This window comes from Pseudomonas sp. R11-23-07 (genome assembly GCF_003852295.1).
Taxonomy (GTDB): domain Bacteria; phylum Pseudomonadota; class Gammaproteobacteria; order Pseudomonadales; family Pseudomonadaceae; genus Aquipseudomonas.
Genome location: NZ_CP027761.1, coordinates 4284136 through 4398186 on the forward strand (window position 1 = coordinate 4284136; position 114051 = coordinate 4398186).

A 114051-nucleotide genomic window follows, 5' to 3' on the forward strand; every position below is an offset into this window, starting at 1 on the left:
CCACACCACCCAGGCGTCCACCTTGCCTTGCTCGAACGCGGCGCGTCCGTCGGAAGGCGACAGGTACACCACGTTCACATCTTTCCACTGCAAACCGGCGCGCAGCAGGCTCTTGAGGAACAGGTTGTGCGCACTGGAACCCTTGAGCAGCGCTACACGCTTGCCCTTGAGTTCGGCCACGCTATGAATGGGGCTAGCTTGAGGCACCAGCACGGCTTCGGTTTTGCCCTCATTGGGCTCGACGGCGATGTACTGCAACTCGATACCGGCGGCCTGGGCGAAAATGGGTGGGATGTCGCCGATATTGCCGATGTCCAGGCTGCCGGCGTTCAGCGCCTCGATCAGCGGCGGGCCACCGAGAAACTCGGTCCACTGCACCTGGGTGCCGGGCAGCGCGGCTTCGAACAGCTTGTGTTCACGGGCGAGGACCATGCTTACCGAGCTTTTCTGATAGCCAATGCGCAACGTGGATGGATCGGCGGCCAGTGCCTTGGCGGCGACCAGCGAAAGAGCAGCGACAGCAATTATTTTCAGCATAAGAGCGCTTCCTTGACCTTAACGGCGGGTGCGGTTGGGCCCGGTATGTCGGGTGCTTCGAAGCAGCGATCCTAGCAAGCTCTCTTATTCATTAATAATATTAAAAAATCATCTATTTATAACTTTATATGCGGACTCGCAGGCCGATGTTTGCGCCCTGCCGGCAACGGCTACAATGCCCGCTTGTCCTTTCGTTGGTTTGAACATGCACATCGAACGCTTGGCAGCGCCGCTATGGCCGCTGCTGAACAAGTTTTACCGCAGCCACAACTCGTCGATGAAGGCGCTCAAGGACGGGCAGTTGTGGGTGGCGAGGGACACGCAGATCGTTGCCGGGTTATGCCTGACCCCCGTGGTCGGTGGGCAATGGCTGACCGGCGTGTTCGTTGACCCGGCTTATCGCGGCCAGGGGCTGGCGGCGCGGTTGATCCACCTGGCAGTGGCTGAAGTGGACGATAACGTATGGCTGTTTTGCCACCCGGACCTTGAAGGGATGTATCAGCGTATGGGTTTTTCCCAGGACACGGTTTTGCCGCAATCGCTCAGTGAGCGGTTGGTGCGCTACAAGCGCAACAAACCGATGATCGCGATGGGCCTTCGATAACCTGATGGCTTGCGCCCGATAGCGGTGGGTAGGAGCAAGCCCCCTCCCACATTTGGACCTGTTGCAGTCTGCCGGTCATTCGTCGGCGGTTGGGTCCATTTCCGGGAACAGCACTTCGATAAACCCGAACTTGCTGAAGTCAGTAATCCGCGACGGGTACAACCGCCCGATCAGGTGATCGCACTCATGCTGCACCACCCGTGCATGGAAGCCGTCGGCGAAGCGTACGATCGGCTCGCCCTTGGGGTCGAAGCCTTCGTAGCGGATCTGCTGATAGCGGTCCACGGCGCCGCGCAGGCCGGGCACGGACAGGCAGCCCTCATACCCCTCTTCCAGCACCGGGCTGAGCGGTGTGATCAACGGGTTGATCAGGATCGTCTGCGGCACCGGCGGCGCCTCCGGGTAGCGTTCGCTGGCCTCGAAACCAAAGATCACCAATTGCAGGTCCACACCGATCTGCGGCGCAGCCAGGCCGACGCCGCCCACGTGTTCCATGGTCTGGAACATGTCGTCGATCAGTTGCCACAGCTCAGGGCTGTCGAACATTTCCGGTGGCACTGGCGGGGCGATGCGCAGCAGACGTTCATCGCCCATTTTCAGGATTTCACGGATCATTGATCAGGCTCAACGGTAAGAGGCTTGGAATGGTCCCGGCCCAGGCCGGAGACATGTTGTTTTTCACCGGCATGGCCCGGTTCGTCGATTTCCTTTTGGCCGGGGTCCTTGCCTTCGGCGGACATGTGTTCGATCACGGCGTTCATTTCCGCGCCGAGCAACAGCACGGCAGCGGAAATATAGAAGTACAAGAGCAACACGATGATCGCGCCGATACTGCCGTACATGGCGTTGTAGTCGGCGAAGGTTTTAACGTAGTAGCCAAAGCCGAGGGAAGCGACGATCCACACCACCACCGCCAATACGGAACCGGGGGTGATAAAGCGAAACTCCTGTTCGACATCCGGCATCACGTAATACATGAGGGCCACGGCAAACATCAGCAGGATCACGATCAGCGGCCAGCGCACGAGGGTCCACAGCGTGACGACGAACTCCTGCATACCGATCTGCCCCGCCAGCCATTCCATTACCTGTGGGCCGAGCACCATCAACGCGGCGGCGGCCAGCAGCATGCCGGCGATGCCGATGGTGTAGAAAATCGACAGAGGGAAACGCTTCCAGATCGGCCGCCCCTCCACCACGTCATAGGCTGCGTTCATCGCGCTCATCATCAGGCGCACGCCAGCGGAGGCGGTCCACAGGGCGATCACGATACCCACCGAAAGCAGCCCGCCCTTGGATTGCTGCAACTGGTCGATCACCGGGTTGACCTGCTCCAGTGCCTGGGGCGGCAATACCAGCTCAGACTGCAGGCGCAGCCAGGTGAAGAAATCCGGCAGATGCAGGAAACCGATCAGGGCAATCAGGAACAACAGGAAAGGAAACAACGAGAACAGCATCTGGTAGGCCAGAGCCGAGGCGTAGGTGGGCATCTCGTCGTCGACGAATTCCGTAACGGTGCGCACCAGCACCTTGTGCAGCTTGAGACCATCGAGTACCGGAAAAATCATAGCGTCTCCTTTCGCCGCAAAGAGGGTGAGGTCGCGGGCGACTCAGGGGCCGTTTTCTACATCAAAGTAGCCCATTTGGCGACTTTGAAACAATTTCTAAACTTTAGTTGCAGCCTTGGATACAAAAACGGCCATCCGTAGATGGCCGTCGGGCTGCTGGGATGAGCCAGCCGGACCGTCTTACTCGGTCGCTTTTTTCACTGCGTCCTTGGTCTTGCCCACTGCCTGCTGAGCTTCGCCTTTCTTTTCCTGGATCACGCCTTCAGCACGCATTTTGTCGTTGTCCGTCGCCTTGCCGACACCTTGCTTGACGTTACCGACGGCTTCATTAGCTACGCCTTTTACCTTATCGGAAGTGCTGCCCATGGTATTACTCCTGATAACTATCAAATGGTTTTAGGTCACTACGTAGCGGTTGACTGGACGCCAGGCGCCAGAGTTTCAATTATTTTTCAGCGCGCATTTGATCGAAAGGGGCAGGTTTGCCTTTATGTTTTGCCGCCAACCCACGAGAATGCCCGGCAGATTCAGGCTCGAACGCTGAATAACAGATCCCGTAGGAAGGTTATGAAACTCAATAAAGCACAGGCCATCGCCCGCAGAAACCAGGAACTGGGCGGTGCCGTACTCGGCGTCAACAACTGCCATTTCACCGACCTGGACCCCAAACGCAATATCTGGTGGTTCGACTTGCCAGTGGCGCGGATTGGCGTGGGCCAGTACGAGTGGATCCACCTGTTGATGCACAACGCCGAGACTGACCAACTGCTGCACCTGAAAGTGCCAACGGCGTTCCTGCGTGAGAACCTCGAAGGGCTGGTGGTGCGCAATGCCGGCAAGCGCAAGCCGGAAATCACCCTGGAACTGAGCGCCGACAAGGACTCGTTCCTCAAGGATGTGCGCCCTGCCGGTGCGGGAATCAGCTTTGCGCAGTTCGCCCTGTAATAACGCAGTCATAAATGTGGGAGGGGGCTTGCTCCCGATAGCTAAGTGTCAGTCACGTTATCTGTGACTGGCCCACCGCTATCGGGAGCAAGCCCCCTCCCACATTTGAAGTGCGTTACTTTTTGAGACCGAGCTTCTTCAGTTCTTCATCGCGCAATTCACGCCGCAGAATCTTGCCCACATTGGTGGTCGGCAGCGCATCGCGGAACTCAACGGCCTTGGGCACCTTGTAGCCGGTGACGTTGGCGCGCATGTGTTCCATCACCTGTTCCTTGGTCAGGGTCGCCCCTGGCTTGACCACGATGAACAGCTTGATGTGCTCCCCGGACTTTTCATCCGGCACGCCGATGGCTGCGCACTGCAACACGCCCGGCAGGCCTGCCAGCACGTCTTCCAGTTCGTTGGGATACACGTTGAAACCCGAGACCAGGATCATGTCTTTCTTGCGATCGACAATACGCATGTAGCCGTCGGGCTGGATGATCGCGATGTCGCCGGTCTTCAGCCAGCCTTCGCTGTCGAGCATCTCGTCGGTTGCGTCCTGGCGCTGCCAGTAGCCCTTCATGACCTGGGGGCCCTTCACGCACAGCTCGCCGGTTTCGCCCAGCGGCAGCTCGGTGCCGTCGTCGGCGATCACTTTACACACGGTGGATGGCACCGGGATGCCAATGGTGCCGATCTGGATATGCTGGATCGGGTTCACCGTGGCCACCGGGCTGGTCTCGGTCATGCCGTAGCCTTCGCAGATGCCACAACCGGTTACGGCTTTCCAGCGTTCGGCGGCCGCCAGCTGCAGCGCCATGCCGCCTGAAAGGGTGACCTTCAGCGCGGAGAAATCCAGCTTGCGGAAGCCTTCGTTGTTGCACAGCGCGACGAACAGGGTATTGAGGCCGACAAAGCCGCTGAACTTCCACTTCGAGAGTTCCTTGACCATCGCCGGCAGGTCGCGCGGGTTGCTGATCAAGATGTTGTGGTTGCCGATCAGCATCATCGCCATGCAATGAAAGGTAAACGCATAGATGTGGTACAGCGGCAGCGGCGTGATCAGGATCTCGCACCCTTCATTGAGGTTCGAGCCCATCAGCGCCTTGCATTGCAGCATGTTGGCGACCAGGTTGCGATGGGTGAGCATTGCGCCCTTGGCCACGCCGGTGGTGCCGCCGGTGTATTGCAGCACCGCCACATCGCCGCTGGCCGGGTTGGCATCGCTGACCGCCTGGCCCTGCCCCTTGGCCAGCACGTCATTGAACTTGATCGCTTGCGGCAAATGATAGGCCGGGACCATTTTCTTCACGTACTTGATCACGCTGTTGATCAACAGGCGCTTGAACGGCGACAGCAGGTCGGCGACTTCGGTCACGATCACGTGTTTGACCGCAGTCTTGGGCACGACTTTTTCAGCCAGGTGCGCCATGTTGGCCAGGCAAACCAGGGCCTTGGCCCCGGAGTCATTGAATTGGTGTTCCATTTCCCGCGCGGTGTACAGCGGGTTGGTGTTGACTACGATCAGCCCGGCACGGATGGCGCCGAATACAGCGACTGGGTATTGCAGGACATTGGGCAGTTGCACGGCGATTCGGTCGCCAGGCTTCAAGTCGGTGTGCTGTTGCAGGTAGGCGGCGAATGCGCCGGACAATTCGTACAGTTCACCGTAGGTGATGGTCTTGCCCAGGTTGCTGAAAGCCGGTTTGTTGGCGAAGCGCTGGCAGGACTGCTTCAGTACCGCCTGAATATTCGGATACTCGTCTGGATTGATTTGTGCAGCAATCCCGGCGGGGTACTTATCCTTCCAAAAGTCTTCGTTCATGGAAGCCCACTCCTCAGCGACGCGAATTCATCATCGCATTTGATGCGATTATTATTGGTGTATGTTTTTTTAAGGTGAATCTGGCGCTTCAAGCAGGCCTAGACGTCACAAAGCGCGCCGAGAGTAGCAGCTTTGCCAAGGGCCGACTAGAGCCAAAAGAGGGCCCTACGGTCACTAACACGACTGTCCTACAATAATTGGTCACACTTTTAACGCAGGCAAAATAACCCACTGAAAGGCTCTGGAACAGGGCTTAGCGGGCAATACAAAACAATGTGGGAGGGGGCTTGCTCCCGATGGCGGCGGATCAGTCGATGCAGCGGTGACTGTTCCAACCTCATCGGGGGCAAGCCCCCTCCCACATTTTTAGCTATTCACTTCAGGCGATGTCGCGCAGCTCCCGCCGCAGGATTTTCCCCACCGGCGTCATCGGCAGCGAATCCCTGAGCACAATGTGCTTGGGCACTTTGTATCCCGTGAAGTTGGTCTTGCAGTACGCCTTCAACTCCTCAAGGCTCACACCTTCGGCACGCGCGACCACAAACAGCTTCACCGCTTCCCCCGTGCGCTCATCCGGCACGCCGATCACCGCGCAGTTGGCCACGGCCGGGTGGGCCATCACCACGTCTTCGATCTCATTGGGGTAGACGTTGAAGCCCGAGACGATGATCAGGTCTTTCTTGCGGTCGACGATGCGTATAAAGCCGTCGGTATCGATCACGGCGATATCGCCGGTCTTGAGCCACCCCTCGGCGTCCAGCGCCTCGGCCGTGGCCGCCGGCTGCTGCCAATAGCCCTTCATCACCTGCGGGCCCTTGATGCACAGTTCGCCGCGTTCGCCCAACGGCAACTCAGCGCCCTCGTCATCGATTACCTTCATGGCCGTGGCCGGCACCGGAATGCCTACCGTGCCCAGCCGCGATTGATTGCCATAGGGGTTGGTGCTGGCCACCGGTGAAGTTTCGGTCAGGCCGTAGCCCTCGCCGATTGCACACCCGGTGATCTGCTGCCAACGCTCGGCGGTGGCCTTTATCAGCGCCGTGCCGCCGGAATTGGTCAACTTGAGATGGGAAAAATCCAGGCTCTTGAAGTCCGGATGCTCCATCAGCGCCACAAACAACGTGTTGAGCCCCAGCAGCCCGGTGAAGCGCCACTTCTTCAGTTCCTTGATGAACCCGCCGATGTCGCGCGGGTTGGTGATCAGCACGTTGTGGTTGCCGGACACCATCATGCACATGCAATTCGCGGTGAACGCATAGATGTGGTACAGCGGCAGCGGCGCAATCATCACCTCCTGCCCTTCCTTGATCAGCGGATGGCCGTCGTCCCCCAGTTGCGACATGCACGCCCGCGCCTGCTGCATATTCGCCACCAGATTGCCGTGGGTGAGCATCGCGCCCTTGGCCTGGCCGGTGGTGCCACCGGTGTATTGCAGCACGGCGATATCCTCTAGGCTCACCGGATGTCGCGTCACGCCCAGGCCCGCGCCCATGTGCAAGGCGCGCTTGAACGACACCGCACGCGGCAGGTGGTAGGCCGGGACCATCTTCTTGACTTTGTCGACCAGGGTGTTGACCAGCCAGCCTTTGGCGGCGGGCATGAAATCGCCCATTTTGGCTTCGATCAGGTAGTCGATCTCGGTGTCGGTACACACCTCCTGTACCCGCGAACCGAACAGGTTGAGGTAGACCAGCGCACGCACGCCGGCGTCCTTGAACTGGTGGCGCATTTCACGCGGGGTGTACAACGGGTTGGTATTCACCACGATCAGCCCGGCGCGCAGTGCGCCAAAAACCGCAATCGGGTAATGCAACACGTTGGGCATCTGGACTGCGATGCGCTCGCCGGGCTTGAGGTCGGTGTGCTGCTGCAGGTAACCGGCGAACGCCGCACTCTGGCGCTCAAGCTCGGCGTAGGTCAGGGTAATGCCCATGTTGCTGAACGCCGGACGGTCGGCAAAGGTCTTGCAGGAACGCTCGAAGACTTCGATCACTGATTGATAGGCAGTCAGGTCGATGGTGTTAGGCACACCCGCCGCGCGTTTGTCATTCCAAAAATCAGGTTGCATTATTCTTGTCCTCTTTACCTGAGTGTGTCCGGCCGCTTTTCTATGCAGCTACAAAGAGCGGAGCTTTGAGGACGTTAGCAGTAATGGCCAAACAGGCAATACACTCAACTGTGTCATTGATTGTATGAATCTTGTCGCTGAGGCGCAGGCAGATACCCCGCCCCCCACCCGATGAGCTATACACTGCAACGACCCTGCGCAAAGGAACCGCCATGAACCACAGCACTTTCTGGCTGACCGCGAACGACCACAGCCGCCTGTACGTCAATCAATGGATGCCCGCCGAGCCTCCCAGGGCCCTGGTGATGCTGTCCCATGGCATGGCCGAGCACAGCGGCCGCTATGGGCGCCTGGCGCAGGCGTTGTGCGGCGCCGGCTATGGTGTGTATGCGCTGGACCAACGTGGGCATGGCCGTACCGCCGACGAAGGCACCTTGGGGCTGTACGCCGAAGAGGATGGCTGGAACAAAGTGGTGGGCGACCTGGCCAGCCTTAACCAGCACATCGGCCAGCAGCAACCGGGGCTGCCGATTATTTTGCTCGGCCACAGCATGGGCAGCTATATCGCCCAGGCCTATCTGCTGCATCACAGCGCCAGCCTGCATGGGGCGATACTCAGCGGTTCGAATTTCCAGCCGGTGGCGTTGTATCGCGCGGCGCGGGCGATTGCCCGTATCGAGCGCGCGCGCCAGGGTATGCGCGGGCGCAGTGCATTGATTGACTTTCTGTCGTTCGGCTCCTTCAACAAAGCGTTCAAACCCAATCGCACCGCCTTCGACTGGCTCAGCCGCGACCCGGTTGAAGTCGACCAATACATCCATGACCCGCTTTGCGGTTTCCGCTGCACCAACCAGCTGTGGGTCGACCTGCTCGGCGGCTTGCAGCAAATCAGCAAAGCGTCCAATCTCGCGCAGATAGATCCGGGCCTGCCAATTCTGATAATCGGCGGCGAATGTGATCCGGTGAGTGAAGGCAAGCGTCTCAAAAGCCTGGCCCATGCCCTGCGCGATGCGGGCTGCCAGCACCTGCAATTGACGCTCTACCCGCAGGCACGTCATGAAGTGTTCAATGAAACCAACCGCGACGACGTCACCGCGGATGTGCTGACGTGGCTCGAGCACGCCCTGACAGTGCGCAGGCCTACCCGCTGCGAATAATTTTTCGTTTAAAATCAGCCAATTAAATTATCGATTAGCCACAGGATGCACCTTTAGATGACCCAGGTAACCAACACCCCCTACGAGGCCCTTGAAGTCGGCCAGACCGCCAGCTTCAGCAAGACCGTCGAAGAGCGCGATATCCAGTTGTTCGCCGCCATGTCTGGCGATCACAACCCGGTGCACCTGGATGCCGAGTATGCCAAGGCGACCATGTTCAAAGAACGCATCGCCCATGGCATGTTCAGTGGTGCGTTGATCAGCGCGGCGGTAGCCTGTGAACTGCCCGGCCCGGGCACGATTTATATCGGCCAGCAGATGAGCTTTCAAAAGCCGGTCAAGATCGGCGACACCCTCACCGTGCGCCTGGAAATCCTGGAGAAGCTGCCCAAGTTCCGTGTACGCATTGCCACGCGAGTGTTCAACCAGCGCGATGAGTTGGTAGTGGATGGCGAAGCGGAGATTCTTGCCCCGCGCAAACAGCAGGTAGTGACGTTGACCGAGCTGCCGCCGATCAGCATTGGCTGAAAATGACGCAATACAAATGTGGGAGGGGGCTTGCCCCCGATGGCGGTGATTCAGTCAATAAACCTATCGACTGATCCACCGCTATCGGGAGCAAGCCCCCTCCCACACTTTTTACAGCATCTACAACCCAGGGCTTACGACTGAGCGCGAGCCTGGTTACGCAGAGCTTTAACCTGGTCGTGGTTGCGCTGCACGCCGTGGTACTGACGTTCAACCAGATCACGAATACCCAGCAGGTTGTGCTTGTTGATCTTCTCGATCGCTTCCTTGTAAGCCTTCAGTGCGTGGTCTTCACCGCGCTCGGCTTCGTTCAGCACGGACTCTTCGTCCTTACCGGTCACCATCGATTTCACGTCAACCCAACCGCGATGCATAGCACCGGCCACGCTGCCGGATTCTTTCGGCTCGCCACCCAGGGCACGCACGGCAGTTTTCAGCTCGGTGGCAGCAGTGGCGCAATCGGCGGAGCGCTTGACGAACAGGGCTTTGAGTTCAGGGTGCTTAATGTCTTCAGCGCACTCCTGGAAACCCTTTTGGCCGTCGATGCTGGTTTCGATCAGGTCGTTCAGTACGGAGATGGATTCTTTATTGATGTCAGTCATTTTTCAATTCCTTATGTGGGTTGAGAAAGTTGTCTTAATGATTGCAGCGCTCGTGCCAGGTTTTGAAAAATTACTTATTTGTTGTATTTCAATGACTTACGAATTATTGAACCATCTGTATCGACGTTATTTGCATGATCTGTCATTTGGCCTTCATGCAGAATGCCTGTATTTTCCCCGCTATCGAATCAAACGCTGAAGCCCATGAACCCCGAAAAACTCGAATTGCTGATCACCCGCGAAATGCCCTTCGGCAAATACAAAGGGCGGATCATCGCCGACTTGCCCGGCCCCTACCTGAACTGGTTCGCCCGTGAAGGTTTTCCCCACGGGGAACTGGGTGGCTTGCTGGCACTGATGCAGGAAATCGACCACAACGGTTTGGCCGAATTGCTTGAACCGCTGCGCGTTAAACACGGTAAACCCGCCCCTCGCCATTAATTAAGAGCCTCGCCATGCCAAGGAATGCAAACAACGAAAGTCACTGGCAGGCCATCGCCCAGCGCTATGAGCTGGAGCCGGGCCCGATCAATCTGGAAAACGGCTACTTCGGGCGCATGAGCCGTGCAGTCCAGGCCCAGTACCTGGAACACGTTGCCTTCATCAATCGCAGCAACTCGGTGTACGTGCGTCAGCGCTTCGAGCAAGGGGAAAATCTCGAGATTCGTCGCCAACTGGCCGCTTTGATCGATGCAGACCCGGACTCGGTGGCCTTCACCCGCAACGCCACTGAAGCCTTGCAGTCGCTGATCCGCAACTACAACCGCCTGCAACCCGGCGACCAAGTGCTGATCAGTGACCTGGAGTACGACACGGTCAAAGGCGCGATGCGCTGGCTGGCCGGCGTGCGCGGTGTCGAAGTGATCGAGATTTCCCACGCTCACCCGGCCAGTTTCGACAGCCTCGTGCAGATCTATCGCGATACCTTCATTCAGTACCCGCGCTTGAAGCTGATGGCGCTGACCCATGTCACGCACCGCACCGGCCTGGTGATGCCGGTGGCGGCGATTGCCAAGGCTGCGCGTGAGCAGGATATTGATGTAATCCTCGACGGCGCCCACGCTCTGGGCCAGATCGATTTCAACCTGGCCGAGTTGGGCATTCAGTTCGCCGGCTTCAACTTGCACAAATGGATCGGCGCCCCGCTGACCCTGGGCTTTCTCTACATCGCCCCCGAGCGCTTGGCGGATATCGACCCGGACATGGGTGAATTCCACTACCCCGCCACGGATGTACGCGCGCGTACGTCCTACAGCACGCCTAACTTTCCGGCACTGATGAGCATGCCGTTGGTGTTTGAAGAACACCGGCAATTGGGCGGCGCGGCGGCCAAGGGCGCACGGGTCAATTACCTGCGCAATCGTTGGGTGAACCAGGTGCGGACTGTGCCGGGAATCGAAGTGCTGACGCCGGATGATCCGAGGCTGTATTGCGGGATTACCGCGTTCAAGTTCGTTGGGCGCGATCAGCAAGTGATGGTGGATCGGTTGCTCAACGATTACGGGCTGTTCACCACCACCCGCACGGGTTCGGCGTTTGGCACGTGTATTCGGGTGACACCGGGATTGGTGACGTCAGCACAAGACATCGGCACGCTGGTCAACGCCATTACCGAGCTGAGCGAAGATTAAATGTGGGAGGGGGCTTGCTCCCGATAGCGGTGAATCAGTCACTACATGTATTGACTGAACCACTGCTATCGGGAGCAAGCCCCCTCCCACATTGGTTTTGTGGCGTTCTCCAGGTTTTCTACAGGCAAAAAAAAGCGGTACACCGACCAAGTGCACCGCAAAAATGCCGTTAAGCACAGCAACAACGATTCGATAAATCAGATCAATCCAGCAGCGCCAGCGCCTCGGCGGTGACTTCCTGGATACGCGCCCAATCGCCGTTCTTTACCCATTCAGGATCAAGCATCCAGCTACCGCCCACGCACATCACGTTTTTCAACGCCATGTAGCTTTTGATGTTGGCCGGGCCGACGCCGCCGGTCGGGCAGAATTTCACTTCGCCGAACGGGCCACCCAAGGCCTTGATCGCCGCCACGCCGCCGCTGACTTCGGCCGGGAACAGCTTGAAGCGGCGGTAGCCCAGGCCATAGCCTTCCATGATGCCGGAGGCATTGCTGATGCCAGGCAGCAGCGGGATCGGGCTGTGCACCGAGGCTTCCAGCAGGTCGCGGGTGATGCCGGGGGTGACAATGAACTGCGAGCCGGCCACTTCTGCCGCTTCGAGCATATGACGGTCCAGCACAGTGCCGGCACCGGTGCACAGCTCAGGGCGCTGTTCGCGCAACACCTGGATGGCCTTGAGGCCGAACTCGGAACGCAGGGTCACTTCCAGGGCGGTCAGGCCACCGGCAGCCAGGGCATCGGCCAGGGGCAGGATGTCCTGCTCGCGGGCGATGGTGATCACCGGCAGGATCCGCGCCTTGGCGCAGAGGCTGTCGATCAGGGCAACTTTATCCGCCATGGACACGGTCGGTTGAGGGCTTTTCATAGCGGCTGATCCTTGGCTCATGGGCACCAGTAAATCTCTAAAGTAGGTTGCAAAAACGCGCGAATCGGCATGGCGGCGACATCGTCACCGGCCAGCGCGGCGCTCAAGGTAGTCAACTTCGAACTGCCGGAAATCGACAGCACGGTGTAGTGGGCCGTGGCCAGCAATGCACGACTCATGGTCAGGCGCTGGTGCGGCACGGTCGGCGCCAGCATTGGCCAGCAACGGCGGGTGCCGTCGGCCTGCAACGCCTGGGCGAGGTTCGGGCTGTTGGGAAACAGCGATGCGGTGTGGCCGTCATCGCCCATGCCCAGCACCAGCACATCGATCGCCGGCAGTTCGGCCAGCAGGCGATCAGCCTGCTCGGCCGCCTCTTCAAGGTTGGCGGCAGCGCTGTACAGGCTCAAGAATTTCGCCTTGGCCGCCGGGCCCTGCAGCAGGTGCTGCTTTAACAAGCCGGCATTGCTGTCGGCATGTTCCACCGGCACCCAACGCTCGTCGGCCAGGGTGACCGTGACCTTGGACCAGTCCAGGGCTTGCCTGGCCAGGTTCTGGAAGAACGCCACCGGGCTGCGGCCACCGGACACCACCAGGGTGGCCGCGCCACGGGCGCTGATGGCCACGCGCAATTGTTCGGCCACGTCATTGGCCAGGCCGTCCGCCAACAGCACGGGCGTACGGTACTCATGGGCAGTGACGCCCTGAGGCAGTTTCAATTCAGATATCGCCATACCACGACCTCCCATCCCGCGTGATCAGTGCAATCGAGCTCATCGGCCCCCAGGACCCCGCCGCGTACGGCTTGGGCGCATCACCGGATTTTTTCCACCCGGCGATCAACTGGTCACACCACTTCCACGCGGCTTCAATTTCATCTTTGCGAACAAACAGGTTCTGATTGCCGCGCATCACTTCCAGCAACAACCGCTCGTAGGCATCGGGAATCCGTGCGCTGCGATAAGTGTCGGAAAAATTCAGTTGCAGCGGCCCGCTGCGCAGTTGCATGCCCTTGTCCAGGCCCTGCTCCTTGGTCATCACGCGCAAGGAAATACCTTCGTCCGGCTGCAGGCGGATGATCAACTTGTTGCTGATCTGCAAGCGCTGCTCGGGGGCGAAGATATAGTGGGACGGTTCCTTGAAGTGGATGACGATCTGCGACAGCTTTTGCGGCATGCGCTTGCCGGTACGCAGGTAGAACGGCACCCCGGCCCAACGCCAGTTACGAATATCGGCCCGCAGGGCGACGAAGGTCTCGGTGTCGCTCTGGGTGTTGGAATTCTCTTCTTCCAGGTATCCCGGCACGGCTTTACCGGCGCTGTAGCCGGCAATGTACTGGCCGCGCACCACCTGGGTGGTCAGGCCTTCCGGGCTGATCGGCGCCAGGGCCTTGAGCACCTTGACCTTCTCGTCGCGAATGCTGTCGGCGGACAGATCGGCCGGCGGGTCCATGGCGATCAGGCACAGCAGCTGCAACAGGTGGTTCTGGATCATGTCGCGCAGTTGGCCAGCCTTGTCGAAGTAGCCCCAACGGCCCTCGATGCCAACCTGCTCGGCCACGGTGATTTCCACGTGGGAAATGTAGTTCTGGTTCCATTGGGTTTCGAACAGGCTGTTGGCGAAACGCAAGGCGATCAGGTTCTGGACGGTTTCTTTGCCCAGGTAGTGGTCGATACGGTAGGTGCGGTTTTCCGGGAAAAACTGCGCGACGGCGTCGTTGACCTTGCGCGAGGATTCCAGGTCCGAACCAATCGGCTTTTCCAGCACGACGCGGGTATTTTCCGCCAGGCCGGCCTTGGACAGGTTTTCGCAGATCGCGCCATACACGGCGGCCGGGGTGGCGAAGTAAGCGATCAGGCGCTGTTCGCTACCGACCTTTTCGGCAAGGGCGACGTAGTCGTCGGCCTTCATGAAGTCGACATGCACATACGCCAGGCGCGCCAGGAAACGCTGGGCCACGGCTTCGTCCAGCTCCTTGCCGACGTATTTGCGCAGTTCTGTTTCGATATGGGCCAGGTGCTGCTGCTCGGAACCGGCTTCGCGGGCCAGGGCCAGGATGCGCGTGTCATCGTGCAGCAAGCCGGCGCCATCGAGTTGATAGAGGGCAGGAAATAACTTGCGCAGCGCCAGATCACCCAAGGCGCCAAACAGGGCAAAGGTGCAGGGTTCTACGGTTATCAAAGGCATGATGTTTGTTCTTTTATCAAGTTAAGCTACAAATACCTTTTTTCAAGGCATCACTCAAGGAAAAATGTAGTAATAACCACAACATTTTCCGCAAATACGCATTGCGAGTGGTGGTGTTCGGCTACCCTCAGTAGGATAGGCCACCGCGAAAAGCCACTCATCGATTGGTTACCGCCTTTTTATTTGCATCGTCGCCCGAAGGAAAGACTGAATGGACCGCGTGCGAAATCTTCTGGAACAGATCCGGAACCGCCTCGAAGAATTGAACAAGGCCGAGAAAAAAGTCGCCGAGGTCATCCTGCTCAACCCGCAGCAGGCCACCCGCTTCTCGATCGCTGCCCTCGCCCAAGCCGCTTCGGTCAGTGAACCGACGGTCAACCGCTTTTGCCGTTCGTTCGGCGTCAGTGGTTACCCTGAACTTAAATTGCAGTTGGCGCAAAGCCTGGCCAGTGGCGCGGCGTATGTCAGCCGCGCCGTGGAAGCCGATGATAACCCGGAGGCCTACACCCAGAAGATCTTCGGCAGCGCCATCGCGTCCCTGGACAGTGCCTGCCAGGCCCTCGACCCGGCCCTGATCAGCAAGGCCGTGGATCTGTTGATCCAGGCGCGGCAGATTCACTTCTTCGGCCTGGGCGCCTCGGCCCCGGTGGCCATGGACGCGTTGCACAAGTTCTTCCGTTTCAACCTGGCGGTGACCGCCCACGCCGACGTGCTGATGCAACGCATGATCGCCTCAGTGGCGCATACCGGTGAGTTGTTCGTGATCATTTCCTACACCGGGCGTACCCGTGAGCTGGTGGAAGTGGCGCGTATCGCACGGGAAAACGGCGCGTCGGTGCTGGGCGTAACGGCCGAGAACTCACCGTTGGCCAAGGCCAGCACGGTGAGCCTGAACATTCCGCTGCCGGAAGACACCGATATCTACATGCCGATGACCTCGCGGATCATTCAGCTGACGGTGCTGGATGTGCTGGCGACCGGGATGACATTACGCCGCGGAGTGGATTTCCAGCCGCATTTGCGCAAGATCAAAGAGAGCTTGAATGACAGCCGGTATCCGGTGGGGGATGAGTTCAACTGAGCCTGATCGTTCCCACGCTCCGCGTGGGAATGCCTCTTGTGACGCTCCGCGTCACGGCATCAAGAGCAGACGCGGAGCGTCAAGGGCTGCTTTCCCACGCGCAGCGTGGGAACGATCACAGCAGCACCACTAAATCCCAGCCCGAGCCTGCAAACTCAGATGCGCCCTCTCCCCCGGCGCCAGGCTGGCCCCGGCCATCGCCGACTCCACGCACACAAACCCCGACGCCTCGTTGAAGCTCACACCCAGCAACGGCCGGCTGCCGGGATGCCACACCACGGTGTCAGCGCTGTCGCCGGTGTCGATACACAGTTCCCGCTGCCACGCATGGTCCTTGAGGTGCAACTCACCCTCATGCTGGAACACTCGCTGGCAGCCGCCATCCACCCGCAGTTCGCCTTCCTGCTGGCAAGCCTGGCGGTTGAGCTGGTCGTAACCTTGCGCCCCGTCGAGCCCAGACAGCGCTACCTCGTCAACGTGACCGATACGCCAGTAGGCGTGCAAAGCATGGCTCAACTGGCACGGCAGCTCATCCTGATGCTCGGTGCTCAGGCGCAATTCCAGGGTTTCACCCAAATGCGCGTGCAGGTCCACCTGCCAGTCGCACAGCTGCAGCTGCCAGTGCAGACGCACGCCATCATCTTCGGTGCTGCTGTCGAGCAGTTTCCAATCGATCAAGCGCGCCCAACCGTGGGAAGGCCACGCGTTTTCGCTGGGGTGGCGGCCATACCAAGGCCAACACACCGGCACGCCACCCCGGATGGCACCGACTTGCGGCCACTTGGCGGCGCACCACAGCCAGGGTTTCTGGCCGGTGGGCTGAAAGTGCAGCAATTGCGCGCCCTGGCGACTGAACACCGCCTGGCACAGCGGATGGTCGATCACCAACACGTCACGCATCTGGAAGCGCTCCCAGGCGAACACCGGACGCTCGCGCAAGGATTTGAAAAAACGTTGCAGCGGTTGCTCATGCATGTGCCACGGTCCCGAATATCACAGTGCAACCCAAAAAAAAGCGGATAGCCATGGCTATCCGCAAAATGCGCACAGAGAGAAGGAGCTTATCGCAACAGCGTTAGAACGTAGACTGGATTTTCAGGCCCGCTACCAACGCGTTGTCGACTTTGTCCACGCCACCAGGCTGGACAACGTATTGCAGGTTCGGACGCACGGTCAGCCAGTTGGTGACGTGGAAACCGTAGTTGAGTTCGACGTTGTACTCAGTCTCACGAATCGGCGTGTAGAACGGATTGTCATAGTCGCTCACACCATTGGCGGCGTTAAGCAGTTGAGAGTTCTTCTTCACGTCATCGTTGACATGCAGGCGAGCGACGCCAATGCCGACGTCATCTTTTGGACGCGCGTCGAAGGGGCCTTTGTACACCAGCATCAACGACTGGTAGTTGTCGACCAGGTTGGTTTCCTTGTCATGGAAGGTCGCGTTGGCGGCGATGTTCAGGCCACGGGTAGCGTCGCCGTTATGCGTGGTAAGTTGCTGTTGCGCAACGAACCAGTAGCCTTTCTTGCTGCTGTGGGTACGGTAGGCGGCGCCAGTAGTGGCGGCATCGTTGCCGTTGACGTCTTCGCGTACGTCAGACGCATCGGCAGCGCTTTTGTAGTAACCCACACGGTATTCGCCAGGCAGGTTGTTGACCTTCGGCGACCAGACCAACTCCACCGGAATCACGGTGCCTTTGGTACCGCTGCCGCTGAGTTTGAAGCCGTTGCCGTGCTCCAGTTGCGACGGGTTCTGGTTGTAGGCACCAATCTGCGCATACAGCTCAGGCGTGATGTTGTACTTCACGCGGATAGCGGCCTGGGCGACCGGCCAGTTGTACCAGGTGTTTACGTAGTTACCGACCTGGGAGCCGCAGAACGACAGGTTCTGGAAGTCGCACGGGAAGGTGTTGAAGTCTTCGCCTTCACCGAAGTAGCCGAGCTTCACGTCCAGCTTGTTGTCGAACATCTGGTGCTGAACCCAGAACTGGGTCAGACGCACCATGTGGCCACGGCCATACACTTCCTGAGACGAACTCAAGGTGCCGGCGCGCGGGTCGCCAATACGGTCATTGGAGATGTTCTGGCCATTACGGTTGGTGAACTGGATCTTGGCCTGGGTGTTATCCCAGCCCCACAGTTTTTGCAGGTCCAGCGCCACGCCCAGACCGAACTGGTCAGCGTAACGACCGGTCTTGTCGTTGTTGTAGCCACCGTGGGCGTTGTAGCCCATCTCACCTACGTAGTCGGCCTTGATGTCGATACCTTGCTCGATCAGCTTGGTACGCTCGCCGCCCCAATCGCCGGTCATCCACTTGGAATCGGCGCTGAACGCATCGGCCGCCATCGCATTGGCGGACAATACAAGGGCTGCTGCTGCTGACAGTTGGCAGAACAGCCGAGTGTTGTTGTGTTGCTTTTTCATCCCTACATCCTCGTCTTTATTGTTATTAAACTGTTTTTATCTAACGCGGGTTACATTTTTTAATTAAAACAACCAGTTATCTCGATTAACGACCTTTGAACTGAGTCACATTGTCGGCATGCCCCTGTGCCGGCAATGCAGCAACGGTGCCCAATCGCTCACCGGTCGCGGCATCGAACAGCAATACCTTGGCCGGGTCGAACTGCAGGGTCAGGGTCTCGCCGACCTGCGGTGCCACGTCCGGCGCCAGACGGCAGCAGACCTTGGTGTCATTGAGCTGCACGAACACCAGAGTGTCCGGGCCGGTAGGCTCGGTTACCTGGACTTCGGCACGAATGCTCGAAGAACCATTGCCCTCGCCCGCCGCCAGCACGATCTGCTCCGGGCGCAGGCCCAGGATCACATCGCGGTCTTCCAACCCAGCGTCATTCATACTCAGCGGCAGCTCGCAACGGGCCTGGCCGCTGTCGAGCAGCGCCACCAGGCGACCGTCCTTGCGTTGCAGACGCAAAGGTACGAAGTTCATGGGAGGTGAACCGATAAAGCTTGCCACAAACAAGTTGGCCGGGTCGTTGTAAATTTCTTTCGGCGTACCAAATTGTTGGATGATGCCGTCCTTCATCACCGCCACTTTGTCGCCCAGGGTCATTGCTTCGATCTGGTCGTGGGTCACGTAGACGGTGGTGGTCTTCAGCCGCTGGTGCATCAGCTTCATTTCGGTGCGCATCTCGACGCGCAGCTTGGCGTCAAGGTTCGACAACGGTTCGTCGAACAGGTAGATCTTCGGCCGACGCGCCAAGGCCCGGCCCATCGCCACGCGCTGTTGCTGGCCACCGGACAGTTGGCCCGGCTTGCGGTTGAGCAGGTGTTCGATCTGCAGCAGCTTGGCCACGCGCGCGACTTCGGCGTCGATGTCGGCCTGGGGCATCTTGCGGATCTTCAGGCCGAATTCGATGTTCTCGCGCACGCTCATGGTCGGGTACAGCGCGTAGGACTGGAACACCATGGCGATGTCACGGTCCTTGGGGCTCATGCCGCTCACGTCCTGATCACCGATCATGATCGCGCCGCCGGAGATGGTCTCAAGGCCGGCGATGCAGTTCATCAACGTGGACTTACCGCACCCCGAAGGGCCGACCAGGATCAGGAACTCACCTTCCTTGATCGACAGTTCGATGTTCTTCAAGGTGTCGGGCAGGCCGGCGCCATAGGTCTTGTTTACATTGCGAAGTTCAAGCGTAGCCATGATTACCCCTTGACCGCGCCGGCCGTCAGGCCGCGCACGAAATACTTGCCTGCGATCACATAGACCAGCAGGGTCGGCAGCCCGGCAATCATCGCCGCCGCCATATCCACGTTATATTCCTTGGCCCCGGTGCTGGTGTTGACCAGGTTGTTCAGCGCCACCGTGATGGGCTGCGAGTCGCCGCTGGAGAACACCACACCGAACAGGAAGTCGTTCCAGATCTGGGTGAACTGCCAGATCAGGCAGACCATGATGATCGGCGTCGACATCGGCAGAATGATCTGACGGAAGATGGTGAAGAAACCGGCACCGTCCAGGCGGGCCGCCTTGATCAACGCATCCGGAATGCTCACGTAGTAGTTACGGAAGAACAGCGTGGTGAACGCCAGGCCGTAGACCACATGCACGAACACCAGGCCGGTGGTGGTGCTGGCCAGGCCCATCTTGCCGAGGGTGAACGACGCCGGCAGCAGCACGGTCTGGAACGGCAGGAAGCAGCCGAACAGCAACAGGCCGAAGAACAGCTGCGAACCGCGAAAGCGCCAGAACGACAGCACGTAGCCGTTCAACGCACCGATGGCCGTGGAGATCAGCACAGCGGGCACGGTGATCTTGATCGAGTTCCAGAAGTAGCCGTCCACGGTGGCCCAGGCCTTGACCCAGCCAATGCCGCTGACCACGGTCGGCCAGCTCAGCAGGTTGCCGGTGCTGATGTCTTCAGGCGTCTTGAAACTGGTGAGCAGCATCACCACCAGCGGCACCAGGTACAGCAGCACCGCAAGGATCAGCACCGCGTAGATCGCGATGCGACTCAGGCTGATGGCAGGTTTAGCGGCGAGACTAGTCATTGCGCTTGGTCCTCAGCTCGGAATACAGGTACGGCACGATGATCGCGAGGATCGCACCGAGCATCAGGATTGCACTGGCCGAGCCCATGCCCATCTGGCCGCGACTGAAGGTGAACGAGTACATGAACATGGCCGGCAGGTCGGAGGAATAGCCCGGGCCGCCAGCGGTCATCGCCGCCACCAGGTCGAAGCTCTTGATCGCAATGTGCGCCAGGATCATCACCGCACTGAAGAACACCGGACGCAGGCTTGGCAGCACCACGCTCCAGTAGATGCGTGGCAGGCTCGCGCCGTCGATCTGCGCGGCGCGGATGATCGACTGATCGACGCCCCGCAGGCCCGCCAGGAACATCGCCATGATGAAGCCCGAGGCTTGCCACACGGCGGCGATCACCAGGCAGTAGACCACGCGGTCGGGGTCGATCAGCCAGTCGAGACGGAAGCCTTCCCAACCCCAATCGCGCAATAATTTGTCCAGGCCCATGCCCGGGTTGAGCAGCCATTTCCAGGCGGTACCGGTGACGATCATCGAGAGCGCCATCGGGTACAGGTAAATGGTGCGAATGAAACCTTCGCGACGGATTTTCTGGTCGAGGAAAATCGCCAGCAGCACGCCGATCACCAGGGTGATACCGATGAACATCCCGCCGAACACGGCGAGGTTTTTGCTCGCTACCCACCAACGATCGTTGTCGAACAACCGCTCGTATTGCGCCAGGCCAGCCCACTTGTAGCTGGGCAGGAAGGTGGAGGTGGTGAACGACAGCACGAACGTCCACAGGATGTAGCCATAAAAGCCCACCAGCACGATGAACATGCTCGGCGCCAGCACCAGTTTAGGGAGCCAGCGCTGCAGTGCATCGAACGGCGAGGCCTTGCTGAACACAGCAACAGAACTCATGGGAAAATCCAAGAAAAAGGTAAAGATGGCTGCAAGCTACAAGCTGCAAGCGTCAAGACAACAACGCACCAGCTTGTAGCTTGTAGCTTGAAACTTGCAGCTTAAAACCTACTTCGCAGACTTGATCGCAGCGCCCAATTTCTTGGCGGTGTCGGCCGGGTCGGCTTTCGGATCGTTGATGTAGTTGGTGACCACGTCAAAGAACGCACCTTGTACCGCCAGGGTGGTGGCCATGTTGTGCGCCATGCTTGGCTGCAGGCCACCGGTCTTGGCATCGGTCAGGAAGTCCTTGGCCGCCGTCTGGGCGCAGGAGTCGAAACCGTACGAATCCATTTTGTTCAGCATGTCGTTGCGCACAGGGATCGAACCCTTGTTGATGCTGAACACTTTCTGGAAGTTTTCACCCAGCACGACTTTGGCGATGTCCTGCTGGCCAGCGGCAGTGCCTTTGTCTTTCTGCTTGAACACCGCCAGGGAGTCGATGTTGTAGGTGAAGGCTTTGTCGGTGCCCGGGAACGCTACGCACTCGTAGTCTTTGCCGGCGACTTTCTTGGCGGCGGTCCATTCGGACTTGGCCCAGTCACCCATGATCTGCATGCCGGCCTTGCCGTTGATGACTTTACCGGCTTCGAGGTTCCAGTCCTGGCCTTTGCCGTCAACGTCCATATAGGTCGCGACTTTCTTCAGCTCGGTCAGCGACTTGACCATTTCCGGGCCGGTCAGTGCGCCGTTATCCAGGTCGACCAGGGCTTTCTTGTAGCCATCGGCACCCATCACCGAGAGCACCACCGCCTCGAACACGGTGCTGTCCTGCCAAGGCTGGCCGCCGTGAGCGAGCGCAATGAAGCCCGCCGCTTTCAGTTTGTCGCCGGCGGCATAGAATTCTTCGAGGGTGGTGGGGTTCTTGGTGATGCCGGCTTTCTTGAAGACTTCCGGGTTGATCCACAGCCAGTTCACGCGGTGGATGTTGACCGGTACGGCGACGTAGTCACCGTCGTACTTCACGGTATCGGAGACTTTCTTGTCGAGCAGGGAGTCCCATTTTTCTTCTTTGGCGACGTCTTTGAGCACGTCGGTGTCGAGCAGGCCGGTGGACGCCCATTCCTGGATGTCGGGGCCTTTGATCTGGGCGACGCCAGGTGGGTTGCCGGCGACCGCACGGCTTTTCAGCACAGTCATTGCAGTGGCACCGCCGCCACCTGCAACAGCGCCGTCTTTCCAGGTGAAGCCGTCTTTCTCGACTTGGGCCTTCAAGACATCGACAGCCGCTTTTTCACCGCCCGAGGTCCACCAATGCACCACTTCAACCGTCCCTTTCGAGTCGGCGGCAAATGCACTGAGGGGAAACAACGAGGCAACGGAAATAGCTACGGCGAGGCGATTAATCGCGTTCATCTGAATACCTTTTCTTGTTGTTATGCATGCAAGTCTAGAGCTTGCGCTGCACGGAGTTTAAACAGGGATTTTCCGGGCGCAGGTAACAAAGGGACGTACAAATGTCACCACTTGGTGACATAGCGTCCACTGCCCAATGCACTGGCCAGGCTGGGTGCCAAGGGTAGCGCCGGCAACACGACGGCTTGCCAGGCATGGTACAGGTCCGGTTTGCCCGCCCAGATTTTGCTGCTGGGCTGGTTGTGCGGGCTGAGTTCGTGGTGCCAGCTGCCATGGAGCCGGTCGATGAAATGGGTTTCGCAAAACTCCCAGAACCGCCGGTACCAGATTTCATAATGCAACTCACCGGTACGCTTGAGCAGCGCCTGGGCCGCGGCGCTGGCTTCGGCATGGGTCCAGTGCAGGCGTTCGCGAACGACCGGGCGGTTGTTCCAGTCCAGGGTGTAGACAATGCCCGGCGCACCATCCACGGCCCAGGCATAGTCGCAGGCGCTGGCAAACAGCCCTTGGGCATCGCTCACCAACCAGTCCGGCGTGGGCAGCCCGGCTTGCAGGCGCGCGGCTTCCAGATGCAGTACCAGCCGCGCCCATTCGAAGCCATGGCCGGGGGTGATGCCATAGGGACGGAAACCGTCGGCGGGGTTGTCTTCGTTGTAAGCGGGCAAAGGCTTCCACTGGGCGTCGAAGTGCTCGATCACCATAAAGTGGCTACCGGCGGCATGGGTATGGATGACGCGCTCGACGATACGTAATGCGCGGTCCAGCCAGCGCGTGTCACCGGTGACATCGGCCAGGGCGAGGAACGCTTCGGTGGCGTGCATGTTGCTGTTGGCGCCGCGATAGGCTTCGACGCCGCTCCAATCGCGGGCGAAAGATTCGAGCATCACGCCCTCCTCTTCGCTCCAGAAGAACTGGTCGATGATATGGACCGCATCGTTAAACAGGGTGTGTGCACCGGGTGCACCGGCCACCACCGCAGAGCTGGCGGCCAGGGCGACGAACGCATGCAGGTAAGCGGCCTTGCCGGTATTGCCATCGATGGCATCGGGCGCGGCGAACCAGCCACCGTGTTCGCTATCGTGCAACGGGCCGCTGAGGGCCGCGACGCCGTGGGCTACCAGCTCGGCGTAACCGGGCAGCCCCATGGCGTGGGCCATGGCGAAGCTGTGGGTCATACGGGCAGTGTTCATGGTTTCGGCATGGGCATCGGCCGGCAGCTGGCCTCGCTCGTCGAGGTTGCCAAAGCCGTGCGGCAGGCGCGAAGCCTTGGCAAATGACAGCAGGCGCTGGCCTTCGGCCGCGAGCCAGGCGTGATGGGCAGGTGCGTTCAGCCAACTGCTGGCAGGCAGTGGTTGCATGGTCATGGGTAGCCCTTGTTATTTTTTATGGGTGACCGGAGTCTAAACAAGGGCATGAAAGCGGCAAGTAACGAAGGCGAAGATAAATGTCACCGAACGGTGACAAATTTGAGCACGACAGAGATTTACTTAACTAATACAGATTCAAATGTGGGAGGGGGCAAGCCCCCTCCCACAGTTTGGCCTCATTCACAGTCCACAGAACGAGTCATTGACCCAGCGGCGTGACCGCCGCCGGCGCATTGAGACGTTGATTCAGGTTCTGCACCTGGCTTTGCAAGGTCGTGATATTGCGCGTGGTCTGGATGCGGAACACGTCGAATTCCTTGTTGGTCGGCGCATCAGTGGTGACGGGCTGATTCTCCTGCGCGCTCTTGAGGACCAGCACGTCCTGCTCAAGACGGGCGATGGCCGCCGTCGGATTGCCTTGCTTCTTCAAGGCCGCCACGTCGTTAGCCAGGTCCTTGGTCTCAACCTGTGCCGCCTTGAGGCTGGCGACCGCATCGGTCAGGGCCTGCACCTGGCCCTGCAATTTGGCATTCGCATTCGCAAGCTCAGTGGTGCTGGCGCTCATCTGTGCCAGGCGCTGGTCCAGCGCGGTGGCTTGGCCGGCCACGCCCACTTGTTGCTTGCCCTGCTCGAGCAACTGGGCTTCCAACTGTTTGATCTGCAATTTCAGGGCTTCGCTGCCGTTGTTCACATTGGCTTCGCTGGCCACGACCTTGCCGGAAATATCCTGCAGGCGCCCCGCCGCTTCTTCGCTGATACGCGCAAAGCTTTCCTGGGTGGCGACCAGTTGCTGGCCCATCAGGGAAATCTGCTGGAAGCTCCACCAGGCAAGGCCGGCAAAGGCGATCAGCAATGCGCCGACCAACGCCCACAACGGGCCGGTGTTCGTCCGTTTAACCTTGACCACAGGCGTCGTCCGCGAGCGCACCGAGGTGGCGGCAGTCGGCACGAAATCATCATCGTCCCCGAGATCAGCCCGCAGGCTGGGAACGTTGTCGAAGTCGTCTTTAGCATCGTTACGCATGAATCTATCCTGAATCAATGAGATGGCCGGCTGGAAAGCCGAGCGGCGCGAGTATAAACCCTACGCTCGGCGCATGGGTCGACACGCAACCCTCAATACGGTTCCCGATGTTGTTGTGAGCTTAAGCGTGGCCCGGGGCCTGGGCCTTCCACCAGGTACAGAACTCGTCGAGGGCGCTCCACAGGCTGACCTTGGGCTCATAGTCGAGATAATGCCGCGCCCGGCTGATGTCGAGGGTGAAATCTTTGTTCATGACCTGCATGCCCAGGCGCGACAACGACGGCTCCGGCCGCCCCGGCCACATTGCGCAGAACGCCTCATTCAAAGCCGCCATGCTGTAGGACAAACCATAGGAGCGATAGCGGGTGACCTGCGGCAGGTCCATTTGTCGCATCACGTAGTTGACCACATCCCACACCGGCACCGGCGTGCCATTGCTGATGTTGTAGGCCTTGCCCAACGCCGAACCAGGCGCCAGCAAACTGCTGAGCAGCGCCTCGTTAAGGTTGTGCACGCTGGTGAAATCGACCTTGTTGAGGCCGTCACCGACGATGGCCAGGCGGTTCTTGCGCTGCATCTTCAACAGACGCGGGAATAGGCTCATGTCACCGGCACCGGTGACGAAACGCGGGCGTAGGGCCAGCACTTCCAGACCGAATTCCTGGGCCCCGAAGACCTTCTGCTCCGCCAGGTATTTGGTCGCCGCATAAGGATGCTTGAAGCGCTTGGGCACTTGCTCTTCGGTCAGCCCCAAGTGGTCGCGCCCATCGAAATAGATTGAGGGCGAGGACAGATGCACCAACCGCCCGACCCGCTGCTTGAGGCATGCTTCGACGACGTTCTCGGTGACCAGCACATTGCCCTGATGGAAATCCTGATACTTGCCCCACAGCCCGACGGCACCGGCGCAATGCACCACGGCCTCGACGTCACGGCACAGCGCGCGCACCAGGTCGGCATCGTTCAGATCACCCTGGATAAACTCGGCCCCGCGCCGCACCAGATGTTCCACACCCTCGGCACGTCGCCCGTTGACCCGCACGTCCAAGCCCTGCTCCAGGGCGAAACGCGCAAAGCGCCCGCCGATGAAGCCGCTTGCGCCGGTGACCAGAATCTTCATGCATTACCCCATGTTCTTTCGTTTTTCATCGCTGTTGCCTTGACGCCCGCCATCACTTCAACGGCACCAACCATTGCCCACAGACCTGTGCCAGATGCTCGGTCAACAGGCCCAACAGTTGCCCGCCGCTGCGCCAATGATGCCAGTACAGCGGCACGTCGATGGGCTTATCTGGCAGCAATTCGACCAACAGGCCGTTTTGCAGTTGGTCGCGTACCTGCAGTTCGGGTACCAGGCCCCAGCCCAGGCCGGCTTCCGTCAGGCGGATAAAGCCTTCGGACGACGGGCATAAATGGTGCTCGAAACCACCGTTCACCCCGAGCGAAGCCAGGTAACGGTGTTGCAGGAAATCATCCGGCCCGAACACCAGGGCCGGAGTACTGGCCAGTTGGTCGGCCTGCACGCCAGCGGGGAAGTGTCGCGCGATAAACGCGGGGCTGGCCAATGCGCGATAACGCATGGCGCCAAGCGCCAGGCTGCGGGCGCCGGCCACCGGGCGCTCGCTGGCGCAGATGCAGGCCGCCACTTCACCGGCGCGCATGCGCTTGAGGCCGACAGTCTGGTCCTCTACCACCAGGTCCAGCAGCAAGTGCTGTTCGGCGCAGAAATCACTCACCGCCAGCGCCCACCAGGTGGCGAGGCTGTCGGCGTTCAGCGCGATGCGCAAGCGCTCGGGCATGCCTTCTTCGTCCAACGCAGGCACCTGGCTTTGCAGGTCGCGCTCCAGCAGCCGCACCTGTTGCACATGGTTGAGCAAGCGCCGGCCGATATCGGTGGGGGTCGGCGGCGTTGCCCGTACCAGTACCGGTTGGCCGACGCGCGCTTCCAGCAGCTTGATGCGCTGGGACACGGCCGACTGCGACAGCCCCAGCACCTGCGCGCCGCGCTCGAAGCCCGCCTGTTCCACTACGGCCGCCAACGCGGAAAGCAATTTATAGTCGAACATCAGTTTCTCTAATGAGCGATCAGCAATATTGATTTTTCTTATACAGCCTGTACCCAGAGAATAGCCAGCATCGCTTCTCTCTTTATAAGGAACTCCCATGGTTGGCGAAACTGCCCTGGCAACCCTGTTGCGCAGCATGAGCCCTCAGCTCAATGACGGTGACTACGTGTTCTGCACCCTGCCCGATCACCGTATCCCAGCCAGTTGCGAGGTGATCGGCAGCTTTCGCGAGCAGGAAGGCCTGACGCTGATCCTGGAGCGCCGGCACGCCGAGCAGGCCGGCCTGGCCTTCGACTATGTGGCGGCATGGATCACCTTGAATGTGCATTCAGCCCTCGAAGCGGTGGGCCTGACCGCCGCGTTCGCCGGCGCGCTGGGAAAGGCAGGTATCAGTTGCAACGTGATCGCCGGTTATTACCACGACCACCTGTTTGTCGGTCGCACGGATGCCGAGCGCGCCATGCAGGTGTTGCACCAGTTGGCGGCGGACGCGGAGTAAACCTTATGTGGCAAAGCTATCTGAATGGGCTGTTGGTGTCCCTCGGTCTGATCATGGCGATCGGCAGCCAAAACGCCTTTGTCTTGGCGCAAAGCCTGCGCCGTGAACATCACCTGCCGGTGGCCGCGTTGTGCGTGGTGTGCGATGCATTGCTGGTGGCAGCCGGCGTATTCGGCCTGGCGACGGTACTGGCGCAAAGCCCGCTGCTGCTGGGCATTGCCCGTTGGGGCGGCGCGGCGTTCCTGCTGTGGTACGGCACCCTGGCGTTGCGTCGAGCGTTTTCGAAACAGAGCCTGGAGCAAGGCGCACACCTCAAGATGCGCTCATTGCGCGCGGTGTTGCTCAGCGCCCTGGCGGTGACCCTGCTCAACCCCCATGTTTACCTGGACACCGTGCTGTTGATCGGCTCACTGGGCGCGCAACAAACCGAACCGGGCGCGTATGTAGCAGGCGCCGCCAGCGCTTCGTTGCTGTGGTTCGCAACGCTGGCCCTCGGCGCGGCGTGGTTGGCGCCCTGGCTGGCACGCCCGGCCACCTGGCGCCTGCTGGACCTGCTGGTGGCCGTGATGATGTTCAGCGTGACCTACCAATTAATCAGTGCGCCATGAACTTATTCCAAAAGGCTCTGGAACCTCTATCCCACACAGTTGTTGCGTGGTTTTGCCGCACCCCCGGTGCTATGATCCCGAACTTGCGCCGCAAAGAGTACAGACTCGCCGGCGCTTGTTTGGCCGCCCGTGATCGGCCTTGCGCTCACCGCAACTGACCTGATTAGGAGAATCATCATGGCTTTCGAATTGCCGCCGCTGCCCTACGCACACGATGCCCTGCAGCCGCACATCTCCAAGGAAACCCTGGAGTATCACCACGACAAGCACCACAACACCTATGTCGTGAACCTGAACAACCTGGTGCCAGGCACCGAGTTCGAAGGCAAGACCCTGGAAGAAATCGTCAAGTCTTCCTCGGGCGGTATCTTCAACAACGCCGCTCAGGTCTGGAACCACACGTTCTACTGGAACTGCCTGGCGCCAAACGCCGGCGGCCAACCTACCGGCGCACTGGCTGAAGCCATCAACGCTGCGTTCGGTTCGTTCGACAAGTTCAAGGAAGAGTTCAGCAAGACGTCCATCGGCACCTTCGGTTCCGGTTGGGGCTGGCTGGTGAAGAAGGCTGACGGTTCCCTGGCCCTGGCCAGCACCATCGGCGCAGGCAACCCGCTGACCAACGGCGACACCCCGCTGCTGACCTGCGATGTCTGGGAACATGCCTACTACATCGACTACCGCAACGTGCGTCCGAAGTATGTAGAAGCGTTCTGGAACCTGGTCAACTGGAAGTTCGTGGCCGAGCAGTTCGAAGGCAAGACCTTCACTGCCTAAGCAACGCTTGCAGTAGAAAGAGCCCGGCGATTGCCGGGCTTTTTCATGGGCGCTGGAAAGTAGCGAGTTGGTTGGAATCGTGGAACTCGCCGAAGGGAATTTGCCACGCACTGAGTGAGAGGAATAACCCTCTCGCGCTCTTCTGGAGAAAAAAGATGGAAGAAATCGGAAAAGCAGGCGGGCAGATGGCGATGCAACTCATCAGCGGCCTGATGAAAGGCCTTGCCGGTGGTGCAGGTGGCGGCGGCGATGAAGGTGGCGCGAAAGCACCAGAGCGCCCCGGTGAGGACAACATGCCACCGCCACCGCCGAAGATTGATTTTTCAGTCAGTTAATCAATGCGGTTGAAATGCCAAGCTACCGTTGGCATGCAGCGCGTTAGTCAAACAGTCAGACGGCGGAACGAATCCGCCGTTTTTCTGGTTTTTTCCTTTCTGTCAGGTGTGAAGTCGCCTTGCGCGCCAATGTTCCTTTGACTGCCATCGCCCGATTGCCAATACTCATGGCATATTGAAGGCCACCCGCATGAGACAAGGAATGCCCCTTTGAAGCTGGAACTCAAAAACAGCTTGTCGGTGAAGTTGCTACGGGTTGTCTTGCTCTCGGCATTGATCGTGGGCGTAGCGCTGAGCGTGGCGCAGATCGTGTTCGATGCCTACAAGACGCGCCAGGCCGTGGCCGGTGATGCCCAACGTATTCTCGACATGTTTCGCGACCCCTCGACCCAGGCCGTGTATAGCCTGGACCGCGAAATGGGCATGCAGGTGATCGAAGGGCTGTTTCAGGATGACGCCGTGCGCGTCGCGTCCATCGGTCACCCCAACGAAACCATGCTCGCGGAAAAAAGCCGCGCCTTGCAGCATTCTTCCAGCCGCTGGTTGACCGACCTGATTCTCGGGCAGGAGCGCACTTTTACCACCGCACTGGTCGGCAAGGGCCCCTACAGCGAGTATTACGGCGACCTGAGCATTACCCTCGACACCGCCACCTACGGCGAAGGCTTTATTGTCAGCTCAGTGATCATCTTTATTTCCGGCGTGCTGCGCGCCCTGGCCATGGGCCTGGTGCTGTACCTGGTGTATCACTGGCTGCTGACCAAACCGCTGTCGCGGATTATCGAACACCTGACGTCGATCAACCCGGACCGGCCCAGCGAGCACAAGATCCCGCAGCTCAAGGGGCATGAGCGCAACGAGCTGGGCCTGTGGATAAACACCGCCAACCAGTTGCTCGAATCCATCGAACGCAACACCCACCTGCGCCACGCGGCCGAGTCCAGCCTGTTGCGCATGGCCCAGTATGACTTTCTCACCGGCCTGCCGAACCGCCAGAAGTTGCAGGAGCAACTGGACAGGATCTTGACCGATGCCGGCCGTCGTCAGCGCCGGGTGGCGGTATTGTGCGTGGGGCTGGATGACTTCAAGAGCGTCAACGAACAATTCACCTACCAGAACGGCGACAAACTGCTGCTGGCGCTGGCCGATCGTTTGCGCGCCCATAGCGGTCGCCTCGGCGCGCTCGCACGCCTGGGGGGCGACCAGTTCGCCCTGGTGCAAGCCGATATCGACCAGCCCTACGAAGCCGCCGAACTGGCGCAAAGCATCCTGGATGACCTGGAAGCGGAATTCGCCCTCGACCAGGACCAGATTCGTTTGCGCGCCACCATCGGCATCACCTTGTTCCCGGAAGACGGCGACAGCACGGAGAAATTGCTGCAGAAAGCCGAACAGACCATGACCCTGGCCAAAAGCCGCTCGCGCAACCGTTATCAGTTCTATATCGCCAGCGTCGACAGCGAAATGCGTCGGCGCCGTGAGCTGGAAAAAGACCTGCGCGATGCCTTGAGCCGCGACCAGTTCCACTTGGTGTACCAACCGCAGATCAGCTATCGCGACCTGCGCGTGGTCGGTGTAGAGGCGTTGATTCGCTGGCAGCACCCGGAACACGGCCTGGTTCCGCCGGACCTGTTCATCCCGCTGGCGGAACAGAATGGCACCATCATTCCCATCGGCGAATGGGTGCTTGACCAGGCGTGCCGCCAACTGCGCGAATGGCATGACCAGGGCTTCACCGAGCTGCGCATGGCGGTCAACCTGTCCACCGTGCAGTTGCACCACACCGAGTTGCCGCGGGTGGTCAACAACCTGATGCAGATTTATCGCCTGCCGCCGCGCAGCCTGGAGCTGGAAGTCACCGAAACGGGCCTGATGGAAGACATCAGCACCGCCGCCCAACACCTGCTGAGCCTGCGTCGTTCGGGGGCGTTGATCGCCATCGATGACTTCGGCACCGGTTATTCATCCCTCAGTTACCTCAAAAGCCTGCCGCTGGACAAAATCAAGATCGACAAGAGCTTCGTCCAGGACCTGCTGGACGTAGACGACGATGCGACCATCGTGCGGGCGATTATCCAACTGGGCAAAAGCCTGGGCATGCAGGTGATTGCCGAAGGCGTGGAGACCGCCGAACAGGAGGCCTACATCATTTCCGAGGGCTGCCATGAAGGCCAGGGTTACTACTACAGCAAACCGCTGCCGGCCCGGGAGTTGGCGGCTTACTTGAAGCAATCGGAACGCAATAACGCGGCGATTCTTTGAGCGGGGCGAACGATTCCAAATATTTCCCGCGTATAAGCCTTTACACAAAATGCAAATCTTTCGCATTATGTCGCAGCTTTTGCGCCCGCGTGCGCGCCCTATCAACAACCGAAGCAGGATGTTCGCCATGATTCGTATGCCCCTGGCCACCGCCAGTCTGCTGGCTATCGCCATTTCTCTCGCCGGTTGCGGCGAAGGTAAAGACAAGGCCGCCGCGCCTCAGGCGCCTGCCGCTGCCAGCACTACCGCCCCAGCGCCAGCCGCGCCTGCGGGCCAGGTCGACGAGGCTGCCGCCAAGGCCGTGGTCGCGCATTACGCAGACATGGTGTTTGCGGTGTACAGCGACGCCGAGTCCACCGCGAAAACCCTGCAGACCGCCATCGACACCTTCCTGGCCAACCCGAACGACGACACGCTCAAAGCGGCCCGTACCGCCTGGATCGCTGCGCGCGTACCTTACCTGCAGAGTGAAGTGTTCCGCTTCGGCAACACCATCATCGACGACTGGGAAGGCCAGGTGAACGCCTGGCCCCTGGACGAGGGGCTGATCGACTATGTCGACAAATCCTACGAACACGCACTGGGCAACCCGGGCGCCAACGCCAACATCATCGCCAACACCGAGGTCCAGGTCGGCGAAGACAAGGTCGACGTCAAGGAGATCACCCCGGAAAAACTCGCCAGCCTCAATGAGCTGGGCGGTTCCGAAGCCAACGTCGCCACCGGCTATCACGCCATCGAATTCCTGCTCTGGGGCCAGGACCTCAACGGTACCGGTCCAGGCGCCGGCAACCGTCCGGCCTCGGACTACATGACCGGTGACGGTGCCACCGGCGGCCACAACGAGCGTCGTCGTACCTACCTGCGCGCCGTGACCCAACTGCTGGTCAGCGACCTGCAGGAAATGGTCGGCAACTGGAAGCCCAACGTCGAAGACAACTACCGCGCCACCCTGGAGTCGGAACCGGCTACCGACGGCCTGCGCAAAATGTTGTTCGGCATGGGCAGCCTGTCCCTCGGCGAGCTGGCTGGCGAACGCATGAAGGTGTCCCTGGAGGCCAACTCGCCGGAAGACGAGCAGGACTGCTTCAGCGACAACACGCATAACTCGCACTTCTATGACGCCAAGGGCATCCGCAACGTCTACCTGGGCGAGTACACCCGCGTCGACGGCAACAAGCTGACCGGCCCGAGCCTGTCGTCCCTGGTCGCGAAAGCCGACCCGGCGGCCGATGCAGCCCTCAAGGCTGACCTGGCGGCGACCGAAGCGAAGATCCAAGTGATGGTTGACCACGCCGCCAAGGGCGAGCACTACGACCAGTTGATCGCAGCCGGTAACGATGCGGGTAACCAGATCGTGCGTGACGCAATCGCTGCGCTGGTCAAGCAGACCGGTTCAATCGAAGCCGCTGCGGGCAAACTGGGCATCAGCGACCTGAACCCGGACAGCGCTGATCACGAGTTCTGATCGAGGCGCAGTTGAATGAGGCGACCTTTGGGTCGCCTTTTTTGCGCCATCTTCACCACAAAACCTATGTGGGAGGGGGCTTGCTCCCGATAGCGGTGTGTCAGTGACAAATGTATTTGCTGACCCGCCGCCATCGGGAGCAAGCCCCCTCCCACAATTTGCTCTATGTCGCTTCCAAACCCTCGGTTTACAAGACCGGCACCGCAGGTAGAATGGCGCCTCTGCCCAATCTTCAGAGCGAACTTCATGGCGTTGCCGACCCTGCGCATCATCGGTTTCATCATCGGCATCTTCCTGATCACGCTTGCGATCGCCATGGTCGTGCCCATGGCCACCCTGGTGATCTTCGAACGCACCGGCGACCTGCCGTCTTTCCTGTGGGCCAGCATGATCACCTTTATCGCCGGCCTGGCCCTGGTCATTCCCGGTCGCCCCGAGCATGTGCACCTGCGCCCGCGGGACATGTACCTGCTGACGGTGACAAGCTGGGTGGTGGTGTGCGTGTTCGCGGCGCTGCCGTTTTTGCTGACCCAGCACATCAGCTACACCGACTCGTTTTTTGAAAGCATGTCCGGCATCACGGCCACCGGGTCCACGGTGTTGAGTGGACTGGACAGCATGTCGCCGGGCATCCTGATGTGGCGCTCGCTGTTGCACTGGCTCGGCGGCATCGGCTTTATCGGCATGGCGGTGGCGATCCTGCCCCTGCTGCGCATCGGCGGCATGCGCCTGTTCCAGACCGAATCTTCGGACCGTTCGGAAAAGGTCATGCCGCGCTCCCATATGGTGGCGCGGCTGATCGTTGCGGCGTATGTGGGCATCACCATCCTTGGCAGCCTGGCGTTCTGGTGGGCCGGGATGGGGTTGTTCGATGCGATCAACCACGCCATGTCGGCGATTTCCACCGGTGGGTTTTCCACCTCCGATGAATCCCTGGCGCACTGGAAGCAACCGGCGGTGCACTGGGTGGCGGTAGTGGTGATGATCCTCGGCAGCTTGCCGTTCACCCTGTATGTGGCGACATTGCGCGGCAACCGCCAGGCGCTGATCAAAGACCAGCAGGTGCAGGGTTTGCTCGGCCTGCTGCTGGTGACCTGGCTGGTGCTTGGCACCTGGTATTGGTGGACCACCAACCTGCACTGGCTGGACGCCCTGCGCCATGTGGCGTTGAACGTCACCTCGGTGGTGACCACCACCGGTTTCGCGCTGGGGGACTACAGCCTCTGGGGCAATTTCTCACTGATGCTGTTCTTTTACCTGGGCTTTATCGGCGGCTGTTCGGGCTCTACCGCCGGCGGGATCAAGATCTTCCGCTTCCAGGTTGCCTATATCCTGCTCAAGGCCAACCTTAACCAGCTGATTCACCCACGCGCGGTGATCAAACAGAAGTACAACGGCCATCGTCTCGACGAAGAAATCGTACGCTCGATCCTGACCTTTTCGTTTTTCTTCGCCATCACCATCTGCGCCATCGCGCTGGCCCTGTCACTGCTGGGGCTGGACTGGATGACCGCGTTGACCGGCGCGGCCAGCACCGTATCCGGCGTCGGCCCCGGCCTGGGTGAAACCATCGGCCCGGCCGGCAACTTCGCCAGCCTGCCGGATGCGGCCAAGTGGATTCTGTCGCTGGGCATGCTGCTGGGGCGGCTGGAAATTATTACGGTGTTTGTGCTTTGTATTCCGGCGTTCTGGCGTCACTGACGCTCGACGCTTGCAGCAACCGCGCCCGGTATTCGCCGGGCGTGGCGTCGAACCAGCGGCGAAACGCGCGAAAGAAGTTGCTCGGGTCGGCGAACCCCAACAGGTAGGCAATTTCCAGCAAGGTCATGCTCGGCTGCGCCAGGTATTGCTCGGCCAGCTCGCGGCGGGTGTCATCGAGCAGCGTCTGGAAGCTGGTGCCCTCCTCCTGCAAACGCCGCTGCAAGGTACGCTGGGACAGGTGCAACGTCTGCGCCACCACTTCGCGCTTGGGTTCGCCCTGGGGCAGCAGGCGGCACAGCACTTGCCGTGCCTTGTGGGTCACGCGGCTTTCGGAAAAGCGCGCCAGGTATTCTCCGGCAAAACGATCATGCAGCAGCGCCATGGCCTCGTTGGCCGTGGGCAGCGGGGCATCCATGTCAGCCTGTTCGAAAATCAGCGCGTCATAGGGCGCATTGAATTCCAGCGGCGCATGGAACACCTGTTTATAGGGCGCCAGGTCGACCGGCTGAGCGCCTTGCAACAGTACTTTACGCGGTTGCAGGGTGCGCCCGGTGAGCCAGCCGCACAGCGCCAACGCGCTGGCCAGCGAGGCTTCGGCGCTTTGCCGGGTGGGCGGCAGATGGTCGCCGTGCACTGTCAGAATCAGCGCATACCCCTCGGGTAACAAGCGGAAGCTCAAGTCGGCGCTTTCGGCGATGATGCGCTGGTAACGCACCAGGCGTCCGAAGCCTTCGGCCAGGGTGTTGCTGGACATCAAGGCATAACCGGCCACATGAAACGATGCCGGGCGCACCACTTTCCCCATGTTCAGGCCAATTGCCGGGTTGCCCGACACCTCCACCGCGCGCTGCCACAAACGGGTCATGGCGTCTTGCGCAAACCGTGCGTCGGGATCACTGAGGGCGGCGTAGTCCAGCCCCAGTTGTTGGAACAGGGCCCGGCAATCCAGGCCGTCCATTTCCAAGGCCTTGACTATCCCCATCGCCCAGCTTGCAGAAGTTGTTCGTTCGCTCATGGCGTCTTCTTGAATAAAGCGGGCCTGAATGGCAGGCCAGGAAGGCAAGGATACTAAAGTGGCATCTATTGTCACTGGCTGTAACCATCGATCACTCTAGACTCCAATAAGCTCCCCGCCGAACATCTGTTGGGCGGCATAACAATCAAAGGGCCGGCCACAGTGGAAAATCTCAAGCGATTCAACAGCTTCGCCGAGTTTTACCCGTATTACCTGGCAGAGCATGGCAACAGCACCTGCCGACGCCTGCACTTTATCGGCACCACCCTCGTGATCGGCATTCTGGCGTATGCCGTGGGTCGAGGCTCGCTGGGCCTGCTGCTGGCCGTGCCGATTGCCGGCTACAGCTTTGCCTGGATCGGCCACTTCTTCTTTGAAAAAAACCGCCCGGCGACCTTTCAGCACCCGTTTTACAGCCTGCTGGGTGATTTTGTGATGTACCGCGACATGATTCTGGGCAAGGTGCCGTTCTAGTTTTCGTGGATATAAAAGTCTATTTGTCATTTACAGTGCTGTATCCTGCCAAGGCTTTTTGAGAGCGCGCAATCACCCGCGATTTAAAACAGACCTTGCGAGGAGCGACGACGATGCACGAGATACCTAATCTCCCCTTCCCAAGCCTGCACCCAACAGAGCAGCCAACACCGCAGCAGGCCAGCCCAAAGCAGCCTGAGGCCAAACAAGCCAAACCAGTCGACAGCAAACGCCAGGACTGACGCCGTACCAGACCGTGTGGAAAGCGCCACTTCAAGCGTTTTCCACACTGCCTGAACCCTGGGATACCCGCCATGACCGACACCCTTCCCGATTCCCCGGACACCGCCGTCCTCGACGCCGCCTTGCAAATGGTCGAGGTGTGGAACCGCCTCAGCGCGGACAAACAAGCCACGTTGCTCAAGCGCTTCGGTACCCAGGAAAACGCCTTGGCCGCCCTGGTCACCACCCAACTGCTGGCCCCTGCGCAAACCTGAGGTCTTCCCGATCTGAGGTTTTTGCGCTTTAACGCCCTACGCGAGCCAAACCACCGGTATCATTAGCAGCCTATCTTTACCTGCTGCGACAGTGGACCTCTCCCATGCCAGATACCCAGCGCCCCATGGCGGTCACGCTGCAAGTCGTTTCCATCGTGCTGTTCACCTTTATCGGTTACCTGAATATCGGCATCCCCCTGGCCGTTTTGCCGGGCTATGTGCATAGCGAACTGGGCTATGGCGCGGTGATTGCCGGCCTGGTGATCAGCGTGCAGTACCTGGCCACCCTGCTGAGCCGCCCGTACGCGGGCAAAATCATCGACAACCTGGGCAGCAAGCGCGCGGTGTTGATCGGCCTGGCGGGGTGTGGCTTGAGCGGTGTGTTCATGCTGCTCGCGGCGTGGTGTTCAAGCCTGCCGGCCTTGAGCCTCGCCAGCCTGCTGATCGGTCGCCTGGTGTTGGGCAGTGCTGAAAGCCTGGTGGGCTCGGGCGCCATCGGGTGGGGCATCGGCCGGGTCGGTGCGGCGAACACCGCCAAGGTCATCTCCTGGAATGGCATCGCCAGTTATGGCGCCTTGGCGGTCGGTGCGCCGTTGGGCGTATTACTGGTAAGAAATTTCGGACTGTGGAGCATGGGCGTCAGCATCCTCCTGCTGGCGGCAATCGGCCTGTTGCTGGCCTGGAACAAGGTCGCCGCGCCCATCGTAACCGGCGTGCGTCTGCCGTTCATGAACGTGCTAGGGCGGGTGTTACCGCACGGCTGCGCGCTGGCGTTGGGCTCCATCGGCTTTGGCACCATCGCGACCTTTATCACCTTGTATTACACCACCCAGCATTGGGATAACGCGGTGTGGGCCTTGAGCTTGTTTGGCGCCAGCTTTATCGGTGCGCGCCTGCTGTTCGGCAACCTGATCAACCGTATCGGCGGGTTTCGCGTGGCGATTGCCTGCCTGTCGGTGGAGATCCTTGGGCTGTTGTTGCTGTGGCTGGCGCCGGACGCCAACCTGGCCCTGGCGGGCGCGGCGTTGAGCGGGTTTGGCTTTTCCCTGGTATTTCCGGCGCTGGGGGTGGAAGCGGTCAACCTGGTGCCCGCCTCAAGTCGCGGTTCGGCGGTGGGGGCTTATTCGTTGTTCATCGACTTATCGCTGGGTATCACCGGGCCATTGGCCGGGGCTGTGGCGGCAGGCTTCGGCTTTGCATCGATCTTCCTGTTCGCCGCCCTCGCCGCCCTGGGTGGCTTGCTGCTGAGTGTGTACCTGTACCGCCAGGCGCCCAAGGCCCGCGAAGCACGCGAGGCCTAGAAGTCGACCTTGCCGCGCCCGGCCTTGATGCTGCCGCGCTTGGTCTTGGATTCGAGGCGACGCTTTTTCGAGCCCAGGGTCGGCTTGGTCGGGCGGCGTTTCTTCTCGACTTTGGTTGCGCTGAGGATCAACTCCACCAGGCGCTCCAGCGCATCGGCGCGATTCTGTTCCTGGGTGCGATATTGCTGGGCCTTGAGCACCAGCACGCCATCACTGGTGATACGGCTGTCGCGTAATGCCAACAGCCGCTCCTTGTAGAATTCCGGCAGCGACGATGCGGGAATATCAAAACGCAGGTGCACCGCGCTGGAAACCTTGTTGACGTTCTGCCCCCCGGCGCCCTGGGCGCGAATGGCGGTCAGCTCGATTTCGGCGTCGGGCAGGTGCACGTTGTTGGAAATTACCAGCATTGGAACAGGTCCTTGGTTCAGATCGACCAGCATACTCGATCAATACCCGCCCCTCGTTGTAAACAGCGTTTGTCAGGCGATCAGCCTCTAAAGCAACTATCAGTCTGCGCATCGCTGAACTCAAATCACCCGTCCATCCGGCGTTACCTTAGCTCGCTGACTACCCTGCAAATCATGGCGATATCTTTCATAGTGAACGTTCACTTGCGGCCGCCTGCTGAGGCCGCTGATGACCTGCGAGCTGGAAATACTGAACTGAGGGGTCTGGATCGGGGCGCTGAAAGGCTCGCGATACAGCGACGGACCCCATTGCACCGGTAAACCGTGGTTCGCTGCCCCAAGATTGACCTCAATCATGGAGTGATGGTTGTCATCCACCAGATACCCGGTGGCCATCCACCGCACCAACTCCTTCATTTCCCGTTGCGCTCTCACCTCGGTCTGTTCACTGGACTCGCCGGCCTTCGGCTGGTTGAGCCCCAGTCCATTGAGCAGCCCATTGCCCAGCAAGCGAGCGGCGGTCATGAAACGGTCGGTGGTTCCGGAGGGCCCCGCCACGATCGGTTTGTCCTGCAAAGCCGCGTCTTTGGCAAAGCCGCTGTCTTGCTTGACCCGCCAGACCGCGAAGCCGTTGCCCCGAGGAACGACAAGGTGCGCCAACGGCAGGGTCGCCTGGCTTTTAACTGGCCCCTGGTAACCAAATTGCCCGTCATCTCGGTCTACGCGGTTGCGCGGGTTCAGACGGGCAAAATCAAGTTCACGCGAGCTCAGGCGGTTGTCGGCTTTAAGGTCGGCGGCTGTCGCCCAGACTTTATTCGCCAGCGGCGCCGCTTCACGGAAGTCGTTCTGCACTTTGGTCAAGCTGCCACCGGCTTTTGCCGGGTTACTCACGACCGTGCGACCGTTTACTTCCTTGATGGATTCATAAAGGTGCGGATTGCGTGACGCATCCTCAGTGTTTTCATTGCTGAAGGTATAAAGCATCAGCTGTTCGGGTAGCGGATGCTCCTGGGTACTACCACGAGCCGGTCCGAACGCCTTGGACTCCAGATAAGGCACATCGATAATATCGGCAACCTGACTTTTCAGTTCACTTGAGCCGTGGATGCGCTCCAAGGTTTCCCTGAAATACGCTGAATTGCTCAGGTTAAAAAACGCGGTAGCCTTTTCTCGCAATGTCAGCGGTTCTTCATCCGCACAGTGCATGCGAGGGCTACCCTGACGTGCCTCATCGAGGATACGGTTGAAACCACCCGCCGCCAACTGGCCGATCACTCCAAAGTTTGGGACGTCAGAGGAGTAGCTGCTGAACATTTTGGCAGTGGCCTTCAGCTCACTGCCCTCAACCAAAGTAAATAGCCTGATGAGGCTGGCCAGTAACCTATCAATCGTTTTGTGAGCGGCTGTGCTCTCACTCGCGAACCGCCCTAAATTGGCTTCCACCTGAGCGTTTTCGGTGAGGGTATGGCTCTGGTGGGCCAGCGGCAAAGACACGGTTGGGTTTATGACCTGTGGGGTAAAACGTGACATATCGAACATGGTGAACTCCCCGTCGCGAACAGATGAATCTCAACGCTGAGTGAGTGCTATCTGAGTAATCGTTCCCGCAGGAATGTTTGGACTCCAAGGAAGACGCTAAGCACGCCCCTGCCCCATCACGATCGAACGCAAGACTCAGGCAAGGGGGTGCCAGATGCGCGTCTGGCACTGGCCCGCCAGCAGGACATTGCTGGGATCGTTGCTCGGCGCCAATAATTCTTTATGCAACTGTTTGCCTTTGTCTGTAACAAGCGTTAATTCATCCGGTTTACCGGACACCAAAAAACCCGGCGATAAGCCGGGTTCTTTATTCAAGGCAATGGGCCTACTCCAGTACCGTCTGCGGCGTAGCCAAGGCAGCGTGGGCAGCGTGCGCCTTACGCTTGTTTTTCAACCAATAGCACAGAGCCATAAACGCCACCCACACCGGGATCGCATACACCGACACCTGGATACCCGGAATCATCAGCATGATCACCAGGATAAACACCACGAACGCCAGGCAGACGCAGTTGCCATATGGGTACCACAGCGCCTTGAACAGCGGCACCTGGCCAGTGCGGTCCATGTGCTGACGGAATTTGATGTGGGAGAAGCTGATCATCGCCCAGTTGATCACCAACGTGGCCACTACCAGCGACATCAGCAACTCCAGCGCGTGTTGCGGGATGAAGTAGTTCATCAACACCGCTACCAGCGTAACGGCCGCCGACGCCAGGATCGAACGCACCGGCACCCCACGCTTGTCGATCTTGGCCAGCGCTTTCGGCGCGTCACCCTGCTCGGCCATGCCCAACAGCATGCGGCTGTTGCAGTAGGTGCCGCTGTTGTAAACCGACAGCGCCGCCGTCAATACCACGAAGTTGAGAATATGCGCGGCGGTGTTGCTGCCCAGCATTGAGAACACTTGCACGAAAGGGCTGCCGCTGTAGGCATCGCCCGACGCATTAAGGGTGGCCAGCAGGCTGTCCCACGGCGTCAGCGACAACAGCACCACCAACGCGCCGATGTAGAAAATCAGGATGCGGTAGATCACCTGATTGATCGCCTTGGGGATCACGGTGCGTGGCTGGTCCGCTTCGGCGGCGGTAAACCCGAGCATTTCCAGGCCACCGAAGGAAAACATGATGATCGCCATGGCCATCACCAACCCGCCCACGCCATGGGGGAAGAAGCCGCCGTGGTCCCACAGGTTGCTCACCGAAGCTTGCGGACCACCGCTGCCACTGACCAGCAGGTAGCTGCCCAGGGCAATCATGCCGACGATGGCCACTACCTTGATGATCGCGAACCAGAACTCGGCTTCACCGAAGACTTTGACGTTGGCCAGGTTGATCAGGTTGATCAGCACGAAGAACGCCGCCGCCGAGACCCAGGTCGGAATCTCCGGCCACCAGTAGTGCACGTATTTGCCGACTGCGGTCAGCTCCGACATCCCCACCAGGATGTACAGGATCCAGCAGTTCCAGCCCGACAGGAAACCGGCGAAACCGCCCCAATACTTGTGGGCAAAATGGCTGAAGGAACCGGCGACCGGCTCTTCGACGATCATTTCGCCGAGCTGGCGCATGATCATGAAGGCGATAAAGCCGCAGATGGCATAGCCCAGGATCATCGATGGGCCGGCAGACTTAAGTACCCCGGCCGAGCCGAGGAACAGGCCGGTGCCGATGGCGCCACCGAGGGCGATCAACTGGATATGCCGATTTTTCAGGCCGCGTTTCAGCTCGCCTGAAGAGGAATGGGGTCCACTCATGAAAAAGGTCTCACGCAAGGTTTGAAGAGGTTGAATGCAGGTTGCTGCCTTGAATTACCGACTCAAGCAGCGCCGCTCAAACCCCAGCGCAGGCACCAGGAGTACAGCGTCTTTCTAGCGGTCATGCGTCACCTGTTTGTTTTTATCTGTGACGAAATCGAACCCGTCTGGCTCGTGGCCGGACGGAGTGATCAGGGCGGATACACCCTGGGTCTTGGCCTTTGCGTGGATACGCAAGAGGGGGTCACAGTAAAACGCGGCGCATTGTACACCGCTCGACAGCTTCGGCACGCACCACGAACGTGCACCCGACAATCTGTCAGGTATTCCTTACAGGGGATTTGCACCCAAAGCGCGAAGGCCGACCACGTAAACTTAACGTTACGCAGCGGAAAATTGGCTTTACGGTCAGGCTCAAATGACGGTTTACGGAAAATTGTCAGTCAGACTCGTCTGAAGAATCGGTTCAGCCAATCCGCTGTTTTACCTGAATAAAAAATAGCGTCAAAAAAACCGAAGAAAAAATCCAAATGAAACCGTGTCAATAAATATTTTGCATTTTGAAACACTCTCTCCTAGGTTCTCTTCACTTGCCTGCGAGCCGCTGGCAAGCCGTTCTCAAACAACGTCCTCTAGGAGATACACCATGCAAGCACTGGAAAAAGACCTGGAAACTGAACTGCAACTTGACGATTGGTTTGAAGCGCCGACCCATGAGGCCGCCGTTGAAATGATGCAAGCTGATGCCGTTGTGCCATTTGGCACCGCGATGTGGCCTTTCTAATACCCGGCAGGCATCCGGCAGGTGCCGTGCACGGCACCTGCCCCCTTACCCAAGGCACAGAAGGACACTCGTCATGGACAAGGCCCGCGCTGTCGAACATTTTCTCTACTACCTCGCTCACCACCCGGCCCTTCAGGGCGTGAACCGCCCTACCGTGCTGCTGGGCCATACCGAACGCTACGACGCCATCGCCCAGGCAATCACCCAAGGCAGCGCCGCCCGTTTCAATTTCCAGGTGCAGCGCCTGGACCTGAGCGCCAGCGAAACCCTGGCCCAGGCCATCGAAGCCTGCGACCTGTACCTGTTTCTCTACGATTCCTCGACCCTGCCCAACCCGCGTGCCGAAGGCCCGGACTTCATCCGAGCGTTGCACGGCGTCATGGCCGAACATTGGAAAAAGTCGCTGCTGTTCAAGGACTACGGCGACTACTTCTACGATACCTTCAGCGTCGAACCGCAGCGTATCGCCGACCTCAACGCCACGTTGATCCGGCGCATGTCCGAGGCCAGCGTGCTGAGCTTCACCGACAAGCACGGCTCACGCCTTGAAGCACCGATGAGCAGCATCAAAAAGTGGACCAATATCAACGGCGTCGGCAACCACGACCTGGCCCCTGGCGAGATCGCTACCCACAGCGAAGCCATCAACGGGCAAGTGCGGTTTGTCGGCACGTTTCTCAGCACCATCCCCTTTGCGCGCAAATACGGCGTGCTGGAGTCACCCCTGGAACTGTGGATCGAGAACTCCACCATCTGCAGCGTGGCCAGCGACGTGCCGGGGCTGGCGGATGACTTCAACAAGTACCTGAATGCCAACCCGTCCAACCGCCGTGTGGAGGAGTTGGGGATTGGCACCAATGAAGGCGTGAAGGATTTGTATGCGCGCAACGCAGGCTTTGAAGAGCGCCATTGCGGCTTGCACCTGGGGTTGGGTGGCGGGCAGAAAGGCAGCCATCACCTGGACTTGATCTTTGCCAGCGGGGTGTTGGCGCTGGATGACAAGCCGGTGTTTGATGGGACGTTTGCGTTCTGAACACCGGTCTCGAAAACACTGGAGACCCAAATGTGGGAGGGGCTTGCTCCCGATTGCGGTGGTTCAGCCGATACTTATGCAAGCTGATACACCGCTATCGGGAGCAAGCCCCCTCCCACAGTTGACTGTATTTCAAATTTAAATCAAAAAAAACGCCAACCCGAAGGTTGGCGTTTTTTGTGCAGCGCTTAAAACATCACTGCGGCTTCTTGCGACCAAAACCAGGACGCTGACCGGAACCGGCCGGCGCGCCACGGCGCTTGCCCGACGGCTCGTCCGCTACCAGTTTCGGCCCAGGGCGCTTGTTAGCCGCTGGCTTGGCTGGACGCTTGGTGCTGGCGTTGTCAGCGGGGCGCTCCGCTTCACCACGGTTGCTGCGACCACCGGTTGGGGCTGGGCGCGGCGTACGTGGCGCGCGGTCACCTTCCTGACGCGATGGCGCGGTTGGACGACGCTCACCTTCGATCTGCGGCTCACGCGAGATGCGACCACCAGTGGCCGGAGCGTTCAACGCCGGGCGCACGGTGCGCGCAACGCGTTCGGTACGGGCCACCGGGCGCGACGACTTACGCTGCATACGCTCAAGCTTGTCTTTGCTCTTGGCGTTCATCTGCGGCATGGCCACTGGCGTCAGGCCAACTTCGGCACTGAGAATGTCGACTTCGTACTGGCTCATTTCGCGCCAGCGGCCCATCGGCAGGTCGGAGTTCAGGAACACTGGGCCGAAACGCACGCGCTTGAGGCGGCTGACCACCAGACCCTGGGATTCCCACAGCCGGCGCACTTCGCGGTTACGGCCTTCCATCACCACGCAGTGGTACCAGTGGTTGAACCCTTCGCCACCTGGCGCCTGCTTGATGTCGGTGAACTTGGCCGGGCCGTCTTCCAGCACTACGCCGGCCTTGAGGCGTTCGATCATCTCGTCATCGACTTCACCGCGTACACGCACGGCGTATTCACGGTCCATCTCGTAGGACGGGTGCATCAGGCGGTTGGCCAACTCACCGTCGGTGGTGAACATCAGCAAGCCCGTGGTGTTGATGTCGAGGCGACCGATGTTGATCCAGCGGCCCTCTTTGGGCTTGGGCATCTTGTCGAACACGGTCGGACGGCCTTCCGGGTCGTCACGGGTGCAGATCTCGCCATCGGGCTTGTTGTACATGATCACGCGGCGTACCGATTCGGCCGCCTCTTCACGCTTGATGACTTTGCCATCGATGGTGATTGCATCGTGCAGGTCGACGCGCTGGCCAAGGGTAGCCTCGACGCCGTTGACCTTGATGCGCTTCTGGGTGATCCAGGCTTCGACGTCGCGGCGCGAGCCCACGCCGATACGCGCCAGCACCTTTTGCAGTTTTTCGCCTGCTGGGCCGATTTCCTGGCTGTCGTTCTGGTCTTTGTCGTTCATCTTAAGCACCTCCCGGTGGGTCGATTCAGGCGTGGCCTGAAGAGTGTTGAAAGCGGGGCTTTGGCCGAATAGCTCGGCAAAGGGTCGCGAATCATACGCGCATGCCGCGCGTTGCGCATCAGAGACTAGCCGATCCTGGCACAATCATTTGCTTTTCCGCCGGCCGGTGGCCCCCAGGGCCAGCAGGCGCAGCTCGGCTTCGGCCAGCACCGTGCGCTTGTCGACTTTGTCGAGTTTCTTCCAGGCACGGATTTCGCGCTTGCTGCGGCCACAGCCGACGCAGATGTCATCGCTGAACTTGCAGATGCTGATGCAGGGGTCTTTGGTTGAGCTCATGCTTTCTCCCAAGCGATGCAAATCCAATGTGGGAGGGGGCTTGCCCCCGATGGCAGTGGGTCAGTTGATGCATAGGCTGGCTGACACACCGCTATCGGGGCATAGGTATCTACACAACTCTGTAGCAGCCTAAGTAACCACGATGCGAAGCGAGCCGCTCTTGATCTTGCTTTTGATCTTAGGCGCCCCGTTAAACCACGCTGGCCGGAATTCGACAGTGATTTGGGGGGTAAACCGGCAGGGAGGCCGGTTTAGCCGCCCCGCGCCATGGATGGCGCGTGGCGGCGGCCCCCCAAATCAATGTCGGATTACGGGCACACCGAGCCTAGGCGAGGTGCCGAGTGGTGGGGCAAGAGCGTTTTGCTTACTTTTGCGCTTTTCAAAAGTGAGACGCCGTAAGGGCGGAACCCTAAGCCGCCGTTACCGCAGCAACGGATATGTACTCGCCTTGATCCAACATCCTAGTCGGCTGTCAGGCCGCCATCGGGAGCAAGCCCCCTCCCACATTTAGGTCGCGGAGCATCAGTTAGAGAGGCTTCGGCTCCCGAGCCGTCACAGGTTCAGGCCACGCCAAAAGTTGTGTAGATACCTATGGCTATCGGGGGCAAGCCCCCTCCCACATTTGATCCCCGTCAGTCTTCCAACTGGCGGCGTTCGTTTTCGATGGCTTCGGCCAGCGCCCGGGCTTCATCTTCCTCGTCGCTCAACGGCGGCTGTTCGAGGGCGGCGACGGCGGCCAGCAGTTTTTCCCGGGCATCGGCAACACCGAGGATGTCTTCTTCGACGTCAGGCTCGGGCTCAACGTTCACCTGGGTTTCAGGCTCGACGGCGCCATCGCGCAGCACATCATCAAAATCGGTCTTGATGCCCTGCTCCATGTCGTCCAGTTCCAACAGCAATGTATGGAAACTGGTTTCGTCTTTCGGCTCTTCCGGCTCGGCGCTGGCGTCGGCCAGTTCCTGCAAGCTGGCCGGCACCGGCGCGTCGTCGAAGTCGAGCACCGGTTCGGCTTCCATCTCGCGCAGTTCGGCCAGCGGCGGCAGGTCGTCGAGGTTCTTCAGGTTGAAGTGGTCGAGGAACACTTTGGTGGTGGCGAACATCGCCGGTTTGCCGGGCACGTCACGGTAACCGACGATGCGGATCCACTCGCGCTCCAGCAACGTCTTGACGATATGGCTGTTGACCGCCACGCCCCGCACATCTTCGATCTCGCCCCGAGTGATCGGCTGGCGATAGGCGATCAACGCCATGGTCTCCAGCATCGCCCGTGAATAACGCTGCGGGCGTTCTTCCCACAAGCGCCCCACCCAAGGGGAAAATTTCTCGCGGATCTGCAGCCGATAACCCGACGCCACTTCACGCAATTCAAAGGCGCGACCGTCACAAGATTTGCGCAGGATCTCCAACGCCTTCTTGAACACCGGCGGTTCGGGACGTTCGGCCTCTTCAAAGAGTTCGAACAGGCGCTCCAAAGATTGCGGCTTGCCCGAGGCCAGGAGAAAGGCTTCCAGCAAGGGTGCCAGTTCGCGGGGTTCAGTCAGATTCATCGATTCAGCTCGTTATTCGGCTCGCGCCCGCACATGGATAGCCGCAAACGGCTCATTCTGGACCAGCTCGACCAAGGACTCCTTGACCAGCTCCAGGATCGCCATGAAGGTCACCACCACGCCCAGGCGCCCTTCCTCTGCGGTGAACAGCTCGACAAACGGCACAAACCCGCCGCCCTTGAGACGCTCCAGCACATCGCTCATGCGCTCGCGGGTGGACAGGGCTTCGCGGCTGACCTGGTGGCTTTCGAACATATCGCCACGGCGCAGCACCTCGGCCATGGACATCAGCAACTCTTCCAGGCTCACGTCGGGCAACAGTTTGCGCGCGCGGGCTTCCGGGGCATCCAGCTTGGGCACCACCACATCGCGGCCTACGCGGCTCAAACCGTCGATCCCTTCGGCGGCCGCCTTGAAGCGCTCGTATTCCTGCAGGCGGCGGATCAGTTCGGCGCGCGGGTCATCTTCTTCGGCCTCGACCGTCTCTGCGCGCGGCAGCAGCATGCGCGACTTAATCTCGGCGAGCATGGCGGCCATCACCAGGTATTCGGCGGCCAGCTCCAGGCGCACCGACTGCATCAATTCGACATAGCCCATGTACTGCCGGGTGATTTCCGCCACGGGAATATCGAGGATGTTGATGTTCTGTTTGCGAATCAGGTACAGCAGCAGGTCCAGCGGGCCTTCGAAGGCTTCAAGGAAGACTTCCAGGGCGTCCGGCGGGATGTACAGGTCCAGGGGCATTTCCAGGACCGCCTGGCCATAGACCATCGCGAAGGGCAGTTCCTGCTGGGCCCCCGCCTGGGAATCGACGGTTTCCACGACCGACATTCAGGCCTCGACCATGAACGGCGTCGGGTCGCCGCACCCTACACGCACCACTTGCGGCTCGCCATCGGCCAGGTTGATCACGGTGGAGGCTTTGTTGCCGCCGTAGCCACCGTCGATGATCAAGTCGACGTGTTTTTCCAACAGGCGGCGCATTTCGTAAGGGTCATACAGCGGCTCGGTTTCGCCGGGCAGGATCAGCGACACGCTCATCAGCGGCTCGCCCAGCTCGGCCAGCAGTGCCAGGGCGATCGGGTGTTCCGGCACACGCAGGCCGATGGTGCGTTTTTTCGGGTGCAGCAACAGGCGCGGTACTTCGCGGGTAGCATTGAGAATGAAGGTGTACGGCCCTGGCGTATGCGCCTTGAGCAAGCGGAAGGTGCCGGTGTCGACCTTGGCGAACAGCCCAAGCTGGGACAAGTCGCTGCAGATCAGCGCAAAGTTGTGCTTGTCATCCAGTTGGCGCAGACGTCTTACGCGCTCGACCGCACCCTTGTCGCCGATCTGGCAACCAATGGCGTAGGACGAATCAGTTGGATAGATCACCACGCCGCCGGCGCGAATGATTTCCACGGCCTGTTTGATCAGGCGCGCCTGGGGGTTTTCCGGATGAATCTGGAAGAATTGACTCACGAGCTCTACCTGTTCAGACGGTGGCAATAATGGGGTCATGCTTGAATCGCCCCCACAACAGCGGCAGGTCTTGCGGAACCTGGCGATACTCGCCGATCTCGGACCAGCCGCCTGGGCCATGAAAATCACTGCCGGCACTGACCAGCAGACCAAATTCGCGGGCAAGGATCGCCAGGCTGCCGACCTGCTCGGCGGGTTGATGCCCGTTGACCACTTCGATCGCGTGGCCGCCCGCTCCAATATAGTCACTGATCAGCTTGCGGCGCTTGCTGCGGGTGAAATCGTAATGCCAGGGATGCGCCAGGCTGACCCAGGCCCCGGCGTCCCGCAGGGTCTGGACGGTGTCCTCCAGGGTCGGCCAATGTTGCTTCACATCGCCCAACTTGCCCGCGCCCAACCATTTACGGAAGGCTTCGGCGCGGTCCTTGACGAAACCTGCCTGCACCATCCAGTCGGCGAAGTGCGGACGGGCCGGTGCATTACCGCTGTCGCCCAACGCCTGCTGGATAGCCCGAGCGCCGTCGAGGGCGCCAGGCATGCCTTTGAGGCTGAGCTTGCGGCTTATTTCTTCGGACCGCAGCCAGCGGCCATCGTGCAATCGGGCGATGGCCGCCACCAGGGCCGGGGCGTTTTGCTCGAAACCGTAGCCGAGCACATGAATGGTGGCGCCGCCCCAGGTGCAGGACAATTCCACGCCGTTGACCAGCTGCATGCCCAAGGCCTGGGCCGCCGCGCGGGCCTCATCGAGGCCTTCGAGGGTGTCGTGGTCGGTCAACGCGAGGACTCGCACGCCTTTTTCAAACGCACGCGCAACCAGTACCGCAGGCGCCAGGGCGCCGTCGGAGGCCGTGCTGTGGCAGTGCAAATCAACATTCACGGGAGTGTGTAACCTCAAGTCAGCTGGCGCTATCGCAACCAAGGATGTTTGTTATTATGCCGCCACATCCAGCTTCTGGCTCTTACTGTGAAACAATTCATCGACTTCATCCCGCTGTTGCTGTTTTTCATCGTTACCAAACTCGACCCCAGGGTCATCGACATCGCCGGTCACCAACTCTCGTTCGGCGGCATCTACAGCGCCACCGCCGCGCTGATCATCAGCTCCATCGTGGTGTACGGCGCCATCTTCATATCCCAGCGCAAGCTGGAAAAAAGCCAATGGCTGACCCTCATTGCCTGCCTGGTGTTCGGCGGCCTGACCCTGGCCTTCCACAGCGAAACCTTCCTCAAATGGAAAGCCCCGGTGGTCAACTGGCTGTTCGCCCTGGTGTTCATCGGCAGCCACTTCATTGGTGATCGCCTGCTGATCAAGCGGATCATGGGCCACGCGCTGACCCTGCCGGACCCGATCTGGGTGCGCCTGAACGTGGCCTGGATCGTGTTTTTCATCTTCTGCGGTGCCGCCAACCTGTTCGTGGCCTTCACCTTTCAGGAATACTGGGTCGACTTCAAGGTGTTCGGCAGTCTGGCCATGACCCTGCTGTTCCTGGTCGGCCAAGGTATCTACCTGTCGCGTCACCTGCATGACTCTGCCGCCACCACGCCGAAAACCGAGGACTGACATGCTCTACGCCATCATTGCCACCGATGTTGCCAACTCGCTGGAAAAACGCCTGAGCGTGCGCCCGGCCCACGTCGAGCGCCTCAAGCAGCTGCAAACCGAAGGCCGCATCGTACTGGCCGGCCCGCACCCGGCCACCGACAGCAACGAGCCGGGCGAAGCGGGTTTCACTGGCAGCCTGATCGTTGCCGAGTTCGCCTCTCTGGCCGATGCCCAGGCGTGGGCCAAGGCTGATCCTTATGTGGCGGCGGGCGTCTACGCCGATGTCGTGATCAAGCCGTTCAAGCAAGTCCTGCCGTGACCCCGGTGGCGCCGAACCCAAACGGTTCGGCGCCAACCCGCTGGCTCATCATTCCCGGTAACCTGCCGACAACGTTCTGAATATCCGTGTGGAATCAGGAGTTCCGATGCGCTTACGTCAGTTGTGTCTGTTGGCAGTGTTTACGATCGGGGCGACGGCCCACGCTGAAGAGTCCTCGAGCAGCGGCAGCTCCACGCCTCTGTCCTTGAGTGCCGGCAGCCAGATCACCGAATTGCAGCAACGTTTGAAAGAAAGCGAAGGGCTACGCGAAGCGCTGAGCAAGCAACTGCAAAGCACGCAGGCTACCCGTGAAAGCGCGCAACTGAGTCGTTTGCGCCAGGAGAACCAACGCCTGGCCCAGCAACTCAAAGAGACACAAGGCGGTGCCTTGACCCGATGGCTGACCGAGCAGCAGCAATGGTTTGTCACCGGCGCGGGCGTCGCCCTGATCGCCTTGCTGTGCGGCATCTTTGCCAGCGGTGGGCACCGTCGTCGTCGACAATGGCTAAATTGAGTGAGTCATGAGCGAGCTGTTACTGATAGATGATGACCAGGAGCTCTGTGAGCTGCTGACCAGTTGGCTGAGCCAGGAAGGTTTCCAGGTACGCGCCTGCCACGACGGCTCCAGTGCCCGCAAGGCCCTGGCCGAAACCGCCCCGGCGGCGGTGGTGCTCGACGTGATGCTGCCCGACGGCAGCGGCCTGGAGTTGCTCAAGCAACTGCGCAACGACCACCCGGAGTTGCCGGTGCTGATGCTCTCGGCCCGGGGCGAACCCCTGGACCGCATCCTCGGCCTGGAACTGGGCGCCGACGATTACCTGGCCAAGCCTTGCGATCCGCGCGAACTCACCGCTCGCTTGCGTGCCGTGCTGCGCCGCAGTCATCCGGCAGCCGTGTCGACCCAACTGGAACTGGGCGACTTGTGCTTCAGCCCGGTGCGCGGCGTGGTCAGCATCGACGCACAGGAATTTACCCTGACCGTCTCCGAAAGCCGCCTGCTCGAAGCCTTGCTGCGCCAGCCCGGCGAACCGCTGGATAAACAGGAGCTGGCGCAAATCGCCCTGGGCCGCAAGTTGACCCTGTACGATCGCAGCCTGGACATGCACGTCAGCAACCTGCGCAAGAAAATCGGCCCACACCCGGACGGCCGTCCGCGGATCGTGGCGCTGCGCAGCCGTGGTTACTACTACGCCCCTTGAATAATCGTTCCCATGCTCCGCGTGGGAACGCCGCCCGGACGCTCTGCGTCCCGCCTTGCGCTTGGGTGACGCGGAGCGTCACGGGATGCATTCCCACGCAGAGCGTGGGAACGATCGGGGCCGCCGCCTCACCCTTACCAAACCTTTACCCTCCCCTGACGGCCGCTGACCTTGTCCTGGGTAATCTACTCACATCCGGACTCACCGGAATAGAGACAGGAGAATCCCCATGCGCAAGACCCTTATCGCTTTGATGTTCGCCGCCGCACTGCCTACCGTCGCCATGGCCGCCATGCCCGAAGGTCCAGGCCCGATGGGCGGCCCGGAAGGCCATATGATGGGTGGCCCAGGCCACGGTGAACATGGCCCGCGTGGTAAAGGTGGCCCGTTCAGCCAGTTGGATTTGAGCAAGGAACAACGCGAGCAGATCCGCAAGCTGATGGGTGACCAATGGCACGCTCGCAAAGACCTGACCCAAAAGTACTTGGCCAAACTGCCAGCCGCTGACCAGAAAGCCATGCAGGACGAGATCGCCGCCGGCAAGCAGAAAACCCAGGCCGACATCCGCGCCGTGCTCAAACCCGACCAGCAGAAGAAGTTCGACGAGATCGTCAAGCAGCAAGAGCAGCGTCGTGCCGAATGGAAAGAATTCCAGGCCTGGAAAGCGCAACAACCGCAAAAAGCGCAATAATGCCCTCGCGTTAATGCTCCCAGCCCAGTGGCCCCGCCACTGGGCTTTTCCTATTTGAGGGTTTCCCGTGCGTTCACTGTTCTGGCGCATCCTGGCGAGTTTCTGGTTGGCCATCGCCCTGGTTGCCGGATTGTCGATCCTGCTTGGGCATATGCTGAACCAGGACGCCTGGATTCTCAGCCGTCACCCCGGTCTCAACAACCTGGCGCAAGAGTGGACGCAACTCTACGAAGCCCAAGGCGAAGACGCTGCCCAGGAGTTGCTGCAGCAACGCAAGCGCCAGTATCACATTGACGTGCAAGTGCTGAACGAAGGCGGCGAGCCGGTGGTACGCGGCACCTTCCCGCGCCGCGCCGCGGCCTTCGAAGCCCGGCAGAATGACAGCCAGGACGGCCACCTGCCCTGGCGGCGCCTGACCGCCGAGTACACCAGCGAAAAAACCGGCGACACCTACCTGCTGATTTACCGCATTCCGCATCCGGAACTCGATGCCTGGCACCGCAGCAGCCTGCTGTGGCCGTTCAGCGCCCTGGCCATTGCCCTGGTGGTGCTGACCCTGTTCAGCCTGTTGGTGACATTGTCCATCACCCGTCCGCTGAGCCGACTGCGCGGCGCGGTGCATGACCTGGGCCAAGCCACGTACCAGCAGAACAGCCTGGCGCAATTGGCCAACCGCCGCGATGAATTCGGCGTGCTGGCCACCGACTTCAACCGCATGGGCGCCCGCCTGCAGAGCCTGATCGCCAGCCAGCGCCAACTGCTGCGCGACGTTTCCCACGAACTGCGTTCGCCCCTGGCCCGCTTGCGTATCGCCCTGGCGCTGGCCGAGCGCGCCAGCCCCGAAGAACGGGAAAAACTGTGGCCGCGCCTGACCCGCGAGTGTGACCGCCTGGAAGCCCTGATCAGTGAGATCCTGGTACTGGCCCGGGTGGATGCCGACAACGCCAGCGCCGAAGAGGTCGACCTCAACCTGTTGCTCCAGACGCTGCAAAAGGACGCCCAGCTCAGCGCGCCCGAGCAAGCCGTGCAACTGAGCACTGAACCCGACCTGCACCTCAAAGGCTGGCCGACCATGATCGAACGCGCCGTGGATAACCTGCTGCGCAATGCCCAGCGTTTCAACCCGGCCGGCCAGCCCATCGAGCTGCAGGCACAGCAGCGCGGCGAGCGCATTTTGATCAGCGTGCGCGACCATGGCCCCGGCGTTGAAGCCGAGCATCTGAGCCAACTGGGCGAGCCGTTCTACCGCGCCCCGGGCCAGACAGCGCAAGGTCACGGCCTGGGCCTGGCGATCGCCCGTCGCGCCGCCGAACGCCATGGCGGCAACCTGATCCTGGCCAATCATGCCGACGGCGGCTTTGTCGCCAGTATCGAACTGCCGTTGGTGCCGGGGGTTGTCACACCGGCCTGACGATCTTCTATAGTGGCCCTTCTCTCACGGAGGGCCTTAGATGACTGACCTGCTGACACCCATCCAAGCGGCACTCGATCTACCGCACACCCCGCTGCCTCTGAACGAGCCCGGCGCCCTGCCCTCGGCCTTCGCCGTGACTGACCTGGCCGCCGCCAGCATCGGCGCCGCCGGCCAGGCCGTCGCCGAGCTTATCCGGCAACAGACCGCGCGCTTGCCAAGCGTCAGCGTGGACCGTCGCCTCGCCTCATTCTGGTTTGCCTCATCGATTCGCCCGCTGGGTTGGCAGGTGCCCCCGCTGTGGGACCCGATAGCCGGTGACTACGCCAGCGCCGACGGCTGGATTCGCTTGCACACCAATGCGCCTCATCACCGCGCGGCGGCCGAACGGGTGTTGGGCAGGGTCACTGAGCGTACGCAAATGGCGCGTCACGTTGCCAAATGGAACTCGGCTGAACTGGAACAGGCGATTGTCGACGCGGGCGGTTGCGCGGCGCAGATGCGTTCGTGGCACGCCTGGCAGCAGCATCCACAGGGCTTGGCCGTGAATACCGAAGAGCTGATACAGCGCCAGGTCTTCGACAGCGGCATCGATAAACCCTGGCTCGGTTCGCCTGCGCGCCCACTGGCCGGTATCAAGGTGCTGGACTTGACCCGCGTATTGGCCGGCCCCGTTGCCAGTCGTTTTCTCGCGGGTTTGGGTGCCGATGTACTGCGCATCGACTCGCCGACCTGGGACGAGCCCGGCGTGGTGCCGGAAATGACCCTGGGCAAGCGCTGCGCGCGGCTGGATCTGAAAAGCCCCGAAGGCCGGCAGGTATTCGAAGCGTTGCTCAAGGACGCCGATATGTTGCTCCACGGTTACCGCGCCGATGCGTTAGAGCAGTTGGGCTATTCGGTCGACGCCCTGCAACGCATCGCGCCGGGCCTTATTGACGTCAGCCTCAACGCCTATGGCTGGAGCGGCCCGTGGCGTAACCGTCGCGGCTTCGACAGCCTGGTGCAGATGAGCAGCGGCATTGCCGATGCGGGCATGGCCTGGAAGCACGCGAATAAACCGCTGCCGTTGCCGGTGCAGGCGCTGGATCACGCCACCGGGTACCTGATGGCCGCCAGCGCAATCCGGGCCTTGACCGAGCGCCTGGCCTGCGGCCGGGGCGGGTCGGCGCGCCTGTCGTTGGCACGCACGGCGAAATTGCTGGTGGAGGCAGGGCAAGTGCCGGAGCAACCGCCGCTGCGGGCCGAAGATACGCGTGATCAAGGCCTGGTGGTTGAGCAGACTGCCTGGGGCCAGGCGCATCGCTTGCTGGCGCCGCTGAGCATCAGCGGCGCGCCACTGCAGTGGGATTTGCCCGCTGGCGAACTGGGGGCGCACCGGCCTCAGTGGTGACTGGAAGAGCGCCATTGGGGGCAAGCCCCCTCCCACATTTGACGGTATTCACAATTCAAAGTGTGGGAGGGGGCTTGCCCCCGATGAGCATAGGTATCTACACAACTTTCGCGCGGCCCTAAACCTGTGACGGCTCAGCAGCCGAAGCCTCTCTAACTGCCGCCCCGCGCTCCAAATGTGGGAGGGGGCTTGCCCCCGATGGCGGCCTGACAGCCGACCAGAATGTCGGATCAGGGCGAGTACATATCCGTTGCTGCGGTAACGGCGGCTTAGGGTTCCGCCCTGACGGCGGGTCACTTTGGAAAAGAGCCTGTACGGACCGGACACATAGTTGACGGGTGTGCGGGGACATGGTGGACACTTTTGGCGAACCCACTTCGCCGGAAAGCCATCATGCCCTGGACCACGAGAGACGCCATGAGCCTGAAAGAAGAGTTCGTTGCTTTAGCACGGCAACCCGGCAGCAATAAACGTGAGTTGTGTCGACGATTCGGTATCAGCCCGCAAACGGCCTACAAGTGGTTGAAACGCTATGAAGTGCAGGGGCAGTCTGGACTGCAGGAGAAGTCCCGAAAACCTGTAACTAGCCCAAAGCTAACCGCGCCAGCTCTGGAAGCGGAAGTCATAGCGCTTAGGCAAGCACATCCAGCTTGGGGCGGACGCACAATCAGCAGCCTCTTAAAAAAGCAGATTGCTCCTAGCACTGTCACCAATGTTCTGCACCGACACGGGTTGATTCAGCCTGTTCAGAAGGAACAAGAAGCAAAGCTGAGATTTGAACACGATGCACCTAACGATCTTTGGCAGATGGATTTCAAAGGGCACTTCCCAACGCAAGAAGGCCGATGCCATCCCCTGACGTTGTTGGACGATCACTCACGATTCAATTTGGCGATTCAAGCTTGTGATAACGAGCGTGGAGTCACCGTGAAGGAAAAGATGATCGAGGTATTCCAGCGCTTTGGTTTACCGGCTCGCATCAACGTTGACAATGGACCGCCATGGGGCTCGCCACGCAATCCTGGGGAAATCACAGAACTAAGTATCTGGTTGATTCGCCTGGGGATCAGGATCAGCTTCAGTCGTCCTTATCACCCTCAAACCAATGGAAAGATTGAGCGTTTCCATCGTTCACTCAAAGCGGAGGTGCTTGATGGGCGTCAATTCTCCACGATCAAGGATGCTCAAACAGCGTTTGATCAATGGCGTGAGGTCTATAACTTAAAACGCCCTCACCAAGCACTGGACTACAAGGTGCCTATGGACCGGTATCGAGCGAGCCCCTGGGCTTATCCGCAGCAGCTATCGGAGTTTGAATATGGGCCAGATGATGTGCTGGCCAAGGTTTATCACAGCCGATTTCGCTTTCAAAAACGTTATTTCAGCATCGCCAAGGGGCTGGTTGGGCAGCACATCGCAGTTCGGCCTAACCCTGAAAGTGACGGGCGCTTTAACGTCTACTTCTGCCACCACTTCCTACGAACGATCGACGTGAGCAAACCGGACTATGATTGATAATGTGTCAACTATGTCCCCGCACATGTGTCCACCATGTGTCCGGTCCGTACAAAAAGAGCCCCAAAGTAACCAAAGGGCTCTTGCCCCACCACTCGGCACCTCGCCCCAGCTCGGTGTGCCCGTAATCCGACAGTGATTTGGGGGGCCGCCGCCACGCGCCATCCATGGCGCGGGGCGGCTAAACCGGCATCCCTGCCGGTTTACCCCCCAAATCACTATCGAATTCCGGCCAGCGTGGTTTAACGGGGCGCTTAAGATCAAGAGCAAGATCAAGAACGGCTCGCTTCGCATCGTGGTTAGCGTAGGCTGCTGCTACACAGTTGTGTAGATACCTATGCCCGATGAGGCCCGCACAGACTGCCCTCACAACGACAACACCCCGCTATACAGCCCATAGGCCGCCAAGCCGGCCCCTGCAACTACGCAGCCGAAAATGCCTTTTTCCACAACGGTGAACAGCGGCTGGCCCTGTTCGCGCTTGGCCTGGGCGAACAGGATCACCCCGGGCGCATACAACAGCGCCGAGAGCAGCAGGTATTTCAGGCCGCCTGCATACAGCAGCCATACGGCGTAAACCAGGGCGATCAGGCCCACCAGCAAATCCTTCATGCGCCGACGCGGGGCGCCTGCGTAGGTTTCGCCACGCCCGCTCAACAGCACCGCATAGGCCGCCGACCACAGGTAGGGCACCAGAATCATCGATGACGCCAGGTAAATCAGGGTGGTGTAGGTGCTGGCGGAAAACAGCGTGATCACCAGGAACGCCTGGATCATCAGGTTGGTCAGCCACAGGGCGTTGACCGGCACCTGGTTAGCGTTTTCCTTCTTCAGGAATGCCGGCATGGTCTTGTCTTGGGCGGTGGCGTAGAGGATTTCCGCACACAGCAAGGCCCAGGACAACAGCGCGCCTAGCAGCGACACCGCCAGGCCGAGGCTGATCAATATCGCGCCCCAGCGCCCGACGATATGTTCCAGCACCCCGGCCAGGGACGGGTTTTGCAATTGCGCCAGTTCCGGCTGACTCATGATCCCCAGGGACAGCACATTCACCAGCACCAGCAGCGCGAGTACGCCGAGAAAACCGATCACGGTGGCCCGGCCCACGTCCGCGCGCTTCTCGGCCCGCGCCGAGTAAACGCTGGCACCTTCGATGCCGATAAATACGAACACCGTGACCAGCATCATGTGGCGCACCTGGTCCGTCACACTGCCCATTTGCGGGTTGCCCAGGCCCCAGATATCGCGGCTGAAGATATCCGCCTTGAACGCCACGGCGGCAATCACGATAAACATCAGCAGCGGCACGATCTTCGCCACGGTGGTCACCAGGTTGATGAACGCCGCTTCCTTGATCCCGCGCATCACCAGAAAATGCACAGCCCACAGCAACAGCGACGCACAGCCGATGGCCAGCGGCGTATTGCCCTCGCCGAACGCCGGAAAAAAGTAGCCGAGGGTGCTGAACAGCAGCACGAAGTAACCCACATTGCCCATCCACGCGCTGATCCAGTAACCCCAGGCCGAGGAGAACCCCATGTAGTCGCCAAACCCGGCCTTGGCGTAGGCATACACGCCAGAGTCCAGCTCGGGCTTGCGGTTGGCCAAAGTCTGGAACACGAAGGCCAGGGTCAGCATGCCGACCGCCGTGATTCCCCAGCCGATCAACACCGCGCCCGCGCCAGCGCGTGCAGCCATGTTCTGCGGCAGTGAGAAGATCCCGCCGCCAATCATCGAACCCACCACCAGGGCGATCAGGGCACTGAGCCGAAGTTTCTGTGCAGGGTGGGACATGAAGATTCCTTGAATTAAATTTTTCAGCTGACAGCTACGCACTCAACTAATTCAGTTTAATGAACATAGCCTTCATAACATAAGGGCATGTAATAACAGGAAGTTTAGGCGTATTTAGAATTTAAATAAGTGCAGCATAAACCACTCGTCAAACCTTACTCAAAAAGTTTGCACATTGGTAAATACCAACTAGCGTCATACATCCATGCACCACCAAATGATTAATCAGGAGGGAGGAAGCGCTCTGCAAAGCGCCTCCTCGGGCTTCTCATCGCCTGCGAACCTTCACCCCCAAGTCATTAATTCATAATGAAATGTGCAGATGATGTGATCTAAGTCAGCTGTTTGATTAGCCCACGGAATTATTCTGTGATCTCTCTCTCCTGCATTGGAGTCACACAATGTCTGATTCACCCGGAAAACTTAGGCTTGGCGCGTTGGTTGCGCTGGTCGTAGGCTCAATGATTGGCGGTGGCATCTTCTCCCTGCCACAAAACATGGCCGCCAGCGCCGACGTGGGCGCAGTGTTGATTGGCTGGGTGATTACCGCTGTCGGCATGCTGACCCTCGCGTTCGTGTTCCAGACCCTCGCCAACCGCAAGCCGGACCTCGACGGCGGTGTCTACGCCTACGCCAAGGCCGGTTTCGGCGACTACATGGGTTTCTCGTCGGCCTGGGGTTACTGGATCAGTGCCTGGCTGGGCAACGTCGGTTATTTCGTGCTGCTATTCAGCACCCTCGGCTATTTTTTCCCGATCTTTGGCGAGGGCAACACCCCGGCCGCCGTGATTGGCGCCTCGGTGTTGCTGTGGGCCGTGCATTTTCTGGTGCTGCGCGGGATCAAGGAAGCGGCGTTCATCAACCTGGTGACCACCGTCGCCAAAGTGGTGCCACTGGTGCTGTTCGTATTGATCGCGCTGTTCGCGTTCAAGCTGGACATTTTCACCGCTGACATCTGGGGCGTGAAAAACCCGGACCTGGGCAGCGTGATGAACCAGGTGCGCAACATGATGCTGGTCACCGTGTGGGTGTTCATCGGTATCGAAGGCGCGAGCATCTTTTCGTCCCGGGCGGAGAAACGCTCCGATGTGGGCAAGGCCACGGTGATTGGCTTTATCACCGTGCTGCTGTTTTTGATGCTGGTGAACGTGCTGTCCCTGGGGATCATGACCCAGCCGGAACTGGCCAAGCTGCAGAACCCGTCGATGGCCGCCGTGCTGGAGCATGTGGTGGGCCACTGGGGCGCGGTGCTGATCAGTGTCGGCTTGATCATTTCGCTGCTGGGGGCACTGCTGTCGTGGGTGTTGCTGTGCGCGGAGATCATGTTCGCCGCCGCCAAGGACCACACCATGCCGGCCTTCCTGCGCAAGGAAAACGCCAACCACGTGCCGGTCAACGCCCTGTGGCTGACCAACGCAATGGTGCAAGTGTTCCTGGTGATCACGCTGTTTTCCGCCAGCACCTACCTGTCGCTGATCTACCTTGCCACCTCGATGATCCTGGTGCCGTACTTGTGGTCGGCAGCTTACGCACTGCTGCTGGCAGTGCGTGGCGAGACTTACGAAAACGCCCTCAAAGAACGCAAGAAAGACCTGTTCATCGGCGCCGTCGCCCTGATCTACGCGATCTGGCTGCTCTACGCCGGCGGCACCAAATACCTGCTGCTCTCCGCCCTGCTCTACGCCCCCGGCGCAATCCTGTTCGCCAAGGCCAAGCGTGAACTGGGCAAACCGATATTCACCAACGTCGAGAAGCTGATTTTCGCCGCAGTGATCGTTGGCGCCCTGGTGGCTGCCTATGGCCTCTACGACGGCTTCCTGACGCTGTAATTGCATGTCCACTGGAGGATCTGAAATGACCACGGAAAAAGTGAAGTACGGCGTTCATTCCGAAGCCGGCAAACTGCGCAAAGTCATGGTGTGCTCCCCAGGCTTGGCCCACCAGCGGCTGACCCCCAACAACTGCGACGAACTGCTGTTCGATGACGTGCTGTGGGTCGCCCAGGCCAAGCGCGACCATTTCGACTTCGTGACCAAGATGCGCGAGCGGGACATTGATGTGCTGGAAATGCACAACCTGCTGACCGACATCGTCGCCATCCCCGAAGCGCTGGACTGGATTCTGCAGCGCAAGATCACCGCCAATACCGTCGGCCTGGGCCTGGTTGACGAAGTCGGTTCCTGGCTGCGCAGCCTGGAGCCGCGCAAGATCACCGAGTTCCTGATCGGCGGCGTGTCGGCCGATGACTTGCCGAGCAGCTTCGGCGGCCGGACCATCGAGATGTTCCGCGACTTTCTCGGCCACGCCAGTTTCATCCTGCCGCCGTTGCCCAATACCCAGTTCACCCGCGACACCACCTGCTGGATCTACGGCGGCGTGACGCTCAACCCGATGTACTGGCCGGCGCGACGCCAGGAAACCCTGCTGACCAGCGCCATCTACAAATTCCACCCCGAATTCACCAACGCTGAATTCCAGATCTGGTACGGCGACCCCGACCAGGACCATGGCGCCGCCACGCTGGAAGGTGGCGACGTGATGCCGATTGGCAACGGCGTGGTCTTGATCGGCATGGGCGAGCGTTCGTCGCACCAGGCCATCGGCCAGCTGGCGCGCAACCTGTTCAAGAACAACGCCGTGGAACGCGTGATCGTAGCCGGCCTGCCCAAGTCCCGCGCGGCGATGCACCTGGACACGGTGTTCAGTTTCTGCGACCGCGACTTGGTCACCATCTTCCCTGAAGTGGTCAACCAGATCGTGCCCTTCACCCTGCGCCCTGACGACAGCAAACCCCACGGTATCGATATCCAACGGGAGACCACCAACTTCCTCGACACCGTCGCCGCAGCGCTCAACCTCAAGGCGCTGCGCGTGGTCGAGACCGGCGGCAACAGCTTCGCCGCCGAGCGCGAGCAATGGGATGACGGCAACAACGTGGTGGCCGTGGAGCCGGGCGTGGTGATCGGCTACGACCGCAACACCTACACCAACACCCTGCTGCGCAAGGCCGGGGTGGAAGTCATCACCATCAGCGCCGGTGAACTCGGCCGGGGCCGTGGCGGCGGCCACTGCATGACCTGCCCGATCATCCGCGACCCTATCGACTATTAAGGAGACTCCATCATGGCTTTCAATATGCGCAACCGCAGCCTGCTGTCGCTGATGCACCACACCACCCGCGAGCTGCACTATCTGCTGGACCTGTCCCGCGACCTCAAGCGCGCCAAATACACCGGCACCGAGCGTCCGCACCTCAAAGGCAAGAACATTGCGCTGATCTTCGAAAAGACCTCGACCCGCACCCGCTGCGCGTTCGAAGTGGCGGCCCACGACCAGGGCGCGCACGTCACCTACATCGACCCGGTGTCGTCGCAGATCGGCCACAAGGAAAGCATGAAAGACACCGCCCGCGTGCTTGGGCGCATGTTCGACGCCATCGAGTACCGGGGCTTTGAGCAGGAAATCGTCGAAGAGCTGGCCAAGTTCGCCGGCGTGCCGGTGTTCAACGGCCTCACCGCCGAATTTCACCCCACGCAAATGATCGCCGACACCCTGACCATGCGCGAACACAGCGACAAGCCGCTGCATGACATCAGCTACGCCTACCTGGGCGATGCGCGCTACAACATGGGCAACTCGCTGCTGATGATCGGCGCCAAGCTCGGCATGGACGTGCGCATCGGCGCGCCGAAAGCCCTGTGGCCCCACGACGATTTCATCAAGCAGTGCCAGGCTTTTGCCGAAGAAAGCGGCGCACGCATCACCATCACCGAAGACCCAGCCGAGGCGGTCAAGGGCGTGGACTTCATCCACACCGATATCTGGGTGTCCATGGGCGAACCGGTAGAAGCGTGGGACGAGCGCATCGAGCAACTGCTGCCGTACCAGGTCAACAGCAAGATGATGAAAGCCTCGGGCAACCCGCGCGTGAAGTTCATGCACTGCCTGCCGGCGTTCCACAATAGCGAAACCAAGGTCGGCAAAGACATCGCCGCGCGCTACCCGCACCTGGCCGGTGGCGTGGAAGTCACCGAGGAAGTCTTTGAATCGCCGGCCAACATTGCCTTCGAGCAGGCGGAGAACCGCATGCATACCATCAAGGCGATCCTGGTGTCGGCGTTGGCGGATATCTAACTGATCGTTCCCACGCTCTGCGTGGGAATGCCTCACTGGACGCTCTGCGTCCGCTTTTGTGGCGCAGAGCGCCACTGGCTGCATTCCCACGCAGAGCGTGGGAACGATCATTTCAGAAGGACATTTTCTATGCGCATCGTCGTAGCCCTGGGCGGCAACGCCCTTCTGCGCCGTGGTGAACCCATGACCGCAGACAACCAACGCGCCAATATCCGCATCGCCACCGAACAGATCGCCAAGATCCACCCCGGCAACGAGCTGGTGATCGCCCACGGCAACGGCCCGCAGGTCGGCCTGCTGTCGTTGCAGGCCGCGGCCTACACCAGCGTTTCGCCGTACCCGCTGGACGTACTCGGGGCCGAGACCGAAGGCATGATCGGCTACATCATCGAACAGGAACTGGGCAATCTGCTGGACTTCGAAGTGCCCTTCGCCACCCTGCTCACGCAAGTGGAAGTCGACGCCAACGACCCCGCGTTCCAGAACCCGACCAAGCCAATCGGCCCGGTGTACGCCAAGGCCGAAGCGGAAAAACTTGCCGCCGAAAAAGGCTGGGCCATCGCCCCCGACGGCGACAAATACCGCCGCGTGGTCGCCAGCCCGCGCCCGAAACGCATCTTCGAAATCCGCCCGATCAAATGGCTGCTGGAGAAGAAAGCCATTGTGATCTGCGCCGGCGGCGGCGGTATTCCCACGATGTATGGCGAAGACGGCAAGCTCAAAGGTATTGAAGCGGTGATCGACAAAGACCTCTGCTCATCGCTGCTGGCCGCGCAACTGGACGCCGATTTGCTGGTGATTGCCACCGACGTCAACGCGGCGTTCATTGACTTCGGCAAGCCCACCCAGAAGGCCATCGGCCAGGCTCACCCCGACGCCATGGAACAACTCGGCTTCGCCGCCGGTTCCATGGGGCCCAAGGTGCAAGCAGCCTGCGAGTTCGCCCGCCAGACTGGCAAAACCGCGGTGATCGGTTCACTCTCGGACATCGAAGCCATCGTCCAGGGCAGCGCCGGCACCCGCATCAGCACGGCAACCCCTGGCATCAGCTATCTGTGAAGTAGAGGAGATTTGCCTATGGCTACCTTTGAACCGGGACACTTGCACGTCGAACGTCACGCGCTGAACAAAGACGACTACAGCTACAACCTGTGCATCGACTATGAGGTCAGCCAGGACCCCAAGGAAGGCAAGGGCATGTTGTTCAAACTGCACGGTTCGGTGCAGGGCAAGGACCTCAAGGAGGAGTTTTTCCTGCCCAAGGACCAGGCCTTCGACTTTGCGCGGCATGCGATGAATATCGCGCAGAAATACGGTATGCCGAAAACGGCCGTGTTGAATGGCTCGATGCACAAGCAGTACGACTTGATGTTCGAAGATGTGCGGCATCAGCTGGATGTGAAATCGGGCGACCCGATCAAGCCTGAGCACCTGGCATAACGCGCCTGCACTGACACAACACTGTTCAAATGTGGGAGGGGGCTTGCTCCCGATGGCGGTGGATCAGCTGATAAATCTTTGGCTGACACACCGCTATCGGGAGCAAGCCCCCTCCCACATTTTGATCTCCTCCAGCTCCAAGGCATACTGGCTCCCCTCCGCACTCCAGAATCAAGATCCGCCCCATGCGTATCCACGTCAGCTTCATCGACCGCGTCGGCATCACCCAGGAAGTCCTGGCCCTGCTCGGTGGGCGCAATCTCAATCTGGATGCGGTGGAGATGGTGCCGCCCAACGTCTATATCGACGCGCCGACCTTGAGCGCCGAGGTGCTCGAGGAACTGCGCGATGCGTTGTTCAGCGTGCAGGGCGTGCAGGCGGTGACCGTGGTCGACATCCTCCCCGGCCAACGCCGCCACCTGCAACTCGACGCGCTGTTGGCGGCCATGACCGACCCGGTGCTGGCCCTGGACAGCGCAGGCAAGATCCTGCTGGCCAACCCGGCGCTGATCGCGCTTTACGGGCGCGAACCGGCCGGGGAAAGCATCGCCGAGCTGTTCAACGATCCAGGGCTGCTCGACACCTTGCTGGAGCACGGCTTTCGCCTGCCATTGCGCGAGATCAGCGTGAACGGCCAGACCTTGTTGCTGGACGCCACGCCGATCACCGATGCCGGCGCCCTGCTCACGCTTTACCAGCCGAACCGCATCGGTGAACAACTCTCGGCGCTGCACCACGACCATGCCGAAGGTTTTGATGCGCTATTGGGCGAATCACCGGCGATCCGCACCCTCAAGGCACGCGCGCAACGGGTGGCCGCACTGGATGCGCCGCTGTTGATCCAGGGTGAAACGGGCACCGGCAAAGAGTTGGTGGCACGCGCCTGTCATGCGATCAGCGCGCGTCACAGTGCACCCTTTCTGGCCTTGAACTGTGCCGCGCTGCCGGAAAATCTCGCCGAAAGTGAATTGTTCGGCTACGCCCCCGGTGCCTTTACCGGCGCACAACGGGGTGGCAAGCCGGGGCTGATGGAGCTGGCCAACCAAGGCACGGTATTTCTCGACGAGATCGGCGAAATGTCGCCGTACCTGCAGGCCAAGTTGCTGCGCTTTTTGAATGACGGCAGCTTTCGCCGGGTGGGCGGCGACCGCGAAGTGAAGGTCAATGTGCGCATCCTCAGCGCCACCCACCGCGACCTGGAAAAGATGGTCAGCGAAGGCACCTTTCGCGAAGACCTGTTCTACCGCCTCAACGTGCTCAACGTTGAAGTGCCGCCGTTGCGCGAGCGCGGCCAGGACATCCTGCTGCTGGCCCGCTATTTCATGCAGCAGGCGTGCGCACAGATCCAGCGCCCGGTGTGCCGCCTGGCGCCGGGTACCTACCCGGCGCTGTTGGGCAACCGCTGGCCGGGCAATGTGCGCCAGTTGCAGAACGTGATCTTCCGCGCCGCCGCCATCTGCGAAAGCAGCCTGGTGGACATCGGCGACCTGGATATCGCCGGCACCTCCGTCGCCCGCCAGAGCGATGGCGAAGTCGACAGCCTGGAACAGGCGGTGGAAGACTTCGAGCGCGGCCTGCTGGAACAGCTCTACACCAGCTACCCCTCGACCCGCCAACTGGCCAACCGGCTGCAAACCTCGCACACGGCTATCGCACATCGTCTACGCAAATACGGCATTCCCACCAAACCCTGACTCAAGTTGGAATACAAAACCCCTGTGGGAGGGGGCTTGCTCCCGATAGCGGTGGTTCAGTTACAAATCAATTGACTGACACACTGCCATCGGGAGCAAGCCCCCTCCCACATTTGGAATGCATTTCAGATTTTGGTCTGGGAACGACATCCAGTGTACTGAAAGCGCTACAGTGGAACGATATCGCTACAACCCTGCTTTTTGCGCGCCATGCAAGGCTTTGATCCACATAGGCTTTTTTTCACGCGCGCGACTGTAGCGAAATCGCTACAGTCAAACACACCACCCGCCTGACAAAATTTATTAAGTTCTTGATTTATAAGAATTTAATAACATTGGCCGCAATATTGCTTAGCAACTCCTCATTATTCCAATCCCGTCCACCAGACGAATCTGGCCCCGAGGAGTTTCCATGAGCGAGTTGCGTTTCACTGAAGATCACGAATGGCTGCGCGCCGAAGCCGATGGCAGCGTCACCGTGGGTATCACCGCTTTCGCGCAGAACGCGCTGGGTGATGTGGTTTTCGTGCAACTGCCGGAGTTGCAGGCCTACGACAAGGGCGCTGAAGCCTCCACCGTGGAGTCGGTAAAAGCCGCCAGCGGTGTGTACATGCCCTTGGACGGTGAAGTCCTCGAAGTGAACGACAAACTCGATGGCAGCCCGGAACTGGTCAACGAAGATCCGATGGGCGAAGGTTGGTTCTTCCGCTTTAAACCGGCCGATGCCGCAGCGGTCGCTAAACTGCTGGATCAGGATGCGTACGACCGCCTGATCAAAGCCAACGCCGAAGCCTGAGGAGCGCGCCATGACGATCAACTTGAGCACCGCCAACGAATTCATCGCCCGTCACATCGGCCCGCGCCAGGAAGATGAGCAGCAGATGCTCGCGAGCCTGGGCTTCGATTCCCTGGAAGCCCTGAGCGCCAGCGTGATCCCGGAAAGCATCAAGGGCACCAGCGTGCTCGGCCTGGAAGACGGCCTGAGCGAAGCCGAGGCCCTGGCCAAAATCAAAGCCATCGCCAGCCAGAACCAACTGTTCAAGACCTACATCGGCCAGGGCTACTACAACTGCCATACGCCGTCGCCGATCCTGCGCAACCTGCTGGAAAACCCGGCCTGGTACACCGCCTACACCCCGTACCAGCCAGAGATTTCCCAGGGCCGCCTGGAAGCGCTGCTGAATTTCCAGACCCTGATCAGCGACCTCACCGGCCTGCCGATCGCCAACGCCTCCCTGCTCGACGAAGCCACCGCTGCCGCCGAAGCCATGACCTTCTGCAAGCGCCTGAGCAAGAACAAGGGCAGCAACGCGTTCTTCGCTTCGGTGCACAGCCACCCGCAAACCCTTGACGTGCTGCGCACCCGTGCCGAGCCGTTGGGCATCGACGTAGTAGTGGGCGATGAGCGCGAACTGACCGACGTCAGCCCGTTCTTCGGTGCCCTGCTGCAATACCCGGCCAGCAATGGTGACGTGTTTGATTACCGCGAACTGACCGAGCGTTTCCACGCCGCCAATGCGCTGGTCGCCGTGGCCGCCGACTTGCTGGCCCTGACCCTGCTGACCCCGCCGGGCGAGTTCGGCGCAGACGTGGCCATCGGCAGCGCGCAACGCTTCGGCGTGCCACTGGGCTTTGGCGGCCCGCACGCCGCCTACTTCTCCACCAAGGACGCGTTCAAGCGCGACATGCCGGGCCGTCTGGTCGGTGTCTCGGTAGACCGCTTCGGCAAGCCGGCCCTGCGCCTGGCCATGCAGACCCGCGAGCAACACATCCGTCGCGAGAAAGCCACCAGCAACATCTGCACCGCCCAAGTGCTGCTGGCCAACATCGCCAGCATGTACGCCGTGTACCACGGCCCCAAGGGCCTGACCCAGATCGCCCAGCGCATTCACCAGCTGACCGCGATCCTGGCCAAGGGCCTGACCGCTCTGGGCTTGAAGGTCGAGCAGCAACACTTCTTCGACACGCTCACCCTCAATACCGGCGCCAACACCGCCGCCCTGCACGACAAGGCCCGTGCCCAGCGCATCAACCTGCGCGTGGTGGACACCGAGCGTGTTGGCCTGTCGGTCGACGAAACCACGACCCAGGCGGATATCCAAGCCTTGTGGGCGATCTTCGCCGACGGCAAGGCGCTGCCTGCCTTCGCCGCCACTGAAAGCACCTTGCCAAGCGCCTTGCTGCGCCAGTCGCCGATCCTCAGCCACCCGGTGTTCAACCGCTACCATTCGGAAACCGAGCTGATGCGCTACCTGCGCAAGCTGGCCGACAAGGACCTGGCGCTGGACCGCACCATGATCCCGCTGGGCTCGTGCACCATGAAGCTCAACGCCGCCAGCGAAATGATCCCGGTGACCTGGGCCGAATTCGGCGCCCTGCACCCGTTCGCCCCGGCCGAACAAAGCGCCGGCTACCTGCAACTGACCTCGGACCTGGAAGCCATGCTCTGCGCGGCCACCGGCTACGACGCGATTTCCCTGCAGCCGAACGCCGGCTCCCAGGGTGAATACGCCGGCCTGCTGGCCATCCGCGCCTATCACCAGAGCCGTGGCGAAGCGCGTCGCGACATCTGCCTGATCCCCTCGTCGGCCCACGGCACCAACCCGGCGACCGCCAACATGGCTGGCATGCGCGTGGTGGTCACCGCCTGCGACGCGCGTGGCAACGTGGACATCGAGGACCTGCGCGCCAAGGCCATCGAACACCGCGAGCACCTCGCCGCGCTGATGATCACCTACCCGTCCACCCACGGCGTGTTCGAAGAAGGCATCCGCGACATCTGCGCGATCATTCACGACAACGGCGGCCAGGTGTATATCGACGGCGCCAACATGAACGCGATGGTCGGCCTCTGCGCGCCGGGCAAGTTCGGCGGCGATGTGTCCCACCTGAACCTGCACAAAACCTTCTGCATCCCCCACGGCGGTGGCGGCCCGGGCGTTGGCCCGATTGGCGTCAAGTCGCACCTCACGCCGTTCCTGCCCGGTCACGCGGCCATGGAACGCAAGGAAGGCGCCGTGTGCGCAGCGCCTTTCGGCAGCGCAAGCATCCTGCCGATCACCTGGATGTACATCAGCATGATGGGCGGCGCCGGCCTCAAGCGCGCCTCGCAGTTGGCGATCCTGAATGCCAACTACATTTCCCGTCGCCTGGAAGAGCACTATCCCGTGCTGTACACCGGCAGCAATGGCCTGGTGGCGCATGAATGCATCCTCGACCTGCGCCCATTGAAAGACAGCAGCGGCATCAGCGTGGATGACGTGGCCAAGCGCCTGATCGACTTCGGCTTCCATGCGCCGACCATGTCGTTCCCGGTGGCCGGCACCTTGATGATCGAGCCGACCGAAAGTGAATCCAAGGAAGAACTGGACCGCTTCTGCGATGCCATGATTGCCATCCGCGAAGAAATCCGCGCGGTGGAAAACGGCACGCTGGACAAGGACGACAACCCACTCAAGAACGCTCCGCACACTGCGGCGGAACTGGTGGGCGAGTGGAGCCACCCGTACAGCCGCGAGCAGGCGGTGTACCCGGTTGCGTCGCTGATCGAAGGCAAGTACTGGCCGCCGGTGGGCCGGGTCGACAACGTGTTCGGCGATCGCAACCTCGTTTGCGCATGTCCATCGATTGAAAGCTACGCGTAACTTCGGGGGTGTACTCGCTTAAAAGGTGGGAGGGGGCTTGCTCCCGATGACGGAGTGTCAGTCAACAGATAGGTTGAATGTACAACCGCCATCGGGAGCAAGCCCCCTCCCACACTGACCGAGTACACCCGATACATAATAAGAAACCGGAGAACAACTCATGTCTTTAAGCGTGTTCGACCTGTTCAAGATTGGCATCGGCCCTTCCAGTTCCCACACCGTCGGCCCGATGCGCGCCGCCGCTCGTTTCGTCGAAGGGCTCAAGCGTGACAACCTGCTGAGCGCCACCCACAGCATCAAGGTGGAACTCTATGGCTCGCTCGGCGCCACCGGCAAAGGCCACGGCAGCGACAAAGCCGTGCTGCTCGGCCTGGAAGGCGAGCACCCGGACACCGTGAATACCGAAACCGTGGCCGCACGCCTGGCGCAGATGCGTGGTGACGGGCGCCTCAACCTGCTCGGCGAACACAGCATTGCGTTCAACGAGAAGGCCCACCTGGCGATGATTCGCAAACCCCTCGCCTACCATCCCAACGGCATGATTTTTCGCGCCTTCGATGCCGCCGGCATCCAGGTGCGCAGCCGCGAGTACTACTCGGTCGGCGGCGGTTTCGTGGTGGATGAAGACGCGGCCGGCGCCGACCGAATTGTCGAGGATGCCACCCCACTGACCTTCCCTTTCAAACATGCCAAGGACTTGCTCGACCATTGCGCCACCTACGGGCTGTCCATCAGCCAGGTGATGCTGACTACCGAAAGCGCCTCGATCTCCGGCGCCGAAGTCGGTTGCCAGGGCGAGGTCGGCGTGGCCTGTTCCATGGCCGCCGGCGCACTCTGCGAAGTGCTGGGCGGCAGCGTGTCGCAGGTGGAAAACGCCGCCGAGATCGGCATGGAACACAACCTCGGCCTGACCTGCGACCCGATTGGCGGGCTGGTGCAGGTGCCCTGCATCGAGCGCAATGCCATGGGCTCGGTCAAGGCGATCAACGCCGTGCGCATGGCCTTGCGCGGCGATGGGCAACACTTTGTGTCCCTCGACAAAGTGATCCGCACCATGCGCCAGACCGGCGCCGATATGAAGAGTAAATACAAGGAAACCGCCCGTGGCGGTTTGGCGGTCAACATTATCGAGTGCTGACGCCTGACCGCGCCGGCACGTTTTTCAGGAGCTGAACATGTCCACCGAAACCCTGTTGAAAACCCCATTGCACGCCCTGCACATCGAGCTGGGCGCGCGCATGGTGCCCTTCGCCGGCTACGACATGCCGGTGCAATACCCGTTGGGCGTAATGAAGGAACACTTGCACACCCGTGAACAGGCCGGGTTGTTCGATGTGTCGCACATGGGCCAGATCCGCCTGACCGGCGCCAACGCCGCCAAGGCCCTGGAAACCCTGGTACCGGTCGACATCATCGACCTGCCGGTGGGCATGCAGCGCTACGCGATGTTCACTAATGACCAGGGCGGCATTCTCGACGACCTGATGGTGGCAAACCTTGGCGACGACGAACTGTTCCTGGTGGTCAACGCTGCCTGCAAGGATCAGGACCTGGCACACCTGCGCGCGCACATCGGCGACCAGTGCAGCATCGAACCGCTGTTCGAAGAACGCGCGCTGCTGGCCCTGCAAGGCCCGGCGGCGGTGAAGGTGCTGGCGCGCCTGGCACCGCAAGTCAACGAGATGACGTTCATGCAGTTCGCTTCCCTGCGCCTGCTGGGCGTGGACTGCTACGTCAGCCGCTCCGGCTACACCGGGGAAGACGGTTTTGAAATCTCCGTACCGGCTGAAAACGCCGAAAGCTTGGCTCGCAGCCTGCTGGCCGAGGCCGAAGTACAGGCGATCGGCCTGGGCGCTCGTGACTCCCTGCGCCTGGAAGCGGGCTTGTGCCTGTACGGCCATGACATGAACACCGACACCACCCCGATTGAAGCCAGCCTGTTGTGGGCCATCTCCAAGGCCCGCCGTGCCGATGGCGCGCGTGCCGGCGGCTTCCCGGGCGCAGACCGGATCTTCACCCAGCAGCAAACGGGCGTAGGCCGCAAACGCGTAGGCTTGCTGCCCCAGGAGCGCACCCCGGTGCGTGAAGGGGCGCAAATCGTTGATGAACAGGGCACGGTGATCGGCAGCGTGTGCAGCGGAGGCTTTGGCCCAAGCTTGGGCGGCCCGCTGGCGATGGGGTACCTGGACAGCGCATTTGTCACACTGGATACCGAAGTCTCTGCGTTGGTGCGTGGGAAAAAGGTGCCATTGCGTGTAAGTAAAATGCCATTCGTGCCGCAGCGTTACTTCCGCGGATGAATGTTTGTTTCAATAAGTAACGCGCTTGCGTGCCGTGCACTAAACTGTAACGCAAGCGCCATATAACAGTGCACGCGTGATAGTAATTGTTCGGGGTTTTTCCCTATAACAAGTGATCGAATCTATCGAATAAGACAGCTGCGCAACTTCAACAAAACTGTCATCAGCCCGAGCAATCCCGGGCTGTTTGGCAGGGCTTGTTTTTTTCATATTAGTTGGCGTAGAGTTTCTCCACTGTGTTTGCATGGGTCGCTTGGAACCTGGACCTGGGCAGTAGCTGAAGTAGTAGTGCTACAACCCGTTCGACGTCTCTTACTTTCCTGCAACCCAGCCCAGTACTCTTTCATGTGAAAGGGGCTGTCATTAATTTTTAGCGTCAAAGGAAAGAAGAAAATGTCTGATCGTCAGAGCGGTATCGTCAAGTGGTTTAACGACGAAAAAGGGTTTGGTTTTATCACCCCAGAAAGCGGTCCGGATCTGTTCGTGCATTTCCGCGCTATTCAGGGCAACGGCTTCAAGAGCCTGAAAGAAGGCCAGAAGGTCACCTTCAAGGCCGTGCAAGGCCAGAAAGGCATGCAAGCTGACGAAGTACAAGCAGAAGGCTGATCCATCCTGCGACAAAAAGCCCCTGATATGACATCAGGGGCTTTTTTATGGGCGCCATTGCGTAAACTGCAGTTTTCCCCAGAGAGCCCTGCCATGCCCAAAGCCCTGTTGAGCCCCCAAGGCGAGTTCCCCGCAGTTGGCCTGGGCCGTCGCCTGGCAGCGATGTTCTATGATTTTCTTTTATGCACCGCGCTGCTGATCGTCACCGCGTTTATCTACAAGCTGGTATGGATCGCCTTCGTCGGCGAAGCGAAGATGCGCAGCCTTACCGAATCCGGCGCCCTGGACGGTGACCCGCTGCTATCGACCCTTCTGTTGTTTGTGTTGTTCGGTTTCTTCGCCAAATTCTGGACCCATTCGGGGCAGACCCTGGGCATGCAGGTGTGGGGCGTGCGCGTGCAGAACGCCGATGGCTCGCGCATCAGTCTGTGGCAGGCGCTGTTGCGCTTTGTGGTGTCGATCGCCTCGTGGCTGTGCGTAGGGCTGGGATTTATCTGGTCGCTATTCGATAAGCACAAGCGCAGTTGGCATGACATCTATTCGGACACGCGGCTGGTGCGTATCCCAAAGCAGAAGAAATAACTCCCTGCCTGGTGCAGATCAAATGTGGGAGGGGGCTTGCTCCCGATAGCAGTGTGTCAGGACTTTATATGTCACTGATATACCGCCATCGGGGGCAAGCCCCCTCCCACATTTTTGACCGAGCCAGTCTCAGATCAGGCGTTACCGGCCAGCCTCAGGCGCGCAGCCTGGGTGAAATCGAGCATGCGCTTGAGCGGCCTCACGGCATGGGGGATCACCGACGGCTCGACGAATATCTCGTTACTGCCCTCGCGCAGACATTGCAGCGTGCGTTCCAGGGTATTCATCGCCATCCACGGGCAGTGCGCGCAACTGCGGCACGCGGCGCCGTTACCGGCGGTGGGCGCTTCGATGAAGACCTTGTCCGGGCACAGCTGCTGCATCTTGTAGAAGATGCCACGGTCAGTGGCGACGATGAACGTCTTGTTCGGCAACCGTTGTGCCGCGGCAATCAGCTGGCTGGTGGAACCGACGGCGTCTGCCAATTCGATGACCGCTGTCGGCGACTCCGGGTGCACCAGGATCGCGGCGTCCGGGTACAGCGCCTTCATGTCTTCCAGCTGCTTGGACTTGAACTCTTCGTGGACGATGCACGCACCGTCCCACAGCAGCATGTCGGCACCGGTCTGGCGCTGGATGTAGGTGCCCAGGTGTTTGTCCGGGCCCCAGATAATCGTCTCGCCGTTATCCATCAGGCTTTCGACGATCTCCAGCGCGCAACTGGAGGTCACCACCCAATCGGCGCGGGCTTTGACCGCCGCCGATGTGTTGGCGTAGACCACCACCGTGCGCTCGGGGTGTTGATCGCAGAAAGCGGAAAACTCCTCCACCGGGCACCCAAGGTCCAGAGAGCAGGTGGCTTCCAGGGTCGGCATGAGGATACGTTTTTCAGGGGTCAGAATTTTCGCGGTTTCGCCCATGAAACGCACCCCCGCCACCAGCACGGTCTTGGCCGGGTGAGCAGCGCCGAAGCGCGCCATTTCCAGGGAGTCGGAAACGCAGCCACCGGTTTGTTCGGCCAAGGCCTGAATCACCGGGTCACAGTAGAAGTGGGCGACCAGCACCGCGTCCTGCGCTTTAAGCTCGGCGGCGATGGCGGCCCGCAGGCTCGCCTCTTCATCGGCGCTGAGGGCCTTGGGCTGCTTGGCGTCGAGGTGGGCTTGAACCAGTAGGCGTTCGGAAATGTGCGTCATGTTCGCAAGACCTGCAGGCGCAGTAGCGCGAAAGTCGAGTGTACCACCGGCTCAGGAGCCCTTCGGGCGCCGCCGGACGAAGTGTGTAGTCATCAAGCACGGGTAAAGCTGAAGCTGCGCAAGGCTACAGAATATCGAATGGATTCAAAAGCCTAATCTGGCCTTGCACGGGGCATTTTGCGGGGGGATGACGGCGGGATTGGTGCCCCGCGAATACACAGGTATTCGCGGGGTGGTGCAAGTGGTCAGGCAAACAGCTTCTGGACATTGCTCATCGCATCATCGGCGAACCCCTGCAGGAACGCCTCGAACGCCGGCACGTCCTCCGGGCCACCGGTGTAGGGCTCACCGATGATGGTCCAGGTCGCCAGGCTTTGATTCGGGCCTTGGGGCACCACTTCCATGACGGCCCACAGGTTGCCGATATTCAGTGAGGTGTAAATCAGCGACCAGGTCATGGTCATGCCGTCGTCGTCATGACTGTTGAGTTGCTCGATCACCACGTTGCCGTCCTTGAACAGCTTCTTGCGTACCGAGCGCACGCCCTCCCCGGTCATTTCAATGTGGGACAGCGCCGGAATGAATTTCGCGAAACCGGAAAAGTCACCGACGATATTCCACACGCTGCGCGCGTCGCCATTGACGCTGACGCTGGCGACCACAGGGTTGCCCACGGGGTTGCGCACCAGGGTATCGGGTTCAAAATGTTGCATGAGACAGCTCCTTGTTTTTGCTTTAGATGAAATCGATTTGCTTGAGGTAGTCGCAGCCTTTTTGCAGCAGCGCACTGTTCTTGGCCGGGTAGTCTTCACCCATGCTACGGATGCCTGAGAGCGCATTGCGGTATTCGATCATCGAGATATCGCCGATGTCTTCCTCAAACCCATTGAGGTAAAAGCCGACTACACCGAATAACGCGTTGTCACTGTCGATCGCCGACAGGCGCTGCTGCCATTGTGTCACCGGGACCATCTGGAAATCGTGACCAGCGGCGCGAAACGCCTCCAGGTAGTGCGCCCAGCTCAGGGGCAACGGGTTGTGCAAGTTGAAGACCGCCTTGGAGCGGTTATGCCGGCTGGCATGAAACGCAATGAACCGAGCGAGGAAGTCCACCGGCATCAGGTCGAAGTTCAGCGCCAGCTCAGGCACTTCCTTAAGCTGCAATGAGCCTTTGAGCATCAGCATCAACCGGTTCTGATGGGGCTGGCACACACCGGTCCGCGTATTGAAGGCAATGTTGCCCGGACGATAGAGGTTGACCCACACCCCCGACTCACTGGCGTTCCACAAGATGCGCTCAGCCACCCACTTGGAAAGGTTGTAGCCATTGCGAATGTAGATCGGCGGCGTGAACGCCGGCGGTTCTTCCAACACGCGCCCCTGCGCATCCACCGTGCTGGAAGCCGACAAGGTGGAAATGAAATTGAACACCTTCTTGCTGCGCCCTTCACACAGTTGCAGGCATTCCAGCACGGGGGTGACGTTGTCCTTGACCAGCGACTCATAGTCGAGCACATGGTTGACGTTGGCCGCGTTATAGATCAACACGCCGTATTCACGGTCCAGCCACTCATAATCAGCCTGCGACAGCCCCAGTCGAGGCTGGCTGATATCCGCCGCCAACACCCTTACGCGGCTCAAGTCCAGGTGCTCCAGACGGTTCTGAATCAAGGCCTGCTCGAAACGCTGCTGGGCGCTCATTCCTGCTGATTCGCGCACCAGGCACGCCACTTCGGTGCTGCCCAGCTCCAGCAGCGCTTCGACGATGTGCACCCCCAGAAACCCATTGGAGCCGGTGACGATGACCTTGTGCAGGTTGCCCAGGCGGCTGATCGGCAACACGTCCAGTTCGGGTCGCAGCATCGCGTCACGCAAGGCCTGAGGGCTGACCGTGGCCGTGGCCTCCACGTCCTGGTCGATGAGCTTGGCGAGGTTGATCAGGGTCGGCTGTTCGATAAAACGGTTGATCGAAACGCCCTTGCCGAACTTCTCGCGGATGCCCATGAGCATTTGCGACAACAGGATTGAGTGGCCGCCGAGGTTGAAGAAGCTGTCATCCACCGAGATGTCGGCACCGGGCATGTCGAGCAGTGTGGCCCACAACCCGAGCAACGTTTCCTGGGTAAGGTTCTGCGGCGCTTGGCGTGGCCCCTGGGTTTTGTAATTGACGGGAAGATTCTTCAAGGCCTTGCGGTCGACTTTGCCGTTGGCCGTGGCCGGCAGGCGGTCCAGCAGGCAGTAGGCGCTGGGGCGCATGTAATCGGGCAAGTGCTTGAGTGCGTAAGCCTGCAACTGTTCGCTGGCCGCGTGTCCGTCACCGCCGTGGGGCTGGGAGAAAAACGCCAGGATGCGCCGCTGCTGATCGATCACCACCGCCAATTGGCGAAACAACTGGCTCGATTGCAGCGAGTGTTCGATTTCTTCCGGCTCGACACGAAAACCGCGAATCTTCACCTGGTTATCCAGGCGCCCGATGATCTGGATGCCGTCTGACGTCCAGCGCGCCAGGTCGCCGGTGCGGTACAAACGCAACAGCTGACCATCGGGCAATTCGTGCAGGCGGTAACGCTCGGCAGTCATTTGCACGGCGTCCAGATAACCCAGGCCCACCCCTGGCCCGGCGATGTGGATCTCGCCGCTGCCACTTTGCCCTACCGGCTGGCCCTGCTCATCGAGCAGGTAAATCGCGGTATTGGCGATCGGCACGCCAAGGTTGCGATTGTTGTCGCCGGGCAGGAAAGTGCGGCATGTGGCAAGCACGGTCGTCTCGGTGGGCCCGTAGATGTTATGCAATTGGCACTGCCCCGCCAGTTGCTCGATGACATGGGGCTCGCACACATCGCCGCCCGTCACCAGATGCTGCACGCCGTACAGCGATTCGAGCGCAAGGATGCTGAGCAAGGCCGGTGGCAGGAAGGCATGCGTCACGTGCTCCTGCTGAATCAATTCGGCCAGCGCTACAGGATCACGGCGCTGATCCTCAGTGGGTACGATCAACTCCGCGCCCTGGATCAGCGTCGGGAAGATGTCCAGCAACGAGGCATCGAAATTGATCGTGGAAAACTGCAAGGCGCGGCTGTGGCGATCCAGTTCCACATAACGGGCATACCATGCGCAAAAGTGGCTCAGGTTGTCGACCGTCAGTAATACGCCCTTGGGTTGCCCGGTGGTGCCTGAGGTGTAGATCGCCACACAAGGCGCCGCCCCTGCCAGCGGCACTCGCAGCAGGCTTTGATGCGGAGCCAGGGCCACGCGGCTGTAACCTTTGGCGCCATGGTGGAAGAAATCCAGGTGGCTGATGTCCAGGATCGCCAGGCCCGGGAGCGGGTTGCCAGCGTCGGTGTCCTGGATCAGCAAGCTGGCTTTGGCATGCTTGAGGATCGCCCCGCGGCGCTCTTCGGGATGGTTCGGGTCCAGCGGCAGGTACACGGCCCCACAGCCAATCACTGCGAGAATCGCGGCATACAGCGCCGTTCCTTTGGGTAAGGAGATGCCGATCACGGTCAACTCCCCGGCCTGGGATTGAAGCAAAGGCTGCAGGCGCTCCTGGATGGCCACGCTGTAGGCGTGCAGTTGCGCATACGACATGCCTTGCCCATCGACTTTCAAGGCAGTGCGCTCGGCATTGGCCAGCAGACTGTCGGCCAGGCGCTGTACGAAGGGTTGCCGGGCTTCCTGCAGCACCCCGATGGCGGCAGTGGCATTGTGGCGATGCTGCCAGGCCAATTGATCAAGCCGGGTCAGGCTCAGCAAGCGGTCGAGCGCCTTCACTGGTTCGCGCGGCGCCTCGAGGTAGTCGGCACTGCGCGAGTAGCGGCCAATGTGCACGCTGGCCATTTCCACCATTTGCACGATGGCTTCGTGCGCCTGGTCAGCACCGTTGCCGGCCGTATCGGCGCCGACTTCACGGCGCCCCAGCGTCATCCAATCGCCCTCCCCCGCACGCCACAGGCATTCGAGGTGCAACGGCGCGGACACATCGCCGGCATCGTCAGACTGCATCCGTAACGATAGACGGTGACACGCCGGATAGTGAGGGACCCCTGTCGTGCTGGCATCATCGATCAGCAAGTCCGGCGACGGTAACCGGCAGTGCTCATTAGCATTATCAGTGGGCAGCAGATGCGTCGTATGGCCCATCTGCTCCAGCTCTTGCGTAAGGCGGGCGAGCGCATGGCTGCGCCCGCACAGAACGATATCAAGGTGTCTCATGGCAGTTCTCCTCTAGCGCAGATAATCGGCGAGCGCTTCCTGCATGCAGGGAGCGTCGAGCATGGCGCTGTGTTTGAAGAATCGGACGATGTTGCCCACCAGCGGATGCGTCGGGGTGATCGGAAAACTCATGCCTTCGACCTCCTCACGCAACGCCGCCTTGACCGTAGGGCTCACCGGCAACTGCTCGATCAAGGCGAAATCGAACCCCTGCTGGATGTCGTTGGTCAGGTACTCAGCGAGGAACACCGGCATGATCGCGGCCAGCGCGCGCTTGTCCTCCTCGCTCGCTGTGCTCCAGTAAATGCGCGTCAACTTGGCCCAGAAGCCGGAGTGCCGCCCCTCGTCCGCCAGATGGTCTGCCATCAGCCCCTTGACCGATGCCTTGACCGAATCGTCCCGGGCAAATGCCGCGACATCATTGGTCAGGGTATTTTCGGCAACCGCAACGCAGATCAGCTCAACCGCTGCCTTGAGGTGCTCGGGCGCCATTGCCAGGGCTTTGGGAATCGACCGGTTGAGTTCGATTTCCGCAGGCAAGGTAATGGGCTCGATCCCGGTCAGTTCGATGGTTTGTTGCATGTAGTCCATCGCCACCAATGCGTGGTAGTCCTCATCGACTACCACCGTCATCGCGTCATACCGACACGCAAACGGAAAGCGGATGGCGAAGTTATCTTTCGCAATGCTTCTGGCCGTTCTGTCGACAATTTCCGTTTCGAAAATCACTACATCGTTAATGAACTTGTACAAGCTTTGAACGAGCACGAAGTGCTGCAAGTGAGCACACTCGCGAATAAACGTTGCCCCCATTACCAGCGGTTGGCGACTGATCGGGAATATTAACTTTTCATCATCTTCCAAACGACGCCTCGGTCGCGTGCGAATCGTCGCCCGCTCCTCCCACGCCTCGGAAAATGATTGATATTCTTCAGCTCTCATGAAGCGTTCCCTTTGTTCATGATGATCAGTAGTAGTGCACTTCAAACAACAAACAACCGTCTTCGGAATGGAACGGCCCGTGTTCGGTGTGCGCCGCCCTGAAGAAGTAACCGCCATCGCGATAGGTTTTCTCGGGGCGATCTTTACTGGCTGACTCTGTCTGGTCGCCTTCAATCAAATACACTTCTTCGTGATAATCGTGCGTATAAATCTCACGGGTGCCACCGCCCGGATGAAAGCGCACCAATCGCGTGCGAATACCGGTTTTATTGATAGGGTCCAAGGTGTCCTTGAATACCGTCAGGGTAATACCGCGCTCGGACGTCACCTCGACCCATTTGGCCTGGTCAGCTTCGATAACTGCTACGTTCATGCCACGCACTCACTGACATTTTCACGCATGGCGACACGCAAGTTGTCCCACAAGGCCAGACGACTTTGCACGGCAGCGATGGCCGACTCATACACTTCTTCCTGGCGTTGCGCATCACCGTTGACCAGGCGCGCGAGCAGGCTTTCCGCCGCCGGGCCGTGGTCTTCGGAGTCCACTTCAATATGGCGTTGCAGGTAGTAGCGGAACGTCGGGGCATCGTCGGCAGTGATGTCCCAGTCATCGAGAATGCGCTGGAACATCTCGGGAATCACGCTCTCGCGACCATGCAGGAAAGCGGCGGCGACACTGTGCGTCGACGCATTGATTGCGGTTTCGATGGTATCGGTCACGAACGCGGAAGCCGCCAGGCCTGCTCCACAACGGTCCAACGCGGTCTGCAGATCGACGCCTTCACGCATCAGCTTGACGAAAAATTCGATCTTGTCGGTGCTGGCGCCAACTTCACGCATGGCATGCAGGTAGAGTTCGAAGTGGCTGTAGTGACCGCCCTGCAGGTTCTGGTCGGACTCTTCGCCGAGGATGATTTCGTTGATCAGGTGAGCTGCCGCCGGGTCCAGTGGTGGGAGCCAAGGCAGGCGAGTACACGTCAGGTCCTGTTGCAGGCGCTTGGCCAGGGACATGAAATCCCACACGGCAAAGACATGGGTTTCCATAAAGGCGCGCAGGACAGGCAATGAATTGATTTCAGCAAAAATCCGATGATTGCCCAGTTCCGTTTTCTTTGCGTTCAATAGCGACTTTTTATCTTCCATGGTGCTTTCCTTATCAGGCTTAGTTGCGTTCAGGCCACGCGACATATACCGACCTGCCTTTTTTCAGGCATGAGCAGGCTTATCTCGCCATTACCGGCCAGCACGGTATATATGTTAATTAAGTTACACGGTGAATCTTCGGCAGACCGAGCGGTCACCCGCCGAAGCAAGACGAAACTTAGAGGAAGTTCATAACGATCGGCAAGTGTTTTCTGGAAAAATAATACTAAATATTTCTAAACTACAAAACATACAACAACAGAAGCCCGAGCAAAGTTTTAAATATCAACTTTGTCGGGCGATAGTTTACCTACTCGCTTTTCGCGAGCATTAGCAAACTGCATGTCATTGCTAAGTTAGCAATCCACTAAACCGTCAACAGGCCTGTCGCCTTTTTTCCATTCAAGTTCCCTCTTGTTTGCTGAGAAGCGCCGCGCATTATTTGCCGGCTATGTGCATTCAATTCTTCGCTTGCTGACGTAATGCCAATGCCGCCACACCACACAGGATCAAGGCGATACAGGACACGTAGAACGCATCGCTGTAGGCCATCAGGTAGGCCTCGCGGCGCACGGTACGCATCAAGCCCTCGAGGACTTGCTGCTGGGCGGGCAGCAGTTGGTTGAAGACGAAGGCTTCGCTGTCTGCCATGCCGGCGCGCAGGCGCTCCTGGAATGACGGGGAAAACAAGGTGATCGACTCGCCGACTCGCTCTGAATGAAAGCGCTCGCGCATGGCGACAATCTGCGTCAACCCGGCAGTGCCCACGGCTCCGCCCAGGTTGCGCAGCATGGAAAACAGGGCAGAGGCAGAACCGGCTTCATCCTTGGCCAACCCGGACACGGCCAGCACCGAAAGCGCCACCATGATCAACGGTTGCCCGATGCCCCGTACCACAGTGGACGGGATGATCACGTTGGCGGCGCTGTCCATGTCCAGATGCGCGCCGAGATAGCAGCCCAGGGCCATGATGAAAAAGCCGCTGGCAACCATCAGTTTCGGGTTGAGCCACTTCATCAGGCGCGGCATGAACGGCGCCAGTACCAGTTGCACCATGCCGTAGGCAATCAGGCTGATCCCGATTTCCCGGGCGTTGTAGCCCTGCAGTTGGGACAGGTAATTGGGCACCAGAAAGACCAGGCCGAACGTGGCCCCGCCAAAGATGAACATCGCTGCGCTCGCCACGCCGAAGTTGTAGCTCTTGAGCAGGCGCAGGTTGATGAATGAGCGGCTGCCGTAGAGCTGTGACAGCACGAAATACACCAGGGCGACGCCGGCGGTGAGCGACATCCATACGATGAAATCGGAGCCGAACCAGTCCTTGCGCCCGCCTTCTTCAAGTACGATCTGCAACCCGCCGAGGCCGACAATCATGGCCAGGATGCCGCCCCAGTCGCCGCGCTTGAGCAGGCTCAACTGCATGGGTTTGGCATCAATGGACCATGCCACCGCCAGCAGCAGGAGAATGCCGGGGGCCAGTTGCAGGTAAAAAATCCAGCGCCAGGAATACGCATCGGTCAGCCAGCCGCCGATCGACGGCCCGGCGGCCTGGGCCACGCTGTTGGACAGGGCGAACAGGGCCATGCCCATGGCGATCTTGCTGGGCGGCAGTTCCGTGATGATCAGTTGGAATGACAACGGGATCAGCACCGCGCCGGCGGCGCCCTGGATAACCCGAATGATGATCATCACTTCCAGGTTGGGTGCCCAGGAGCAGGCAATGGAAGCCACTAGAAATACAAACGAGCCCACCAGCATCACCCGGCGCAGGGAGAACACCTGCACCAGCCAGGCGGTCAGCGGGATCATGACGATTTCCGCAACCAGATACGCCGTGGAAATCCACGAGCCTTCTTCAAAGGTCGCCCCCAGCGAGCCTTCGATTTCCGGCAGCGCGGCGCTGGTCACGTGCACGTTCATGCCGGCCATGAAACAGCCGAACAGCCCGCCGATCACGGCCACCCAGGCGCGAAAGGAGACGGTTTTCTCGCCAATCTCAGTCATGCGCGGCGCCCTGGGCAGTAGGACGGGTATCCACCGTCGTGATCACCGACATGCCCGGCAGGATGGGGCCGCCGTCATCATGCTGATCGATCACGATCTTCACCGGAAAACGCTGCACGATCTTGGTGAAGTTGCCGGTGGCGTTGTCCGACGGCAGCAGCGCAAATACCGCACCCGAACCGGGCGAAAAACTCACCACATGGCCCTGGAGCTTGCGCCCTGAATAGCTGTCGACGCTGATATCCACCGTTTGCCCGGCGCGCATGTCACGCAATTGGGTTTCCTTGTAGTTGGCCACCACGTAGGCCTGCTGCAAGGGCACCACGGCCAGCAGCGGCAGGCCCGGCGCGACATATTGGCGGGTGCGCACCTTGCGCTGCCCCACTACCCCGTCGATCGGCGAGCGGATCAGGGTGTCTTCGAGCGCATGGGTCGCCAGTTTCAACTGGGCCTCGGCCTGGTCGCGCCGGGCTATCTGCTGCTGCAGCGAGGCATCGGCCAATTGGCGGCGGGTAGTGGCGACATTCAGCCGGGTTTCCTGCTGGCGCTGCATCGCCCGGGCAATGTCCACCGCGGCGCTGGCCTGGGTATAACTGGCCGCGGCGCTTTCCAGGCGCTGGGCGCTGGCGGCATGCTCGCGGACCAGGCCTTCATAGCGATGTTGATCCAGACTGGCGCGGCGCAACTCCGCCCCCACGCTGCGGGTATGCGCCTCGGCCTGGGCGACGCCGGCCTTTTGCTGTGCGATCAGGCTGTCGGTAACGTGCAGGTTGGCCTGCTCGGCGGCAATCGAGGCTTGTGCTTGCGCCAACTCCGCACGGGCTTGGGCCAAGCGCGCCTGGTAGTCACGGTCCTCGATGCGCACCAGCACATCCCCGGCCTTGACGGGCTGGTCATCCTCCACCAACACCTGGGCTACGTACCCGGACACCCTTGGGCTGATGGGAATCCAGTCGGCACGCACGTAGGCGTCGTCAGTCTGTTCCAGGTAACGCCCCACGGTCATCCAATACACGCCGAACGCCACTGCTGCGATCAACAACGCAGCACCACCGAGCAGGATCAGGTTGCGTTTGCGGCGTTGCTTGCGGGCGTGCATGAGCTGCTCGAGCACATGCTCCTGCTCATCCTGCACAGCGGTTTTTTCATCAACAGCGATATTCATGGCTGGGTACCGGAAAAATGGGCGGAAGCGTGGGTGAGTGCAGCGGCCGGAGCCTGGGCGGAAGCGGATTGCCAACCGCCCCCCAGGGCGCGAAACAGGCTGATCTGGCGCTGCAGCAATTGGCCATCGGCATCGGCGCGTGTGGCTTGCAGGCGGATCAGCTCACGCTCGCTGTCGAGCACATCGAGAAAGTCGATGGAGCCGGCGTTGTAGTTGAACTGCGCCAGCTTGTAGGCATGCCGACTGCTATCCAGTGCCTGACTCAAGGCGGCGTGGCGCTGGCGCTCGCCGTCGTACAGCGCCAGGGCCTGGCGTACGTCCTTGAGCGCCCTGAGCACGCTGTTTTCGAATTGCGCGACTTCCACCTGCTCGAGCGCGCGCGCCTGGTTGACCCGCGCACGGTTGGCACGCCAGTTGGGGAACTGCCAGGTAATCAGCGGACCGATGCCAAACATCACCGCGCTGCTGTCCTCCAGTTCATGGGGTTTGCTGGCCGAGGAAGACACGGAGGCGCCAAAAGTCACCTTCGGATACAGGTCGGCCTGGACGATATCCACTTGCAAGGTGGCGGCTCGCAATGCTCGCTCGGCCTGACGGATATCAGGGCGGCGCGCCAGTAATTGCCAGCCATCGCCCACCGGCAGCGCGGCACTGAGTTGCGGTACCACTTCGCACGTCGCCGCGCCTGAACCCTGCTCCAGGTCAGCCACGCCGGTCAGCATCGCCAGTTCATACAACGCCGACTCGCGGCGCGCCTCCAGCATCGGCAACAGGGCCAGGGTTTCGCCCTGCAGGGCCTGCATGCGGCTGTATTCAAGGTCTGTCACCACGCCGGCCTGACGCTGGCGATCGGTCAGCGCCAGGCTGCGCCCGACCACTTCCAGTGAATGGCGCTGCACTTTGGCGCGCGCGCCCAGGGCGCAGGCATTCACGTAGGCGCGGGTGGTTTGCGCGGCGACGGTGATGCGCAGCAAGTCTTCGGCGTCCTGAGCCGCCGCCGCTTGCACCTGCGCCCGCTCAATGCTGCGCTGGACCTGGCCCCACACATCCACTTGGTAAGCCAATTCGAAACCAGGGTTGAAGGCCCACTGCGACGGTGCGTGGCTGTCGGTGGCCTTGGCCAGGGTCTGATCGTCGGCAGTCTTGCCGTAGACGGCGCCCAGTGACGCCTGGGTGGACGGCCAACGCTCGGCGTCGGCCTGCATGATCCCGGCCAGCATCGACTGCACATGGGCCTGCGCCGCCGCCAGGTCGCGGTTGTGTTCCAGCGCTTGCTGCACCAGCGCGTCGAGCTTGGGGTCGTTGTACAACTGCCACCAACGGTCGGGCAAGGCCTGGGCCGACACACCCTGCGGCAGGCGGCTCAAGGCATCGATGCGCGGCGGGTGCGGTTGCGCCGGCACATGGGTGACCCAGGAAGAACATCCTGCCAACCAGACGACAGCCACGCCCAGGAGCGAAAGACGGCAGTGCCGCGTGGAAAATGAAGGCGAACCCATCGCAGAAATCCAGAGTGCTGAGTAGAGACGCAGGTTAAGAGAGCACCGTGCTGCGCATCTCCCGAGTTCCAGACAACCATCGTTTCGATTGGGACAACTTGGCTGCGCAGCCGGATCCAGAGCGCCCGCCGTCCAGGCGCACGCACGCATGGCCCTGCGCAGAGGCGGGCCATGTCCAGTAGGTGGGGGTAGCGCGGGGGCGATCAGACCAAACGGCAGTTGCTGGGTGTGTAGCCCATGGTGCGTTTGAACATTGCCGTGAAAGCGCTGGGGCTTTGGTAACCATGCTCAAGCGCCACTTCCAGAATGGACACGCCGCAGGCCAGGCGCTGCATGCTCAGCAGCAGTCGCGTGCGCTTGCGCCACTCGCCATAACTCATGCCCAACTCTTTCTGGAACAACCGAGCCAGGGTGCGCGAACTCATATTGAGTTGCACCGCCCAGCTCTCCAGTTTCGATTCCTGGGAAGGGTTGTCGATAAAGTCGGCACACAGCGACTTGAGCCGCGGCTCGTCTGGAATCGGCACATGCGCCAATACTTTCTGTGCCCTGTCGAGTTCAGAGAAGATCAGGTCGACAATCTGCCTGTGACGCACCACCGCCGGCTCGCTGTCAGGTGTTTCGGCGGCGGCGATGATCAACTCACGCAGCAGTGGCGACACACGGATGACGTGGCACTCCTCCGTCAAGGCGCGGTGGGCGCCGGGGCTGATCAGCAACGTGCGCATGCGCACCTCGCCCGTCATGCGGATCTGGTGCTCCTGCCCGGAGGGGACCCACAGCGCGTGCCCGGAAGGCACCACCCAAGTGGTGCCGACGACCGATACCAGCATGACGCCGTTGATGGCGTAGACCAACTGGCCTTCGTCGTGTCGATGCGAGGCAACGATATCGCCGTGACCATAGTTACCGGTAAGCGCCGCCAATGCGGTATGCGCATTCATCTCAGGAAGGCACCGCAGCACTCGCCACGCTGAGCAGGCCCAGACGCGATGCGCGATTGACGGCACTCGTCACCGCCTTGAGGGACGCCAGCAAGATGCTGCCATCGCGGGCGGCACCGAACAGCAACTGGTTGTTCACGCGGATCTCCACATAAGCCAGTGCTTCAGCCTGGGCACCGTCACGGGTGGCATGTTCGTGGTAATCGGCGATATCGAAGTGGATGCCGCGCTGCGCGAATGCGTCGACCAGCGCCGCCAGCGGGCCGTTACCTTCACCGCTCAGTTCAAGGGGGCTCGCGCCGCCGATCAGCGTGCCTTCCAGGTAAGTCACGTTGCCCTCGCTGACCAGTTTGGGCTGCAACAAAGTGTAAGGCTTGCCCTGGTCAAGGTAGTGCCGGGTAAAGCAGGCCAGGATCATCTCGCCACTGACTTCCTGACCGGAGGCATCGGCTTCCTGCTGCACCAGGCTGCTGAATTCCATCTGCAGGCGCCGCGGCATCACGATGCCATGTTGTTCCAGCAGATACGCCACGCCACCTTTGCCCGACTGGCTGTTGACGCGAATCACCGCTTCATAGCTGCGTCCCATGTCGGCGGGATCGATCGGCAAGTAGGGCACTTCCCACAGCCCATCGGGATTGACCTGGCGGGCCGCGAAGCCTTTTTTGATCGCATCCTGGTGCGAGCCCGAAAACGCCGTGAACACCAGCTCCCCGGCGTAGGGATGGCGCGGGTGCGTGGGCAGTTGGTTGCAGAACTCGACTTCACGCTGCACGTGGATGATGTCCGAGAAATCCAGTTGCGGGTCGATGCCGCTGGTGTAGAGGTTCATTGCCAGCGTCAGGATATCCACATTGCCGGTTCGCTCACCGTTGCCGAACAACGTGCCCTCGACCCGCTCGGCTCCGGCCAGGCAAGCCTGTTCGGCGGTAGCGACCCCGGTACCGCGATCATTATGCGGATGGACACTGATGACTACGCTGTCGCGACGGCTGAAATGGCGGCAGAACCACTCGATCTGATCGGCGAAGACATTGGCCGTGGAGACCTCCACCGTGGTGGGCAGATTCAGGATCATTTTGTTCGACGGGGTCGGGCCGAAAGCATCGGTCACCGCTTCGCAGACCTCCAACGCAAAGTCCAGTTCGGTGAAGCAGAAGGTTTCAGGGGAATACTGGAACGTCCACTGCGTATCTGGATTGTTGTCCATGTGGCGCTTGATCTCACGCGTTGCCTGGGTGGCAATGTCGATGCAACCGGCCCGGTCCACGCCGAACACCACCTCCCGGAACACCGGCGCGGTGGCGTTGTACACATGCACGATCGCGCGCGGAGCGCCTTTCAAGGCTTCAAACGTGCGCTCGATCAAATGGCTGCGCGCCTGCGTCATCACTTGGATAGTCACATCGTCGGGAATCGCGCCACTGTCGATCAATTCACGCACGTAATCGAAATCGGTCTGGGAAGCGGCAGGAAAGCCTACCTCGATCTCCTTGAACCCCACCTTGACCAGCAGCTCGAAGAAACGGCGCTTGCGCTCGGCATTCATGGGTTCGATCAATGCCTGGTTGCCGTCACGCATGTCGACACTGCACCAGGTTGGCGCTGCAGCCTGCACGACACTTGGCCATTGGCGGTCCGGGAGGTCCACAGTAGTGAAATGGCGGTATTTGCTGGAAGGGTCCTTGAGCATCATGTCGCTTCTCCTTTTTAGAACTGATCGTCGGTAGCGCAGACAGCCTTGCTGTACGCATTCGACATTGGATCCAATACTAAACATAGAGAGCTTGACATGAATTGCGTATTTGGCGCGACAACATGAAAGAAATTACATAAAAAATCATAAATTGAAAAAATAGTGGTGATTTCTATCAATATACGAATTTATAGAGCAATAAAACCTTTAAGAGCAGGATTTAGACGATGATCGAAATTGAGCGCGACGGGGCGCGGAAAATGGCAAAAAGGCTACTGAGGGGGGATAGGTGATGGCGGTCGAGCCGCTCGCTAAAGAGGTGGCGACTGATGTTCGTAGCGCATAGAGCGCATGTTCAGCAAATTTCAGGCAAAAAAAAACCCGGAAATCCTCACTTGCGTGGGCCTTCCGGATTTTCTAAACCGCCAAAAATGGTGGGTCGTGTGGGATTCGAACCTACGACCAATTGGTTAAAAGCCAACTGCTCTACCAACTGAGCTAACGACCCGCTGTGTGGTGGCGCGTATAATACTGATTTCTAAGGATTATTCAACACCTTATTTGAAAATAATTCAAAATTATACGCAGGGGTCATATTTCGGCGGGTTGAACGCCGCGCATCAGCGCCTGATCAGGCGTATCAACGCCCCGGCTCGTCGTTCCACAGGTATTTGTGCAACTGCAATTGCAGGCGCACCGGCAGGTTGTCCGCGACCACCCAATCCGCCAGCTCACGGGCGTTCAAGTCGTGATGGCTTGGGGAGAACAGCACCTCGCCTGCACGACGCTCAAGGCCATACTGGATCAGCTTGGACGTCGCCCAGTCATAATCGCCTCGAGAACAGATGACGAACTTGACCTGATCGTTGGCCGTCAGCAAGTCGATGTTCTCGTAGCGGTTGCGGTGAGCTTCTTTGGAATCGGGGGTCTTGAGGTCGACCACTCGGCTCACACGCGGGTCTACCGCAGAGATGTCCAAGGCGCCGCTGGTTTCCAGCGAAACCTCGTATCCGGCGTCACACAGCTGCTTGAGCAAGGGGATGGCATTGGGTTGCGCCAATGGCTCGCCGCCTGTTACACAGACGTAGCGCGGTCGGTAGCCGGCAACCTGCTCCATGATGTCGTCCAGGGTGCGCACGGTGCCGCCGCTGAAGGCATAAGCGCTGTCGCAATATTGGCAACGCAAGGGGCAACCGGTGAGCCGTACGAATACGGTAGGCAGCCCTGCAGTGCGCGTTTCACCCTGTAATGAGTAAAAAACTTCGGTAATACGTAATGTGTCTTGCATAGTCGCCACGGGCGTAACAGCTAAACAGGCTGTCCGCCTCCGTCAGGCACTTCAAGGGATCGCGCCAACGCGTCAACCCCAGGAAGCGTGTGTCATAAAAGGGCGTGGATTCTAACGAAAAAACCCGCGCCAGGCGCGGGTTTCTTCTAAACGGACTGCATTGCTTACAAGCGCTGCAGATCCCGTTGAGCCAACTGCGCAGCGGAAGTACCCGGATACTGGGCGACGACCTGCTGCAGAATGCCTTTGACCTTGTCGGCATGGCCAAGGCGGCGCTCCACGTCAGCGAGTTTGTACAGCGAGTCCGGCACCTTGGCGTGCTTGGGGTACAGCTGGCTGACCTTGGCAAACGCCTGGCCTGCCCCCTGCAAATCACCCTTTGCCAGGTTGACCTCACCCAGCCAGTACTGGGCATTGCCCGCGTATTGGCTGTTGGGGTACTTGCGCAGGAATGCGGTAAACGCCTGGCTGGCCTTATCGAAGTCCTTGGCCTTGATCAGGTCGAAGGCTGCATCGTAATACAGTTTTTCCTTCGCCGGATCACCCGGTTCACTGCTGGCGGCCGGGGCCTGGCTGGCTGCCGCGGCCCCCGCTGCTGCGCCACCGGCGGCAGCACTGGGCGTGCCACCGGTAGAAGAATTATCAGGAGTAGCGGCAGGTGCAACACCGGCTCCAATACGTCGATCAAGATCCTGGTAACGCTCCAGGCCTTCTTGCTTAAGCTGGTTCACTTGATTCTGCAGAACTTCAATGGCGCCTTGTTGCTGGGCCAATTGATCCTGCATGCGTTGCAGCTGGTTGAACAGTTCGCCCTGTGCCGAAGGCGCGGCCGTAGCCGCCCCCCCAGCATAGGCGCCGTTCGTGCCATAACCCGCTGGCGGATAACTGCTGCCGCTATTGTTATAGCCAGAGTTGCTATCCGTTACAGGAACCGCAGCCCACACCGCAAGCGGTGCGAGGCTGAAAGCCAATACAGTTAGAGCACGACGGCACGTTCGCATGACGAATTACTTACGCAGTTCGACGCGACGGTTCTGAGCCCACGACTGTTCGTCGTTGCCAGTTGCAACTGGACGCTCTTTACCGTAGGAAACCAGTTCCAGTTGGCCTGGAGCAACACCTTGCAGTACCAGGTAGCGTTGAACGGCTTTCGCACGACGCTCGCCCAGTGCCATGTTGTACTCACGAGTACCACGGGCGTCAGTGTTACCTTCCAGAACAACGCGAGCGCCGTTAGCTTTCAGGTCCTTGGCGTGAACGTCCAGAGCGCGCATGGCTTCTGGCTTCAGGTCCGAACTGTCGTATTCGAAGTAGAAAGTGGTGATCGCGCGCAGAGCAGCTTCTTCGCTCAGGGAGCCGTCGACTGCACCAGTGTTAGCGCCGTAACCAGCGTTTGGATCAACAGCTGCGCCTTCACCGGCATTGTCGCCGCCTTTAGAGGAGCAACCAACGGCTACGGACAGAGCCAGAGCCAGAGCAGCAAACTTACCAAACTTCAGCATTTCCATCGTGAAACTCCTAATGAACCCCAGTGTGTTAAGTACTTCTTTTTGTAGCGCCGCGTCAGTTCAGGTAAGGGGACCAGGATGGTTCTCTGACTTCGCCTTGTGCGGTAGGAAGCGGGAGCCTTACGCGTCCATTAATGGACACGAGCATCAAGACTCCCCGGCCCTGCTGGCGGGTGGCGTAGATTACCATGGTGCCGTTGGGCGCAACAGTGGCTGACTCATCAAGGTTGGTATCTGTAAGGATTTTTACGGTTCCGCGCTGCAAATCCTGGGCCGCAACCCGGAAATTAGTGAAACCATCCTGACGGTGAATCATTACCAACGTCTTTTCATCGGCCGAAAGCTTGGGGTTGGCGTTGTAGTTACCAATAAAGGTCACGCGTTCCGCGCCACCACCACCCACGCTGGCTTTATAGATTTGAGGCTTGCCGCCACGGTCGGAGGTGAAGTAGATGGTCGAGCCATCCTTACCCCAGAACGGTTCGGTATTGATGCCAGGGCCGCTGGTCACGCGAGTGAGCTGGCGCGAAGCCATGTTCATCACGTAGATGTCCGGGTTACCGTCCTTGGACAGCACGAATGCCAGGCGCGAACCATCCGGCGACCAGGCTGGCGCACCGTTGAGGCCTTCGAAGTTGGTGATTTGCTCACGACGGCCAGTGTCGATGTGCTGGACGAAGATACGCGGACGCTTCTGTTCGAACGACACATAGGCAATACGCTTGCCGTCCGGCGCAAAACGCGGCGACAGGATTGGCTCGCGCGATTGCAGCAGGGTCACGGCGCGTGCACCGTCATAGTCGGAGCGCTGCAGGGTGTAACGCGTGTTGTCTACGGAGAAACGCTCAGCGGTGACGTACAGCATGCGTGTGGAGAACGCACCCTTGATACCGGTGAGCTTTTCAAACGACTGGTCCGAAATGTAGTGGGCCATGTCACGCAGTTGCTCGGCGGTGCCCGAAACGTTGCCGGTCAGGACCTGCTGTTCGGTGGCCACGTTGAACAACGTGTACTGGATCTGCAGGCGACCGCCGGCCGGTGTGATGCTGCCGACCATCAGGTACTGCGCGCCCACGGCCTTCCAGTCGCGGAAGATGACTTCGCTGGCCTGGGTCGGCTGGCTGATCATGTTGCCTTTCGGAATCGGTGCGTAGTAGCCGGAGTTGCGCAGGTCGTCGCTGACGATCTGGGCCATGTCGTCCGGCAGCACGCTGCCGCCCTGCCAGCCGAACGGCACTACCGCGATCGGAGTGGCCCGATCGCTGCCGCTGGTAACCAGGATGTTCTTTTCATCCGCCGCCGCTATCCCTGCCATGCAGCAAATAACGACAAGCATTCCTCGAAGAAGGTTTCTCACAAGGCTAGATCCTCAGGTGTGAATGTCATCTTGAATGAACGATAGGGAGCGAAGTCGCTTGGTTTCATTCCCTGCATCTCGGTCAACCGGCCAATATTCTTGACTGCGGCAACCGCCGAACTATCGAACGAACCGTCACCACTGGACTTGGCCACGCTGACCGAAGTCACCGTGCCGTCCGGCAACATGCCGATCTGCAGCACTACTGTCATGCCTTTACGTGCCGAAGGTGGACGTGTCCAGCCTTCCGCTGCCCGGGCCCGGATCAGGTCGTCGAAACTGCCCGCGACTTCATCGCCACGCTCATCGGCCAAGGCTTGCTGACGCTGCGGCGTGTCGGAAAGCAAATCTGCCAGGGCCTGGGCCTTTTTCTCTTCGGCGGATTTACGGGCTGCTTCCTGGGCCTTTTTCTTGGAGGCGTCGGCGGCAGCTTTCTTCTTCGCTTCGTCGGCGACTTTCTTTTTCGCCTCGTCTGCTTCAGCTTTTTTCTTGGCGTCTTCGGCGGCTTTCTTCTTCGCGTCTTCGACGATCTTTTTCTTGGCTTCTTCAGCGGCCTTTTTCTTGGCCTCTTCCTCGGCAGCTTTCTTGGCTTCTTCTTCGGATTTCTTCTTGGCTATATCAGCCAATTGTTTCTCTTCGGCCTTTTTGGCTTCGGCAGCTTTCTCGGACTTCTTGGCTTCATCAGCCTTTTTCGCCTCGTCAGCTTTCTTCGCTTCGTCAGCCTTTTTCGATTCCTCGGCCTTTTGAGCCGCCTCTTCTTTCTTTTGTTCCGCAGCAGCCTTCACCGCTTCCTGCTCGACCTTCTTCTGTTCCATCTGCTCGACTTCGGTCTGGCGCGCAGCCGACTTCTGGGCCTCACCCGCAATCTTCTGATTGGTCTGGGTGGTGGCCTGACTTTTCGATTTCAGCTGATACAGGGTCGCCTGCACGATCGGCTTGGCTGGCGGCAGGTCCGGGGTCATGGCAAAGCTGACGAACAGCATGCCGAACACCAGGATGTGCAGGACAATTGCCCACACGCCAGGCCAGAAGTAGCTTTCCGAGGCGGACGGCTCTCGCTGTTGCTGCATCAGGGCGCCTCGGTAATCAAGCCAACGTTACCGACGCCGGCCTTCTGCAGCCCGCCCATGGCGCCCATGACGGAGCCATAGTCGACCGACTTGTCACCGCGAATGAACACCTGGGTGTGCTTGCCGCCTTCGTTGCCGGAGCGAATGATCTTGGTCACGGCGTCAGTCATCGCCGGCAAGGTCAGGGCCTTGTCCTGCTGCTTCTGCGTGTCGACTTCGCTGCCAAGGTTCCAGTAGTAGGTCTTGTCAGCCTTGATCGAAATGGTCAGGACCTGAGTGTTGTTGTCTTGCGGCAGGGCTTCACTGGAAACCTTGGGCAGATCAACCTTCACGCCCTGGTTGAGCATCGGCGCGGTCACCATGAAGATCACCAGCAGCACCAGCATCACGTCGATGTAGGGCACTACGTTCATCTCGGCGACCGGCTTGCGCTTTTTGCGAGCTCGAGCGATTAAAGCCATTGGGAATTACCTGCTTATTCTTCGCTGGTGTGCACTTTACGGTGCAGGATCGCCTGGAATTCATCGGCGAAGGTGTAGTAACGGCTGATCAACGTTTCGCTGGTGGCGGCAAAACGGTTGTAGGCAATTACTGCGGGGATAGCGGCGAACAGGCCGATCGCGGTGGCGATCAGGGCTTCGGCGATGCCCGGGGCCACGGTGGCCAGGGTCGCTTGCTGGGCCTGGGCCAGGCCACGGAAGGAGTTCATGATGCCCCATACGGTACCGAACAGGCCGATGTACGGGCTGACGGAACCCACAGTCGCCAGGAACGGCAGGCTCTGCTCCAGTTTCTCTTCTTCGCGGGAGATGGCGACGCGCATGGCCCGGGCCACACCTTCCATCACCGCTTCCGGGTCAACGCCCGGTTGCTGGCGCAGGCGCGAGAACTCCTTGAAGCCGGCGCGGAAGATTTGCTCGACGCCCGAATCCGGGTCCGGATTGCTGCCGGCCTGGCGATACAGCTTGGACAGGTCGATACCCGACCAGAAGCGCTCTTCAAAGCTCTCCAGGGCACGTCGACCGGCACGCAGCAAGTTGCTGCGCTGAAAAATCATGACCCAAGAGGTAACCGATGCGGCTACCAGGGTCAGCATGACCAGTTGCACCACGACACTGGCATTGCTGACCAGGCTCCACATGGAGGAATGGTCGACGACGGTAGGTTCCACGCTAAATCTCCTGCTTTGATTGTTTACCCGCGCCGCTCACGGCGGCAAAGGCCGCACGTAGAGTTTCGGGAATGGCCCGAGGTTTCAAACTGTTGGTGCGTACACACGCCACCAGGAACTGCCCCTCACAGAGCAGCGTTGCATCCGTAGCCCGCCTGACCTGCTGTTTGAAGCGCAGGCTGGCACGGTTCAATTCGATGACTTCAGCGCTGACCAGCAGTTCATCGTCCAGTCGCGCCGGTGCGTGGTAACGCGCCTCGCTGGAATGCACGACGAATAACAGGTCCTCCCCTGCCAGCAAGGATTGGGCAAAGCCCAGCTCCCGTAGCCGCTCGGTTCGAGCCCGCTCCATGAATTTCAGGTAATTGACGTAATAAACGATGCCGCCGGCATCAGTGTCCTCGTAATAAACGCGACAGCGATGTGCGAACGACTGATCCCCGTTTTGCGCGCGCATACTCTAGTGCTTACTCCTCAGGTTGCCAATCCGGCTGGACAACTGTTTTTTCAATACCTGAACACATTTCCATAGCCTGAATGACGACGCCAGACACTGGGACAGCACAAACTTCAGATAAATCACCCCACATGACAAATACCCTGCAGGAGCAAGCTTGCTTGCAAAGCCCCTGAGCGCGCCGCGTACAACCAGACACACTGCGTCATCGCCGAGGTTTTTCGCGAGCAAGCTCGCTCCTGCAATTTTTTAATCGTCCACTGCATCGAGAAATTCGTCTACCACGGGCATCTCTCCCAATCGTGACGGAATGTTTAGCCCGAAGTGCAGATAGGCGTGGCGCGTTACCACCCTGCCCCGTGGCGTGCGCATGATGTAGCCCTGCTGGATCAGGTAGGGCTCCAGCACATCCTCGATGGTATGCCGCTCTTCACTGATGGCGGCGGCCAGGCTGTCCACGCCCACCGGGCCACCGTCGAATTTCTCGATCATGGTCAGCAGCAGGCGTCGATCCTGATGATCGAAGCCATGCTCATCCACATCCAGCAGGTTCAACGCCAGGTCCGCGACCGCCTTGGTGATATGCCCCTTGGCCCGTACCTCGGCAAAATCGCGTACGCGGCGCAGCAAACGGTTGGCGATCCGTGGCGTACCCCGCGCGCGTCGGGCGATTTCGAATGCGCCTTCAGGGTCCAGCGGCAAGCCGAGGATACTCGCCGAACGGCTGACGATAGTCGCAAGGTCGGCGGTGCTATAGAACTCAAGACGTTGAACGATACCGAAACGGTCTCGCAGCGGGTTGGTCAGCATGCCGGCACGGGTGGTCGCGCCGACCAGGGTGAACGGTGGCAGGTCGAGTTTGATCGAACGGGCCGCCGGGCCTTCGCCGATCATGATGTCGAGCTGGAAGTCCTCCATCGCCGGGTACAGCACTTCCTCGACGATGGGCGACAGCCGGTGGATCTCGTCGATAAACAGCACGTCGTGAGGCTCGAGATTGGTCAGCAGCGCGGCCAGGTCGCCGGGGCGCTCCAGCACCGGGCCGGACGTGGACTTGATCGACACGCCCATTTCCTGGGCGATGATATTGGCCAGGGTGGTTTTACCCAGGCCCGGCGGGCCGAAGATCAGTGTGTGATCCAGCGACTCGCTGCGCCCGCGCGCGGCCTGGATGAACAGTTCCATCTGCTCGCGCACGGTGGGCTGGCCGATGTAGTCGGCCAGGCTCAAGGGGCGGATGGCGCGGTCCTGGACTTCTTCACGGTCGCGCGGGCCGGTGGCCGCGATCAGACGATCAGCTTCAATCACTTAAATCATTCCCTTCAGGGCTCGGCGGATCATGTCTTCGCTGCTCAGGTTCTTGTCTTTAATGGCCGACACCGCTTTGCTGGCCTCCTGCGGCTTGTAGCCCAGGGAGATCAACGCACTCACAGCATCGCTTTCGGCACTGGCAACCTGAGTCGCCGGCATATCCGGTTGATTGGGCACCAGGGCGAACATGCTCGGCACCACTTCCCAGGCCTTGAAGCGGTCCTTGAGTTCCACCAGCAGGCGCTCGGCGGTTTTCTTGCCGACACCGGGCACCTTGGTCAGCGCCGAGGTGTCCTGGGCCGAAACGGCACGCACCAGCTCATCCACTTCCAGGCTCGACATCAACGCCAGGGCCAGCTTGGGCCCTACGCCGTTGAGGCGAATCAGCTCGCGAAAGAAGTCACGGTCGCGCTTGCCAATGAAACCATAGAGCAGTTGCGCGTCCTCTCGCACGACTAAATGCGTGTGCAAAGTTATCGGCTCGCCGACCGACGGCAAGCGGTACAAGGTGGTCATGGGCACTTCAAGCTCATACCCCAATCCATTCACATCCAGAATCAGGTGCGGCGGCTGTTTCTCAGCCAGGGTGCCGCGCAAGCGTCCAATCACGGTTCAGATCCTTAAAGCTTGGGGGTCAGAACAGGCCTGACCGGAAATAACGATTGCGCTGATGCTATCAGAGACGCAGGCGTCCGCCACGACTGCGTGCCGCGCCCAGGCCATGAGGCAGCAGGCTGGAGCGGGTGTGGGCGTGGCAAATGGCAATGGCCAGGGCGTCGGAGGCGTCGATTTGTGGTTTAGAGGTGAGTTTGAGCATGTGCATGACCATCATTTGCACCTGCTCCTTATTCGCCCCACCCGTACCGACGACCGCCTGCTTGACCTGGGTCGCGGTGTATTCGGCGATTTCCATGCCCTCCTCGGCCCCCGCCACAATGGCCGCACCACGGGCCTGGCCGAGCTTCAACGCCGAGTCAGCATTCTTGGCCATGAAGACTTTTTCGATGCCCATGGTCACCGGGCCGTAGGTCTGGATGACTTCACGCACGCCGCGATAGACGATCTGCAGGCGCTCGGCCAGTTCTCCCGCGCCGGTGCGAATACAGCCCGAGGCCACATAAACGCAGCCACGCGGCGTGTGTTGCACCACGCCAAAACCGGTAATGCGCGAACCGGGGTCGATACCTAGGATTAAAGTCATAACGCCTGCAGGTTAAATAAACACATTTTGTGATACGCCGAAGTTCAAATGTGGGAGGGGGCTTGCCCCCGATGGCCATGGATATCTACACAACTTTGTAGCAGCCAACGGTAACCACGATGCGAAGCGAGCCGCTCTTGCTTTTGATCTTGATCTCAGTCGCCCCGTTAACCACGCTGGCCGAACGCAGGTTTGAATCCGTGGGTAACCCGGCAGGACGCCGGGTTAGCCGCCCTGCGCCATGGATGGCGCATGGCGGCGGCCCACGAATTCAAACCTGCGTTCGGGCACACCGAGCCTAAGCGAGGTGCCGAGTGGTGGGGCGAGGACCTTTTGGTTACTTTTGGGTCCTTCCAAAAGTGACCCGCTGTAAGAGCGGAACCACCAGCCGCCGTTACCGCAGCAACGGATATGTACTCGCTCTGATCCACATCCTGGTCGGCTGTCAGGCCGCCATCGGGGGCAAGCCCCCTCCCACATTTTGGTCGCGGGGCATCAGTTAGAGAGGCTTCGGCTCCTGAGCCGCCACAGGTTCAGGGCCGTGCCAAAGCTGTGTATACCCCCGATGGCAGTGGATCAGTCAGAATATTTTTGGCTGACCCACCGCTATCGGGGGCAAGCCCCCTCCCACATTTGGATCTATGTAGTTCTTCAGCTTAGCTGTTCGGCCACGGATTCCGGAATGTCGGCATTCGAATACACGTTTTGCACATCATCCAGGTCTTCAAGCATATCCAGCAGCTTCAACACCTTCTGCGCACCGTCCAGGTCCAGTTCCGCACTGGTGGTCGGCAACATCACGATTTCCGCGTCGGTACCTTTGAAACCCGCGGCCTCCAGGGCGTTGCGCACCGCGTAGAAGCTGGCGAACGAGGTGAACACGTCGATGGAGCCATCTTCGTTTGTGACCACGTCGTCGGCATCCGCCTCCATCGCGGCTTCCATCAGCGCATCTTCATCCGTACCGGCCGCAAAGGTAATCTGCCCCTTGCGCTCGAACAGGTAGGCCACCGAACCGTCGGTACCCAGGTTGCCGCCGCACTTGCTGAACGCATGACGCACCGCAGCTGCAGTACGGTTACGGTTATCGGTCATGCATTCGACCATCACCGCCACGCCGCCTGGCCCATAGCCTTCGTAGGTCAGCTCGACCATGTCGTCGGTGTCGGCGGCGCCGGCGCCACGGGCCACGGCGCGGTCGATGATGTCACGGCTCATGTTGGCGCCGAGCGCCTTGTCCAGCGCCAGGCGCAGGCGCGGGTTGGAGCCCGGGTCACCGCCACCCTGGCGGGCGGCGACGGTCAGCTCGCGGATCCACTTGGTGAATATCTTGCCTTTCTTGGCATCCTGACGCTCTTTGCGGTGCTTGATGTTCGCCCACTTGGAATGGCCAGCCATAACACAACTCCGAAATTCTATAGAAACCTTATCTATCCCGCTCCGGGCGGACTTCTCTTTTTAAGTGCGGCCTTTGTAACGCAAAGGCGCATCCGAAGATGCGCCTTTAAGACTGCGTAAACCTCAGTGCGCTTTCACGCAGCAGCCTTACTCAGCCTTCGGCGTCTCGCGCAGACGGATGTGCAATTCGCGCAGCGCCTTGGCATCCACGACGCCCGGCGCCTGGGTCATGACGTCCGCAGCACTCTGGGTTTTCGGGAACGCAATCACTTCACGGATCGACTGGGCGCCGGTCATCAGCATCACCAGACGGTCCAGGCCGAAGGCCAGGCCACCGTGCGGCGGCGCACCGTACTTGAGCGCGTCGAGCAGGAAGCCGAACTTCTCTTCCTGTTCCGCTTCGTTGATGCCCAGCAGACGGAACACCGCTTGCTGCATCTCTTTGCGGTGAATACGGATCGAACCGCCACCCAACTCAGTGCCGTTGAGCACCATGTCGTAGGCACGGGACAACGCGCCGGCCGGGTTGGCTTCCAGCTCGGCCGGGGAGCACTTCGGCGCGGTGAACGGGTGGTGCAAGGCGCTGAAGCTGCCGTCGTCGTTCTCTTCGAACATCGGGAAGTCGACCACCCACATCGGGGCCCATTCGCAGGTCAGCAGGTTCAGGTCGTGACCCAGCTTGATACGCAGTGCGCCCAGGGCTTCGCTGACGATCTTGGCCTTGTCGGCACCGAAGAACACGATATCGCCATCGACCGCACCGACGCGATCGAGGATCGTGTTCAGGTTGGCTTCGGGGATGTTCTTCACGATCGGCGACTGCAGGCCGTCAACGCCATTGGCGCGCTCGTTGACCTTGATGTACGCCAGGCCCTTGGCACCGTAGATGCCGACGAACTTGGTGTAGTCGTCGATCTGCTTGCGCGGCATGCTCGCGCCGCCAGGCACGCGCAGAGCGGCGATGCGGCATTTCGGGTCGTTGGCCGGGCCGCTGAACACCTTGAAGTCGACGTCCTTGAGCTGGTCGGCCACGTCGACCAGTTCCAGCGGGTTACGCAGGTCTGGCTTGTCGGAACCGTAGCGACGCATGGCCTCTTCGAAGGTCATGTGCGGGAATTCGCCGAACTCCAGGTCCAGCACTTCCTTGAACAGGTTGCGGATCATTTGTTCGGTAAGGCCCATGATCTCTTTTTCATCGAGGAAGCTGGTCTCGATGTCGATCTGGGTGAATTCCGGCTGGCGGTCGGCGCGCAGGTCTTCGTCGCGGAAGCACTTGGCGATCTGGTAGTAACGGTCGAAGCCGGCCACCATCAGCAGCTGCTTGAACAGCTGCGGCGATTGCGGCAAGGCGAAGAAGCTACCCGGGTGGGTACGGCTCGGTACCAGGTAGTCGCGTGCGCCTTCCGGCGTGGCGCGGGTGAGAATCGGCGTTTCCACGTCGAGGAAGCCGTTCTCGTCGAGGAAGCGGCGGATGCTGGTGGTCATGCGCGAACGCAGACGCAGCTTCTCGGCCATTTCCGGACGACGCAGGTCCAGGAAGCGATAGCGCAGGCGGTTTTCCTCGCCAACGTCGGAATATTCGTTCAGTGGGAACGGCGGGGTTTCCGACTCGTTCAGCACTTCCAGCTCGTAGCCCAGCACTTCAATGCCGCCGGACGCCATGTTCTTGTTCACGGCACCGGCCGGGCGCAGGCGCACCTTGCCAGTGATCTTCACGACGTATTCGCTGCGCACGCGGTCGGCGGCGGCGAAGCTCTCGGCGCGATCCGGGTCGAACACTACCTGGGCCAGACCATCACGATCACGGATATCGAGGAAGATCACCCCGCCGTGGTCGCGGCGACGGTGAACCCATCCGCAAAGGGTGATTTCCTGACCTTCCAGGGTCTCGTTCAGTTGGCCGCAATAGTGGCTGCGCATCATGGTCGTGGTTTCACTTCTCGTAATTCGAAATTCGGTGGCAGGCGTGCCTCGTCACCGTACATTAAAGCAGGGGACGGATAATGCAGGAGCCTGCGCGTAGAGTTCAACTCAGTCTGCTTTGTCGCCGCCCGCCAGGTTCTTCTTGGCGCCGGTCTTGAAATCGGTCTCGTACCAGCCGCTGCCGCTCAGGCGGAAGCCCGGCATGGACAACATCTTTTTCAACTCAGGTGCCTGGCAGGCTGGGCAATCGACCAGCGGCGCGGCGCTGATCTTCTGAATGGCTTCCAACTGATGACCACAGGAAGCACATTGATAGTCGTACATGGGCATGGAGTTGTCTCGGCGATCAGATCGTTACTGCGCTACGCCCTGCCGATGTGCATAAAGCCCGGCATGCGCAGCAAAGCGCGGGATTATATCTGGTAAATCGAGGCAGCGCAGCCAGCTTTCTGCCCGAGGCGCGGCCCGCCGGAAGGAAGGGCCGCGCCCTGCAGCCTCCATCAGAAGGGGCCAGAGGCGCTAAGGCGGTCTTTCAACAGGTGAACGACACACACCACCCGCACCAGCCCGCTGAAGTTCTTCACACCGCCATAACGCAAATGCACTTCCCGATCGACATAGGACAACAACGCACTGACCGAGCAGGTATTGATCCTGGCCATTTCCGTGAGGATATTCCAATAGATCTGTTCCAGCCGCAGGCAGGTGGAAAACCCGTTGAGCCGCACCGACCGCGACAATGGTTTGGCGAGCCCCATGTCGAACCCTTTTGCGAAGGGATCGACCTTTATCTTGTGAAAACCACCGGTTTCCACGCCCTTACCACATGACATACACCTGACACTCCCTTGCCAAAACAGCAGTCCATGGGTTTCTCCCATTGGACGGTCAGCCTATAAAACCGCAGGAAGCGACAAGCAGCCAGAAGACGCGGGCGCTGGGCGTCGTAGGACAACGCCAGCAAGCGCAGAGAAACCAGTGAGCGGCGCCCCGAAGACGCCGCACGGGTTCGACAGTTATTGGTTTTCGAGCAGCGAGCGCAGCATCCACGCGGTTTTTTCGTGAACTTGCATCCGTTGGGTCAACAGGTCCGCAGTCGGCTCATCGCTGACCTTGTCGAGCAACGGGAAAATGCCACGCGCGGTACGGGTGACAGCCTCCTGGCCCGCTACCAGTTGCTTGATCATCTCTTCGGCGCTCGGCACACCCTCTTCTTCCTTGATCGAAGACAGGCGGGCGTAGATCGAATAGGCACCCGGTGCCGGGAAGCCGAGGGCACGGATACGCTCGGCGATGGAATCCACCGCCAGCGCCAGCTCGTTGTACTGCTCTTCGAACATCAAGTGCAGCGTACGAAACATGGGGCCCGTGACGTTCCAGTGGAAGTTGTGGGTCTTCAGGTACAGCACATAGGTATCGGACAGCAGCCGTGAAAGTCCGTCGACGATGGATTTACGATCTTCTTCACTGATACCAATATCGATTGCCATGTTTTTCCCCTTCAATTGACGAGCATTCATTGATCAGGTGCAGGATCACTCTAGCAAGAGTGCTGGCCGCGTGCAGCCCGACGCACCCAGGCAATGTGCGGCAAATTGCCCCGCAACGGTTGCGAGGGCAGCGGCCGAAGAGCCGGTCATCCTGTAAGAAAAACGCTCGAAAGGCCGCTCAAATTACCTGCACCTGTCTAGGACAAGCCTTCGACGCAAAAATGCCACCTCGATTGCAACACCCCGAAATGCTTGATTTGAGTAGGCACAGCCTTTGCTGTTAAATAGGCGGCGTGTGGCTGCCGTTCATTTCTGCGGCACGTCACATAGGCTGCTACCCGCGCACGTGCCCAACGCCTCCCATTGTTCAGAAGCGAACCGTGCCAGTCAGCTCTTCCTTGTGATCCGTCTTAACGTGAGTTAATCAAATGTTGAAAATCGTCCACCTGCTAACGGGCGTTGCAGCGTTGCTGCTGTCCTTTATCCCGAGCCTGCAGCCTGAAAGCCTGCCCTACCTGCAACAACACGACGCTCTATACCTGGCCTTGTTCGGCCTTCTCAACCTGACCCTGGCACCGGTAATCCCCTACTGGAACAAAGGCACGCGTCATCAACTGCAAAACCTGGTCAGCGCGCTGCTGGTACTGACCGTCGTTGTTCAAACCCTTACCCTGCTGGCACCCATGCCTGAAGTGGGCGGCCACCCGGCCATCCTGCTTAGCCTGGTAATCGCTGTGGTCGCCATCGTTCTTCACCTGGCCATCAGCTTCTACCGTTCGTCCCCAGCGGCCGCGTCGCAAAACTACGACATGACCAACCGGGATACCGGGACCGTCAAGTGGTTCAACACCTCCAAAGGCTTCGGCTTTATTTCGCGCGACTCGGGTGACGATATCTTCGTCCACTTCCGAGCTATCCGCGGTGAAGGCCACCGCGTCCTGGTCGAAGGCCAGCGCGTGGAGTTCTCGGTGATGAACCGCGACAAAGGCCTGCAAGCTGAAGATGTCATCGCTGCCCTGCCGCGTCGCTGATTCCAGCCTGCGCTGCAAAAAAAACCGCGATCCGGCGTAGGCTGGATCGCGGTTTTTTATTGCACGCTCATTTAATAGTGCGGCGGCGGGGCTTCTTCTTCCGAGGTTTCGAACTGGCCGCCCATCTCTTCCTGACGCTTGAGCAAGGCGATCATCTGCAATTGCAGGCGCTCCACCGCTTGCTGCTGGGCGACCAGAATGTCATTGAGGGTTTCGATGGTGTCGTCCTGGAACGCCAGGCGGCTTTCCAGGTCGGTGACGCGATCTTGCAGGTCCATGGTTCAGTCCTGGGTAAAAATGAAGTCGGCAGGCAGTAATTCACGCAATCGGCTGCGAATCGCCGCCACCTGCTCTGCGCTGTATGGACGGGCCGGATGCTTGCCCCACACCGGCGCCGGCCATGCCACGTCATCGCGCTTGCGCACGATGACATGCACATGCAACTGGCTGACCACGTTACCCAGCGCGCCGATGTTCATCTTATCGGCGGCCAGGCCTTCGTTCAGCAGCTGTGCGAGGGCGGTCGTTTCCTGCCACAACGTCTGTTGCTCGGCGACATCCAGTTGAAACACTTCGCTGATACCGTCAATGCGCGGTACCAAGATGAACCAGGGATAATTCGAATCATTGGACAGCAGCAGGCGACAGAGCGGGAAGTCCCCAATGGCCAATGTGTCTTGTTGCAGGCGTTGATCTAAAGCGAACACGTGGGCACTCCGTTCGGCAGGTCAATTACAGGCGCCCAGCATACCGCCGAATGCGCGAGGCTTCACGGCGAATGCGCGAGCAGCCTGAGGCAAACCCATTCCATGGATGCACCCTTTAGAGGCAGTCGGATGTGTGAACCACGCTAACTCGGGCTTCGAAGGGATGCACCAAAATGACCCACTTGTGCTTCAAAGGGAGTCGGCCGCTACCCACTTTTGAGGGTCAATCGGTAACGTTTTGCTCAAGCGCAGGTTTTGCGCACCACCGCACGACGGTAACACCTGAATGTCGAGCCTGAACCAAACTGCCCGAGAGGCCCGTGTTTATGCGGTTTTTACACTGCCGTAACGTTTTTCACGAAAAAATGACATTCGGTTGGCGCTTTGTGCACGCTTGTTGCATTCACCTCGCTATCGTCGGCAACGACACCTGGATGGATGCCAGGGTTTCGCGATAAGAAACAATAGCGTTTCAATGTGTGCCAGGGACGATTTCGAACTTTGAAGGCGTTTGAAAAGAACATTGAAGTTGTCAGCCTGGTTACCGTCGGGCTGTGATTTGCGACACGGAGCTAGCAATTTACGACAGCCTCGTAAAGAAGCTGAAAGGATAGTTTGGCAAGTATCGTCAACAGCGCCGGTGTGAGATAACTTTGCGCCGACACACATAAAGAAAGAGCCGCCCAGATAAAAATACAGGTGGGACGGCAGTACTCTTCTAAAACCAAAGGAGCAAATCACGATGCGCGTGATGAAGTGGAGCATGATCGCCCTGGCTGTTTCAGCAGGCACCTCGCAGTTCGCAATGGCGTCCGCCCAAGACGATTCCAAGGGCTTTGTTGAAGACAGCACTTTCAGCATCAACACTCGCGCTTTGTACTTCAGCCGCGACTTCCGCAACAACCCGTCGGGCCCGGGCTCCAAGAGCCGTGCGGAAGAAAGCGGCCTGGGCTTCAACGCCTTGTACGAGTCGGGCTTCACCCAAGGCACCATCGGTGTCGGCGTTGACGTGATCGGCCTGATGGGCCTCAAGCTCGACAGCGGCAAGGGCCGTGCCGGCACCGGTCTGTTCCCTACCGGTTCCGACGGTCGTTCGCAAGACGAGTACTCAAAAGGCGGCGGCGCGGTTAAGTTCCGCATTTCCAATACCGTGCTGAAAGTCGGTGACCAATACACCACAGCGCCTGTATTCGCCTCCGATGACAGCCGTTTGCTCCCAGAACTGCCACAAGGTATCTCGATCACCAGCAACGAGATCAAGGGCCTGAAGCTCGAAGGCGGCCACTTCACTTCCAGCGTCGCGCAGAACCAGACCTACCACGACAGCCTGGGCCTGACGAAGACCGACTTCGTCGGCGGCGTCTATGCCTTCACCCCGGAAGTCACCGGCAGCCTGTACTACGCGAAAACCGAAGACTACTTCCGCAAGTACTACAGCAACCTGAACTGGACCCACGCCCTGAGCGATGACCAGTCCTTCGCGCTGGACTTCAACATCTACGACACCAAGAGCGAAGGCGCCGGCCTGCAGCGCGCTGAGAAAGATGGCGTGACCAAGCTCGACAACCGCGCATTCAGCTTGCAGGGCGCGTACACCGTCGGCGCTCACACCTTCACCCTGGCTGCCCAAAAGGTTACCGGTGACGGCGACTACGGCTACGGCGTAGATGGCGGCGGCACTGTATTCCTGGCCAACTCCATCGCCCGTTCCGACTTCAACGCCGAAGGCGAGAAGTCGTACCAGGCGCGTTACGACATCAACATGGCGACCTTCGGCGTTCCTGGTCTGAGCTTCATGACGCGTTACGTGACCGGTAGCGGCGCCAACACGGGCACCACCAGCAACGGTAAAGAGTGGGAACGCGACATCGAAGCCAAGTACGTGGTTCAGAGCGGCCCGGCTAAAAACCTCAGCCTGCGTCTGCGTCAAGCGACTTATCGTTCCGGTGATGGCGTTTACTACGGTTCGCCTTCGATCGACGAACTGCGTCTGATCGCGAACTACCCGCTGAACATCTTGTAATCACGCGAGTAATTACAACGATGAGTTAAGGTTTCGACCTTGAATAAAAAGCCGCTCCCCTGTTTGCAAGGGAGCGGCTTTTTTTATTTCAGTTACATTTCAAAAGCAATATAACTAGTAAGCTAAGTAACTATATACAACTGTCGCATTTAACCTGACCTTTCGGCCAACTTAAACGCGACACTGTTTCATGCCTTCGCCGGAGCTTCCTGCATCACGCGAATAACCCGCTGCGGGAACGGAATATCAATCCCCGCCCCTTTCAAACGGTCGCGCGCCAGTTCATTGAGCATGAACACCACATCCCAATAATCCGCTGTATTGGTCCAGCAACGCAGGGACACGGTGATGGAGCTGTCGCCCAGGGTCGATACCACTGCGACGGGCGCCGGGTCGGCCAGCACGCGCGGGTCCTTGGCCAGTTCCAGCAATACTTCACGGGCTTTCTGCAGGTCCGCCTCGTAATCCACGCCCACATCAAACACCACCTTGCGGGTCGGCTGGCGGTTGGTATTGGTGATGATGCCGTTGGACAGGATGCCGTTCGGTACGATCACCGTCTTGTTGTCGCCGGTACGCAGCACCGTGTGGAAAATCTGGATACTGTCGACGGTACCCGAGGTGCCCTGGGCTTCGATCCAGTCACCGATGCGAAACGGACGGAACAACAGGATCAGCACGCCGCCGGCGAAATTGGCCAGGCTGCCTTGCAAGGCCAGGCCGATCGCCAGAGTAGCGGCACCGATGGCGGCGACGAACGAGGTGGTTGCCACGCCGATCATCGAGGCCACGCTGACGATCAACATGACTTTCAGCGCAATGTTCGCAAGGCTGGTGATGAAGTGCTGCAGCGCCAGGTCGGCGTTACGCAGGGCCAGCAAGCGCCCTACTCGGTGGGTAAAGACGTTGATCAGCCACCAACCGATGGCCAGGGTGATAACGGCCAGCAGTACCCGGCTGCCGTATTCCATGATCATCGGGATCCAGGACTGCGAGGTCTTGATCAAGTGATCCACTTCAGCGTTCAAATCCATCTATCTTCTCCTGTTGTGCGGAAATGCGGCTTCATTGACTGCCTGAAAACGCAAATGAGCCCCGTAGGGCTCAATTGTAGGCATTGTTGCTGCGGCGTGGGACGTCGAAAACGGCCACAGGTTCCGCGAGGTGCCATCAGTCGCGGAAGTTGTTGAACTGCAGCGGCATGTCGAAGGTCTTGGCGCGCAGGGCCGCGATGGCCTCTTGCAGGTCATCACGCTTCTTGCCGGTAACACGCACCTGTTCACCCTGGATGGCCGCCTGGACTTTCAGCTTGGCATCCTTGATGTGCGCGACGATCTTCTTCGCCAGTTCCTTGTCGATGCCTTCCTTGAGCACGGCTTCCTGCTTCATCAGTTTGCCGGAAGCGTAGGCGTCCTTGACTTCAAGGCACTGCACGTCGATCTTGCGCTTGACCAGGGCCAGCTTGAGGATCTCGATCATCGCTTCCAGCTGGAAATCGGCTTCAGCGGTCAGGTTGACGGTCAGTTCCTTTTCCTTGAATTCGAAGCTGCCCTTGCCTTTCAAGTCATAGCGACGGTCCAGTTCCTTGACGGCGTTCTCGACGGCGTTGGTGACTTCGTGTTTGTCCAGTTCGGATACCACGTCGAACGAAGGCATGTCATTTCTCCAATATAAGGGGCGGGCTCAGTAGAGATGGAGCGCGCCCGAGCTAAAATGCCGGGGCATTATAGCGGTTCTTTCGCCGCGTTCACCGCTGGCGACCTTACGGAGCACACACTGATGTCGACCACCTGGCATATTCTCGGCGCCGGTAGCCTGGGCACCCTCTGGGCCACGCGGCTGGCGCGCGCGGGCGTGCCGGTGCGGCTGATCCTGCGCGATCAGGCGCGCCTGGCGAGCTATGCGTCGGGCAACGGCCTGACCCTGGTTGAGCAAGGTATTGCGCACACCTACCCGGTGATAGGCGAAACACCCGACAGCCCGGAGCCGATCCAGCGCCTGTTAGTGGCGTGCAAAGCCTACGATGCCCAAAGTGCTGTCGCACAGTTACAGCATCGCCTGGCGCCGGACGCGGAACTGATCCTGCTGCAAAACGGCCTCGGCAGCCAGTATGCGGTGGCCGCCCAGTTGCCACAGGCGCGTTGCATTTTTGCCTCCAGCACCGAAGGCGCGTTTCGCGAAAGCGAATGGCGTGTGGTCTTTGCCGGCCATGGCTACACCTGGCTGGGGGATGCGGCTCACCCTACCGCGCCGCTGTGGCTGGATGACTTGCAGGCCGCCGCCATCCCCCATGAATGGAGCACCGATATCCTCACGCGGCTGTGGCGCAAGCTGGCGCTCAATTGCGCGATCAACCCGTTGACCGTGCTCTACCAGTGCCGCAACGGCGGCCTGCAGGCCCATCAATGTGAAGTCGCCACCCTGTGCGCAGAATTGAGCGAATTGCTGGAATGCTGCGGCCAGCCTGCGGCTGCGCAAGATTTGCACAGTGAAGTGCAGCGGGTGATCCAGGCCACCGCAGCCAACTATTCCTCCATGTACCAGGACGTGGCCAACGCACGGCGTACCGAAATCAGCTACCTGCTGGGCTACGCCTGCCAGGCGGCCGCCCGCCATCAACGGGTACTGCCGCATCTGCAACTGCTGCAAGCGCGCTTGGTCGAGCAGTTGGTTGCACGCGGATTGCCCAGCGACTGAGGCACGCGCTACCCTGCCGTATGTCTATTGCCTGCGAAAAACCTGATGCCACTGCGCCAGCGTCTTGAAAACCTACCGGTGGGGCAGAAACTGCTGGCCGCCCTGCTGGTACTGCTGACCACCGTGTTGCTGGTGGCCAACCTGACCTTTATCAGCGCCGCCTACTGGATCTCCCAGGAAAGCATGGCGCCCCAGGCCTTGCAGGCCATCGGTCGGCTGGTGTCCAACCCGGCGCTCGCCGCCGAAGCCCTGCAGTCCCCGGCCAAGGCCAACGCACTGCTCAATGAGCTGACCAGCTATTCACCGCTGCGCGCCGCCGCCTTGTACGACGGCGAAGGCAATCGCCTGGCGCAGATGCAACACGGCGACCGCCTGCACCTGCCCGACAACTACCGGCATATCGAGGCCTGGCGCCTCACCGAGTTTCGCAGCAACCAGGTCATCACCCTGCCCCGCACCGACCAGCCTTCGGGGCATTTGCTGCTGGTGGCCAGCAGCGAGCTGCCGGTGGCGTTCTATACCGGCACCCTCACCGCAAGCCTGGGCATCCTGATTTTCAGTGTGTTGCTGTGGCTGGTCATCGCCCGGCAGATCAAACGCCTGATCACGCGGCCGATCCATGAACTCGAAGAACTGTCGCGCCAGGTGACTCGCGAAGAGAACTACGCCCTGCGCGCAGGCCCCGGCAACCACGATGAAATCGGCAGCCTGGCGGAAGCGTTCAACACCATGCTGTCGCGCATCGAGGCCCGCGAGCAGCAACTTAAGCGCGCACGGGATGATTCCCAGGCGGCCTACGACCAGGCTCAGGGCCTGGCCGAAGAAACCCGCCATACCAACCGCAAGCTGGAACTGGAAGTGCAGGTGCGCAGCAAGATCGAGAAAAAGCTCACCGGCTTTCAGAACTACCTCAACAGCATTATCGACTCGATGCCCTCGGCACTGATCGCCCTGGATGAACAGCTCTACGTCACCCAGTGGAACCAGGAAGCCACCGCGCTTTCGGGCACGCGCCTGGATGAAGCCCTCAACCAGCCGATCTTCCTCGCCTTCCAACCGCTCAAGCCGTACCTGCCGCAAATCAAGGCCACGGTGGAGCAGCACACGGTGGAGCGGATCGAGCGGGTCACTTGGGTCAAGGACGACGAGCCAAAGCATTACGCCCTGACGTTCTACCCGTTGATGGGCGGTGCCGGGCGCGGCGTGGTGATCCGTATCGATGACATCACCCAGCGCCTGTCCCTGGAAGAAATGATGGTGCAATCGGAGAAAATGCTCTCGGTCGGCGGCCTGGCTGCCGGCATGGCCCACGAAATCAACAACCCGCTGGGGGCGATCCTGCACAACGTGCAGAACATCCGGCGCCGCCTGTCACCCGAGCTGCCCAAGAACCTGGAACATGCCGAACAGGCGGGCATCGAGCTGGCGCTGGTCAATCAATACCTGCAAGCGCGCGAAGTCCCGCAGTTGCTGGATGGGATTCAACAGGCCGGCGCGCGTGCCGCGAAAATCGTCACGCACATGCTCAGCTTCAGCCGGCGCAGCAACCGGCAAATGGCCCCCTGCGACTTGCCAGCCCTGATCGACCAGGCCGTGGAGATCGCCGGTAACGATTTCGACCTGGCCATCGGTTTCGATTTCAAGGGCCAGGCGATCATCCGCCAGTTCGATCCGCAACTGGGGCCGGTACCCGGCACGGCCAACGAACTGGAACAGGTGCTGCTCAACCTGCTGAAAAACGCCGCCCAGGCGATTCACCTGCGTGAAGACGGCAGCGAACCGGGGCGCATCATCCTGCGCACCCGCCTCAACCCGCCCTGGGCCGAGATCCAGGTGGAAGACAATGGCATCGGCATGAGCGAAAACGTGCGCAAACGCACCTTCGAGCCGTTCTTCACCACCAAGGAGATCGGCCAGGGCACCGGGCTTGGGCTGTCGGTGTCGTATTTCATCATCACCAATAACCACAAGGGCCAGATGGAAGTGCACTCCACCCTGGGCCAAGGCACCTGTTTCACTTTGCGCCTGCCACTGGCCGGCAGCCAATTGTCCCCCGCAGAACTCACCCAACTGGAGCAATGACCATGGGCTTTCGCCTGTCGAAGATCTATACCCGCACCGGTGACCAGGGCGAAACCGGCCTCGGCGACGGTCGCCGCGTGCCCAAGGATCACCCACGGGTGGAAGCCATTGGCGAGGTGGATACGCTGAACAGCCAGTTGGGGTTGTTATTGGCCAACCTGGAGGAGCAGAGCGGCAAGCACCCCGAACTGAACGATGTGGTGGAGGTGCTCACGCCCTGCCAGCATCGCTTGTTCGATCTGGGCGGCGAGCTGGCCATGCCGGTGTACAAGGCGTTGAATGCAGCGGAAGTGGATCGGCTGGAAGCGGCGATCGATCGTTGGAATGAAGAGGTGGGGCCACTGGAAAATTTCATCCTGCCCGGCGGCTCAGCGCTGATCGCCCAGGCCCATGTGTGCCGCAGCCTGGCGCGCAGTGCCGAACGCCGCTGTCAGCAATTGAATGCGGTGGAGCCGTTGGAAGGGGTGGGGTTGGCGTATATCAATCGGTTGTCGGACTTGCTGTTTGTCGCGGCCCGGGTGATTGCCAGGCGTCAGGGGGTTGCCGAGGTGTTGTGGCAGGCGGCGGCGAAGCCTCACTGAGGATTACTGGGTGCCTGGCAGGGCCCCATCGGGGGCAAGCCCCCTCCCACATTTTGATTTGTGAATACCGTCTAGTGTGGGAGGGGGCTTGCCCCCGATGAGGCCCGCCAGAGCAACCTCAAACCTGCGGCCAGAACGCCCTGATCCCTGCAACACCCTGAGCACCCACCGCCCAAGCCTGCTCCCGCTGCTCAGGCCCAACCCCGCCCAATAGAAACACCGGCTTGCTGAACCCACGGATCAGCTCGGCTGCCTGTTCCCAACCCAACGGCTGGGCTTCGGGATGAGTTTCGGTCAGCTGAACCGGCGACAGCGTGACGAAGTCCACATCCATCAACTGCGCCAGCGCCAGTTCTTCAGCGTTGTGACACGAGGCCGCCAACCAACGGTCCTTCGGCAGCGGTCGGCCCTTGCTCGCGTATTTACGCAATTGCGCCGAGGTCATGTGCCAGCCGGCCGCTGGAAAATCCCCCAGCCATTCGAACGGCCCCTTGAGCATCAACTGCGCCTTGCCCGCACACAATCCCACGGCGTCTACGGCAAGGTCTCGGTATTTAGGGTCGTAACCGTTGGGTGCGCGCAGTTGAACCAGCTTGATGCCACCGGCAATGGCTGTTTGAAGGCCACGCAACAAGGGCGCGGTTTCCAGCTCACCGGGCGTGATCAGGTAGTCGGCAGGCAGACGCGCTGCCGCGACAATGGGCGCGTTAGCCGCTGGAAACTCATAGTTGACCAGGTCTCGCGGGGCCACCCACTCCAGAGGCTGCCCTTCGACGCCGTGGGGCTCGCCGGTAAAGGCCGAGACTTCCCAGACATCCAGCAACACCTGCTTGTCCGGGTAGTCATGCTGCACCTGGATCAACGGCCGCGCCGTGGTGACCTGGATGCCCAGCTCTTCCTGCAACTCACGGGACAAGGCCGTGGCGACTGACTCGTCAGCCTCCACCTTGCCGCCGGGAAACTCCCAGAGGCCGCCTTGATGCTGGGTATCGGCGCGGCGTGCCAGCAGGATCCTGCCATCCACACCGCGAATCACCGCTGCTGCTACATGCACTCGTTTCACCGCCACTGCTTCCTCCCGTTATTGCCCTTGTAGGAGCGAGCTTGCTCGCGAAGAACGTCAACGATAACGCGTACATCCTGGATAAACGCGGTGGCATTGAGTTTTTCGCGAGCAAGCTTGCTCCTACCTTCAGGTGCGATATTCCGCGTTGATCTTCACGTATTCGTGGGACAGGTCCGTGGTCCAGATGGTTTCGCTGCAGTCGCCGCGCCCCAACTCGATGCGGATGGTGATTTCTTCCTGCTGCATCACCGCCGAACCCTGGGCTTCGGTGTAGGTGTCGGCGCGGGCGCCACGGCTGGCAATGCACACGTCGCCGAGGAAGACGTCGATCTTGCTCACATCCAGGTCAGGCACGCCGGCACGACCAACGGCTGCGAGGATACGGCCCCAGTTCGGGTCGGAAGCGAACAAGGCGGTCTTGATCAGCGGCGAGTGCGCCACGGTATAACCCACGTCCAGGCACTCCTGGTGATTGGCGCCGCCGTTGACTTCAACGGTGACAAACTTGGTCGCGCCCTCGCCGTCACGCACGATGGCCTGGGCCACGTCCATGCACACCTCGAAAACCGCCTGCTTCAATGCGGCGAACAGCGGGCCTTCGGTGGAGGTGATCTCCGGCAGGTTGGCCTGGCCGGTGGCGATCAGCATGCAGCAGTCGTTGGTGGAAGTGTCACCGTCGATGGTGATGCGGTTGAACGACTTGTTGGCGCCGTCCAGCATCAGGCGTTGCAATACATCACGGGAGACTTTGGCGTCGGTGGCGATATAGCCGAGCATGGTGGCCATGTTCGGACGGATCATGCCTGCGCCCTTGCTGATACCGGTCACGGTGACGGTCACGCCATCGTGCACGAACTGCCGGCTTGCGCCTTTGGGCAAGGTGTCGGTAGTCATGATGCCGGTGGCTGCAGCCGCCCAGTTATCCACAGACAGGTCATCCAGCGCGGCTTGCAGGGCGCCTTCGATTTTCTCCACCGGCAGCGGCTCACCGATCACGCCGGTGGAATACGGCAGCACCTGGCTCGCGTCCACGCCGGTCAGTTGGGCCAGCTTGGCGCACGTGCGCGCAGCAGCCACCAGGCCAGGCTCGCCGGTACCGGCGTTGGCGTTGCCGGTGTTGGTCAGCAGGTAACGAATCGACCCGGCCACACGTTGCTTGGCCAGGATCACCGGCGCGGCGCAAAAAGCGTTGAGGGTGAACACACCGGCGACTGTCGAGCCTTCGGCGCAGCGCATCACCACCACATCCTTGCGCCCCGCACGCTTGATGCCGGCCGAAGCGATACCGAGTTCAAAACCGGCGACCGGGTGCAATGTGGGCAAAGGACCAAGACCAACAGCCATGTATGCGCTCCTTGAAGAGATGATGTGTGTGCCGTCGCTGTCGACGGGAGGATTAATGGCAAAACGCCGCGACGGCTGATGCCGGTCGCGGCGTGGGGTGTTGCAGCGTCAGGCGAAAATCTTATTCGATCTGGCCGTGGCAGTGTTTGAATTTCTTGCCCGAACCGCAGTAGCACAGCTCGTTGCGGCCCAGCTTCTGATCATTGCGTACCGGGGTTTGAGCCAGGGCCACATCGACCTCTTCACCCAACACCTCAGGCGCATCCAGGCCCGGCGCTTCGTCGTGCTGGAACTGCATGCGTGCAGCCAGTGCCTCGGCTTCCTGGCGCAGGCGCGCTTCTTCCTCGATCGGGTCTTCGCGACGCACCTGAACGTGGGACAGCACGCGGATCGAATCGCGCTTGATCGAATCCAGCAGCTCGGAGAACAACGTGAACGACTCGCGCTTGTACTCCTGCTTCGGGTTTTTCTGGGCGTAGCCACGCAAATGGATACCGTGGCGCAGGTGGTCCATGGTCGACAGGTGGTCTTTCCACAAGTCGTCCAGCACGCGCAGCACGATTTGCTTCTCGAAGGTGCGCAGGGCTTCGGCACTCGCCTGCTCTTCTTTCTCGTTGTACGCGGCCAGCAATTCGGCCATCAGTTTTTCGCGCAGGGTTTCTTCGTACAGGTGATCGTCTTCGTCCAGCCACTGCTGAACCGGCAAGTCGACGCCAAAATCGCTCTTCAACGCGGCTTCCAGACCGGCCACATCCCACTGCTCAGGCAGCGACTGTGGCGGGATATGTGCGCTCACGGTGGCATTGAGCACGTCCTGACGGAAGTCAGCGATGGTCTCGCCAATGTTGTCGGCGGCCAGCAACGTGTTACGCATGTGATAGATCACTTTACGCTGTTCGTTGTTGACGTCATCGAACTCGAGCAGTTGTTTACGAATGTCGAAGTTACGCCCTTCTACCTTGCGCTGGGCCTTCTCGATGGCGTTGGTCACCATGCGGTGCTCGATCGCTTCACCGGACTGCATGCCCAGGGCCTTCATGAAGTTCTTCACTCGATCCGAGGCGAAGATACGCATCAGGCTGTCTTCCAGGGACAGGTAGAAACGGCTGGAACCGGCATCACCCTGGCGACCGGCACGACCGCGCAACTGGTTGTCGATACGGCGCGATTCGTGACGCTCGGACGCGATCACCTGCAAACCGCCGGATTCCAGCACGGCTTGGTGG

At 60.1% G+C, this 114051-nt stretch carries 110 protein-coding genes and 1 tRNA gene (2 of these 111 cut by a window edge); 44 read left to right on the plus strand and 67 right to left on the minus strand.

What is annotated here, in order from left to right; genetic code table 11:
• Positions 1-537, minus strand: the 5' portion of a protein-coding gene (locus C4J84_RS19630; protein WP_124435989.1) for an aliphatic sulfonate ABC transporter substrate-binding protein. The gene continues 390 nt to the left of window position 1, outside the view; only the first 537 of its 927 coding nucleotides appear in the window; its start codon is at positions 535-537; its stop codon lies off the left edge, out of view.
• Between the two features lie 205 nt (positions 538-742).
• On the opposite strand from C4J84_RS19630, the gene C4J84_RS19635 reads away from it, so the two are divergent.
• Positions 743-1141 (plus strand): GNAT family N-acetyltransferase, encoded by a 399-nt coding sequence (locus C4J84_RS19635; RefSeq protein WP_124430338.1) that lies wholly within the window; start codon positions 743-745, stop codon positions 1139-1141.
• 75 nt (positions 1142-1216) lie between these two features.
• Here C4J84_RS19635 and def read toward each other — a convergent pair whose 3' ends face one another.
• The 3 genes from def to C4J84_RS19650 form a co-directional block, all read right to left on the minus strand.
• Positions 1217-1756, minus strand: coding sequence for a peptide deformylase (gene def / locus C4J84_RS19640; RefSeq protein ID WP_124371649.1), 540 nt, complete (start codon positions 1754-1756; stop codon positions 1217-1219).
• Complete coding sequence (locus C4J84_RS19645) at positions 1753-2709, minus strand: YihY/virulence factor BrkB family protein (protein ID WP_124430339.1); 957 nt, start codon at positions 2707-2709, stop codon at positions 1753-1755. The genes def and C4J84_RS19645 overlap by 4 nt, the downstream gene beginning before the upstream one ends.
• A 180-nt stretch (positions 2710-2889) precedes the next feature.
• Entirely contained in the window at positions 2890-3075 is a 186-nt protein-coding gene (locus C4J84_RS19650; RefSeq protein ID WP_124371651.1) for a CsbD family protein, read from the minus strand.
• Between the two features lie 201 nt (positions 3076-3276).
• On the opposite strand from C4J84_RS19650, the gene C4J84_RS19655 reads away from it, so the two are divergent.
• On the plus strand, positions 3277-3654 hold the full coding sequence (locus tag C4J84_RS19655; protein ID WP_124368109.1) for a hypothetical protein: 378 nt from the start codon (positions 3277-3279) through the stop codon (positions 3652-3654).
• 115 nt (positions 3655-3769) lie between these two features.
• Here the strand turns inward: C4J84_RS19655 and fadD1 are convergent, their stop codons facing one another.
• Together fadD1 and fadD2 are read right to left on the minus strand one after the other, a co-directional pair.
• Positions 3770-5461, minus strand: coding sequence for a long-chain-fatty-acid--CoA ligase FadD1 (gene fadD1, locus C4J84_RS19660; protein WP_124371653.1), 1692 nt, complete (start codon positions 5459-5461; stop codon positions 3770-3772).
• 379 nt (positions 5462-5840) lie between these two features.
• Positions 5841-7529, minus strand: coding sequence for a long-chain-fatty-acid--CoA ligase FadD2 (gene fadD2 / locus C4J84_RS19665; protein ID WP_124435990.1), 1689 nt, complete (start codon positions 7527-7529; stop codon positions 5841-5843).
• Positions 7530-7741: 212 nt separating this feature from the next.
• On the opposite strand from fadD2, the gene C4J84_RS19670 reads away from it, so the two are divergent.
• On the plus strand, positions 7742-8686 hold the full coding sequence (locus C4J84_RS19670) for an alpha/beta hydrolase (RefSeq protein WP_124371655.1): 945 nt from the start codon (positions 7742-7744) through the stop codon (positions 8684-8686).
• Between the two features lie 57 nt (positions 8687-8743).
• Positions 8744-9214, plus strand: coding sequence for a MaoC family dehydratase (locus C4J84_RS19675; protein WP_034115694.1), 471 nt, complete (start codon positions 8744-8746; stop codon positions 9212-9214).
• A gap of 134 nt (positions 9215-9348) precedes the next feature.
• On the opposite strand, the gene C4J84_RS19680 is transcribed toward C4J84_RS19675, so the two are convergent.
• Entirely contained in the window at positions 9349-9816 is a 468-nt protein-coding gene (locus C4J84_RS19680) for a PA2169 family four-helix-bundle protein (RefSeq protein ID WP_124371656.1), read from the minus strand.
• A 204-nt stretch (positions 9817-10020) separates the two neighbouring features.
• On the opposite strand from C4J84_RS19680, the gene C4J84_RS19685 reads away from it, so the two are divergent.
• Together C4J84_RS19685 and C4J84_RS19690 are read left to right on the plus strand one after the other, a co-directional pair.
• Positions 10021-10257 (plus strand): DUF3820 family protein, encoded by a 237-nt coding sequence (locus tag C4J84_RS19685; protein ID WP_104505342.1) that lies wholly within the window; start codon positions 10021-10023, stop codon positions 10255-10257.
• Between the two features lie 14 nt (positions 10258-10271).
• Positions 10272-11447 carry an aminotransferase class V-fold PLP-dependent enzyme gene (locus C4J84_RS19690; protein WP_124371657.1) on the plus strand — a complete coding sequence of 392 codons (1176 nt, stop codon included), beginning with the start codon at positions 10272-10274 and terminating at the stop codon, positions 11445-11447.
• A 202-nt stretch (positions 11448-11649) separates the two neighbouring features.
• Here the strand turns inward: C4J84_RS19690 and C4J84_RS19695 are convergent, their stop codons facing one another.
• The 3 genes from C4J84_RS19695 to zwf are packed head-to-tail and all read right to left on the minus strand — an operon-like array spanning position 11650 to position 14499.
• Positions 11650-12315 (minus strand): bifunctional 4-hydroxy-2-oxoglutarate aldolase/2-dehydro-3-deoxy-phosphogluconate aldolase, encoded by a 666-nt coding sequence (locus tag C4J84_RS19695; RefSeq protein ID WP_069076884.1) that lies wholly within the window; start codon positions 12313-12315, stop codon positions 11650-11652.
• 17 nt (positions 12316-12332) lie between these two features.
• Positions 12333-13046 carry a 6-phosphogluconolactonase gene (gene pgl, locus C4J84_RS19700; protein WP_124368115.1) on the minus strand — a complete coding sequence of 238 codons (714 nt, stop codon included), beginning with the start codon at positions 13044-13046 and terminating at the stop codon, positions 12333-12335.
• The gene (zwf, locus tag C4J84_RS19705) at positions 13033-14499 is read right to left on the minus strand and encodes a glucose-6-phosphate dehydrogenase (RefSeq protein WP_124371658.1); all 1467 of its coding nucleotides are present in this window, start codon (positions 14497-14499) and stop codon (positions 13033-13035) included. The genes pgl and zwf overlap by 14 nt, the downstream gene beginning before the upstream one ends.
• Before the next feature lie 220 nt (positions 14500-14719).
• Here zwf and C4J84_RS19710 point away from each other — a divergent pair, with 220 nt between their 5' ends.
• On the plus strand, positions 14720-15580 hold the full coding sequence (locus tag C4J84_RS19710; protein WP_170039859.1) for a MurR/RpiR family transcriptional regulator: 861 nt from the start codon (positions 14720-14722) through the stop codon (positions 15578-15580).
• A 129-nt stretch (positions 15581-15709) separates the two neighbouring features.
• Here C4J84_RS19710 and C4J84_RS19715 read toward each other — a convergent pair whose 3' ends face one another.
• The 10 genes from C4J84_RS19715 to C4J84_RS19760 form a co-directional block, all read right to left on the minus strand.
• A complete protein-coding gene (locus tag C4J84_RS19715) occupies positions 15710-16555 on the minus strand; it encodes a D-hexose-6-phosphate mutarotase (RefSeq protein WP_124368116.1) in 846 nt (281 codons plus the stop codon).
• Between the two features lie 100 nt (positions 16556-16655).
• Complete coding sequence (locus C4J84_RS19720) at positions 16656-18002, minus strand: carbohydrate porin (RefSeq protein WP_124371659.1); 1347 nt, start codon at positions 18000-18002, stop codon at positions 16656-16658.
• An 85-nt stretch (positions 18003-18087) separates the two neighbouring features.
• Positions 18088-19248, minus strand: coding sequence for an ABC transporter ATP-binding protein (locus C4J84_RS19725; RefSeq protein WP_124371660.1), 1161 nt, complete (start codon positions 19246-19248; stop codon positions 18088-18090).
• A gap of 2 nt (positions 19249-19250) precedes the next feature.
• Positions 19251-20096 (minus strand): carbohydrate ABC transporter permease, encoded by an 846-nt coding sequence (locus tag C4J84_RS19730; protein ID WP_034115702.1) that lies wholly within the window; start codon positions 20094-20096, stop codon positions 19251-19253.
• Positions 20089-20997, minus strand: coding sequence for a carbohydrate ABC transporter permease (locus tag C4J84_RS19735; protein ID WP_124364123.1), 909 nt, complete (start codon positions 20995-20997; stop codon positions 20089-20091). Before C4J84_RS19735 ends, C4J84_RS19730 begins: the two co-directional genes overlap by 8 nt.
• A gap of 108 nt (positions 20998-21105) precedes the next feature.
• Positions 21106-22392 carry an ABC transporter substrate-binding protein gene (locus C4J84_RS19740; protein ID WP_124368119.1) on the minus strand — a complete coding sequence of 429 codons (1287 nt, stop codon included), beginning with the start codon at positions 22390-22392 and terminating at the stop codon, positions 21106-21108.
• A 104-nt stretch (positions 22393-22496) separates the two neighbouring features.
• Positions 22497-23756: an AGE family epimerase/isomerase gene (locus C4J84_RS19745; protein WP_124371661.1), complete on the minus strand. Its 1260-nt coding sequence runs from the start codon at positions 23754-23756 to the stop codon at positions 22497-22499.
• 202 nt (positions 23757-23958) lie between these two features.
• On the minus strand, positions 23959-24783 hold the full coding sequence (locus C4J84_RS19750) for an ATPase (protein ID WP_124435991.1): 825 nt from the start codon (positions 24781-24783) through the stop codon (positions 23959-23961).
• A gap of 121 nt (positions 24784-24904) precedes the next feature.
• Entirely contained in the window at positions 24905-25903 is a 999-nt protein-coding gene (locus C4J84_RS19755; RefSeq protein WP_124368122.1) for an NAD(P)-dependent oxidoreductase, read from the minus strand.
• Positions 25904-25955: 52 nt separating this feature from the next.
• Complete coding sequence (locus C4J84_RS19760) at positions 25956-26849, minus strand: LysR family transcriptional regulator ArgP (protein WP_124371663.1); 894 nt, start codon at positions 26847-26849, stop codon at positions 25956-25958.
• 97 nt (positions 26850-26946) lie between these two features.
• Between C4J84_RS19760 and C4J84_RS19765 the strand changes: the two genes are divergently transcribed.
• The 7 genes from C4J84_RS19765 to C4J84_RS19795 all read left to right on the plus strand — a co-directional run bounded on the left by C4J84_RS19765 (position 26947) and on the right by C4J84_RS19795 (position 34496).
• Complete coding sequence (locus C4J84_RS19765; RefSeq protein ID WP_124371664.1) at positions 26947-27348, plus strand: ACT domain-containing protein; 402 nt, start codon at positions 26947-26949, stop codon at positions 27346-27348.
• A 5-nt stretch (positions 27349-27353) separates the two neighbouring features.
• A complete protein-coding gene (locus C4J84_RS19770) occupies positions 27354-27956 on the plus strand; it encodes a LysE/ArgO family amino acid transporter (RefSeq protein ID WP_124371665.1) in 603 nt (200 codons plus the stop codon).
• Positions 27957-28133: 177 nt separating this feature from the next.
• A complete protein-coding gene (locus C4J84_RS19775; protein ID WP_065949384.1) occupies positions 28134-28730 on the plus strand; it encodes a superoxide dismutase in 597 nt (198 codons plus the stop codon).
• A 155-nt stretch (positions 28731-28885) separates the two neighbouring features.
• Positions 28886-29065, plus strand: a complete 180-nt coding sequence (locus C4J84_RS19780) for a hypothetical protein (protein WP_104504514.1) — start codon at positions 28886-28888, stop codon at positions 29063-29065.
• A gap of 210 nt (positions 29066-29275) precedes the next feature.
• Positions 29276-31327: a bifunctional diguanylate cyclase/phosphodiesterase gene (locus C4J84_RS19785; RefSeq protein WP_124364131.1), complete on the plus strand. Its 2052-nt coding sequence runs from the start codon at positions 29276-29278 to the stop codon at positions 31325-31327.
• 127 nt (positions 31328-31454) lie between these two features.
• The gene (locus tag C4J84_RS19790) at positions 31455-32795 is read left to right on the plus strand and encodes an imelysin family protein (RefSeq protein ID WP_124364132.1); all 1341 of its coding nucleotides are present in this window, start codon (positions 31455-31457) and stop codon (positions 32793-32795) included.
• Between the two features lie 246 nt (positions 32796-33041).
• Positions 33042-34496 carry a TrkH family potassium uptake protein gene (locus C4J84_RS19795; protein ID WP_124364134.1) on the plus strand — a complete coding sequence of 485 codons (1455 nt, stop codon included), beginning with the start codon at positions 33042-33044 and terminating at the stop codon, positions 34494-34496.
• On the opposite strand, the gene C4J84_RS19800 is transcribed toward C4J84_RS19795, so the two are convergent.
• The gene (locus tag C4J84_RS19800; RefSeq protein ID WP_124364135.1) at positions 34453-35511 is read right to left on the minus strand and encodes an AraC family transcriptional regulator; all 1059 of its coding nucleotides are present in this window, start codon (positions 35509-35511) and stop codon (positions 34453-34455) included. The genes C4J84_RS19795 and C4J84_RS19800 overlap by 44 nt on opposite strands.
• A gap of 162 nt (positions 35512-35673) precedes the next feature.
• Here C4J84_RS19800 and C4J84_RS19805 point away from each other — a divergent pair, with 162 nt between their 5' ends.
• From C4J84_RS19805 to C4J84_RS19815, 3 genes are all read left to right on the plus strand, one after another.
• On the plus strand, positions 35674-35985 hold the full coding sequence (locus C4J84_RS19805) for a DUF962 domain-containing protein (protein WP_124368130.1): 312 nt from the start codon (positions 35674-35676) through the stop codon (positions 35983-35985).
• Between the two features lie 314 nt (positions 35986-36299).
• Positions 36300-36482 carry a hypothetical protein gene (locus tag C4J84_RS19810; RefSeq protein WP_124371666.1) on the plus strand — a complete coding sequence of 61 codons (183 nt, stop codon included), beginning with the start codon at positions 36300-36302 and terminating at the stop codon, positions 36480-36482.
• Positions 36483-36586: 104 nt separating this feature from the next.
• A complete protein-coding gene (locus tag C4J84_RS19815; RefSeq protein WP_124371667.1) occupies positions 36587-37783 on the plus strand; it encodes an MFS transporter in 1197 nt (398 codons plus the stop codon).
• Here C4J84_RS19815 and arfB read toward each other — a convergent pair.
• From arfB to C4J84_RS19835, 4 genes are all read right to left on the minus strand, one after another.
• A complete protein-coding gene (gene arfB / locus C4J84_RS19820) occupies positions 37780-38193 on the minus strand; it encodes an alternative ribosome rescue aminoacyl-tRNA hydrolase ArfB (RefSeq protein ID WP_017847165.1) in 414 nt (137 codons plus the stop codon). The two genes, C4J84_RS19815 and arfB, sit on opposite strands and share 4 nt — an antisense overlap.
• Positions 38194-38313: 120 nt before the next feature.
• A complete protein-coding gene (locus C4J84_RS19825; protein WP_124371668.1) occupies positions 38314-39732 on the minus strand; it encodes a type III effector in 1419 nt (472 codons plus the stop codon).
• Positions 39733-39867: 135 nt separating this feature from the next.
• Complete coding sequence (locus C4J84_RS19830; protein ID WP_124371669.1) at positions 39868-40047, minus strand: hypothetical protein; 180 nt, start codon at positions 40045-40047, stop codon at positions 39868-39870.
• Between the two features lie 10 nt (positions 40048-40057).
• Positions 40058-41488: an amino acid permease gene (locus tag C4J84_RS19835; protein ID WP_124371670.1), complete on the minus strand. Its 1431-nt coding sequence runs from the start codon at positions 41486-41488 to the stop codon at positions 40058-40060.
• A gap of 646 nt (positions 41489-42134) precedes the next feature.
• Here C4J84_RS19835 and C4J84_RS26305 point away from each other — a divergent pair.
• Both C4J84_RS26305 and C4J84_RS19840 read left to right on the plus strand, forming a co-directional pair.
• Positions 42135-42272: a hypothetical protein gene (locus tag C4J84_RS26305; protein ID WP_003237751.1), complete on the plus strand. Its 138-nt coding sequence runs from the start codon at positions 42135-42137 to the stop codon at positions 42270-42272.
• A 73-nt stretch (positions 42273-42345) separates the two neighbouring features.
• Entirely contained in the window at positions 42346-43305 is a 960-nt protein-coding gene (locus C4J84_RS19840; RefSeq protein ID WP_124368134.1) for a leucyl aminopeptidase, read from the plus strand.
• Between the two features lie 196 nt (positions 43306-43501).
• Here the strand turns inward: C4J84_RS19840 and rluB are convergent, their stop codons facing one another.
• From rluB to C4J84_RS19870, 6 genes are all read right to left on the minus strand, one after another.
• Positions 43502-44713 carry a 23S rRNA pseudouridine(2605) synthase RluB gene (gene rluB, locus C4J84_RS19845; RefSeq protein WP_124368135.1) on the minus strand — a complete coding sequence of 404 codons (1212 nt, stop codon included), beginning with the start codon at positions 44711-44713 and terminating at the stop codon, positions 43502-43504.
• Positions 44714-44857: 144 nt separating this feature from the next.
• Positions 44858-45049: a DUF1289 domain-containing protein gene (locus C4J84_RS19850; protein ID WP_005790815.1), complete on the minus strand. Its 192-nt coding sequence runs from the start codon at positions 45047-45049 to the stop codon at positions 44858-44860.
• Positions 45050-45681: 632 nt separating this feature from the next.
• Entirely contained in the window at positions 45682-46596 is a 915-nt protein-coding gene (gene scpB / locus C4J84_RS19855) for an SMC-Scp complex subunit ScpB (RefSeq protein WP_124371671.1), read from the minus strand.
• A gap of 12 nt (positions 46597-46608) precedes the next feature.
• The gene (locus C4J84_RS19860) at positions 46609-47307 is read right to left on the minus strand and encodes a ScpA family protein (protein WP_177412781.1); all 699 of its coding nucleotides are present in this window, start codon (positions 47305-47307) and stop codon (positions 46609-46611) included.
• A gap of 120 nt (positions 47308-47427) precedes the next feature.
• Complete coding sequence (locus tag C4J84_RS19865) at positions 47428-48057, minus strand: L-threonylcarbamoyladenylate synthase (RefSeq protein ID WP_124364147.1); 630 nt, start codon at positions 48055-48057, stop codon at positions 47428-47430.
• Between the two features lie 13 nt (positions 48058-48070).
• Positions 48071-48934 (minus strand): PHP domain-containing protein, encoded by an 864-nt coding sequence (locus C4J84_RS19870; RefSeq protein WP_124435992.1) that lies wholly within the window; start codon positions 48932-48934, stop codon positions 48071-48073.
• Between the two features lie 87 nt (positions 48935-49021).
• Here C4J84_RS19870 and C4J84_RS19875 point away from each other — a divergent pair, with 87 nt between their 5' ends.
• The 8 genes from C4J84_RS19875 (at position 49022) to C4J84_RS19910 (ending at position 56125) form a co-directional block, all read left to right on the plus strand.
• Complete coding sequence (locus tag C4J84_RS19875) at positions 49022-49618, plus strand: septation protein A (RefSeq protein ID WP_124435993.1); 597 nt, start codon at positions 49022-49024, stop codon at positions 49616-49618.
• A gap of 1 nt (position 49619) precedes the next feature.
• Positions 49620-49919 (plus strand): YciI family protein, encoded by a 300-nt coding sequence (locus tag C4J84_RS19880; RefSeq protein ID WP_124364150.1) that lies wholly within the window; start codon positions 49620-49622, stop codon positions 49917-49919.
• Between the two features lie 106 nt (positions 49920-50025).
• Entirely contained in the window at positions 50026-50433 is a 408-nt protein-coding gene (locus tag C4J84_RS19885; protein WP_124368139.1) for a translation initiation factor 2, read from the plus strand.
• A 7-nt stretch (positions 50434-50440) separates the two neighbouring features.
• A complete protein-coding gene (locus tag C4J84_RS19890; protein WP_124364152.1) occupies positions 50441-51118 on the plus strand; it encodes a response regulator transcription factor in 678 nt (225 codons plus the stop codon).
• A gap of 229 nt (positions 51119-51347) precedes the next feature.
• Complete coding sequence (locus tag C4J84_RS19895) at positions 51348-51809, plus strand: LTXXQ domain protein (RefSeq protein ID WP_124371674.1); 462 nt, start codon at positions 51348-51350, stop codon at positions 51807-51809.
• A 67-nt stretch (positions 51810-51876) separates the two neighbouring features.
• Positions 51877-53220, plus strand: a complete 1344-nt coding sequence (locus tag C4J84_RS19900) for a HAMP domain-containing sensor histidine kinase (protein WP_124368141.1) — start codon at positions 51877-51879, stop codon at positions 53218-53220.
• A gap of 40 nt (positions 53221-53260) precedes the next feature.
• Positions 53261-54610 carry a CoA transferase gene (locus tag C4J84_RS19905; protein WP_124435994.1) on the plus strand — a complete coding sequence of 450 codons (1350 nt, stop codon included), beginning with the start codon at positions 53261-53263 and terminating at the stop codon, positions 54608-54610.
• A gap of 393 nt (positions 54611-55003) precedes the next feature.
• Positions 55004-56125, plus strand: a complete 1122-nt coding sequence (locus C4J84_RS19910) for an IS481 family transposase (protein WP_124429397.1) — start codon at positions 55004-55006, stop codon at positions 56123-56125.
• 366 nt (positions 56126-56491) lie between these two features.
• On the opposite strand, the gene arcD (C4J84_RS19920) is transcribed toward C4J84_RS19910, so the two are convergent.
• Positions 56492-57919, minus strand: coding sequence for an arginine-ornithine antiporter (gene arcD / locus C4J84_RS19920; protein ID WP_124435995.1), 1428 nt, complete (start codon positions 57917-57919; stop codon positions 56492-56494).
• 401 nt (positions 57920-58320) lie between these two features.
• Here arcD (C4J84_RS19920) and arcD (C4J84_RS19925) point away from each other — a divergent pair, with 401 nt between their 5' ends.
• The 12 genes from arcD (C4J84_RS19925) (at position 58321) to C4J84_RS19980 (ending at position 72319) form a co-directional block, all read left to right on the plus strand.
• The gene (gene arcD / locus C4J84_RS19925; protein ID WP_124364157.1) at positions 58321-59748 is read left to right on the plus strand and encodes an arginine-ornithine antiporter; all 1428 of its coding nucleotides are present in this window, start codon (positions 58321-58323) and stop codon (positions 59746-59748) included.
• A 25-nt stretch (positions 59749-59773) separates the two neighbouring features.
• Positions 59774-61030 (plus strand): arginine deiminase, encoded by a 1257-nt coding sequence (gene arcA, locus C4J84_RS19930; protein ID WP_124405121.1) that lies wholly within the window; start codon positions 59774-59776, stop codon positions 61028-61030.
• Positions 61031-61042: 12 nt separating this feature from the next.
• Positions 61043-62053: an ornithine carbamoyltransferase gene (locus C4J84_RS19935; protein ID WP_124371680.1), complete on the plus strand. Its 1011-nt coding sequence runs from the start codon at positions 61043-61045 to the stop codon at positions 62051-62053.
• Between the two features lie 129 nt (positions 62054-62182).
• A complete protein-coding gene (arcC, locus tag C4J84_RS19940; RefSeq protein WP_124371681.1) occupies positions 62183-63112 on the plus strand; it encodes a carbamate kinase in 930 nt (309 codons plus the stop codon).
• A gap of 18 nt (positions 63113-63130) precedes the next feature.
• The gene (locus C4J84_RS19945; protein ID WP_124368149.1) at positions 63131-63493 is read left to right on the plus strand and encodes a DUF5064 family protein; all 363 of its coding nucleotides are present in this window, start codon (positions 63131-63133) and stop codon (positions 63491-63493) included.
• Between the two features lie 185 nt (positions 63494-63678).
• On the plus strand, positions 63679-65187 hold the full coding sequence (locus C4J84_RS19950) for a sigma-54-dependent transcriptional regulator (protein WP_124368150.1): 1509 nt from the start codon (positions 63679-63681) through the stop codon (positions 65185-65187).
• Positions 65188-65599: 412 nt separating this feature from the next.
• Positions 65600-65983, plus strand: a complete 384-nt coding sequence (gene gcvH, locus C4J84_RS19955) for a glycine cleavage system protein GcvH (RefSeq protein ID WP_124405125.1) — start codon at positions 65600-65602, stop codon at positions 65981-65983.
• A gap of 10 nt (positions 65984-65993) precedes the next feature.
• Positions 65994-68831, plus strand: coding sequence for an aminomethyl-transferring glycine dehydrogenase (gene gcvP / locus C4J84_RS19960; protein WP_124408021.1), 2838 nt, complete (start codon positions 65994-65996; stop codon positions 68829-68831).
• A gap of 160 nt (positions 68832-68991) precedes the next feature.
• Positions 68992-69969 carry a serine dehydratase beta chain gene (locus C4J84_RS19965; RefSeq protein WP_124371685.1) on the plus strand — a complete coding sequence of 326 codons (978 nt, stop codon included), beginning with the start codon at positions 68992-68994 and terminating at the stop codon, positions 69967-69969.
• Positions 69970-70006: 37 nt separating this feature from the next.
• A complete protein-coding gene (gene gcvT, locus C4J84_RS19970) occupies positions 70007-71131 on the plus strand; it encodes a glycine cleavage system aminomethyltransferase GcvT (protein ID WP_124435996.1) in 1125 nt (374 codons plus the stop codon).
• A 393-nt stretch (positions 71132-71524) separates the two neighbouring features.
• Positions 71525-71737, plus strand: coding sequence for a cold-shock protein (locus C4J84_RS19975; RefSeq protein ID WP_124371687.1), 213 nt, complete (start codon positions 71525-71527; stop codon positions 71735-71737).
• Positions 71738-71830: 93 nt separating this feature from the next.
• Positions 71831-72319 (plus strand): RDD family protein, encoded by a 489-nt coding sequence (locus C4J84_RS19980; protein ID WP_124435997.1) that lies wholly within the window; start codon positions 71831-71833, stop codon positions 72317-72319.
• 134 nt (positions 72320-72453) lie between these two features.
• On the opposite strand, the gene nadA is transcribed toward C4J84_RS19980, so the two are convergent.
• The 28 genes from nadA to C4J84_RS20125 all read right to left on the minus strand — a co-directional run bounded on the left by nadA (position 72454) and on the right by C4J84_RS20125 (position 101294).
• Positions 72454-73512 (minus strand): quinolinate synthase NadA, encoded by a 1059-nt coding sequence (nadA, locus tag C4J84_RS19985; protein WP_124371689.1) that lies wholly within the window; start codon positions 73510-73512, stop codon positions 72454-72456.
• A gap of 245 nt (positions 73513-73757) precedes the next feature.
• Positions 73758-74225: an SRPBCC family protein gene (locus tag C4J84_RS19990; protein WP_124435998.1), complete on the minus strand. Its 468-nt coding sequence runs from the start codon at positions 74223-74225 to the stop codon at positions 73758-73760.
• Positions 74226-74247: 22 nt separating this feature from the next.
• Complete coding sequence (locus C4J84_RS19995) at positions 74248-77724, minus strand: amino acid adenylation domain-containing protein (protein ID WP_124435999.1); 3477 nt, start codon at positions 77722-77724, stop codon at positions 74248-74250.
• A 12-nt stretch (positions 77725-77736) separates the two neighbouring features.
• Complete coding sequence (locus C4J84_RS20000; protein WP_124436000.1) at positions 77737-78666, minus strand: diiron oxygenase; 930 nt, start codon at positions 78664-78666, stop codon at positions 77737-77739.
• A gap of 25 nt (positions 78667-78691) precedes the next feature.
• Positions 78692-79039 carry a DUF4437 domain-containing protein gene (locus tag C4J84_RS20005; protein WP_124371692.1) on the minus strand — a complete coding sequence of 116 codons (348 nt, stop codon included), beginning with the start codon at positions 79037-79039 and terminating at the stop codon, positions 78692-78694.
• The gene (locus C4J84_RS20010; protein WP_124415469.1) at positions 79036-79812 is read right to left on the minus strand and encodes a DUF3050 domain-containing protein; all 777 of its coding nucleotides are present in this window, start codon (positions 79810-79812) and stop codon (positions 79036-79038) included. The genes C4J84_RS20005 and C4J84_RS20010 overlap by 4 nt, the downstream gene beginning before the upstream one ends.
• A gap of 459 nt (positions 79813-80271) precedes the next feature.
• The gene (locus tag C4J84_RS20015; protein ID WP_124371694.1) at positions 80272-81816 is read right to left on the minus strand and encodes a DHA2 family efflux MFS transporter permease subunit; all 1545 of its coding nucleotides are present in this window, start codon (positions 81814-81816) and stop codon (positions 80272-80274) included.
• Positions 81809-82981, minus strand: a complete 1173-nt coding sequence (locus C4J84_RS20020) for an HlyD family secretion protein (protein ID WP_124405135.1) — start codon at positions 82979-82981, stop codon at positions 81809-81811. Before C4J84_RS20020 ends, C4J84_RS20015 begins: the two co-directional genes overlap by 8 nt.
• Positions 82978-84480 carry a TolC family protein gene (locus C4J84_RS20025; RefSeq protein WP_124436001.1) on the minus strand — a complete coding sequence of 501 codons (1503 nt, stop codon included), beginning with the start codon at positions 84478-84480 and terminating at the stop codon, positions 82978-82980. The genes C4J84_RS20020 and C4J84_RS20025 overlap by 4 nt, the downstream gene beginning before the upstream one ends.
• Positions 84481-84683: 203 nt before the next feature.
• Positions 84684-85424 (minus strand): helix-turn-helix domain-containing protein, encoded by a 741-nt coding sequence (locus C4J84_RS20030; RefSeq protein ID WP_124364177.1) that lies wholly within the window; start codon positions 85422-85424, stop codon positions 84684-84686.
• 1 nt (position 85425) lies between these two features.
• Positions 85426-87120 carry a 2-isopropylmalate synthase gene (gene leuA / locus C4J84_RS20035; protein WP_124436002.1) on the minus strand — a complete coding sequence of 565 codons (1695 nt, stop codon included), beginning with the start codon at positions 87118-87120 and terminating at the stop codon, positions 85426-85428.
• Between the two features lie 432 nt (positions 87121-87552).
• Positions 87553-87628 (minus strand) — tRNA-Lys (locus C4J84_RS20040).
• Positions 87629-87760: 132 nt separating this feature from the next.
• Positions 87761-88408: a 7-carboxy-7-deazaguanine synthase QueE gene (gene queE / locus C4J84_RS20045; RefSeq protein ID WP_124430366.1), complete on the minus strand. Its 648-nt coding sequence runs from the start codon at positions 88406-88408 to the stop codon at positions 87761-87763.
• 164 nt (positions 88409-88572) lie between these two features.
• Complete coding sequence (ybgF, locus tag C4J84_RS20050) at positions 88573-89409, minus strand: tol-pal system protein YbgF (protein ID WP_124410655.1); 837 nt, start codon at positions 89407-89409, stop codon at positions 88573-88575.
• A gap of 6 nt (positions 89410-89415) precedes the next feature.
• Positions 89416-89916 carry a peptidoglycan-associated lipoprotein Pal gene (gene pal / locus C4J84_RS20055; RefSeq protein WP_003193861.1) on the minus strand — a complete coding sequence of 167 codons (501 nt, stop codon included), beginning with the start codon at positions 89914-89916 and terminating at the stop codon, positions 89416-89418.
• Between the two features lie 55 nt (positions 89917-89971).
• Positions 89972-91252 (minus strand): Tol-Pal system beta propeller repeat protein TolB, encoded by a 1281-nt coding sequence (gene tolB, locus C4J84_RS20060; protein ID WP_177412755.1) that lies wholly within the window; start codon positions 91250-91252, stop codon positions 89972-89974.
• Between the two features lie 17 nt (positions 91253-91269).
• On the minus strand, positions 91270-92343 hold the full coding sequence (gene tolA, locus C4J84_RS20065; protein WP_124436003.1) for a cell envelope integrity protein TolA: 1074 nt from the start codon (positions 92341-92343) through the stop codon (positions 91270-91272).
• Positions 92343-92795, minus strand: a complete 453-nt coding sequence (gene tolR / locus C4J84_RS20070; protein WP_161793227.1) for a protein TolR — start codon at positions 92793-92795, stop codon at positions 92343-92345. Before tolR ends, tolA begins: the two co-directional genes overlap by 1 nt.
• A gap of 23 nt (positions 92796-92818) precedes the next feature.
• A complete protein-coding gene (tolQ, locus tag C4J84_RS20075; protein ID WP_053135845.1) occupies positions 92819-93514 on the minus strand; it encodes a protein TolQ in 696 nt (231 codons plus the stop codon).
• Between the two features lies 1 nt (position 93515).
• Positions 93516-93971 carry a tol-pal system-associated acyl-CoA thioesterase gene (ybgC, locus tag C4J84_RS20080; protein ID WP_124364183.1) on the minus strand — a complete coding sequence of 152 codons (456 nt, stop codon included), beginning with the start codon at positions 93969-93971 and terminating at the stop codon, positions 93516-93518.
• A 249-nt stretch (positions 93972-94220) separates the two neighbouring features.
• On the minus strand, positions 94221-95279 hold the full coding sequence (gene ruvB / locus C4J84_RS20090) for a Holliday junction branch migration DNA helicase RuvB (RefSeq protein ID WP_003175801.1): 1059 nt from the start codon (positions 95277-95279) through the stop codon (positions 94221-94223).
• Positions 95280-95891, minus strand: a complete 612-nt coding sequence (gene ruvA / locus C4J84_RS20095; protein ID WP_124364184.1) for a Holliday junction branch migration protein RuvA — start codon at positions 95889-95891, stop codon at positions 95280-95282. It abuts the gene before it with no gap.
• A 67-nt stretch (positions 95892-95958) separates the two neighbouring features.
• On the minus strand, positions 95959-96483 hold the full coding sequence (ruvC, locus tag C4J84_RS20100) for a crossover junction endodeoxyribonuclease RuvC (protein WP_057723842.1): 525 nt from the start codon (positions 96481-96483) through the stop codon (positions 95959-95961).
• Between the two features lie 651 nt (positions 96484-97134).
• Positions 97135-97881 (minus strand): YebC/PmpR family DNA-binding transcriptional regulator, encoded by a 747-nt coding sequence (locus C4J84_RS20105; RefSeq protein ID WP_124364185.1) that lies wholly within the window; start codon positions 97879-97881, stop codon positions 97135-97137.
• Positions 97882-98028: 147 nt separating this feature from the next.
• The gene (gene aspS, locus C4J84_RS20110) at positions 98029-99804 is read right to left on the minus strand and encodes an aspartate--tRNA ligase (protein ID WP_124436004.1); all 1776 of its coding nucleotides are present in this window, start codon (positions 99802-99804) and stop codon (positions 98029-98031) included.
• 108 nt (positions 99805-99912) lie between these two features.
• Complete coding sequence (locus tag C4J84_RS20115) at positions 99913-100134, minus strand: FmdB family zinc ribbon protein (RefSeq protein WP_003193872.1); 222 nt, start codon at positions 100132-100134, stop codon at positions 99913-99915.
• A 170-nt stretch (positions 100135-100304) separates the two neighbouring features.
• The gene (locus tag C4J84_RS20120; RefSeq protein ID WP_124371699.1) at positions 100305-100637 is read right to left on the minus strand and encodes a ribbon-helix-helix domain-containing protein; all 333 of its coding nucleotides are present in this window, start codon (positions 100635-100637) and stop codon (positions 100305-100307) included.
• A gap of 183 nt (positions 100638-100820) precedes the next feature.
• On the minus strand, positions 100821-101294 hold the full coding sequence (locus tag C4J84_RS20125; protein ID WP_003193874.1) for a Dps family protein: 474 nt from the start codon (positions 101292-101294) through the stop codon (positions 100821-100823).
• A gap of 428 nt (positions 101295-101722) precedes the next feature.
• Here C4J84_RS20125 and C4J84_RS26625 point away from each other — a divergent pair, with 428 nt between their 5' ends.
• Complete coding sequence (locus C4J84_RS26625) at positions 101723-102325, plus strand: cold-shock protein (RefSeq protein WP_005790922.1); 603 nt, start codon at positions 101723-101725, stop codon at positions 102323-102325.
• Between the two features lie 71 nt (positions 102326-102396).
• Here C4J84_RS26625 and C4J84_RS20135 read toward each other — a convergent pair whose 3' ends face one another.
• Both C4J84_RS20135 and C4J84_RS20140 read right to left on the minus strand, forming a co-directional pair.
• Positions 102397-102603 (minus strand): SlyX family protein, encoded by a 207-nt coding sequence (locus C4J84_RS20135; RefSeq protein ID WP_124364187.1) that lies wholly within the window; start codon positions 102601-102603, stop codon positions 102397-102399.
• 3 nt (positions 102604-102606) lie between these two features.
• Entirely contained in the window at positions 102607-103032 is a 426-nt protein-coding gene (locus tag C4J84_RS20140) for an HIT domain-containing protein (RefSeq protein ID WP_124364188.1), read from the minus strand.
• Positions 103033-103774: 742 nt separating this feature from the next.
• Between C4J84_RS20140 and C4J84_RS20145 the strand changes: the two genes are divergently transcribed.
• Positions 103775-105055, plus strand: coding sequence for an OprD family porin (locus C4J84_RS20145; protein WP_124364189.1), 1281 nt, complete (start codon positions 103775-103777; stop codon positions 105053-105055).
• 188 nt (positions 105056-105243) lie between these two features.
• Here the strand turns inward: C4J84_RS20145 and C4J84_RS20150 are convergent, their stop codons facing one another.
• On the minus strand, positions 105244-106089 hold the full coding sequence (locus tag C4J84_RS20150; RefSeq protein WP_124371700.1) for a mechanosensitive ion channel family protein: 846 nt from the start codon (positions 106087-106089) through the stop codon (positions 105244-105246).
• A 136-nt stretch (positions 106090-106225) separates the two neighbouring features.
• Entirely contained in the window at positions 106226-106711 is a 486-nt protein-coding gene (locus tag C4J84_RS20155; protein ID WP_003193880.1) for a YajQ family cyclic di-GMP-binding protein, read from the minus strand.
• A 123-nt stretch (positions 106712-106834) separates the two neighbouring features.
• Between C4J84_RS20155 and C4J84_RS20160 the strand changes: the two genes are divergently transcribed.
• Genes C4J84_RS20160 through C4J84_RS20170 form a run of 3 tightly spaced genes read left to right on the plus strand, consistent with a single transcriptional unit; the run spans position 106835 to position 110415 of the window.
• Positions 106835-107752 carry a putative 2-dehydropantoate 2-reductase gene (locus C4J84_RS20160; RefSeq protein ID WP_124436005.1) on the plus strand — a complete coding sequence of 306 codons (918 nt, stop codon included), beginning with the start codon at positions 106835-106837 and terminating at the stop codon, positions 107750-107752.
• 45 nt (positions 107753-107797) lie between these two features.
• On the plus strand, positions 107798-109834 hold the full coding sequence (locus C4J84_RS20165; RefSeq protein ID WP_124368172.1) for an ATP-binding protein: 2037 nt from the start codon (positions 107798-107800) through the stop codon (positions 109832-109834).
• A gap of 2 nt (positions 109835-109836) precedes the next feature.
• The gene (locus C4J84_RS20170; RefSeq protein ID WP_124371702.1) at positions 109837-110415 is read left to right on the plus strand and encodes a cob(I)yrinic acid a,c-diamide adenosyltransferase; all 579 of its coding nucleotides are present in this window, start codon (positions 109837-109839) and stop codon (positions 110413-110415) included.
• A gap of 118 nt (positions 110416-110533) precedes the next feature.
• Here the strand turns inward: C4J84_RS20170 and C4J84_RS20175 are convergent, their stop codons facing one another.
• The 3 genes from C4J84_RS20175 to secA form a co-directional block, all read right to left on the minus strand.
• Positions 110534-111478 carry a Nudix family hydrolase gene (locus tag C4J84_RS20175; protein WP_124372466.1) on the minus strand — a complete coding sequence of 315 codons (945 nt, stop codon included), beginning with the start codon at positions 111476-111478 and terminating at the stop codon, positions 110534-110536.
• A 129-nt stretch (positions 111479-111607) separates the two neighbouring features.
• Positions 111608-112825, minus strand: coding sequence for a bifunctional glutamate N-acetyltransferase/amino-acid acetyltransferase ArgJ (argJ, locus tag C4J84_RS20180; RefSeq protein WP_124371703.1), 1218 nt, complete (start codon positions 112823-112825; stop codon positions 111608-111610).
• Between the two features lie 121 nt (positions 112826-112946).
• Positions 112947-114051, minus strand: partial view of a preprotein translocase subunit SecA gene (gene secA, locus C4J84_RS20185; RefSeq protein ID WP_124368176.1) — the 3' portion only. It continues 1631 nt past the right edge of the window; the window shows 1105 of its 2736 coding nt (coding positions 1632-2736); its start codon lies beyond the right edge, outside the window — the gene reads right to left on this strand; it ends in the stop codon at positions 112947-112949.

Excerpts from the sequence above, each read along its gene's own strand:
- C4J84_RS19825 (WP_124371668.1), bottom strand. The coding sequence starts at position 39,732 with ATGTTCGATATGTCACGTTTTACCCCACAGGTCATAAACCCAACCGTG.
- C4J84_RS19765 (WP_124371664.1), top strand. The coding sequence starts at position 26,947 with ATGGTTGGCGAAACTGCCCTGGCAACCCTGTTGCGCAGCATGAGCCCT.
- C4J84_RS19745 (WP_124371661.1), bottom strand. The coding sequence starts at position 23,756 with ATGACCATGCAACCACTGCCTGCCAGCAGTTGGCTGAACGCACCTGCC.
- C4J84_RS19740 (WP_124368119.1), bottom strand. The coding sequence starts at position 22,392 with ATGAACGCGATTAATCGCCTCGCCGTAGCTATTTCCGTTGCCTCGTTG.
- C4J84_RS19720 (WP_124371659.1), bottom strand. The coding sequence starts at position 18,002 with ATGAAAAAGCAACACAACAACACTCGGCTGTTCTGCCAACTGTCAGCA.
- C4J84_RS19755 (WP_124368122.1), bottom strand. The coding sequence starts at position 25,903 with ATGAAGATTCTGGTCACCGGCGCAAGCGGCTTCATCGGCGGGCGCTTT.
- C4J84_RS19670 (WP_124371655.1), top strand. The coding sequence starts at position 7,742 with ATGAACCACAGCACTTTCTGGCTGACCGCGAACGACCACAGCCGCCTG.
- C4J84_RS19905 (WP_124435994.1), top strand. The coding sequence starts at position 53,261 with ATGACTGACCTGCTGACACCCATCCAAGCGGCACTCGATCTACCGCAC.
- C4J84_RS19890 (WP_124364152.1), top strand. The coding sequence starts at position 50,441 with ATGAGCGAGCTGTTACTGATAGATGATGACCAGGAGCTCTGTGAGCTG.
- zwf (WP_124371658.1), bottom strand. The coding sequence starts at position 14,499 with ATGCCTTTGATAACCGTAGAACCCTGCACCTTTGCCCTGTTTGGCGCC.
- C4J84_RS19735 (WP_124364123.1), bottom strand. The coding sequence starts at position 20,997 with ATGAGTTCTGTTGCTGTGTTCAGCAAGGCCTCGCCGTTCGATGCACTG.
- pgl (WP_124368115.1), bottom strand. The coding sequence starts at position 13,046 with ATGGCGATATCTGAATTGAAACTGCCTCAGGGCGTCACTGCCCATGAG.
- C4J84_RS20120 (WP_124371699.1), bottom strand. The coding sequence starts at position 100,637 with ATGTCATGTGGTAAGGGCGTGGAAACCGGTGGTTTTCACAAGATAAAG.
- C4J84_RS19770 (WP_124371665.1), top strand. The coding sequence starts at position 27,354 with ATGTGGCAAAGCTATCTGAATGGGCTGTTGGTGTCCCTCGGTCTGATC.
- C4J84_RS19975 (WP_124371687.1), top strand. The coding sequence starts at position 71,525 with ATGTCTGATCGTCAGAGCGGTATCGTCAAGTGGTTTAACGACGAAAAA.
- fadD2 (WP_124435990.1), bottom strand. The coding sequence starts at position 7,529 with ATGCAACCTGATTTTTGGAATGACAAACGCGCGGCGGGTGTGCCTAAC.
- C4J84_RS19675 (WP_034115694.1), top strand. The coding sequence starts at position 8,744 with ATGACCCAGGTAACCAACACCCCCTACGAGGCCCTTGAAGTCGGCCAG.
- C4J84_RS20010 (WP_124415469.1), bottom strand. The coding sequence starts at position 79,812 with ATGGAAGATAAAAAGTCGCTATTGAACGCAAAGAAAACGGAACTGGGC.
- C4J84_RS19850 (WP_005790815.1), bottom strand. The coding sequence starts at position 45,049 with ATGAGCTCAACCAAAGACCCCTGCATCAGCATCTGCAAGTTCAGCGAT.
- C4J84_RS19760 (WP_124371663.1), bottom strand. The coding sequence starts at position 26,849 with ATGTTCGACTATAAATTGCTTTCCGCGTTGGCGGCCGTAGTGGAACAG.
- rluB (WP_124368135.1), bottom strand. The coding sequence starts at position 44,713 with ATGAACGACAAAGACCAGAACGACAGCCAGGAAATCGGCCCAGCAGGC.
- C4J84_RS19980 (WP_124435997.1), top strand. The coding sequence starts at position 71,831 with ATGCCCAAAGCCCTGTTGAGCCCCCAAGGCGAGTTCCCCGCAGTTGGC.
- C4J84_RS19880 (WP_124364150.1), top strand. The coding sequence starts at position 49,620 with ATGCTCTACGCCATCATTGCCACCGATGTTGCCAACTCGCTGGAAAAA.
- C4J84_RS26305 (WP_003237751.1), top strand. The coding sequence starts at position 42,135 with ATGCAAGCACTGGAAAAAGACCTGGAAACTGAACTGCAACTTGACGAT.
- C4J84_RS20115 (WP_003193872.1), bottom strand. The coding sequence starts at position 100,134 with ATGCCCATGTACGACTATCAATGTGCTTCCTGTGGTCATCAGTTGGAA.
- gcvP (WP_124408021.1), top strand. The coding sequence starts at position 65,994 with ATGACGATCAACTTGAGCACCGCCAACGAATTCATCGCCCGTCACATC.
- pal (WP_003193861.1), bottom strand. The coding sequence starts at position 89,916 with ATGGAAATGCTGAAGTTTGGTAAGTTTGCTGCTCTGGCTCTGGCTCTG.
- C4J84_RS19795 (WP_124364134.1), top strand. The coding sequence starts at position 33,042 with ATGGCGTTGCCGACCCTGCGCATCATCGGTTTCATCATCGGCATCTTC.
- scpB (WP_124371671.1), bottom strand. The coding sequence starts at position 46,596 with ATGAATCTGACTGAACCCCGCGAACTGGCACCCTTGCTGGAAGCCTTT.
- C4J84_RS19655 (WP_124368109.1), top strand. The coding sequence starts at position 3,277 with ATGAAACTCAATAAAGCACAGGCCATCGCCCGCAGAAACCAGGAACTG.
- C4J84_RS19635 (WP_124430338.1), top strand. The coding sequence starts at position 743 with ATGCACATCGAACGCTTGGCAGCGCCGCTATGGCCGCTGCTGAACAAG.
- C4J84_RS19685 (WP_104505342.1), top strand. The coding sequence starts at position 10,021 with ATGAACCCCGAAAAACTCGAATTGCTGATCACCCGCGAAATGCCCTTC.
- C4J84_RS19950 (WP_124368150.1), top strand. The coding sequence starts at position 63,679 with ATGCGTATCCACGTCAGCTTCATCGACCGCGTCGGCATCACCCAGGAA.
- arcD (WP_124364157.1), top strand. The coding sequence starts at position 58,321 with ATGTCTGATTCACCCGGAAAACTTAGGCTTGGCGCGTTGGTTGCGCTG.
- C4J84_RS19715 (WP_124368116.1), bottom strand. The coding sequence starts at position 16,555 with ATGCATGAGCAACCGCTGCAACGTTTTTTCAAATCCTTGCGCGAGCGT.
- C4J84_RS19995 (WP_124435999.1), bottom strand. The coding sequence starts at position 77,724 with ATGAGACACCTTGATATCGTTCTGTGCGGGCGCAGCCATGCGCTCGCC.
- C4J84_RS20125 (WP_003193874.1), bottom strand. The coding sequence starts at position 101,294 with ATGGCAATCGATATTGGTATCAGTGAAGAAGATCGTAAATCCATCGTC.
- C4J84_RS19730 (WP_034115702.1), bottom strand. The coding sequence starts at position 20,096 with ATGACTAGTCTCGCCGCTAAACCTGCCATCAGCCTGAGTCGCATCGCG.
- C4J84_RS19810 (WP_124371666.1), top strand. The coding sequence starts at position 36,300 with ATGACCGACACCCTTCCCGATTCCCCGGACACCGCCGTCCTCGACGCC.
- C4J84_RS19910 (WP_124429397.1), top strand. The coding sequence starts at position 55,004 with ATGCCCTGGACCACGAGAGACGCCATGAGCCTGAAAGAAGAGTTCGTT.
- C4J84_RS19725 (WP_124371660.1), bottom strand. The coding sequence starts at position 19,248 with ATGGCTACGCTTGAACTTCGCAATGTAAACAAGACCTATGGCGCCGGC.
- C4J84_RS19965 (WP_124371685.1), top strand. The coding sequence starts at position 68,992 with ATGTCTTTAAGCGTGTTCGACCTGTTCAAGATTGGCATCGGCCCTTCC.
- C4J84_RS19990 (WP_124435998.1), bottom strand. The coding sequence starts at position 74,225 with ATGCAACATTTTGAACCCGATACCCTGGTGCGCAACCCCGTGGGCAAC.
- argJ (WP_124371703.1), bottom strand. The coding sequence starts at position 112,825 with ATGGCTGTTGGTCTTGGTCCTTTGCCCACATTGCACCCGGTCGCCGGT.
- C4J84_RS19695 (WP_069076884.1), bottom strand. The coding sequence starts at position 12,315 with ATGAAAAGCCCTCAACCGACCGTGTCCATGGCGGATAAAGTTGCCCTG.
- ybgF (WP_124410655.1), bottom strand. The coding sequence starts at position 89,409 with ATGCGAACGTGCCGTCGTGCTCTAACTGTATTGGCTTTCAGCCTCGCA.
- C4J84_RS19840 (WP_124368134.1), top strand. The coding sequence starts at position 42,346 with ATGGACAAGGCCCGCGCTGTCGAACATTTTCTCTACTACCTCGCTCAC.
- C4J84_RS19690 (WP_124371657.1), top strand. The coding sequence starts at position 10,272 with ATGCCAAGGAATGCAAACAACGAAAGTCACTGGCAGGCCATCGCCCAG.
- C4J84_RS20000 (WP_124436000.1), bottom strand. The coding sequence starts at position 78,666 with ATGAGAGCTGAAGAATATCAATCATTTTCCGAGGCGTGGGAGGAGCGG.
- C4J84_RS19800 (WP_124364135.1), bottom strand. The coding sequence starts at position 35,511 with ATGAGCGAACGAACAACTTCTGCAAGCTGGGCGATGGGGATAGTCAAG.
- C4J84_RS20150 (WP_124371700.1), bottom strand. The coding sequence starts at position 106,089 with ATGGATTTGAACGCTGAAGTGGATCACTTGATCAAGACCTCGCAGTCC.
- queE (WP_124430366.1), bottom strand. The coding sequence starts at position 88,408 with ATGCAAGACACATTACGTATTACCGAAGTTTTTTACTCATTACAGGGT.
- gcvT (WP_124435996.1), top strand. The coding sequence starts at position 70,007 with ATGTCCACCGAAACCCTGTTGAAAACCCCATTGCACGCCCTGCACATC.
- arcD (WP_124435995.1), bottom strand. The coding sequence starts at position 57,919 with ATGTCCCACCCTGCACAGAAACTTCGGCTCAGTGCCCTGATCGCCCTG.
- C4J84_RS19945 (WP_124368149.1), top strand. The coding sequence starts at position 63,131 with ATGGCTACCTTTGAACCGGGACACTTGCACGTCGAACGTCACGCGCTG.
- leuA (WP_124436002.1), bottom strand. The coding sequence starts at position 87,120 with ATGATGCTCAAGGACCCTTCCAGCAAATACCGCCATTTCACTACTGTG.
- nadA (WP_124371689.1), bottom strand. The coding sequence starts at position 73,512 with ATGACGCACATTTCCGAACGCCTACTGGTTCAAGCCCACCTCGACGCC.
- C4J84_RS19645 (WP_124430339.1), bottom strand. The coding sequence starts at position 2,709 with ATGATTTTTCCGGTACTCGATGGTCTCAAGCTGCACAAGGTGCTGGTG.
- arfB (WP_017847165.1), bottom strand. The coding sequence starts at position 38,193 with ATGCTGGTAATTTCCAACAACGTGCACCTGCCCGACGCCGAAATCGAG.
- C4J84_RS19750 (WP_124435991.1), bottom strand. The coding sequence starts at position 24,783 with ATGCGTAACGATGCTAAAGACGACTTCGACAACGTTCCCAGCCTGCGG.
- C4J84_RS19780 (WP_104504514.1), top strand. The coding sequence starts at position 28,886 with ATGGAAGAAATCGGAAAAGCAGGCGGGCAGATGGCGATGCAACTCATC.
- arcA (WP_124405121.1), top strand. The coding sequence starts at position 59,774 with ATGACCACGGAAAAAGTGAAGTACGGCGTTCATTCCGAAGCCGGCAAA.
- tolA (WP_124436003.1), bottom strand. The coding sequence starts at position 92,343 with ATGCAGCAACAGCGAGAGCCGTCCGCCTCGGAAAGCTACTTCTGGCCT.
- gcvH (WP_124405125.1), top strand. The coding sequence starts at position 65,600 with ATGAGCGAGTTGCGTTTCACTGAAGATCACGAATGGCTGCGCGCCGAA.
- C4J84_RS26625 (WP_005790922.1), top strand. The coding sequence starts at position 101,723 with ATGTTGAAAATCGTCCACCTGCTAACGGGCGTTGCAGCGTTGCTGCTG.
- C4J84_RS20145 (WP_124364189.1), top strand. The coding sequence starts at position 103,775 with ATGCGCGTGATGAAGTGGAGCATGATCGCCCTGGCTGTTTCAGCAGGC.
- C4J84_RS20135 (WP_124364187.1), bottom strand. The coding sequence starts at position 102,603 with ATGGACCTGCAAGATCGCGTCACCGACCTGGAAAGCCGCCTGGCGTTC.
- C4J84_RS20030 (WP_124364177.1), bottom strand. The coding sequence starts at position 85,424 with ATGAATGCGCATACCGCATTGGCGGCGCTTACCGGTAACTATGGTCAC.
- def (WP_124371649.1), bottom strand. The coding sequence starts at position 1,756 with ATGATCCGTGAAATCCTGAAAATGGGCGATGAACGTCTGCTGCGCATC.
- arcC (WP_124371681.1), top strand. The coding sequence starts at position 62,183 with ATGCGCATCGTCGTAGCCCTGGGCGGCAACGCCCTTCTGCGCCGTGGT.
- C4J84_RS19790 (WP_124364132.1), top strand. The coding sequence starts at position 31,455 with ATGATTCGTATGCCCCTGGCCACCGCCAGTCTGCTGGCTATCGCCATT.
- C4J84_RS19680 (WP_124371656.1), bottom strand. The coding sequence starts at position 9,816 with ATGACTGACATCAATAAAGAATCCATCTCCGTACTGAACGACCTGATC.
- C4J84_RS19650 (WP_124371651.1), bottom strand. The coding sequence starts at position 3,075 with ATGGGCAGCACTTCCGATAAGGTAAAAGGCGTAGCTAATGAAGCCGTC.
- ruvC (WP_057723842.1), bottom strand. The coding sequence starts at position 96,483 with ATGACTTTAATCCTAGGTATCGACCCCGGTTCGCGCATTACCGGTTTT.
- C4J84_RS20160 (WP_124436005.1), top strand. The coding sequence starts at position 106,835 with ATGTCGACCACCTGGCATATTCTCGGCGCCGGTAGCCTGGGCACCCTC.
- aspS (WP_124436004.1), bottom strand. The coding sequence starts at position 99,804 with ATGATGCGCAGCCACTATTGCGGCCAACTGAACGAGACCCTGGAAGGT.
- C4J84_RS20155 (WP_003193880.1), bottom strand. The coding sequence starts at position 106,711 with ATGCCTTCGTTCGACGTGGTATCCGAACTGGACAAACACGAAGTCACC.
- C4J84_RS20170 (WP_124371702.1), top strand. The coding sequence starts at position 109,837 with ATGGGCTTTCGCCTGTCGAAGATCTATACCCGCACCGGTGACCAGGGC.
- C4J84_RS20020 (WP_124405135.1), bottom strand. The coding sequence starts at position 82,981 with ATGAATATCGCTGTTGATGAAAAAACCGCTGTGCAGGATGAGCAGGAG.
- fadD1 (WP_124371653.1), bottom strand. The coding sequence starts at position 5,461 with ATGAACGAAGACTTTTGGAAGGATAAGTACCCCGCCGGGATTGCTGCA.
- C4J84_RS19775 (WP_065949384.1), top strand. The coding sequence starts at position 28,134 with ATGGCTTTCGAATTGCCGCCGCTGCCCTACGCACACGATGCCCTGCAG.
- tolB (WP_177412755.1), bottom strand. The coding sequence starts at position 91,252 with ATGCTTGTCGTTATTTGCTGCATGGCAGGGATAGCGGCGGCGGATGAA.
- C4J84_RS20105 (WP_124364185.1), bottom strand. The coding sequence starts at position 97,881 with ATGGCTGGCCATTCCAAGTGGGCGAACATCAAGCACCGCAAAGAGCGT.
- ybgC (WP_124364183.1), bottom strand. The coding sequence starts at position 93,971 with ATGCGCGCGCAAAACGGGGATCAGTCGTTCGCACATCGCTGTCGCGTT.
- C4J84_RS20165 (WP_124368172.1), top strand. The coding sequence starts at position 107,798 with ATGCCACTGCGCCAGCGTCTTGAAAACCTACCGGTGGGGCAGAAACTG.
- C4J84_RS19815 (WP_124371667.1), top strand. The coding sequence starts at position 36,587 with ATGCCAGATACCCAGCGCCCCATGGCGGTCACGCTGCAAGTCGTTTCC.
- C4J84_RS19835 (WP_124371670.1), bottom strand. The coding sequence starts at position 41,488 with ATGAGTGGACCCCATTCCTCTTCAGGCGAGCTGAAACGCGGCCTGAAA.
- C4J84_RS19895 (WP_124371674.1), top strand. The coding sequence starts at position 51,348 with ATGCGCAAGACCCTTATCGCTTTGATGTTCGCCGCCGCACTGCCTACC.
- C4J84_RS20015 (WP_124371694.1), bottom strand. The coding sequence starts at position 81,816 with ATGACTGAGATTGGCGAGAAAACCGTCTCCTTTCGCGCCTGGGTGGCC.
- C4J84_RS19885 (WP_124368139.1), top strand. The coding sequence starts at position 50,026 with ATGCGCTTACGTCAGTTGTGTCTGTTGGCAGTGTTTACGATCGGGGCG.
- C4J84_RS20025 (WP_124436001.1), bottom strand. The coding sequence starts at position 84,480 with ATGGGTTCGCCTTCATTTTCCACGCGGCACTGCCGTCTTTCGCTCCTG.
- C4J84_RS19935 (WP_124371680.1), top strand. The coding sequence starts at position 61,043 with ATGGCTTTCAATATGCGCAACCGCAGCCTGCTGTCGCTGATGCACCAC.
- C4J84_RS20005 (WP_124371692.1), bottom strand. The coding sequence starts at position 79,039 with ATGAACGTAGCAGTTATCGAAGCTGACCAGGCCAAATGGGTCGAGGTG.